This window comes from Actinocorallia sp. API 0066, assembly GCF_020991275.1.
In the GTDB taxonomy this organism is placed as follows: domain Bacteria; phylum Actinomycetota; class Actinomycetes; order Streptosporangiales; family Streptosporangiaceae; genus Actinocorallia.
Window position 1 is genome coordinate 1 of the sequence record NZ_JAJLQY010000014.1, and the last position, 115,343, is coordinate 115,343.

Annotated in this window: 94 protein-coding genes and 1 pseudogene (1 of these 95 running past the window's edge); 32 read left to right on the forward strand and 63 right to left on the reverse strand. The window is 70.5% G+C overall.

Features of this window, described 5'->3' with window-relative positions:
- Positions 1 to 278 precede the first annotated feature (278 nt).
- The 5 genes from LO762_RS28315 to LO762_RS28335 all read right to left on the reverse strand — a co-directional run bounded on the left by LO762_RS28315 (position 279) and on the right by LO762_RS28335 (position 7,980).
- Complete coding sequence (locus tag LO762_RS28315; protein ID WP_255687994.1) at positions 279 to 1,163, reverse strand: NUDIX hydrolase; 885 nt, start codon at positions 1,161 to 1,163, stop codon at positions 279 to 281.
- Complete coding sequence (locus LO762_RS28320) at positions 1,153 to 3,249, reverse strand: RNA degradosome polyphosphate kinase (RefSeq protein ID WP_230619189.1); 2,097 nt, start codon at positions 3,247 to 3,249, stop codon at positions 1,153 to 1,155. Before LO762_RS28320 ends, LO762_RS28315 begins: the two co-directional genes overlap by 11 nt.
- Positions 3,250 to 3,360: 111 nt before the next feature.
- Positions 3,361 to 4,323, reverse strand: coding sequence for an adenylate/guanylate cyclase domain-containing protein (locus LO762_RS28325; RefSeq protein ID WP_230619190.1), 963 nt, complete (start codon positions 4,321 to 4,323; stop codon positions 3,361 to 3,363).
- Between the two features lie 70 nt (positions 4,324 to 4,393).
- Entirely contained in the window at positions 4,394 to 5,272 is an 879-nt protein-coding gene (locus LO762_RS28330) for a biotin--[acetyl-CoA-carboxylase] ligase (RefSeq protein ID WP_230619191.1), read from the reverse strand.
- A 50-nt stretch (positions 5,273 to 5,322) separates the two neighbouring features.
- On the reverse strand, positions 5,323 to 7,980 hold the full coding sequence (locus LO762_RS28335) for a phosphoenolpyruvate carboxylase (protein WP_374201603.1): 2,658 nt from the start codon (positions 7,978 to 7,980) through the stop codon (positions 5,323 to 5,325).
- 88 nt (positions 7,981 to 8,068) lie between these two features.
- On the opposite strand from LO762_RS28335, the gene LO762_RS28340 reads away from it, so the two are divergent.
- The 4 genes from LO762_RS28340 (at position 8,069) to LO762_RS28355 (ending at position 12,155) form a co-directional block, all read left to right on the forward strand.
- Positions 8,069 to 9,661, forward strand: a complete 1,593-nt coding sequence (locus LO762_RS28340) for an acyl-CoA carboxylase subunit beta (RefSeq protein WP_230619193.1) — start codon at positions 8,069 to 8,071, stop codon at positions 9,659 to 9,661.
- A 15-nt stretch (positions 9,662 to 9,676) separates the two neighbouring features.
- Positions 9,677 to 9,886, forward strand: coding sequence for an acyl-CoA carboxylase epsilon subunit (locus LO762_RS28345; RefSeq protein ID WP_230619194.1), 210 nt, complete (start codon positions 9,677 to 9,679; stop codon positions 9,884 to 9,886).
- 102 nt (positions 9,887 to 9,988) lie between these two features.
- Complete coding sequence (locus tag LO762_RS28350; protein WP_230619195.1) at positions 9,989 to 11,014, forward strand: NYN domain-containing protein; 1,026 nt, start codon at positions 9,989 to 9,991, stop codon at positions 11,012 to 11,014.
- A gap of 64 nt (positions 11,015 to 11,078) precedes the next feature.
- Entirely contained in the window at positions 11,079 to 12,155 is a 1,077-nt protein-coding gene (locus tag LO762_RS28355; RefSeq protein ID WP_230619196.1) for a YncE family protein, read from the forward strand.
- Positions 12,156 to 12,171: 16 nt separating this feature from the next.
- Here the strand turns inward: LO762_RS28355 and LO762_RS28360 are convergent, their stop codons facing one another.
- The 10 genes from LO762_RS28360 to LO762_RS28405 are packed head-to-tail and all read right to left on the reverse strand — an operon-like array spanning position 12,172 to position 21,378.
- On the reverse strand, positions 12,172 to 15,024 hold the full coding sequence (locus tag LO762_RS28360; RefSeq protein WP_230619197.1) for a hypothetical protein: 2,853 nt from the start codon (positions 15,022 to 15,024) through the stop codon (positions 12,172 to 12,174).
- A gap of 2 nt (positions 15,025 to 15,026) precedes the next feature.
- Positions 15,027 to 15,491, reverse strand: coding sequence for a TadE/TadG family type IV pilus assembly protein (locus LO762_RS28365; protein ID WP_230619198.1), 465 nt, complete (start codon positions 15,489 to 15,491; stop codon positions 15,027 to 15,029).
- Between the two features lie 10 nt (positions 15,492 to 15,501).
- Complete coding sequence (locus tag LO762_RS28370; protein ID WP_230619199.1) at positions 15,502 to 15,960, reverse strand: TadE/TadG family type IV pilus assembly protein; 459 nt, start codon at positions 15,958 to 15,960, stop codon at positions 15,502 to 15,504.
- On the reverse strand, positions 15,957 to 16,343 hold the full coding sequence (locus LO762_RS28375) for a TadE/TadG family type IV pilus assembly protein (protein WP_230619327.1): 387 nt from the start codon (positions 16,341 to 16,343) through the stop codon (positions 15,957 to 15,959). The genes LO762_RS28370 and LO762_RS28375 overlap by 4 nt, the downstream gene beginning before the upstream one ends.
- Before the next feature lie 48 nt (positions 16,344 to 16,391).
- Positions 16,392 to 16,607: a hypothetical protein gene (locus LO762_RS28380; RefSeq protein WP_230619200.1), complete on the reverse strand. Its 216-nt coding sequence runs from the start codon at positions 16,605 to 16,607 to the stop codon at positions 16,392 to 16,394.
- Positions 16,608 to 16,622: 15 nt separating this feature from the next.
- Positions 16,623 to 17,543, reverse strand: a complete 921-nt coding sequence (locus LO762_RS28385; RefSeq protein WP_230619201.1) for a type II secretion system F family protein — start codon at positions 17,541 to 17,543, stop codon at positions 16,623 to 16,625.
- Positions 17,540 to 18,457: a type II secretion system F family protein gene (locus LO762_RS28390; RefSeq protein ID WP_230619202.1), complete on the reverse strand. Its 918-nt coding sequence runs from the start codon at positions 18,455 to 18,457 to the stop codon at positions 17,540 to 17,542. Before LO762_RS28390 ends, LO762_RS28385 begins: the two co-directional genes overlap by 4 nt.
- Positions 18,454 to 19,761: a CpaF family protein gene (locus LO762_RS28395; RefSeq protein WP_230619203.1), complete on the reverse strand. Its 1,308-nt coding sequence runs from the start codon at positions 19,759 to 19,761 to the stop codon at positions 18,454 to 18,456. Before LO762_RS28395 ends, LO762_RS28390 begins: the two co-directional genes overlap by 4 nt.
- The gene (locus LO762_RS28400; protein ID WP_230619204.1) at positions 19,762 to 20,604 is read right to left on the reverse strand and encodes a hypothetical protein; all 843 of its coding nucleotides are present in this window, start codon (positions 20,602 to 20,604) and stop codon (positions 19,762 to 19,764) included. It abuts the gene before it with no gap.
- Between the two features lie 3 nt (positions 20,605 to 20,607).
- Positions 20,608 to 21,378, reverse strand: coding sequence for a hypothetical protein (locus LO762_RS28405; protein WP_230619205.1), 771 nt, complete (start codon positions 21,376 to 21,378; stop codon positions 20,608 to 20,610).
- Positions 21,379 to 21,757: 379 nt separating this feature from the next.
- Between LO762_RS28405 and LO762_RS28410 the strand changes: the two genes are divergently transcribed.
- Complete coding sequence (locus tag LO762_RS28410) at positions 21,758 to 26,089, forward strand: FtsK/SpoIIIE domain-containing protein (RefSeq protein ID WP_230619206.1); 4,332 nt, start codon at positions 21,758 to 21,760, stop codon at positions 26,087 to 26,089.
- A 10-nt stretch (positions 26,090 to 26,099) separates the two neighbouring features.
- On the opposite strand, the gene LO762_RS28415 is transcribed toward LO762_RS28410, so the two are convergent.
- A complete protein-coding gene (locus LO762_RS28415) occupies positions 26,100 to 26,372 on the reverse strand; it encodes a WXG100 family type VII secretion target (RefSeq protein WP_230619207.1) in 273 nt (90 codons plus the stop codon).
- Between the two features lie 235 nt (positions 26,373 to 26,607).
- Between LO762_RS28415 and LO762_RS28420 the strand changes: the two genes are divergently transcribed.
- Positions 26,608 to 28,356 carry a biotin carboxylase N-terminal domain-containing protein gene (locus tag LO762_RS28420; RefSeq protein ID WP_230619208.1) on the forward strand — a complete coding sequence of 583 codons (1,749 nt, stop codon included), beginning with the start codon at positions 26,608 to 26,610 and terminating at the stop codon, positions 28,354 to 28,356.
- Positions 28,357 to 28,426: 70 nt separating this feature from the next.
- Here LO762_RS28420 and LO762_RS28425 read toward each other — a convergent pair whose 3' ends face one another.
- The 6 genes from LO762_RS28425 to LO762_RS28450 all read right to left on the reverse strand — a co-directional run bounded on the left by LO762_RS28425 (position 28,427) and on the right by LO762_RS28450 (position 33,453).
- Entirely contained in the window at positions 28,427 to 29,272 is an 846-nt protein-coding gene (locus LO762_RS28425; protein ID WP_230619209.1) for a helix-turn-helix transcriptional regulator, read from the reverse strand.
- A gap of 8 nt (positions 29,273 to 29,280) precedes the next feature.
- Positions 29,281 to 29,781, reverse strand: coding sequence for a DUF6879 family protein (locus LO762_RS28430; RefSeq protein ID WP_230619210.1), 501 nt, complete (start codon positions 29,779 to 29,781; stop codon positions 29,281 to 29,283).
- Positions 29,684 to 30,064, reverse strand: coding sequence for a hypothetical protein (locus tag LO762_RS28435; RefSeq protein ID WP_230619211.1), 381 nt, complete (start codon positions 30,062 to 30,064; stop codon positions 29,684 to 29,686). The genes LO762_RS28430 and LO762_RS28435 overlap by 98 nt, the downstream gene beginning before the upstream one ends.
- A 130-nt stretch (positions 30,065 to 30,194) precedes the next feature.
- A complete protein-coding gene (locus LO762_RS28440) occupies positions 30,195 to 31,151 on the reverse strand; it encodes an SDR family oxidoreductase (protein ID WP_230619212.1) in 957 nt (318 codons plus the stop codon).
- Positions 31,148 to 32,158: a bile acid:sodium symporter family protein gene (locus LO762_RS28445; protein ID WP_230619213.1), complete on the reverse strand. Its 1,011-nt coding sequence runs from the start codon at positions 32,156 to 32,158 to the stop codon at positions 31,148 to 31,150. Before LO762_RS28445 ends, LO762_RS28440 begins: the two co-directional genes overlap by 4 nt.
- Positions 32,158 to 33,453, reverse strand: coding sequence for an NAD(P)/FAD-dependent oxidoreductase (locus tag LO762_RS28450; protein WP_230619214.1), 1,296 nt, complete (start codon positions 33,451 to 33,453; stop codon positions 32,158 to 32,160). Before LO762_RS28450 ends, LO762_RS28445 begins: the two co-directional genes overlap by 1 nt.
- Positions 33,454 to 33,592: 139 nt before the next feature.
- Between LO762_RS28450 and LO762_RS28455 the strand changes: the two genes are divergently transcribed.
- From LO762_RS28455 to LO762_RS28465, 3 genes are all read left to right on the forward strand, one after another.
- Positions 33,593 to 34,948 carry a hypothetical protein gene (locus LO762_RS28455; RefSeq protein ID WP_230619215.1) on the forward strand — a complete coding sequence of 452 codons (1,356 nt, stop codon included), beginning with the start codon at positions 33,593 to 33,595 and terminating at the stop codon, positions 34,946 to 34,948.
- A gap of 97 nt (positions 34,949 to 35,045) precedes the next feature.
- Positions 35,046 to 35,582, forward strand: a complete 537-nt coding sequence (locus LO762_RS28460) for a TetR/AcrR family transcriptional regulator (protein WP_230619216.1) — start codon at positions 35,046 to 35,048, stop codon at positions 35,580 to 35,582.
- Positions 35,583 to 35,724: 142 nt separating this feature from the next.
- Entirely contained in the window at positions 35,725 to 36,855 is a 1,131-nt protein-coding gene (locus LO762_RS28465) for an MFS transporter (protein WP_230619217.1), read from the forward strand.
- A gap of 434 nt (positions 36,856 to 37,289) precedes the next feature.
- Here LO762_RS28465 and LO762_RS28470 read toward each other — a convergent pair whose 3' ends face one another.
- A complete protein-coding gene (locus LO762_RS28470; RefSeq protein ID WP_230619218.1) occupies positions 37,290 to 38,687 on the reverse strand; it encodes an MmgE/PrpD family protein in 1,398 nt (465 codons plus the stop codon).
- A gap of 65 nt (positions 38,688 to 38,752) precedes the next feature.
- On the opposite strand from LO762_RS28470, the gene LO762_RS28475 reads away from it, so the two are divergent.
- Complete coding sequence (locus tag LO762_RS28475) at positions 38,753 to 40,240, forward strand: aldehyde dehydrogenase (RefSeq protein ID WP_230619219.1); 1,488 nt, start codon at positions 38,753 to 38,755, stop codon at positions 40,238 to 40,240.
- Between the two features lie 59 nt (positions 40,241 to 40,299).
- On the opposite strand, the gene LO762_RS28480 is transcribed toward LO762_RS28475, so the two are convergent.
- Positions 40,300 to 41,928 (reverse strand): DUF2079 domain-containing protein, encoded by a 1,629-nt coding sequence (locus LO762_RS28480; protein WP_230619220.1) that lies wholly within the window; start codon positions 41,926 to 41,928, stop codon positions 40,300 to 40,302.
- 57 nt (positions 41,929 to 41,985) lie between these two features.
- The gene (locus LO762_RS28485; protein ID WP_230619221.1) at positions 41,986 to 43,395 is read right to left on the reverse strand and encodes a helix-turn-helix transcriptional regulator; all 1,410 of its coding nucleotides are present in this window, start codon (positions 43,393 to 43,395) and stop codon (positions 41,986 to 41,988) included.
- Positions 43,396 to 43,829: 434 nt separating this feature from the next.
- On the opposite strand from LO762_RS28485, the gene LO762_RS28490 reads away from it, so the two are divergent.
- From LO762_RS28490 to LO762_RS28500, 3 genes are read left to right on the forward strand one after another with little or no spacing between them, the layout of a single operon-like run.
- Positions 43,830 to 44,270: a hypothetical protein gene (locus LO762_RS28490; RefSeq protein WP_230619222.1), complete on the forward strand. Its 441-nt coding sequence runs from the start codon at positions 43,830 to 43,832 to the stop codon at positions 44,268 to 44,270.
- 47 nt (positions 44,271 to 44,317) lie between these two features.
- Positions 44,318 to 46,222, forward strand: coding sequence for a hypothetical protein (locus tag LO762_RS28495; RefSeq protein ID WP_230619223.1), 1,905 nt, complete (start codon positions 44,318 to 44,320; stop codon positions 46,220 to 46,222).
- Positions 46,223 to 46,251: 29 nt separating this feature from the next.
- The gene (locus tag LO762_RS28500; protein WP_230619224.1) at positions 46,252 to 46,608 is read left to right on the forward strand and encodes a hypothetical protein; all 357 of its coding nucleotides are present in this window, start codon (positions 46,252 to 46,254) and stop codon (positions 46,606 to 46,608) included.
- Positions 46,609 to 46,686: 78 nt separating this feature from the next.
- Here the strand turns inward: LO762_RS28500 and LO762_RS28505 are convergent, their stop codons facing one another.
- The 4 genes from LO762_RS28505 to LO762_RS28520 form a co-directional block, all read right to left on the reverse strand.
- Positions 46,687 to 48,024 (reverse strand): hypothetical protein, encoded by a 1,338-nt coding sequence (locus tag LO762_RS28505; RefSeq protein ID WP_230619225.1) that lies wholly within the window; start codon positions 48,022 to 48,024, stop codon positions 46,687 to 46,689.
- A gap of 132 nt (positions 48,025 to 48,156) precedes the next feature.
- Positions 48,157 to 49,845 carry a phospho-sugar mutase gene (locus LO762_RS28510; protein ID WP_230619226.1) on the reverse strand — a complete coding sequence of 563 codons (1,689 nt, stop codon included), beginning with the start codon at positions 49,843 to 49,845 and terminating at the stop codon, positions 48,157 to 48,159.
- A complete protein-coding gene (locus LO762_RS28515) occupies positions 49,842 to 50,639 on the reverse strand; it encodes a purine-nucleoside phosphorylase (RefSeq protein WP_230619227.1) in 798 nt (265 codons plus the stop codon). Before LO762_RS28515 ends, LO762_RS28510 begins: the two co-directional genes overlap by 4 nt.
- Before the next feature lie 86 nt (positions 50,640 to 50,725).
- Positions 50,726 to 51,184, reverse strand: a complete 459-nt coding sequence (locus LO762_RS28520) for a gamma-glutamylcyclotransferase (protein ID WP_230619228.1) — start codon at positions 51,182 to 51,184, stop codon at positions 50,726 to 50,728.
- A 54-nt stretch (positions 51,185 to 51,238) separates the two neighbouring features.
- Here LO762_RS28520 and LO762_RS28525 point away from each other — a divergent pair, with 54 nt between their 5' ends.
- On the forward strand, positions 51,239 to 52,627 hold the full coding sequence (locus LO762_RS28525) for an NAD(P)H-quinone dehydrogenase (protein ID WP_230619229.1): 1,389 nt from the start codon (positions 51,239 to 51,241) through the stop codon (positions 52,625 to 52,627).
- 72 nt (positions 52,628 to 52,699) lie between these two features.
- On the opposite strand, the gene LO762_RS28530 is transcribed toward LO762_RS28525, so the two are convergent.
- Positions 52,700 to 52,954: a DUF397 domain-containing protein gene (locus tag LO762_RS28530; RefSeq protein ID WP_230619230.1), complete on the reverse strand. Its 255-nt coding sequence runs from the start codon at positions 52,952 to 52,954 to the stop codon at positions 52,700 to 52,702.
- A complete protein-coding gene (locus tag LO762_RS28535) occupies positions 52,942 to 53,763 on the reverse strand; it encodes a Scr1 family TA system antitoxin-like transcriptional regulator (RefSeq protein ID WP_230619231.1) in 822 nt (273 codons plus the stop codon). Before LO762_RS28535 ends, LO762_RS28530 begins: the two co-directional genes overlap by 13 nt.
- Before the next feature lie 524 nt (positions 53,764 to 54,287).
- On the opposite strand from LO762_RS28535, the gene LO762_RS28540 reads away from it, so the two are divergent.
- Genes LO762_RS28540 through LO762_RS28555 form a run of 4 tightly spaced genes read left to right on the forward strand, consistent with a single transcriptional unit; the run spans position 54,288 to position 58,331 of the window.
- Positions 54,288 to 55,220 carry a hypothetical protein gene (locus tag LO762_RS28540; protein WP_230619232.1) on the forward strand — a complete coding sequence of 311 codons (933 nt, stop codon included), beginning with the start codon at positions 54,288 to 54,290 and terminating at the stop codon, positions 55,218 to 55,220.
- 30 nt (positions 55,221 to 55,250) lie between these two features.
- Positions 55,251 to 56,405, forward strand: coding sequence for a peptidoglycan-binding protein (locus tag LO762_RS28545; protein ID WP_230619233.1), 1,155 nt, complete (start codon positions 55,251 to 55,253; stop codon positions 56,403 to 56,405).
- Positions 56,402 to 57,100, forward strand: a complete 699-nt coding sequence (locus LO762_RS28550) for an ABC transporter ATP-binding protein (protein WP_230619234.1) — start codon at positions 56,402 to 56,404, stop codon at positions 57,098 to 57,100. The genes LO762_RS28545 and LO762_RS28550 overlap by 4 nt, the downstream gene beginning before the upstream one ends.
- 37 nt (positions 57,101 to 57,137) lie before the next feature.
- Positions 57,138 to 58,331, forward strand: coding sequence for an ABC transporter permease (locus LO762_RS28555; protein ID WP_230619235.1), 1,194 nt, complete (start codon positions 57,138 to 57,140; stop codon positions 58,329 to 58,331).
- A 33-nt stretch (positions 58,332 to 58,364) separates the two neighbouring features.
- Here the strand turns inward: LO762_RS28555 and LO762_RS33235 are convergent, their stop codons facing one another.
- From LO762_RS33235 to LO762_RS28580, 5 genes are all read right to left on the reverse strand, one after another.
- Positions 58,365 to 58,922, reverse strand: a complete 558-nt coding sequence (locus tag LO762_RS33235) for a PH domain-containing protein (protein ID WP_304523713.1) — start codon at positions 58,920 to 58,922, stop codon at positions 58,365 to 58,367.
- Positions 58,923 to 58,981: 59 nt separating this feature from the next.
- Entirely contained in the window at positions 58,982 to 60,271 is a 1,290-nt protein-coding gene (locus LO762_RS28565) for an ABC transporter permease (protein ID WP_230619236.1), read from the reverse strand.
- The gene (locus LO762_RS28570) at positions 60,271 to 61,515 is read right to left on the reverse strand and encodes an ABC transporter permease (protein WP_230619237.1); all 1,245 of its coding nucleotides are present in this window, start codon (positions 61,513 to 61,515) and stop codon (positions 60,271 to 60,273) included. The genes LO762_RS28565 and LO762_RS28570 overlap by 1 nt, the downstream gene beginning before the upstream one ends.
- Positions 61,508 to 63,061 carry an ABC transporter ATP-binding protein gene (locus LO762_RS28575; RefSeq protein WP_230619238.1) on the reverse strand — a complete coding sequence of 518 codons (1,554 nt, stop codon included), beginning with the start codon at positions 63,059 to 63,061 and terminating at the stop codon, positions 61,508 to 61,510. Before LO762_RS28575 ends, LO762_RS28570 begins: the two co-directional genes overlap by 8 nt.
- 88 nt (positions 63,062 to 63,149) lie before the next feature.
- Positions 63,150 to 64,214, reverse strand: coding sequence for a BMP family protein (locus LO762_RS28580; protein WP_230619239.1), 1,065 nt, complete (start codon positions 64,212 to 64,214; stop codon positions 63,150 to 63,152).
- Positions 64,215 to 64,473: 259 nt separating this feature from the next.
- On the opposite strand from LO762_RS28580, the gene LO762_RS28585 reads away from it, so the two are divergent.
- From LO762_RS28585 to LO762_RS33240, 4 genes are all read left to right on the forward strand, one after another.
- Positions 64,474 to 64,887 carry a cytidine deaminase gene (locus LO762_RS28585; protein WP_230619240.1) on the forward strand — a complete coding sequence of 138 codons (414 nt, stop codon included), beginning with the start codon at positions 64,474 to 64,476 and terminating at the stop codon, positions 64,885 to 64,887.
- A gap of 112 nt (positions 64,888 to 64,999) precedes the next feature.
- Complete coding sequence (locus LO762_RS28590) at positions 65,000 to 66,277, forward strand: thymidine phosphorylase (RefSeq protein ID WP_230619241.1); 1,278 nt, start codon at positions 65,000 to 65,002, stop codon at positions 66,275 to 66,277.
- A complete protein-coding gene (locus LO762_RS28595) occupies positions 66,274 to 67,353 on the forward strand; it encodes an adenosine deaminase (protein ID WP_230619242.1) in 1,080 nt (359 codons plus the stop codon). Before LO762_RS28590 ends, LO762_RS28595 begins: the two co-directional genes overlap by 4 nt.
- 47 nt (positions 67,354 to 67,400) lie before the next feature.
- A complete protein-coding gene (locus tag LO762_RS33240; RefSeq protein ID WP_304523714.1) occupies positions 67,401 to 70,055 on the forward strand; it encodes a protein kinase in 2,655 nt (884 codons plus the stop codon).
- On the opposite strand, the gene LO762_RS28605 is transcribed toward LO762_RS33240, so the two are convergent.
- From LO762_RS28605 to LO762_RS28635, 7 genes are all read right to left on the reverse strand, one after another.
- Positions 70,052 to 71,332: an amidohydrolase gene (locus LO762_RS28605; protein ID WP_230619243.1), complete on the reverse strand. Its 1,281-nt coding sequence runs from the start codon at positions 71,330 to 71,332 to the stop codon at positions 70,052 to 70,054. The genes LO762_RS33240 and LO762_RS28605 overlap by 4 nt on opposite strands.
- A 61-nt stretch (positions 71,333 to 71,393) precedes the next feature.
- Entirely contained in the window at positions 71,394 to 72,560 is a 1,167-nt protein-coding gene (locus tag LO762_RS28610; protein WP_230619244.1) for a glutamate--cysteine ligase, read from the reverse strand.
- A gap of 186 nt (positions 72,561 to 72,746) precedes the next feature.
- Complete coding sequence (locus tag LO762_RS28615; RefSeq protein ID WP_230619245.1) at positions 72,747 to 73,358, reverse strand: hypothetical protein; 612 nt, start codon at positions 73,356 to 73,358, stop codon at positions 72,747 to 72,749.
- Between the two features lie 8 nt (positions 73,359 to 73,366).
- Positions 73,367 to 73,933, reverse strand: coding sequence for a hypothetical protein (locus tag LO762_RS28620; RefSeq protein ID WP_230619246.1), 567 nt, complete (start codon positions 73,931 to 73,933; stop codon positions 73,367 to 73,369).
- Positions 73,934 to 74,228: 295 nt separating this feature from the next.
- Positions 74,229 to 75,203 (reverse strand): methylmalonyl Co-A mutase-associated GTPase MeaB, encoded by a 975-nt coding sequence (gene meaB, locus LO762_RS28625; protein ID WP_230619328.1) that lies wholly within the window; start codon positions 75,201 to 75,203, stop codon positions 74,229 to 74,231.
- Complete coding sequence (scpA, locus tag LO762_RS28630; protein ID WP_230619247.1) at positions 75,196 to 77,373, reverse strand: methylmalonyl-CoA mutase; 2,178 nt, start codon at positions 77,371 to 77,373, stop codon at positions 75,196 to 75,198. Before scpA ends, meaB begins: the two co-directional genes overlap by 8 nt.
- Positions 77,370 to 79,115, reverse strand: coding sequence for a methylmalonyl-CoA mutase family protein (locus LO762_RS28635; protein ID WP_230619248.1), 1,746 nt, complete (start codon positions 79,113 to 79,115; stop codon positions 77,370 to 77,372). The genes scpA and LO762_RS28635 overlap by 4 nt, the downstream gene beginning before the upstream one ends.
- A 178-nt stretch (positions 79,116 to 79,293) precedes the next feature.
- Between LO762_RS28635 and LO762_RS28640 the strand changes: the two genes are divergently transcribed.
- The gene (locus tag LO762_RS28640) at positions 79,294 to 80,433 is read left to right on the forward strand and encodes a D-alanyl-D-alanine carboxypeptidase family protein (protein WP_230619249.1); all 1,140 of its coding nucleotides are present in this window, start codon (positions 79,294 to 79,296) and stop codon (positions 80,431 to 80,433) included.
- 111 nt (positions 80,434 to 80,544) lie between these two features.
- On the opposite strand, the gene LO762_RS28645 is transcribed toward LO762_RS28640, so the two are convergent.
- Positions 80,545 to 80,988 carry a hypothetical protein gene (locus tag LO762_RS28645; protein ID WP_230619250.1) on the reverse strand — a complete coding sequence of 148 codons (444 nt, stop codon included), beginning with the start codon at positions 80,986 to 80,988 and terminating at the stop codon, positions 80,545 to 80,547.
- 24 nt (positions 80,989 to 81,012) lie between these two features.
- A complete protein-coding gene (locus LO762_RS28650; protein WP_230619251.1) occupies positions 81,013 to 82,452 on the reverse strand; it encodes a hypothetical protein in 1,440 nt (479 codons plus the stop codon).
- Between the two features lie 232 nt (positions 82,453 to 82,684).
- Here LO762_RS28650 and LO762_RS28655 point away from each other — a divergent pair.
- A pseudogene (locus tag LO762_RS28655) lies at positions 82,685 to 83,410 on the forward strand (YihY/virulence factor BrkB family protein); the annotation flags it as partial.
- Between the two features lie 82 nt (positions 83,411 to 83,492).
- Here LO762_RS28655 and LO762_RS28660 read toward each other — a convergent pair.
- The 3 genes from LO762_RS28660 to galE form a co-directional block, all read right to left on the reverse strand.
- A complete protein-coding gene (locus tag LO762_RS28660; RefSeq protein WP_230619252.1) occupies positions 83,493 to 84,860 on the reverse strand; it encodes a glutamate decarboxylase in 1,368 nt (455 codons plus the stop codon).
- A 71-nt stretch (positions 84,861 to 84,931) separates the two neighbouring features.
- Positions 84,932 to 86,011 (reverse strand): galactokinase, encoded by a 1,080-nt coding sequence (gene galK, locus LO762_RS28665; protein WP_230619253.1) that lies wholly within the window; start codon positions 86,009 to 86,011, stop codon positions 84,932 to 84,934.
- A complete protein-coding gene (galE, locus tag LO762_RS28670; RefSeq protein ID WP_230619254.1) occupies positions 86,008 to 86,955 on the reverse strand; it encodes a UDP-glucose 4-epimerase GalE in 948 nt (315 codons plus the stop codon). The genes galK and galE overlap by 4 nt, the downstream gene beginning before the upstream one ends.
- Before the next feature lie 204 nt (positions 86,956 to 87,159).
- On the opposite strand from galE, the gene trpS reads away from it, so the two are divergent.
- Together trpS and LO762_RS28680 are read left to right on the forward strand one after the other, a co-directional pair.
- Positions 87,160 to 88,194, forward strand: coding sequence for a tryptophan--tRNA ligase (trpS, locus tag LO762_RS28675; protein ID WP_230619255.1), 1,035 nt, complete (start codon positions 87,160 to 87,162; stop codon positions 88,192 to 88,194).
- Positions 88,184 to 88,729, forward strand: a complete 546-nt coding sequence (locus LO762_RS28680) for a 2'-5' RNA ligase family protein (RefSeq protein WP_230619256.1) — start codon at positions 88,184 to 88,186, stop codon at positions 88,727 to 88,729. Before trpS ends, LO762_RS28680 begins: the two co-directional genes overlap by 11 nt.
- Here LO762_RS28680 and dnaE read toward each other — a convergent pair.
- From dnaE to LO762_RS28725, 9 genes are all read right to left on the reverse strand, one after another.
- On the reverse strand, positions 88,707 to 92,297 hold the full coding sequence (gene dnaE, locus LO762_RS28685) for a DNA polymerase III subunit alpha (protein ID WP_230619257.1): 3,591 nt from the start codon (positions 92,295 to 92,297) through the stop codon (positions 88,707 to 88,709). The genes LO762_RS28680 and dnaE overlap by 23 nt on opposite strands.
- 165 nt (positions 92,298 to 92,462) lie before the next feature.
- Complete coding sequence (fxsT, locus tag LO762_RS28690; protein ID WP_230619258.1) at positions 92,463 to 94,544, reverse strand: FxSxx-COOH system tetratricopeptide repeat protein; 2,082 nt, start codon at positions 94,542 to 94,544, stop codon at positions 92,463 to 92,465.
- Entirely contained in the window at positions 94,541 to 95,011 is a 471-nt protein-coding gene (locus LO762_RS28695) for a hypothetical protein (RefSeq protein WP_230619259.1), read from the reverse strand. Before LO762_RS28695 ends, fxsT begins: the two co-directional genes overlap by 4 nt.
- Positions 95,012 to 95,266: 255 nt before the next feature.
- On the reverse strand, positions 95,267 to 97,375 hold the full coding sequence (locus LO762_RS28700; protein WP_230619260.1) for a tetratricopeptide repeat protein: 2,109 nt from the start codon (positions 97,373 to 97,375) through the stop codon (positions 95,267 to 95,269).
- Between the two features lie 20 nt (positions 97,376 to 97,395).
- The gene (locus LO762_RS28705) at positions 97,396 to 97,953 is read right to left on the reverse strand and encodes a DUF6879 family protein (protein ID WP_230619261.1); all 558 of its coding nucleotides are present in this window, start codon (positions 97,951 to 97,953) and stop codon (positions 97,396 to 97,398) included.
- Positions 97,954 to 98,178: a hypothetical protein gene (locus LO762_RS28710; protein ID WP_230619262.1), complete on the reverse strand. Its 225-nt coding sequence runs from the start codon at positions 98,176 to 98,178 to the stop codon at positions 97,954 to 97,956.
- A 281-nt stretch (positions 98,179 to 98,459) separates the two neighbouring features.
- On the reverse strand, positions 98,460 to 98,660 hold the full coding sequence (locus LO762_RS28715) for a DUF397 domain-containing protein (RefSeq protein WP_230619263.1): 201 nt from the start codon (positions 98,658 to 98,660) through the stop codon (positions 98,460 to 98,462).
- Positions 98,661 to 98,690: 30 nt separating this feature from the next.
- Complete coding sequence (locus LO762_RS28720) at positions 98,691 to 98,897, reverse strand: DUF397 domain-containing protein (protein ID WP_230619264.1); 207 nt, start codon at positions 98,895 to 98,897, stop codon at positions 98,691 to 98,693.
- Positions 98,894 to 99,781 (reverse strand): helix-turn-helix transcriptional regulator, encoded by an 888-nt coding sequence (locus tag LO762_RS28725; RefSeq protein WP_230619265.1) that lies wholly within the window; start codon positions 99,779 to 99,781, stop codon positions 98,894 to 98,896. The genes LO762_RS28720 and LO762_RS28725 overlap by 4 nt, the downstream gene beginning before the upstream one ends.
- A 265-nt stretch (positions 99,782 to 100,046) precedes the next feature.
- Between LO762_RS28725 and LO762_RS28730 the strand changes: the two genes are divergently transcribed.
- Entirely contained in the window at positions 100,047 to 100,553 is a 507-nt protein-coding gene (locus LO762_RS28730; RefSeq protein ID WP_230619266.1) for a hypothetical protein, read from the forward strand.
- A gap of 137 nt (positions 100,554 to 100,690) precedes the next feature.
- Here LO762_RS28730 and LO762_RS28735 read toward each other — a convergent pair whose 3' ends face one another.
- The gene (locus tag LO762_RS28735; RefSeq protein WP_230619267.1) at positions 100,691 to 101,890 is read right to left on the reverse strand and encodes a GH25 family lysozyme; all 1,200 of its coding nucleotides are present in this window, start codon (positions 101,888 to 101,890) and stop codon (positions 100,691 to 100,693) included.
- Between the two features lie 87 nt (positions 101,891 to 101,977).
- Positions 101,978 to 102,751 (reverse strand): hypothetical protein, encoded by a 774-nt coding sequence (locus LO762_RS28740; protein ID WP_230619268.1) that lies wholly within the window; start codon positions 102,749 to 102,751, stop codon positions 101,978 to 101,980.
- Between the two features lie 131 nt (positions 102,752 to 102,882).
- Between LO762_RS28740 and LO762_RS33245 the strand changes: the two genes are divergently transcribed.
- Positions 102,883 to 104,031 carry an amidase family protein gene (locus tag LO762_RS33245; protein WP_304523715.1) on the forward strand — a complete coding sequence of 383 codons (1,149 nt, stop codon included), beginning with the start codon at positions 102,883 to 102,885 and terminating at the stop codon, positions 104,029 to 104,031.
- Here LO762_RS33245 and LO762_RS28755 read toward each other — a convergent pair.
- Positions 104,028 to 105,281: a hypothetical protein gene (locus LO762_RS28755; RefSeq protein ID WP_230619269.1), complete on the reverse strand. Its 1,254-nt coding sequence runs from the start codon at positions 105,279 to 105,281 to the stop codon at positions 104,028 to 104,030. The genes LO762_RS33245 and LO762_RS28755 overlap by 4 nt on opposite strands.
- A gap of 319 nt (positions 105,282 to 105,600) precedes the next feature.
- On the opposite strand from LO762_RS28755, the gene LO762_RS28760 reads away from it, so the two are divergent.
- Genes LO762_RS28760 through LO762_RS28770 form a run of 3 tightly spaced genes read left to right on the forward strand, consistent with a single transcriptional unit; the run spans position 105,601 to position 109,702 of the window.
- Positions 105,601 to 106,356, forward strand: a complete 756-nt coding sequence (locus tag LO762_RS28760; RefSeq protein WP_230619270.1) for a hypothetical protein — start codon at positions 105,601 to 105,603, stop codon at positions 106,354 to 106,356.
- A complete protein-coding gene (locus LO762_RS28765; protein ID WP_230619271.1) occupies positions 106,356 to 107,384 on the forward strand; it encodes a hypothetical protein in 1,029 nt (342 codons plus the stop codon). Before LO762_RS28760 ends, LO762_RS28765 begins: the two co-directional genes overlap by 1 nt.
- A 53-nt stretch (positions 107,385 to 107,437) precedes the next feature.
- A complete protein-coding gene (locus LO762_RS28770) occupies positions 107,438 to 109,702 on the forward strand; it encodes a KAP family NTPase (RefSeq protein ID WP_230619272.1) in 2,265 nt (754 codons plus the stop codon).
- On the opposite strand, the gene LO762_RS28775 is transcribed toward LO762_RS28770, so the two are convergent.
- The 3 genes from LO762_RS28775 to LO762_RS28785 form a co-directional block, all read right to left on the reverse strand.
- Positions 109,685 to 110,725, reverse strand: a complete 1,041-nt coding sequence (locus LO762_RS28775; RefSeq protein ID WP_230619273.1) for a hypothetical protein — start codon at positions 110,723 to 110,725, stop codon at positions 109,685 to 109,687. The genes LO762_RS28770 and LO762_RS28775 overlap by 18 nt on opposite strands.
- A gap of 22 nt (positions 110,726 to 110,747) precedes the next feature.
- Positions 110,748 to 114,668 carry a tetratricopeptide repeat protein gene (locus tag LO762_RS28780; protein WP_230619274.1) on the reverse strand — a complete coding sequence of 1,307 codons (3,921 nt, stop codon included), beginning with the start codon at positions 114,666 to 114,668 and terminating at the stop codon, positions 110,748 to 110,750.
- Between the two features lie 82 nt (positions 114,669 to 114,750).
- The gene (locus tag LO762_RS28785; protein ID WP_230619275.1) at positions 114,751 to 114,906 is read right to left on the reverse strand and encodes a hypothetical protein; all 156 of its coding nucleotides are present in this window, start codon (positions 114,904 to 114,906) and stop codon (positions 114,751 to 114,753) included.
- Between the two features lie 197 nt (positions 114,907 to 115,103).
- On the opposite strand from LO762_RS28785, the gene LO762_RS28790 reads away from it, so the two are divergent.
- On the forward strand, positions 115,104 to 115,343 hold the 5' portion of the coding sequence (locus tag LO762_RS28790) for an FxsB family cyclophane-forming radical SAM/SPASM peptide maturase (protein WP_230619276.1). The gene runs 957 nt beyond the window's last position; 240 of the gene's 1,197 nt are visible here — the first part of the coding sequence; its start codon is at positions 115,104 to 115,106; its stop codon lies off the right edge, out of view.

Genomic DNA, 115,343 nt, shown 5'->3' on the forward strand with positions numbered 1-115,343 from the left:
TGGACGTGCTGTCTGGCTGATTCGTTGCGGAGGTGCTGTTCGTATGATTTGCCGCTTGTGGGTTGTTTGACTGATTTGTTGTCCATGTTCCTCACCTGAACCGACTGGACGATCACGCTCTGGCATCGGCGGTCTGCCCGTGCTGCGGCGGGCCAGTCCTTGCTGGAGGGCGAGATCGTTGGTGCCTCAGGGTGAGGTGGGTGTTACTTGTGGTGGCGGCGGGTGGCGGGTGGCGGGTGGCGGGTGGCGGGTGGGTGGGCGGGGCGGCTGTTTTTGGGTCAGGTGGGGTGGGGGGTGTGGTGTTCTATGGACTGGATGGTGCCGGTGGGGTTGAGGTGGAAGGTCCAGAAGGCGGCTTTGCGGAGGGTGGGTGGGGTGGGCGGGGTGGGGGTGAGGGCGGTGTGGAGGGTGGGGGCGTGTTCGCCGTGGGTGCAGATGAGGAGGGGGTCCGGGGAGGCGGACAGGAGGGTGCGGAGGCGGTCGGCGGGCGGGCAGGCATCCGGTGGGGCCCCGACGGTGAAGGCGGCGTCCGTGGTGATGGGCAGGGCGTGCGCGACGGCGTAGTCGAGGATCGTCTCCACGCAGCGGGCGGTGGCGGAGCTGACGATCCGGGTCGGCGCGTAGGCGGCGAGCATCGGGGTCAGCGCGGTGGACTCCCAGCGGCCGCGCGCGTCCAGGGGCCGGAGCAGGTCGCTGCCGTGCCAGAAGCGCTTCTCGCCGGCGCACGCGTGCCGCAGCACGATCACCGAGCGGGTGGGCCGGGGCCGGGCCACGAACGCGCGCAACAGCGCCGCGTCGTGCTGGTGGGTGAGCAGGCCGAGCGCGACGGGCACCGGCGTCCAGGCCAGCTCGTCCACCTCGTGGTCGGGCTTGAACGGCGCGACGTCGACGGCCTCGGCGGCCCAGTAGTCGACGCGTTTGGGCCGCCCGTTCACCTCGTAGGACGCGGACGGAAGGGGCGCGCCCAGCCTGGCCGTCACCCCTGTCTCCTCGCGCACCTCCCGGACGACCGTGCGCAGGATGTGTTCGCCGTGCTTGGCCTTGCCCTTCGGGAGGCTCCAGTCGTCGTACCTGGGCCGGTGGACGAGGGCGACCTCCAGTTCGCCCCCGTCCGCACGCCACAGGACGGCACCCGCCGCCCTGATGAGGGGCTCAGCCGCCATCCACCGTTCTCCAGCGCCGCGTCCGCATGAGGTGGGTCTGGATGTCGGTGGCGGGGTTGTCGGGGGTGCCCTTGTAGCGGGTCCAGTCGCCGTCGCCGTGCAGCCGCCAGGAGGCGGTGCCGTCGTCCATGCCCCTGTCCAGGAACCGGATCAGCTCGTCGCGGTGGCTGGGGTCGTTCACCCGGACCATGGCCTCGACCCGCCGGTCGAGGTTGCGGTGCATGAGGTCGGCGCTGCCGAACCACACCTCGGGGCTGCCGCCGCACTCGAACGCGTAGATCCGCGAGTGTTCGAGGAACCTGCCGAGCACGCTGTGTACCCTGATGTTCTCCGACATGCCCGGCACGCCGGGACGTAGCGCGCAGATCCCCCGGACCCAGACGTCCACCGGCACCCCCGCCTGGGACGCCCGGTACAGCGCGTCGATGATCACCTCGTCCACGAGGCTGTTGCACTTGAACCTGACGTGCGCCGGGCGGCCCGCCCTGTGGTGGCCGACCTCCCGCTCGACGCGCAGCACGAGCCCGCTGCGCAGCGTGTTCGGCGCGACGAGCAGATGCCGGTAGCTCACCTTGCGGGAGTAGCCCGTCAGGTGGTTGAACAGCTCGGTGACGTCCTCGGCGACCTCCTGGTCGGCCGTCAGCAGCCCGAGGTCCTCATACAGCCGCGCGGTCTTCGGGTGGTAGTTGCCGGTGCCGATGTGGCAGTAGCGGCGCAGCGAGCCGTCCGGCTCCTGCCGCACGACGAGGGCGAGCTTGCAGTGCGTCTTCAGGCCGACGAACCCGTAGACGACGTGGCAGCCCGCCTTCTCCAGCTTGCGGGCCCACTCGATGTTCGCGGACTCGTCGAACCGCGCCTTGATCTCGACCACCACGACGACCTGCTTGCCCTCGTCGGCGGCCTTGATGAGGGCGTCCACGATGGGCGAGTCACCGGAGGTCCGGTAGAGGGTCTGCTTGATGGCCAGGACGCCCGGGTCGGCTGCGGCTTCTTCGATGAGCCGTTGGACGCTCGTCGTGAACGAGTCGTAGGGGTGGTGGACGATGACGTCGCGCTCGCGCAGGGCGGAGAAGATGCTGCCTTCGCTCGGCAGGGCTGCCTTGGAGGGCACGAACGGGGGGTACTTGAGTTCGCTGCGGTCGAGGTCGGCGATGAGGGACAGGCCGCCGAGGTCGAGCGGCCCCGGCACCCGGTAGACCTGCCGCTCCACGACGCCGAGCTCTTCGGCGAGGAGTTCGAGCACCTCCTCGGAGATGGACTCCTCGACCTCCAGCCTTACGGCGGGCCCGAACCGGCGGCGCAGGAGTTCCTTCTCCAGGGCCTGGAGGAGGTCCTCGGTGATGTCCTCGTCCACTTCGAGGTCCTGGTTGCGGGTGACGCGGAAGGCGTGCCGCTCCACGATCTCCATGCCGTTGAACAGCTGGGTGAGGTGCGCCGCGATGACGTCCTCCAGCGGCGTGAAACGGTCGGGGGAGGCTTCGAGGAGGCGGGGCAGCAGTTCGGGCACCTTGACGCGGGCGAACAGCCGTGCCTCGGTCTCAGGGTCGCGGACGACGACGGCCAGGTTGAGCGAAAGGCCGGAGATGTACGGGAACGGGTGTGCCGAGTCCACCACGAGCGGGGTGAGCACCGGGTAGATCTTCTCCCGGAAGATCCTGCTCAGCGTCTCGCGCTCGGTGTCGGCGAGCTCGTCCCAGCGGAGGATCTCGATGTCCTGCTTGGCCAGGGCCGGGAGGATGTCGTCACGGAAGCAGGCGGCGTGCCTCAGCATGAGGTCGTGCGCGACGACGGCGGTGCGCTCCAGCACCTCACGCGGCTGCCGTCCGGACGCCGAGCGCACCGCGAGCCCGGTGGCCATCCGGCGCATCAGCCCGGCGACCCGGACCATGAAGAACTCGTCGAGGTTGGTCGCGAAGATCGACAGGAACCTGACCCGCTCCAGCAGCGGCAGGTCGTGGTCCTCGGCAAGTTCCAGGACGCGCTGGTTGAACCTCAGCCAGCTTTCCTCACGGTCGAGGAATCGGTCTTCCGGTAGTGGTTCCGGAGGGATGTTTCCGTGAGGGATTTGTCCTGGTTTTGCAGCCATAATAATGAATTATCCCCCTTGAAGGTTAACGGTGGGCGAATTCCGCATGTCCCCAAGTGTGTCATCGGGTGCGCTCCGCACGCACCGCTTCCGGGCGTGGAAGCAGGCCCGTCAGCCGGGGAGGGACCTGCGCACCACGTACGGTTGGATGATCCCCAACCCACGCACCGGTCTACGCACGATCCGCACCAATTCATACGAAGAATCTCCCTTGAGCTCCTCCGCGAGCGCCTCGTCCGCGACCAGCGAGCCGGGACGGGCGATGGAGGTCAGCCGGGAGGCGAGGTTCACCGTGGTGCCGAAGATGTCGCCCATGAGGTGCAGCACCGGGCCGTAGGCCATGCCGACCCTCACGTCCGGAACCTCCGTCTCGCTCTGCACCGCGTCGGAGATGGAGATGCCGATCTCCACCCCGGTGCGCGCCGAATCGGCGGCGTAGAGCACCTCGTCGCCGAGCGTCTTGATCAGGCGGGCGCCGTGCGCGGCCACGATGTCGGCGGCCGTCGTCTCGAACCGCTCGACGACCCGGCCCAGCTCCAGCTCGTTCAACTCACGGCTCATCGCGGTGAACGAGACCATGTCAGCGAAGCCGACCGCCAGCGGACGGGCGTTCAACTCGCCGTCCGGGGACATCGAAGCCAGCGCGCGGGCTCCCGCCGCCGCCAACTGCCGCCGCCACGCGTGCAGGAGAAGCGGCTCCATCCGGTCGAGGAAGTCCGCGTTGAAGATCGAGGTGTCCAGGCCCGCGCCCGTCAGCAGGCCGCTCTGCCACTCGGCGAGCCGGGCCATCGTCTGGCCGAACGCGCGCGCCTGCCGCAGGACGAGTTCGGCGGTGTCCTCGCCCAGGCTGCCCCGATCCAGGATGCCCCGGATCAGGCGCAGGGCGCGCAGGTCGCCTTCGGTGAACGCGGGGACGTCGTCAGCGGGGCTGGGGAAGCCGAAGGAGCGCCAGAGCCGCTCGGTGAACTCGGGCGGCACCCCGCTCTCGCGGGCCGCGTCAAGGCGCGTGTACTTGAGCTCGCCGCCCAGCAGGAGCTCTTCCAGCTCCCGCACCTCGCGTTCCCGCCCGGACATTTACCCGTCACTCCCCGATCTCGCGGCTGATCAGCCTCAATGCGACGAACAGGCTATGTGATGGCTGTCACTAGTGTCCTATCGGTCTCGGATTCCGGACATGTACTACGTCACCCGCGCTGTAAGCACGTTCGCCACGGGCGGTTTCGGCGACGAGCCTGCCCTCGGCGTCGACGTCCCTGGCCGTGCCGGTCTCGGCGGTGCCGCCGGGCAGCTCGACCCTGATGTCCCGGCCCAACGTCGCCGACAGGGCCCGGTAGGCGCCGCGCAGGCCGCTGCCGTCGGGGTCGCCGTCGGCGGCGCGCCACTCGGTGTAGCGCAGGGCCAGTTCCCGCAGGATCGCCTTCAGGACGGTCTCACGGTCGGTCGTGGCGGCGTCCTCGATCAGCAGCGACGTCGCGGTGGGGACGGGCAGCTCAGCGGCCCGCAGGGACACGTTGAGGCCCACGCCGACCACAACGGCGCCCTCGGCCCGCTCGGCGAGGATCCCGGCCAGCTTGCGGTCGCCGACCAGCACGTCATTGGGCCACTTCAGGGCCGCCTCGACGGCGGCGCCGCCGGTGGCCTCGCCGAACTCGCCGGCCTGAGCCCGCGTCGTCACCGACCGGACGGCCGTGGCGACGGCGACACCGGTGAGCAGCGGGAGCCAGCCCAGCCGGGTCGCCGGAACCGACGCGCCCGGCCGCAGCAGCACCGAGAACATCAGCCCGGAGCGCGGCGGCGCGGCCCAGGAACGGCCCAGCCGCCCCCGTCCCGCCGTCTGCGCCTCGGCGACCACAACGACGCCCTCCCGCGCCCCCTCGGCGGCCAGCGCCGCCACGTCGGCGTTGGTGGACCCCGTCTCGGACACCACGCGGATCTCCCGCCAGAACGACCCGTCCCGAGCCAGAGCCCGATTCAACGCCTTCTCGTTCAACGGAGGCCGATCAAGATCCGAATACAAACCCATGTTCTTATCCAACCCCACCGCCGCCGCCCGCACCGCCCGGGGGCGGCACGTCAGCCCGTGTTCTGGAGGCCGGCGGCTACGCCGTTGACGGAGAGGAGGAGGAGGTTCTCCAGGCGGGGGAGGTCGGCTTCGGAGGGGGTGCCCTCGCGGAGGGTGCGTAGGGCGCGGAGTTGGAGGTAGCTGAGGGCGTCCACGTAGGGGTTGCGGAGTTCCACGGCGCGGGAGAGGACCTTGCGGTTCTCCAGGAGGCGACGGTGGCCGGTGACGGCCTTCACCAGCTCCAGCGTCCTGTCGTACTCGGCCATGACGGTCTCGGTGAGGTCGGGGCGGCCGCCGAGCGCCAGGTACCGGACGGCGATCGCCCTGTCGGTCTTGGCCAGCGACATCTCCGCGTTGTCGATCATCGCGTTGAACAGCGGCCACGACGCGTACGCCGCACGCAGGTCGGGGTCGTCGGCGACGGCGGCGAGGCCGGAGCCGAGCCCGAACCAGGCGGGCAGGTTGACGCGGGTCTGGGTCCAGGCGAACACCCACGGGATCGCGCGCAGGTCGTCCAGGGAGGACGCGCCGGTGCGGCGCGCGGGCCGGGAGCCGATCCGCAGCTCGCCGATCTCCGCGAGCGGTGAGACCCGGGAGAACCACTCGGCGAACCCGTCCGTCTCCACCAGGACGCGGAACGCCTTGTGCGCCGCCTCGCTGAGCCTGTCGGCCAGCGGACGGAAGCGGGTGGCGGCGGCCGCGACGGTGTCCTCGACCTCGGGGGTGGACGCCAGCAGGATCGCGTTGGTGACCTGCTCGACGTGCCGCTGGGCGATCTCCGGATGGCCGTACCTGGCGAAGATCACCTCACCCTGCTCGGTGACCTTGAACCTGCCGTCCACCGAGCCGGGCGGCTGGGCGAGGATCGCGCGGTTCACCGGGCCGCCGCCCCGGCCGAGCGAGCCGCCCCGGCCGTGGAAGAGGGTGAGGGTGATGTTGTTCTCCTGCGCCCAGCGAGCCAGCGCCTCCTGGGTGTCGTACAGAAGCAGGGTCGCGCTGGCGGGGCCCATGTCCTTGGCCGAATCGGAGTAGCCGAGCATGACCTCAAGACGGCGTCCGGTCTGGCCCAGCCGGCGCTGCACGGGCACCAGCCGGATCGCCTCGGCCAGCACGGAGACCGCGCGCTGGAGGTCGTCGCCCGTCTCGAAGAGGGGGACGACGTCGAGGGTGGGCGCCGCGTCGCCCAGGGACTCGGCGAGCTCGTAGACGGCGGCGATGTCGGCGGCCGTCCGGGAGAACGACACGATGTAGCGGGAGCAGGCGGACACGCCGAACCGCTTCTGCGCCCAGGCCATGACGCGCAGGGTGTCGAGGACCTCCTCGGTCTCGGCCGACAGCGCGCCGCCGCGCCTGACCTCGGCGAGGGCCCGCTCGTGCACCGAGGAGTGCTGGCGGATCTCCAGCTCGGCGAGGTGGAAGCCGAACGTCTCGACCTGCCAGATGAGGTGCTGGAGCTCGCCGTACGCCTGCCGGGGCGCGCCGACCTCCGCGAGGGAGTCCTGGACCAGGACGAGGTCGTCCAGGAGCTGGTCCGGGCCGGTGTAGCCGAGGTCGGCGTTGCGCTCGCGCGTCGCCCTGATCCGCTCGGCGGCGTACAGCAGGTACTGCCGGTGCGGTTCGCCGGGCGAGCGGGCGGCCAGCTCGGCGAGCAGCTCCGGCTGGGCGGTGCGGGCGGCGGCGATCGCGCCGCGCAGCGCGGCCGACGCCGGGGTGGTGCTCGCGTTGGCGGTGAGCTGCCTGCCGATCCGGGTGGCGGCGGTCTCCAGCGCGATGAGGACGTGCTGGGACTGGATCTTCAACGCCTGCCGGGTGACCTGCGCGGTGACGAACGGGTTGCCGTCCCTGTCGCCGCCGATCCAGCTTCCGTACCGGATGTAGGCGGGGGCCAGAGGCGGCAGCGCCCCGGTGCGGTCCTGGGCCGTCGCCTCAGGGTGCTCCTGCTCCTTGAGGACGGCGTCCAGCGACCGGTAGATGAGCGGGACGGCCCGGAAGAGCGTCTCGTCGAACGTGGCGAGCGCGACGCGCACCTCGTCCAGCGGGTCCATCGCCTCGTGGCGGCGCTGGGCGGTGCGCCACAGCAGGTCGATCTGCTCACGCAGCCTGCGGCGCAGCTCGTTCTTCTCGCTGAAGCCGCGCGCCGGGTTGTTGTAGTCGTGCAGCAGCCCGCTGATCCTGGTGATCGCGGTGACGACCGCGCGCCGCTTGGCCTCGGTCGGGTGGGCGGTGAACACCGGGCGGAACTCCAGGCCCGCGACGGCGCCCACCGGGTCGGCGAGCTCGGCGACGGCCGCCTTCACCGAGCTGCGCTGCGGCGGCGCGCCCTCGATGTCCCGCTCCCGGAGGGTCCGGATGCGGTGGTGCTCCTCGGCGAGATTGGTCAGGTGGAAGTAGACGGAGAAGGCGCGGGCGACGAGCTCCGCGCGTTCCAGCGGCCATTCCGCGACGAAGTCGGTGATGTCGTCGCCCGCTCGGTCGTTCTCGGCGGGCTCGCCCCTGCGGGCGGAGATCACCGCGTGGCGCAGCCGCTCGACGTCGTCCAGGAGGTCCTGGCCGCCGTACTCCACGAGCACGTGGCCGAGTAGGGAGCCCAGCAGACGGACGTCCGCGCGCAGCTCGTCGGGAAGGTCCACTCTGATCTGGGAGGCAAGGCTCTCGGTCACAGTCGGCATCCTACAGAGGGGACAATTGGTCTATACCACCACCCCCGCCATACCCCGGTGCGCCGGGAATGACAAGTGACTCGTTACTCTTTCGCCCATGGCGATGGAAGCGGTTGAACCCCCGGTCGAAAAGATCGACATCCACACCACGGCGGGAAAAATCGCCGACCTTGAGCGACGCAGGTACGAAGCCGTGCACGCCGGGTCCGCGGCCGCCGTGGAGAAGCAGCACGCCAAGGGCAAGCTGACCGCGCGCGAGCGGATCGACGCCCTGCTCGACGAGGGCTCCTTTGTGGAGTTCGACGAGTTCGCACGGCACCGCTCGACCATGTTCGGGCTGGAGAAGAAGCGCCCCTACAGCGACGGCGTCGTCATCGGCTACGGCACGGTGGACGGCCGTCAGGTCTGTGTCTTCTCCCAGGACGTCATGGCGTTCGGCGGGTCGCTCGGCGAGGTCTACGGCGAGAAGATCGTCAAGATGCTCGACCTCGCCCTCAAGACCGGGTGCCCGATCATCGGCATCAACGAGGGCGGCGGCGCCCGCATCCAGGAGGGTGTGGTCGCGCTCGGCCTGTACGCGGAGATCTTCAAGCGGAACGTGCACGCCAGCGGCGTCATCCCGCAGATCTCGCTGATCATGGGCGCCACCGCGGGCGGGCACGTGTACTCCCCCGCGCTCACCGACTTCGTCGTCATGGTCGACCAGACCTCGCACATGTTCATCACCGGCCCCGACGTCATCAAGACCGTCACGGGCGAGGAGGTGACGTTCGAGGAACTGGGCGGTGCTCACACGCACAACAGCAAGTCGGGCGTCTCCCACTACATGGCTTCCGACGAGACCGACGCGATCGAGTACGTCAAGGCGCTTCTGTCCTACCTGCCGTCGAACAACATGTCCGAGGCGCCAGAGTACGAGCAGGCCGCCGACCTCGACGTCATCGAGGAGCTGGACACGGCGATCCCCGACTCGGCCAACCAGCCCTACGACATGAAGTCGATCATCGAGGCTGTCGTCGACGACGGGGAGTTCCTGGAGGTCCAGCCGCTGTTCGCGCCGAACATCGTCGTGGGGTACGCCCGGGTGGACGGGCGCAGCGTCGGCATCGTCGCCAACCAGCCGCTCCAGCTCGCGGGCTGCCTCGACATCGACGCGTCCGAGAAGGCCGCCCGGTTCATCCGCACCTGTGACGCCTTCAACGTGCCCGTCCTGACCTTTGTCGACGTCCCCGGCTTCCTGCCCGGCACCGGCCAGGAGTGGGACGGCATCATCCGGCGTGGCGCGAAGCTGCTGTACGCGTACGCGGAGGCGACCGTCCCGCTCGTCACCGTGATCACCCGTAAGGCTTACGGCGGCGCTTACGACGTCATGGGGTCCAAGCACCTGGGCGCCGACGTGAACCTCGCGTGGCCGACCGCGCAGATCGCCGTCATGGGCGCGCAGGGCGCGGTGAACATCCTGTACCGGCGCGAACTCGCCGCCGCCGACGACCCGGACGCGCGCCGCGCCGATCTCGTCACCGAGTACGAGGACACCCTCGCGAACCCGTACATCGCGGCCGAACGCGGCTATGTCGACGCCGTCATCAAGCCGTCCGAGACCCGGATCCAGGTCATCAAGGCGCTGCGGGCGCTGCGCGAGAAGCGCAGGACGCTGCCGCCGAAGAAGCACGGGAACATCCCGCTGTAGCCGGAGAGGCCGAACATGAGCGAGAAGCCGTTTCTTCAGGTGGTCAGGGGCGACGCCACACCGGCGGAGATCGCCGCGCTGATCGCGGTGCTCGCCGCGCGCGGCGCGCCCGCGCCCGCCGCGCCCGCGCGCCGCGCCTCGGTGTGGACGGACCGGGCGCGGCTCGCCCGCCGTCCGGTCCGGCCGGGCCCGGGGGCCTGGCGGGCGAGCGCGCTGCCGGGCTGAGCGCACGCGCGGGGGGCGTCGGGCGTCTCCCCGCGCGGCGTGCGAAACGGCAGCCGGAAGTAGCTCATGGGAAAGGGTCCGTGGCCTTAAGGTGGGGTACCCATGGCCGCCTCGGAGTTTCTCCCACAACCTGCCCGTTATGCCGTTTTCGTTGATGCGGGCTACCTTTACGCTGCTTCCGGGGCATTGCTGCTTGAGGCATCGTCCCGGCGCGAGTACCGGGTGTACGCGGAGAAGCTCATCAAAGCGCTCACCGCGCACGCCGACGAACGCATCAACGGCGAACTGCTCCGGCTCTACTGGTTCGACGCGGCGCCGCGCCGCCAGCCCACCGTCGAACAGCGCGTCATCGCCAACCTCTCACTGGTGAAACTACGCCTCGGCAACCTCAACGCGCAGGGCCAGCAGAAGGGCGTCGACGCCCAGCTCCGCGCCGACCTCGAAGCGCTCGCCCGGCACCGGGCCATCACCGACGCGGTACTGCTCGCCGGGGACGAGGACATGCTCCCCGCCGTCGAGTCCGCCCAGCGGTACGGGGTGCGGGTGCACCTGTGGGGGGTCGAGCCCACACACGGCTCCAACCAGGCCGAATGGCTCGTGTGGGAGTCCGACACCGTCGAGGTGCTGCCCGCCGACTTCCTGCGGCCCTACTTCCTGCGGGCAGGGGTGCTGCCCGTCGAGGAGACGGCGCCGCCCGCCGCGGTCGCCGCGTCCGCCAGCCGTCCCACCGTGCCGTCGCCGTCGCAGGTGTTCGCGGGCAAGGTGGCGCCGCCCCCGGTCGTCCGGCCGCCCCTGCCGTCCACCGCGGCGGCCGCCGTGGGCTCGGCGGGCAAGGCCGTGGACGGCAAGGTCGAGAACAAGCTCGGGCCCGACCGCGCGGCGATGCTGGAGGTCGGCGAGCACGTCGCGCAGAAGTGGGTGTTCGAACGCGGCCGCGACAACATCCGCGACCTGCTTCCGGGGCCCATCCTCCCGCCCGTCATCGACAAGGAACTCCTCATCGACGCGGAGAAGATCCTGGGCAGGTCGCTGCGGCCCTACCAGGAGGCGCGGACCTGGCTCAGGGACGGCTTCTGGGAGCGCGTCTACCGCGAGTTCGGCATCGGCGTGGGCACCTCCGACACGTGAGGCGGCGTCCGACTTCCGGTGAGCGGCGGACACCGAGCGTGGTGATGGGGGTACATTCTGCCGCGTGCGCTTCCACACCCGGGTGGCGGCGGCCGTCGCCCTGACCGCCGCCGTGCTGTCGGGCTGCGGCCTGCCCTTCGCGCCCGGCGGACGGCCGGGAGGCGGCGTCGTCGGCCTCGGGGCGCCCGCCCCCTACGTGCCCGCTTCCGCCTCCCGCCTCGCCGGATCCCCTACGCCGTCCTCCTCCGCGCCCGGCCGGATGGACGCCCTACCGGGCGTCGGCCTCCCGGCCCGCGCCTACCTTCCGCACGGCAGGACCGTCACCGTGCTGGACCAGCGGGACCTCTCGCCGGTGCGGAAACTGCGGCTGCCCGAACCCGTCACCCGGATCGTGCCGTCGCGCGACCTGCGGACGCTGTGGGCGGTCGGCCGGACGGCGCTCGTGCCGCTCGACCCGGCGACGCTCCGGGCGGGCACGGCACGCCCGGTGGCGCGCGCCCGCGACCTGGTGTTCACCGGCGACGGCGGCACCGCGCTCGTGCTCACCGACCGGCGCCTGGAGTTCCGCGACCCGGCGGCGATGCGCCTGCGGTCGGCGCTGCGGCTGCCGTGCGCGCCGACCGCCGCCGCCGCGCTCACCTCCGACGGGGAACGCCTGGTCACCGCGTGCGGGCGCGCCCTGCTCTACATCGACTGGCGCAGCGGCATGGCGGGCTCGGCCGACCTGCCCGACGCGCCCACCCGGCTCCTGCTCGCCCCGGACGGGCGGACGTTCTTCGCCGCGACACCCTCCGGCGTCCTCCTCCTGGACTCCCTGACGCTGAAGGAGACCTCGCGGGTCGCGCTGCCCGGCGCCGTCACCACGCTGATCCCGGCGCCGTCGGGCGGCACCGTCTACGCCTCAGGCCCCGGCACGGCCGCCGAACTCGGCGCCACCGGCGCGCTCCTCCGCCCACTGCCCGTCCCCCACACGGCGACCCTGACGGCCCTCTCCCCCGACGGCGGCACCCTCTGGCTCCGCGAACCCGGCCGCCTCGTCGCCCGCTCCGCCGACGGCACCCGCCACCGCTCCGCCCCCGTCACCTCCACCGACGCCACCCTCCACCCCCACCCCACCAACCCCACCCCGACCGCCCACTGAACCCGACGGCCCGGAATCAGGCGCCGCGGGCGTGGAGGCGGGGGGAGAGGTCGTCGATGAGGGCCTCGGTCTCCGGGTGGAGGAGGTCGAGGTCGGCGCGGCCGCGGATCTCGTTGAGGACGGCCTGGACGGCGGCCGGGTCGCCGGTGACGTCGGTCGCGCGGAGCAGGTCGCGCCACAGGAGTTCGTCGTCGGGGGCCAGGCGCATGCCGGCGCGGGCGGCGGCGACCGCGGCGTGCGGGTCGCGCTCGCCGAGCCGGACCTGGGCGAGCCGGTGCGCGGCGTCCACCACGCGGGCCGTCACCTCGTACTCCAGCGCGTCGACCGCCAGCCACGAGTACCGGCCGCGCGGGCGCGGCGCGAGCAGCCTGCCCCGCACCAGCTCCAGCGCGTGCGACAGGTACGCCGCCTCGGCGGCGGGCTCGGCGGCCGACCGCCACAGCAAATACTGGAACTGCTGGAGGTCCACCGCGACCTCCGAGCCGAGCCGCAGCCTGCCCCGCTCGTCGCTGTACAGGTTGGGACGGCCCCGCGCGTCACGGCCCAGCCAGTCCGCCGCCATCGCGATCGTCGCGTCCCGCACCCCGGCGGTGACGCCGCGCGGCCACACCGCGCCGCTCAGCACCGTCGGGTGGACGCCGCCCGGATGCGTCGCCAGGTAGACGAGCACCTCGGTGCAGATGTCGCGCCTGGTGTCCTCCATCTGTCCGGACGCGCGCACCGCGATCCCGCCCATCACCCGGATCTCGGCGGACGGCGCGGCGGCGGGCGGGTGCTCCACGGTGATCTCGGGCAGCCGGATGCCGTCCTTGCGGCCCGCCGTCCGGACCAGCTCGGCGACGGCCCGGTACTGCGGCTCCGGGATGCGCTGCGCCTGCACCTGGAACCCGAGGACGCCCGCGTCCAGCGTGCCCTCCTCGTCGATCGTCCACTGCCAGGCGGCGCCCTCGACGTGGCCCGCGACGATGTACCCGGCCGACAGCCGCTGCGCGGTGCGGGCCAGCGCGGCGAGCCTTGCCGCGTCGGCCTTCGTGGGCTGGTCGGCCATCACCAGGTAGTGCGGCATCCACGCCTCGCCGGACACGCCGCGGCAGCGTCCGGTGAGCACCGAGTCGGCGCCGGTCGCGCTGAGCGCGCGGCGCACCTCGGCGGTGCGGGACTCCAGCTCCGGCAGCGCCTCGGCGAGCGACGTGACGCACCGGATGCGGTCGGGCGCCAGCTCGGCCAGCTCGGGCCCGAACCCGACGAGGGTCAGCCGCATGTGGTCGGCCCACGTGCTCGTCGCAAGCTCCACCGCGACAGCGGCGAGCGCCTCCTTGCGCTGCCGGGGCGGGCCGTCCAGGGAGATGACGCCGTGCGCGGCCTCCAGGTCGGCGAGCACCCTGCCGGTCGAGCCGACGCCCAGCGAGATCATGCCCGGGTAGGGCGCGAGCACCTCGGACAGGTCGGCCGACGACAGCGGTGTGAGGTTCGCGGTGTGCAGCCGCCACACCTGGCCGCCGTCGTGCGGCTCCCAGGGGGCCGGCGGGTTCGGGTCGGCGGGCGCTATCCACAGGTCCATCGAATCGGTGCCCAGGTGCAGCCCGTACACCGTCGGCAGCGTCCGGTTCTGCGCGGCGAGCGCCTGCGACAGGCGGCGCAGCCCGAGGTCCAGGACCCTGATGCCCTCGGCGTCCGCGCCGATCCGGAGCGCCTGCTCGACCTTGGCGGCCTCGCCCTCCGGGCGGACGATCATCATGCCGGTCTCGCGGGCCAGGACCTGCGCGCGCCGCCTGCGGCCGAGCGCGGTGAGCACGCCCGCGGCCAGCAGCGACGACGCGGCGAGCGCCTCCGGCCACGGGAACTCCTGCTCGGCCGTCTCAGCGGGCGGCGACTCCACCGGGGCCTGCGGCGCGCCGTGCACGGTGCCGGGCGCCTCGGGCTTGGCGGGCGGCTTCGGCACCTGCGGGGACGCCTGCGGCTTCGGCGCCTCCTGCTTCGGCGTGTCCTGCTTGGGGGTGTCCTGCTTCGGAACGTCCTGCTTGGGGGTGTCCTGCTGCTTCGGCTGCTCCGGGGCGGGCTTGTCCGGCTTGCTGGGCTTGTCGGCGACGGCGTGGCCGTACTGGAAGTAGTCGCGCAGCTCCGACTTCGGGATGATCAGGGTGCCTCGGGCGTCACCGGGCATCTCCATCACCCAGCCGGGCCGGATCAGGCTCGCCTCGCGCAGCCGCGACCCGTCGGGCTGCACATGGCCCTTGTTGAGCTCGAAGATCTCCTTGTAGCGGCGGCCGTCGCCGAGCGTCTTCTCGGCGATCTCCCACAGGCTCTCGTGGTGCCTGCCGTGCGGCGGCTGCACCTTGTAGATCTTGGTGGTCTCGCCGTCCGGCTCCTCGGCCGACGGGGAGCTGACCAGCCGCACGTCCGGCGCCTGCGCGGTGGGCGCGCCCTGCTCGGCCGTCACGACCGCCTTCGGCGGCCCGGCCGGTGCCTGCGCGAACGCCGGCACGATCGCCGTCGTCGCGGTGAACAGCAGCAGCACCGCCACCACGAGCTTGTGCACGACGGCCTGGGTGCCGCCCGCGAGCGGCACCCGCACCGGCACGCCGATCCCGCGCACCCCCGCCTGGAGCTCCACCGCGAGGCAGACGAGCAGCTGGAACCAGGCGAGCCACACGAACACCGCGAGGATGCCGAACAGCGCCTCGAAGTCGAGCTGCTGGGTGAGCAGCGACATGTCCAGCGGCCCGTCCGGCAGCGGACTGCCCACGAACCTGACGAGCGCGTACGGCACCCCCGCCACCAACGCGACGAGGGCTGCCAGCGACAGCAGCCCCAGGAGCACGTCCGCCGGGCTGCGCCGGGTTTGTGCCTGTCGTCGCCTTACACCCACTTCTATGCCCCATCCTCCGGATGTGCCGATGCTTCCACCTCAACGTTGAAAGCACCAATACCGATTATGCCGAGAAAGACCGTTTCCACCTGGGTGGTGACCTGAACCGTCACCTCATCCGCCCCGGTGAGCGCACAACCCGCCCCGAAGTCCCCCGGGAACTGCCCGACAAAACCGAGCGCCCGGTCACACGCGTCCCCCAGCAGGATGATCTCGCCCGTGTCCCGCAGATGCTCGACGTCGATCTCGTCGGCCCCGGCCCGCGCCGCCTGCTCCGCGATGTCCAACGCCCGCTGCCTACCGTGGATCGCCATCCCGCCGTCCAGCAGCAGCCCCGCCATCACGAGGATCGACGGCACCCACAGCACGGTGAACAGCGCGAACGTCCCGCGCGTGCGCTGACGCCCGCGCAGGGCGGCCCGCGCCGCCGCGATCCGTGCGCGACTCACCGGCGCGCTGTCACCCATGGCCCGGTCCTCACTCTTCGACTCCACAGGGATCACCGCCGCAGTCGAGGCGGCGGTAGGTGTCGATCGGCGCCGACGCGGTGCCCGTCTTCACCGGGTCGCCCGCGAACGGCACGAGGGCGAGGCCGGTGAGGTCGGTCGTGCAGGTCACGGTGACGGTGACCTGCCCGCCCGGCATCCAGACGAGGTCGACGTCCGTCTCGGCGTTCCCGCCGACGCAGAAGCTCGTCCCCGCGATCGAGTCGTTGACCGCCTGGATCGCGAACGCCTGCGCCTGGCCCTGGGTGCGTGCCACCGACGCCGCCCGCGCCCCGTCGCGGGCGGCGCCGTTGAGCTGGCTCTGTACCGTGACGACCCGGCCCACGACGACGAGGAACAGCGCGAGCATGATGAGGATCGGGGTGAGCAGCACGAGTTCCAGCGACATGCTGCCCCGGTCCCGCCGCCGTCCGTGCCGTGCCGTCCTCATCCGGCCTCGCAGTTCTTCGCGTCGTCGATGTCGGGCCGGAAGCACTCGACCGCGCCGACCGACTGCTTGGTGACGTTGAACGTCATGCCCGGGATGATCTGCACCGCGGTGCCCGTCACCTGGACGCCGCGGTCGTAGGCGCCGTCGCCCAACGCCGTCACGCCCGTGACGTTGAGCGCGTTCGGGCCGAGCTGCGCCGCCGCGTTCTGCGCCGCGGCGATCCCGACGCCCTGCCAGCCGCCCCCCGCACCCATCTCACGCGCCGCGCGCGCACCGGCTTGCGCGGCCGACAGCGCGATCTGGTTCGCGTGGTAGACCATCATCGCCTGGATGGCGAAGAGGATGGCGAGGATGAGGATGGGAGTGAGCAGCGCCCACTCCATCGAGGACACTCCCCGCTCTCTCCTTCTCCGCGCGTCTCTTCGCATCGGTCAGAAGCCGGTGTCGATCGCGTTGGCGGCAGCCTCGATCCTCTGCTGGATCACGAGGCCGATCGCGATCGCGATGACCGCGAGCAGGCCGGTGATGATGGCCCATTCGACGGCGGACGCGCCGACCGAGCGCTGCTCGCGGCTACGAACCCGCTCGACACGGACGGCGAGCGCGGTTCTCAGGTAGACGAGGGTCGGGTGAGTGAGCGGATTCACGGGGGTCTCCCTTGGTCAGAGCAGAACCTTCATTGCGGACGGGAAAAGAAGGAACACCATGAAGCCCAGGCAGAACGAGAGCTGGGCGACGAGCATCGTCTGTGAATTCTGGCCCGCGCGGCCCTCCAGCGCCGAGATCTCCCGGCTGCGCATGGACCCGGCGCGGGCCGCGAGGGACTGGCGGATCTTGGCTCCGTCGTCGGCGACGAGCGCGAGCGCCGAGGCGAGGTCGGACAGTTCGGCGACGGCGATCCGGTCGCCGAGCGCGCCGAGCGCCTGCCACGGGGTGTGCCCGACGATCCGCGCGTTGGCCAGTGCCTCCCGGATCCGCAGCATCGGGTCGCCGCCGCCGATCTGGGAGGCGGTCATCAGCGCCTCGGGCACGCCCCGGCCGCCCGCGAGGTTCATCGCGACGAGGTCGAGGAACGCGCCGACGACGTGCCGGAAGTCCTCGCGTGCCTTGGCGGCGTCCTGCCTGAGCTGGAGGTCGGGGAAGAAGAACGCGGCGACCGCGAACAGCAGCCCGCCCCAGACCGGGATCATCACCGACAGACCGGTGAACAGCGCCAGCAGACCGACGAACAGCGGCACGAACGCGAGCGCGACGGCCGGGGCGAGCACCTTGTTCGCGAGGTACTGCTCGTAGTCGCGGTCGAGGATGGCGAGGTCGGCACGGGTGGAGCGCAGCTCCCAGCCGCGATCCTCGATCATCCTGGCGACCGACGACCCGACCTCGGCTTCGAGCCGCCGCGTGAGCGACGGCCTCTTGCCCTTGTCGTCGCCCGTCGGCTGCGGCACCGGCGCGTTGCCGCGTCTGGCGACCGAGTCGTACTCGGCGACGAGGGCGCGCAGGCCGCGCCGGGCCGGGAACAGCGCCCGTAGCAGCAGGAAGAGCCCGATGCCGGCGAGGGCTCCGGCGAGCAGCGCGACGGTCATCGGCCCACTCCCGCGTCCATCGCCGCCCTGCCGCGCAGCGGCTTGCCGGTGTCGGCGGTGGCGTCGTCCTCACCGCCCAGGAGCCGCTGCGGCTCCTGGAACTTGGCGAGCCTGCGCAGCCACAGGAACCCCATCCCGTACAGCCCGACGATGAACGCCAGCACGAGCTGGCCGAGCGCCGAGTCGTAGGGCTCCACGTACGAAGGGTTGAAGACCGACAGCGCGAGCGCGAACCCGACCGAGAAGACGACGACGATCTGGACGCTGCGCCGGGTCATCGCGCGGTAGGCGTTGACGCGGCGGCGCATCTCCAGCTCGCTGCGCGCCGATCCCGCCAGCGCGCCCAGCATCTCGCGCAGGCCGGGGCCGCGCAGGCGGGCGTTGAGCAGCAGCGCGCCGATGATGAGGTCGGCGGACGGGTCGTCGAGGTCGTCGGCGAAGCGGCGCAGCGCCTCGGGCAGCGGGACGCGGGTGTGCATCCGGTCGACCAGGGCGCGCAGCGGCGGCTGGAGGACGGGCGCGGCGGCCCGCACCGACGACGGGATGGCCTGTTCCAGGCCGACGGCGCCCGCGATGGTGTCGCGCAGGGACTCCGCCCAGGAGGCCAGGGCTTCGAGGCGGGCCATCGCCTTGCGTTCCTCGGCCGCGCCGCCCGCGACGGCGTCCCAGCCGAGCACGAGCAGCCCGATCCCGACGGCGACCACGATCCACTGGGTGACGACGAGGGTGACCAGGCCCGCGATGACCGCGATGCCGGTGCGGGTGCCCAGGGCCCGCATGAGGTCCTGCCGCGACTTGCGCTTGCGGCCGGGCTTGGCGGGGAAGCCGCGGATCGCCATGACGAACAGGCAGAGGCCGGCGCAGGCGATGCCGCCGGTGAAGAGGGCGTAGACGACGTCGAGTTGGGGGGTCACTGCCAGCCCCCCGATCCGATGCCCTGTTCGTAGCCGTACTCGGCGAGTTCGTCGGCGCAGGCGATGGGGGCGTGCTGACGGGCGACGCCGTCGCGGGCCGGGGCGAAGATCTCCGAGGACAGGACGCGGCCGTCGCAGCCGGTCACCTCGCGGACGCTGGAGACGAACCGGCGTAGGCGGCCGCCCCGGTGGTAGTCGTTGCGCTTGTCGATGAACACGACGAAGTCGATGGCGCCCGAGATGAGCATGTGCGTCGCCTCGATGGGGAGGCGCTCCTCGGACTGGATCGCGTAGGTGGAGATGCGGTTGAACACCTCCATCGAGGAGTTCGCGTGGATCGTCGAGAGGGAGCCGTCGTTGCCCTGGGTCATCGCGTTGAGCATGGTGACGATCTCGTCGCCCAGGACCTCGCCGACGATGACGCGCGACGGGTTCATGCGCAGCGAGCGGCGCACGAGTTCGGCCATGGAGATGGCGCCCTGGCCCTCGGAGTTGGGCAGCCGCTGCTCGAACGCGACGACGTTCGGGTGGAGTTCGGGGAACTGTTCGAGGCCGAGTTCCAGGGCCCGTTCGACGGTGATGAGGCGCTCGTGCGGGCCGATCTCGTTGGCGATCGCGCGGAGCAGCGTCGTCTTGCCCGCGTTGGTCGCGCCGGAGATCATGATGTTCTTGCGGGCGGCGACGGCCGCCTGGAAGAACCTGCCGACGTCGGCCGGGACGGTGCCGTTGCCGACGAGGTCGGCGAGGAACACCTTGCCGAGGCGGGCGCGCCGGATCGACAGCGCGGGCCTGGCCGTCACGTCCATCACGGCCGAGAGCCGGGAGCCGTCGGGCAGCCGCAGGTCGAGCTGCGGGTTGGCGGTGTCGAACGGGCGGGACTGGAGGCCGGAGTAGGCGGCGAGGATCTGGATGAGCTCGACCAGTTCCTCGTCGCTGTCGGCGACGGGTTCGCCGAGTACCTCGCGGCCGTCGGAGTAGGACAGGAACACCTGGTCGCAGCCGTTGATGTCGATGTTCTCGATGTCCTGGTCCTCCAGGAGCGGCTGGAGGCGGCCGACGCCGAAGAGGGCGGCGTGGATGCCCGCGGCGTACGCCTCCTCCTCGTCGGGGGTCGGCGGACGGCGTCCGATGCCGATCTCCGAGCGCGCGTGCTCCTCCAGCACCTGCGCGATGAGGGCCCTGGCGAACTGCCGTTCGTCCTCGGCCGACATCGGCGTGAGGCCGGACGCCGCGTCGAGGCGGCGCTGTTGGGCGAGCCGGTCGCCCACCTCCTGCCGCAGCCGCTTGACCAGGACGTGGTCCATCTAGCGCCCCCTCTGCCGTTCCACCTGCGGAGCCGAAGGGGGAGGCTCGGACGTCACCTGGGGCGCGGCGGCGGGGGCGGGGGCGCTGTACTCCAGGCCGGGACGTGCCACGAGGTTCCCGGCGAGTTCGCGCGCCGAGCGGATGAGCAGCGACTTGTCCAGCTTGCCGCCCCATTGGCCGCGTAGCATCTGCGCGCCTTTGGGGTCGTAGGCGAGGCCGCCCAGGACGACGGCGGGCAGCCGGGAGGAGGTGAGCACCCTCTCTACTTCGGCGATGGCGGTCCGGTAGCCGCGCGGGTCGGCGATGACGACGACGCCGATCCTGGTGCGCTGGCGGGGGAGGTCGGCGGAGAGCTGGCTGATCCGCTCACGCAGGTGCGCGACGTGTTCCAGGCTGGCGTGCGTGAACAGGACGGTCATGTCGGCTTCGCGGAGCAGCTCGATGAGCGGGCTGCTCGCGGCGAGCCTGCCGCAGTCGGCGATGACGTCGACGCCGGGCAGCACGGCGAAGGAGCGGCCGAGTGGGCTCCACAGCCAGGTGAGGCCCGCCGCCTGCTCCGCGTTGGACACCCCGACGAGGACGTCGAGGCCGCCGGACAGCCGCTGGGTGTGCGGGGCGATCTGTTCCGGCCGCAGCCCGCGCCGGGCGGCGGTGGCCAGCGACAGCATGCCCTTGGCGGGGTCGAGCATCCCGTGCTCGCCGGGCAGCCGGTAGACGAGGTCGCCGCCTGCGGGGTCGCACTCGGCGACCATCACCGGACGCGGCCAGACCGCGCCGAGCGCGACCGCCGCCGTGGTGACGCCGGGCGCGCCCTTGTCCGCTGCGAGTGCGATGAGGGCCACGGCTCACCCGCCGCCGGTCTGGGTCTGACCCCCGGCCTTGGGGACGGGCACCTGGCTGCCGGGCGGCACGATGGCCACCGCGACGTTCCCGGCGGCCGCGGCGAGGGTGATGTTCGGCGCCTGTTCGGGCAGGACGGCGACCGTCACGCGCAGTTCGCCGGGCGGGCCGCCCTTCTCGCGGCTGAGGCCGCCGAGGGCGACGACCTCGCGGACGAGGGCGTCGGCGGCGAGCAGCACGGCCCTGGTGGGGTTCTTCTCGCCGCCGGTGACGGAGTACAGGGCGAGGCGCTGGCCGAGTTCGACGCCGCCCGCGGGGAACTGTCCGGGTTTGAGGGAGAGGCCGACGATGAGTCTGCCTTTGGCGCCGTCCTCGACCTCGGTGATCATGTCGTTGTTGAGGAGGGTGTTGGGCACCAGCGGCACGGCGGCGAACCCGCGCGTCACCTTGGTGCGCTCGCTCCACCTGATGAACGCGACGCCGGTGTCGGAGACCGTCACCGCCTTGAGGGCGCTCTCGGGGATGCGCTCACCCGCGGCGATGGGCGTGGCGACGGCGATGGCGCTGACCCGCTGGCCGCTCTGCACGACGAGGTAGGCGCTGACGAGCGCGCCGCCCAGGATGAGGAGGACGGCGAGCGCGGCGAGCGCGGGTTTGCGCTCGCGCGGCGGCACCGGGAGCCGCTGGCCGGCCGAGCCGCCCAGGCCCGAGCCCAGGCCGTGCTGCGGTCCGCTGTTGTTGGCGCCCGTCGGCTTGCCCTGCTGACTGGTCCTCATCGCGATGGTGACTCCGGGGGGTTATCCGTGCATAGGTTTCGCGGCATCCGTTCGCGGCCGGAGCGACCATGCTGGCCGCCTTGACAAGGTCACGTCAATGGATTCGAGTAGGTGACGCACTCTCGTAACCGGATGTAGGGAAATTACGGATAACTACCGGTCCGGAACGCAGGTGCTACCCGGTCCCCAAGGTTCCGAAACACCAATCGTCGCGGGCAATTCGCCCCGGGTCAATGGTCCTGACACCCGCCTGACCACAGATTCGTCATGAGTGCTGAATCCGGTGGACAATGATCATAGTCGGCGGGTCCCGGCTTTCCCCCGGTTTCCCGGCCTGGGCGGCTGCCGGATGTCACAGGCGTGTGCCACCCTGTGGACCGTGCGGATCTCGTTGACTTCCCTCGACGCGAACGGGTCGCGTGACGTGCTGGTGAGCGGCGACGCGGACATGCCCGTCGCCTCCGTCGCGCGCGCCCTGTCCGGCCTCGGGCACGGCGCGCCCGAGGCCGCCGGGAACGTCGTGCCCCTCCAGCAGCAGCCCTTCTACGCCGACGGGCGGATGCTCGATCCGGCGGCGCCCGCCGCGCGGGAGCTGCCCGACGGCGCGCTCGTCACGCTGGACGGGCGGATGGTCCCGGCGACGCTGCGGTCCGAGCCGTCGGGGCTGGTGGAGGTGCGGGTGGTCGGCGGGCGGGGCGCGGGCGCGGTGCACCGGCTCGGCCCCGGCGCGGCGCAGCCGCATCCGGGGATCTTCGTGACGGTCGGGCGGGACGGCGTGCGGGTGCGCGCCGAGGCGCGGGCGACGCTCGACGGCGAGCCGCTGGCCGAGGAGACGGCGTGGAAGGAGGGCGCGCTGCTGGTGTGCGGCGCGACGGTCCTGGCGCTCGCCCGCTCCACGTCGCCGGACACGCATCTGGAGGCGCTGCCTCAGGGGCTCGCCTTCAACCGTCCGCCTCGGATCACGCCGCCGCGCCAGCCGCGCCGCCTGAAGGCGCCGCACCTTCCCGAGAAGCAGGGAAAGGAGCGGCTGCGGCTGTTCGGGGCGCTGCTGTTCTCGGTGTTCGGCCTGGTCATGGCCTATGTGTTGAGCCAGTGGTACTGGGCGCTGTTCGCGCTCGCGTGGCCGCTCATGCTGGTCGGGGAATGGGTGGGCGACCGGCTCTATGGCCGCAAATCGTACAAAAAGGCATATAAGGAATATCAGGTAAGTTCCGCCTACTTCGCTCGCGACCTGGAGGAACTCCGCAGAGCCGACGAGCAGGACCGGCGCGCGGCGTCCCCCGACCCCGCCGAGATCCTGCTGACCGCGACGGGCCCGCGCCGCCGCCTCTGGGAACGCCGCCTCGCCGACGAGGACGCCCTCGCCCTACGCCTCGGCCTCGCCGACCTGCCCGCCGACGTCGAGCTACGCGGCTCCGAGGAGGACGTCAGGGAGGCACTGGAGCGGGCCGGGCTCACCGGCGCGCCACCCGCCCGGAACGTCCCGGTTCCGCTGCCCCTCACCGAACACCCCGTCGTCGGCGTCACCGGGCCGCGTGAGGACTCGCGCGCGCTCGCCCGCTGGCTCGTCGGGCAGGCCGCCGCCCTGCACAGCCCGCGCGACCTCGCCATCGTCGTGCTCTCCGGCGACGGCAGCGGCGCCGAACACTGGAACTGGACGCGCTGGCTGCCGCACTGCGCCCCACACGAGGGCGAGGAGTGCCTCGCCCTCGTCGGCGACGACCCGGTGACGGCGGCCGCGCGCGTCACCGAGCTGGCCATCAAGATCACCGAGCGGCGGCGGGCGAAGCAGCCCGTCTTCGGCAGGGCGTCCGAGGCCCCGCCGCCCTACGCCGTCCTCCTGGTCCTCGACGGCGCGCGCAGCCTGCGCCGGGTGCCCGGCATGCCGCAGGTCCTCGCGCACGGGGCCGAGTGCGGCATCTACGCGCTCTGCCTCGACGACGAGGAAAGGCTGCTGCCGGAGGAGTGCTCCGTCGTCGCGTCCTGGGAGGGCGATCACATCCGGCTGCGCGGAGGCGGCCTGGACGGCATCGGGCCCGTCCTCGCCGACCGGGTGGGCCGGGAGTGGGCCGAACGGTTCGCGCGGTCCCTGGCGCCCGTCAGGGACGTCTCCCGGGAGGACGCCAACGAGAGCGTCCCGACCTCGGTGAAGCTGCTCGACCTGCTGGAGATGCCCGAGCCGTCTCCCGAGCGCGTCCTGAAGGCGTGGGCGTCACGTGAAGGGCCGGGCACCCGGGTGCCCGTCGGAGCCACCGGAAGCGGGCCGTTCGAAATCGACCTCGCCGCCGACGGCCCGCACGGGCTCGTCGCGGGCACCACCGGCGCGGGCAAGTCCGAACTGCTCCAGACCCTCATCGCGGCCCTCGCCGTGCGCAACCGCCCCGACGAGATGACGTTCGTCCTCATCGACTACAAGGGCGGCGCCGCGTTCAAGGACTGCGCCGCGCTCCCGCACACCGTGGGCATGGTCACCGACCTCGACGGCCACCTCACCGAACGCGCCCTGGAGTCACTCGCCGCCGAGCTGCGCCGCCGCGAACACGTGCTGGCCGGGGCGGGCGCCAAGGACATCGAGGACTTCCACGCCGCCGGCGGGCAGGGCCTGCCCCGGCTCGTCCTGGTCATCGACGAGTTCGCCACGATGGCCGCCGAACTGCCCGGCTTCATCGACGGCCTCGTGGACATCGGCCGTCGCGGCAGGTCCCTCGGCGTCCACCTCGTGCTGGCCACCCAGCGTCCGGCGGGCGTCGTGACAGCCGAGATCCGCGCCAACACCACGCTCCGGATCGCGCTGCGCGTCACCGACCCCGAGGACTCCACCGACGTCATCGACCTGCCCGACGCCGCCCGCATCCCCAAGGGCACGCCCGGCCGCTGCTTCGTCAGGACGGGCGAGGCGAGCCCGTGGGCGGTGCAGTCCGCGCGGATCGGCGGGCGGCGCGGCTCCACGGCCCGGCCCACCCGCGCGCGGGCGCTGGAGTGGGGACGGCTCGGCCACCCCCTGCCCGAGCCCGAGGACGAGCAGGAGGGCCAGGAGACGGATCTGGCGGTCCTCGTCCGGGCCGTCGCCGAGGCGGCGCGACGGGCGGGCCTGAGCCGTCAGCCGAGCCCCTGGCTGACCCCGCTGCCGGACGCCGTCGTGCTGTCGCCCCGGCCCGCGCCCGGCGGCTCGGTGCCGTCCGTGCCGCCGCTGGAGTTCGGCGTCACCGACCTGCCGTCCGGGCAGACCAGAGAGCCGCTCGCGCTCGACCTGGAGGCCGACGGGCACCTGTACCTCGCCGGATCCGCCCAATCCGGGCGCACCACGGCGCTGCGCTCCCTCGCGGGGGCGCTGGCGGCCTCCTGCACGCCCTACGACGTCCACCTGTACGCGATCGACTGCGGCGGCAACGGGCTCGCCCCCCTCGTCCGGCTGCCGCACTGCGGGGCCGTCGTCTCGCGCGACTCCTACGACCGCGTCGAACGGCTGCTGAACGCGCTGACGGCCGAGGTGGGACGGCGCCAGCAGCTCCTGTCGGCAGCGGGGTTCGGGTCGTTGGCCGAACAGCGTGCCACCGTCTCGGCAGGCGAGCGACTGCCCTGGATGGTGCTGCTCCTCGACCGGTGGGAGGGCTACACGGCGGCGTTCGAGCACTACGACTACGGCAGGCTCGTGAACGCCCTCCTCCGGCTGCTCCAGGAGGGCGTGTCGGTAGGGCTGCGGGCCGTCTTCACCGGCGACAGGTCGGGGCTGATGGGCCAGGCCGCCACCGTCTTCGACAGGCGGCTCATCCTGCGCATGGCCGACCCCGCGGATTACGGGTACGCGGGCGTGCCCGAAGCGCGGGTGCCCGCCCACATGCCCGCCGGGCGCGCCCTGCGGGTGGTGCCCAACGGGCCCGTCATCGAGTCGCAGGTGGGGCTGCTCGGGCAGGACCCGTCCGGGGCCGCCCAGGTCGCCGCGCTCCAGGAGATCGCCGACGCGGCACGCGCCAGGTACGGGGCGCGGCGCACGGCCGGGCCGCTGCGGGTGGACGAGCTGCCCGCGCGGATCACCACCGAGGAGGCGCTCGCCCTTGACCCCGCGTTCCCCGTGCCGTCACCGCTGTGGGCGCTGGTCGGCGCGGGCGGCGACACGCTCGCCCCGCTCGGCGTCGACCTCCTGGAGGAGGGGCCCTCGTTCGTCGTCGCCGGGCCCGCCCGCTCCGGGCGCTCCACCACGCTGGAGACGATCGGGCGCAGCCTGCTCGCGCGCGGCGTCCCCCTGCTGGTGATCACCCCGCGCCGCTCACCGCTGCGCGCGCTGAACGGCGTGCCCGGAGTGCTCGGCGTGCTCGACTCCACCGCCGAACGCGACATGGTGGAGGAGCTGGTGGCGCACGAGCAGCGGTTCACCGTGCTCGTCGACGACGCCGAACTCATCGACGACACCGAACTGGGCGACGCCGTGCAGGCCCTGCTGCGCAGCGCCCGGGACGGCGAACACGCCGTCGTCATCGCCGGCACCACCGAGGACCTCAACCGCGGCTACCGCGGATTCCTCGCCGACGCCCGCAAGACCCGCACCGGCCTGCTGCTCGGCATCGCCTCACCCGACGACGGCGAACTGTTCGGCCTGCGGCTGCCCCGCAACGCCTCCTACACCGGGCCCGTCGGCCGGGGCCTGCTCATCAGGGCGGGCACCCCCGTACCCGTCCAGGCGGCACTGCCACCCACCCCGGCCGACGGCTGAGCCGCCACCCCTAGCGGGTGGCGGCCTCGATGTTCTGCATCGAACGCCGGACGTCGCTCGAGCCCTCCTCCAGCGCCACCGACATCTTGTCGAAGGCCGACTTCGCCTCCGCCCAGGCCGCCCGGAACCTGTCCGCCCCGGGGCCCCACCAGATCTCGGTGGAGCTGACCGTCCGGCCGTTCAGGTCGCTGATGAGCGCGTCCAGGTTCTTGGAGTGCTTGGAGAACAGGCGGGCCAGGTCCTCCATCTGGGCGATGTTGCCACCTCGACGGTCCGCACCCATGGGTCTGATCCTTCCGATCGCCGGATTCCAGACGTACCTTCCAAAGCTCACACCACTTCGCCCCCAGCGGACCCCCGGGAGCGTGGCCGCATCCGGCCAAACACAAGGCAGGGCCCGGTTCGTCCGCAAATAAGGTGCCGATTACGGCTTCGAAAACACGGTTCTCTAAACTCGGCCGGAGACGGGTCGGGTCAGGGGTGATCCCTCAGACGGTTCTCACGGACGGAGTCGTACGTTGCGGAAAGTTCTCATCGCCAACCGGGGCGAGATCGCGGTGCGGATCGCGCGCGCCTGCCGGGACGCGGGGCTGGGCAGCGTCGCGGTCTACAGCGAGCAGGACCTCGACGCCCTGCACGTGCGTGTCGCGGACGAGGCGTACGCGCTGGGGGGTCAGACGGCCGGGGAGTCGTATCTGGATGTGGGCAAGCTGCTGAAGATCGCCGCCGATGCCGGAGCCGACGCGGTGCATCCGGGATACGGGTTCCTGGCCGAGAACGCGGACTTCGCCCAGGCCGTGCTTGACGCCGGGTTGATCTGGATCGGGCCTCCTCCTGCGGCGATCACGGCGTTGGGGGACAAGGTCCAGGCTCGGCACATCGCCCAGAAGGTCGGGGCTCCGCTGGTCGCCGGGACGGCTGACCCCGTGTCCGGGGCTGAGGAGGTCGTGGAGTTCGCTCGGGAGCACGGCCTGCCGATCGCCATCAAGGCCGCCTTCGGGGGCGGTGGGCGCGGTCTGAAGGTCGCCCGGACGCTCGAAGAGGTGCCGGAGCTGTATGAGTCGGCTGTGCGGGAGGCGGTCGGGGCTTTTGGGCGGGGTGAGTGTTTTGTCGAGAGGTATCTCGACAGGCCCCGACACGTCGAGACCCAGTGCCTGGCCGACCAGCACGGCAACGTGGTCGTGGTCTCCACCCGTGACTGTTCGTTGCAGCGGCGGCACCAGAAGCTCGTCGAGGAGGCTCCCGCGCCGTTCCTGTCTCCTGAGCAGTTGGACCTGCTGTACACCTCCTCCAAGGCCATCCTGAAGGAAGCCGGATACGTCGGGGCCGGGACGTGTGAGTTCCTGGTGGGTCAGGACGGGACGATCTCGTTCCTGGAGGTCAACACCCGCCTCCAGGTCGAACACCCCGTCACCGAGGAGGTCACCGGCATCGACCTCGTCCGCGAGATGTTCCGGGTGGCCGACGGAGAGCCTCTGGGCTATGACGACCCGGTGGTGCGGGGCCACTCCATCGAGTTCCGGATCAACGCCGAGGACGCGGGTCGCGGCTTCCTGCCCGCGCCGGGCACGATCACCTCGATGGACATCCCCACCGGGCCGGGTGTGCGCTTGGATTCGGGTTACGTGGCGGGCCAGACGGTGCCGCAGTCGTTCGACTCGCTGGTCGCGAAGCTGATCGTCACCGGCGCGACCCGGGAGCAGGCCATCGAACGCTCCCGCCGCGCCCTCGCCGAACTCACCATCAACGGCATGCCGACCGTGATCCCGTTCCACCGGGACATCCTCACCCAGCCCGCCTACATCTCCGCCCCGTTCTCCGTCCACACCCGCTGGATCGAGACGGAGTACGACAACACCATCCCCCCCTACGCGGGCGAAGTCGGCGAGCCGGACGAGGCCGAGGACCGTCAGAAGGTCGTCGTCGAGGTGGGCGGCAAGCGCCTGGAGGTGGTCCTCCCCGCCGGACTGGGCGCCGCCACCGCCGCCTCCTCCTCGACCGCCAAGTCCCCCCGCCGAGCCGCCAAGAAGAACGCCGCCAAGGCCGCCTCCGGCGACTCCCTCGTCTCCCCCATGCAGGGCACCATCGTCAAGATCCTCGTAGAAGACGGCGCCCCCGTCTCCGAAGGCGACACCGTAGTCGTCCTGGAAGCCATGAAAATGGAACAACCCCTCACCGCCCACAAATCCGGCACCATCACCGGCCTCACCGCCCAGGTCGGCCAAACCGTCACCGCCAACACCCCCCTCTGCGAAATCAAAAACTAACCCCTCCGGGGTGCCCCGGGCCGGGGCGCCCCTCCTTTCCTCCCGTCCACCTGAACCTCAGGTTTGTCGATCACAGGCGGGCGCGCGCCTGCTCGATCTGCTGGCGGGCCGGTGCGCCGTAGACGGCCTGCGCGTGGAGGAGGGTGAAGACTCGGGCGAAGTGGGCGATGTCGTCGGGGCGGGAGGTGCGGAAGCCGCCCGACCAGAACTCCTGGCGGACCTCCCGGTCGTCGAAGAGGTAGAAGCCCTCGCCCGCGAACTGGGTGCGGGGAACGTCGAAGGGGACGACACCCAGCGCGACATTGGGGCGTCTCGCCACGTCCGCAAGGAAGTCGAGCTGCTCACGCAGGATGTCGGGCGACCCGTAAACGACGTGCAGGGCGGCGGCCTCCATGACGAACGAGAACGTCGTGCCGCCTCCCGACGTCACGAGGAGGCGGCGCGCCACACGGTTCCGCGCCGCCTGTTCCACGTCCTCGGGTGGGAGGCCGTGGAGGCGGGCGTTGATCGTCAGGATCGCTCTGGCGTAGTCGAGGGTCTGGAGGATGCCGGGCACCACGAGCGGCTCGTAGACCCGCAGCAGCCGGGTCGCCGCGTACCGGGCCAGCGCCCTGCCCTGGATGTGCCGCTGCCCGGCACGCAGCTCGCGCCGCCATTCCGCCCACATCTGGTCGATCTGCCGGTGGGCGGCGATCAGTTCAGCGGTCTGGGCCGCTGCCCGGCACGCGGCCGCCCAGCTTCTGATGTCGTTTTCGGACGGCGTTGTCCTACCGTGTTCGATCTTCGACACCTTCGTGTTGTGCCATCCACAAGCGGTCGCCAGCGCGACGCCCGTCAGCCCGGCGTCGAGCCGCAGCTCCCGCAGGCGAACGCCGAACGCCTTCTTGGCCGCCTCGGAGGGACGCAGCTCGTCCACCTGGCCTCCTAGTGGGCGCGGTACTCGTCGGTCGGAAGCGCGAGGGCCCAGGCTCGGTCGAAAGCGGCGCGGCAGAAGGTGGCGACTACGGGATCCTTGGAGTACTGGATGTCGCTGCGTGCGCCGTCACCGTCGTGCACGTTGAAGACCACGGCCATCCCGTCCAGGACAAAGCAGTCATTTCCCGGCAGGGCGACAGCCGAGACGAGCCGCCTGGGCAGCCAGCGCAGGTCCTCGTCCGGCAGCGCGACGGCCACGGCCATCCGCTGGTACTCCGACAGCGGCTCCGACACGACCCGCACCCGCCGCCACCTGGTCCCCGCCGCCGTCTGTTCGGCAAGCTTGTCCCGCCAGACGGCGGTGACGCGTTCGGTCGTCGCGGTGTCCCCGGCGCGCCAGGCGTCGAGCAGCTCACGGTCCACCGGATAGCGGTCCAGCAGTTCGAGCTTGTCGATCTCCCGCGCGCCCCAGACCAGTTCCGCCCGGCGCGTCACCGAGATCGAGTCCATAGGTCTCCCTCACGTAGGTGCGGACGAACAGGTCGACCGTCCGCTGTGACATCTCCACGAAGGTCTCGTCGTCCGCCAGCGCGACGAGTTGGGCGGCGACGCGTTCCCCGCGCCGCTTCCCCTGCACCAGCCAGGAGTCCCGGTCCGTCCGGTAGAACGTCTCGCAGTCCTCGCCGTGGTTGGAGTCGGGGTCCTTGCAGAAGAAGCTAGCCGTCAGTTCGTCGGCCGCATCGCACCCTTGCTCCATGTTGCTTCTCCCCTTCCGCTGTTGGATCGCGGTCACCGTGAGCTATGGGGTCGGCACGGTCAAGCTGGGGGGAAGGCTGATGTGGCCTGGGGGTAAGGGTTTGGGTGGGGGTGGGGGGAAAGGGGTTGGGGCGAGTGTGGGCGGTGGTTGGTGGTGCGGGTGGTGGTCAGGGTTTGGGGTGGGGGTCTGGCTTGGGGCGGGAGTGCCAGGAGTGGAAGGCTTCTTTGGTGGTTTTGGTGGGTTTGTAGTTGAGGAGGGTTTTTAGGCGGGTGTTGTCTAGGACGGGGCGGTATTGGAGGAAGCGGGTCTGTTCGGGGCCGTAGGGGGTGAGGCCGAGGGGGTGGGCGAGGGCCAGGGCGGTGCGGAGCAGGGGTTCGGGGAGGGTGAGGAGGGGTTTGCCCACGAGGTGGGCTATCTCGTCGATGGTGAGGGTGCCGTCGCCGGCGACGTTGTAGATGCCGGGGGCGGGGGTGGTGACGGCGCGGTCGATGATGGCGGCCACGTCGGTGTCCCAGATGAAAACGAAAGGAGAGGGGGAACCTTGGATCTTCAGGAGGCGTGGGCGCTCGAACAGTGCGGTGATCTGGTTGTTCACCCGCTCGCCGAGGATCGTGCCGATGCGGAGGATCACCTGTTCCAACCGCGGGTGGGATGTCCGGGTCTCCGCGAGCATCTCCTCGACCAGGCGCTTGTGGTGGCTGTAGGCGAACTCCTTGTTCCCCCGGACGGGCTGCTCCTCGGTGATCCACTCGGGATTGTCCGCGTGGTACCCATAGGCCGCCCCGCTGGAGGAGACGACGATCCGCCGCGCGCCCGTCGCCAGGCACGCGTCCAGCACATGCCGCGTCCCCCCGACGTCGACCCGGTACGCCAGCTCCCGCGACGAGCCCTTCGGCGGCGTCACGATCGACGCGAGGTGCACCACGACCTCGGGCCGTCTCTCCGCGAACGTCCGATCCACCGCCGCCGCGTCCGTCACGTCCATCACCACGTGCGTCACCCCGGGCACGGGCACGGCGGGCACCGCAAGATCCGCCCCGACGACCGCATGCCCCGACTCCGCGAGCGACCGCACGACCGAGGACCCCAGAAACCCGTTGGCGCCCGTGACGAGAACGTTCACACTTCCTCCGATCGAGTGGCGGCGCCGCTGTCGGCGCCGTGGGAACCCTCACCGGGCTCGGCGCTGGAGCCGGAGGCCGCGCCGGGACGATCCCGGCTGGGCGTGACACCGGAGCCGGGGCGGGAGTGGCGCCAGAGTTGGGCTACGGCGAGGCCCGCGATGATGTCCCAGATGCCCCACCAGGCGGCGGCTAGGGCCATGCCGCCGAGGCCGTTGAAGTAGGTGAAGACGAGGAGGAGGCCGAGGCCGGCGTTGCGGATGCCCACCTCGAACGTCATGGCCTTGGTGCTGGCGGCGGGGAGGCGGGTGGCGCGGCCGATGCCGTAACCGAGGAGCAGGGCGAGGGCGTCGTGCAGGAAGACGGCGACGAGCACCACGCCGATGTGCGCGAGGAAGATGTCCCAGTTCTTGGCGAGTCCCGCCGCGATGACGCCGCCGAGGCCGAGGAACGACAGCGGCCCGACGACCTTGTGCGCCCGCGAAGCGAAAACCGGGAGGAAATGCGCGATCGTGATACCCGCGACGAACGGCACACCGATGACGAGCGCGATCTCCAGCAGCATGTCCACCGCGCTGAGGTCGATCGACGCGAGCAGCGCCTTACCCGTCGGGTGCAGACCACCCCAGAACGCCACGTTCAGCGGCATCAGCACGATCGCCAGCACATTGCTCACCGCGGTCATCGACACCGAAAGCGCGACGTCGCCCCCGGCCCGGTGCGTGAGGATGTTCGAGACGTTCCCGGGCGGGCAGCACGCCACCAGGATGAGCCCGAGCGCGACCGAGCCGCGCAGGTCGAGCGCGAGCGTCAGCAGGAACGTGACGGCGGGCAGCAGCGCGAACTGGGCGAACACCCCGACCGTGATGGCCCACGGGCGGCGCGCGGCGGCCACAAAGTCGGCGGCCTTGGTGTCGAGCGCGATGCCGAACAGGATCGCCCCGACGACGATCTTGAGGGTGGTGAGGGAGCCCTCGTCGAAGGCGATCCTGATGCCGTCGACGTCCATCAGCCCTCCCCGCGCAGCGCGGCGGTCGCGGCCCGGACGGCGGTCCGGTAGGCGTCCTTGTTGACGTAGTAGGCCATCCGGTCGAGCCCGAGGTACCGGTAGCCGCCGCTGAGGTCGGGGCGCGGCCCGCGCACGGCGGCGTCGAAGGCGGCCGCCCGTTCCGGCGCGTCGCGGCGCGCCAGCAGGTAGGCGGCGACGAGTTCGGCCTGCTCGTACCGGCCCTGCCAGCCGATCCCGGACGCCTCGATCATGCCGAGCACAAAGAGTCCCGGCGCGGCGTCGCTGAAGATGTTGAGGTGCAGGTCGGGGGCGGCGCCGCGCCAGCGCAGCAACGAGGGGTCGACGAACGGGTAGTGCAGCCGGTATCCGGTCGCGAGGATCACCAGGTCGTAGGCGCCACGCGTGCCGTCGCGGAACACAACGCCGTCGCCGTCGAGCCGCGCGACGTCGGGTCTGACGGCCAGGTCGCCGTGCCCGAGGTGGTGCAGGATCAGCGAGTTCACGATCGGGTGCGACTCGTAGATCCGGTGGTCGGGCGCGGGGAAGCCGAACCGGGTCGGGTCGCCGGTGAAGAGTTTGAGGACGCGGCCGTCGATGGCCTGTTTGATCCGGGCGGGCAGCGGCCGTCCCTGGTTGAGGGTGTCGGCGGGCCGCCCGAACAGGTATTTCGGGACGAAGTGGTACCCGCGCCGGACGCTGATGTCCACCGACGCGGCGTGGTGGACGGCGTCGACGGCGATGTCGCATCCGGAGTTGCCCGCGCCGACGATGAGGACGCGCCGTCCGGCGAGCTGGGCCGCCCGCTTGTAGGCGCTGGTGTGGATCACCTCACCGTCGAACTTTCCCGGCAGTTCGGGCACGTTGGGTTCGCTGAGCGTGCCATTGGCCAGCAGGACGCCCGCGTGCCGCGTGGTGGTCTTACCCGAGGGGGTGCGTACGGTGACGTCCCAACCGTCTTCGGAGGGGGCCGCCTTCACGACTTCGCTATGGAAGCGGTAGCCGTCGCGTAGGGCGAACCTGTCAGCGAAGTCGCGGAAGTAGGCGAGTAGGGCGCGGTGTCCGGGGTAGTCGGGGGTGCCGTCCGGCATGGGGTGTTCGGTGAACTGTGTGGTGGTCCTGGACGAGATCAGGTGCGCGGACTCGTAGACGGTGCTGCGCGGCCCGTTGATGTCCCAGAGGCCGCCGACTTCGCCGGCGAGTTCGTATCCGGTCCAGAGCAGGCCGGCCCGCTGGAGGGTGCGCGCCGCGGCGAGACCGGACGGACCCGCCCCGATCACCGCGAAGGTCTCGTTCATGCCCCGCATTGTCCCCTAAACCTACCTGGAATACGAATTTTCCTCACATGTGGTGCAGGTCACCCTAGGGGAAAGTGTGGTGCTGAGGCTTAAGAGCGGCTTTGCCAGCAGGTGGAAGGCATTCCAGCAGGATGGAGGCATGAGATCCCTGCCGGTGCTGATCCTCCTGTGCGTCCTCCTCGTGGCGGGCGGCACGGGGATCGCGGGCGCCGGGACGACGGCGGCGGCCCCGCCCCGTCAGGATCTCACCACGTTCGACGTCGGACGCCTCGCGCAGCCGCCCTCCCCCGAGGTGATCTCCGCGCTCCGATCCGACCGCTTCTACGCCGACCCGGAGCAGACCTCCCTTGACGCCGCAGGGATCGCCCGCGTGAAGGCCGCGATAGCCGACTCGTCCGCTCCCGTCTACATGATGGTCACCAAGGACCTCGGCACGTCACAGGAGGCCAACCAGTACCTCGCGTCGGCCGCGAACGCCGTAGGCAGCACCGGCGTCTACGCGGTGCTGTCCGGACGGCACTTCACCGCCGGGTCGCTCGGCGAGACGGGCCTGCGGCGCGGCCAGGCGGCCACCCTGGCGTCTCAGGCGGCCCAGGAGCACCGGGGCGACCCCGCCTCCGGCCTCGTCGCCTTTGTGGAGTCGGTGAACGTGGCGAGCGGACGTCAGCCGTCCACAACAAGCAGCGTCGCCACCTACGCCTTCCTCGGGTTGATCGTGGCGCTCGGCCTGGGCGGGCTCTTCTACGTGCGGGCCTCGCGCAAGCGCAGGCGGATCGAGGACGCGCGGCAGATGGCCGAGCTGAAGAGCGGCGTCGAGGAGGACGTGACGCTGCTCGGCGAGGACATCGCCGCCCTGGATCTCGACCTCGCCGACCCGCAGGTCTCCGCCGACGCCAGGACCGACTACACCCACGCGCTGGACGCCTACGACCGCGCGAAGGCGGCGACGGAGCAGGCCGCCTCCCCGCAGGACATGCGCCGCGTCACCGAGGCCCTGGAGGACGGACGCTACTCGATGACGGCCGTGCGCGCGCGGCTGAACGGTGAACCCGTGCCCGAAAGGCGGGCGCCCTGCTTCTTCAACCCGCAGCACGGGCCGTCCGTGCGGGACGTCATGTGGGCGCCGCTGGGCGGGCAGCCGCGCGAGGTGCCCGCGTGCGCCGCCGACGCCGAACGCGTCGAGCACGGCGACGACCCGGAGGCCCGGATGGTCGAGGTCGCCGGACAGCGCCGCCCGTACTGGGAGGCGGGACCGCAGTGGGCGCCTTACGCGGGCGGCTACTACGCGGGCTACGGCGGCTTCGGGATGCTCAACACGATCCTGTTGGGCACCGCGATCGGGTCGATGTGGGGCGGCGGCGGGCACTACGGTGGCGGCGGCGGTTGGGACGGCGGTGGCGACGGCTGGGGCGGTGGCGGCGATTTCGGCGGGTTCGGCGGCGGTGGCGGTTTTGGCGGCGGCGGGGACTTCGGCGGCTTCGGCGGCGACTTCTGACCCCGAAGCCGCAGGCCCCGGCGCTGCGGGCAGCGGGCGGTTGGCCGGATCCGGCCAGGGTTGCCGAAGGTAGTGAGTGGCCACTAACTTTCTCCCCATGAGCCCGAGGATGAGCGCGGAGGAGCGCAGGGAGAGCGTGGTGGACGCCGCGGTGACGGAGTTCGCCCGTGGCGGCTACCAGGGCACGTCCACCGAGGCGATCGCCCAGCGCGTCGGCGTGTCCCAGCCCTACCTCTTCCGGCTCTTCCCCAACAAGCGCGCGATCTTCCTGGCCGCCTCCGTCCGCTGCGCCGCGAAACTGCGCGAGGCGTTTGTGGACGCGGCCGAGAAGGTCCCGCCCGCAGAGCGCAAGGACGCGCTCGGCGTCGCCTACATGCAGCTGATCGCCGACACCGACCTCGTCATGATGCAGATGCAGATGCAGGTGGCCGTCTACCAGACCGCGCTCACCAGCGATCCCGAGTTCGGCGAGACCATCCGCCGCGCCTGGACCGGCGTGTTCGACACCGTCCGCCTCCTGCTCCCCGAGGACGAGGCGGCTGCCTTCATGGCCGAGGGCATGCTCATCAACGCCATGACCGCCCTCAGCTACCCCCCGGGTCACCGCCTCTGGACCTGCGCTCTACCCCCCTGATCCCTACGACGCCCGCCGTGAACCGCTGCGGCGCCCCCCGACCGGCCTGAGCCACCCGACCCGACGCACACGAGTCGTGCGGAGGCGGCTCCGTCTTGCGCCTTTGTAAGTTAGTGGTCAATCACTATCTAGGAGAAGAAAGATGCGGAGTGAGCGCGCCACCCTGGTGTGGACGCTGATCATCACCGGCCTGGCGGGGTTCATGGCCTCGCTGGACAACCTGGTCGTCACCACCGCCCTCCCGTCGATCCGGACGGATCTGGGCGGCGGGCTCGAAGACCTCGAATGGACGGTCAGCGCCTACACGCTGACCTTCGCCGTCCTGCTCCTGTTCGGCTCCGCGCTCGGCGACAGGTTCGGCCGCCGCCGCGTGTTCGGCGCGGGCGTCGCCCTGTTCACCGCCGCGTCGGCGGCGGCCGCGCTCGCCCCCGGCATCGAGTCCCTCATCGCGGCGCGCGCCGTGCAGGGCGTCGGCGCCGCTGTCATGATGCCGCTGACGCTGACGCTCCTCACCGTCGCGACGCCGCCGAACCGGCGCGGCCTCGTCTTCGGGATCTGGGGCGCGATCAACGGCCTGGCCGTCTTCGTCGCCTGGGAGATGCGCACGCCCCACCCGATGCTGCCCATGCACCTGTTCCGGTCGCGTGCCTTCAGCGCGATGAACGCGGCGAGCCTCCTGATGTTCGCGGGCATGTTCGGGTCGATCTTCCTCCTGAGCCAGTTCCTTCAGACGGTCCTGGGCCACTCCCCCACCGAGGCGGGCCTACGCATGCTGCCCTGGACGGCGATGCCGCTGCTCGTCGCCCCGATCGCGGGCGCCGTCTCGGATCGCGTCGGGGGCCGTCCGGTCGTCGCGGCCGGGCTGGCGCTCCAGGCGCTGGGCCTCGCCATGTTCGCCCTCGTCGCCTCCCCTGACGTCTCGTATGCCGCTCAGTTGCCCTCCCTGGTCGTCAGCGGCATCGGCATGGGCATGTTCTTCGCCCCGGCCGCCGGTGTTGTCATGGCGTCCGTGCGCCCCGCCGAGCAGGGCATGGCCTCGGGCGCGAACAACGCGCTCCGCGAGCTGGGCGGCGCCGTCGGCGTCGCCTCCCTGGCCGCCGTCTTCGCCGAGCGGGGCGGCTACACCACCGGCCAGACCTTCACCGACGGCCTAGTCCCCGCCCTCTGGCTGGGCGCCGCCCTCGTCGCCCTGGGCGCCGCCGCCGCCTTCACCCTCCCCCGCCGCCACCCCACCCCGACCCCCACCCAGGAAGAACTCACCGCCGCCGCCTGACCCCACCCAGGCCAGGGGCCCCGGCCACCCCGACCGGGGCCCCGCAACGCGTCCCCCAGCGACTTCTCCGGCTCGGCGCACGCGACCTCGACCGGTCACCCCGACCGGAGCCCGAACAGCCTGTCCCCCAGCGGCTTCTCCCGCTCGGCGCACGCGACCTCAACCGACCACCCCGACCGGAGCCCGAACAGCGCGCCCCCCACAAAGCCCCCGGGCCGCACGCCCACATCCCCGACGCCCGACCCTCGTGAGGTTCCAGACGGCGTGCGACGCGTCGTGGGAACGACCGGCCGTCGGCGTCGGATAGACCGGGCGCCGTGTCGTGTTCGCCGCCTGCGACGCCGTGGCGTGGGTGCGTTTCCAGGGTCTTGGGCCGGGTGTGGGGTAGTGGGAACGATCGGCTGTGGGTGGCGATGGCAGCGGCCGGGTGGGGGTCAGGGGATCAGGTGTTTGACCAGGGTGGAGGTGGGGAGGGTGGGGTCGCCGTGGGTGATGGTGGTGAGGAGGGATTCGGCGCGGGCCTGGCCGAGGGCGGTGGTGGTGAGGTCGCGGAACTTGGTGTCCAGGTCGGACTGGTTGATGGGGTTTTCGGCGGTGCCCAGGGGGCTGTCGACAAAGACGTGTTCGCGGGTTCCGTCCCGGTAGGTGACGGTGATGTCGGCGACCCACTTGCCGGGGTGGGCGGCGTCGAGGTCGGGCCGGGCGGTGATGCGGATCCGGTTGGCCAGGGCGGCGATCTCGCCGGACGGGGAGAGGTCGAGGCGGCCGTCCATGTACTCGTGGTGGGTGCCGAACCCGTTGCCGCGTCCCAGCAGCGCGAGCGCGACCTGGAAGGGCAGGCTGTACTGGAGGTTCTCGATGCTCTGCGGCGCGTACGCGTTGGCGTTGCGGGTGCCGACGATGATGTCGCCGCCCGTCTGGATGCCCAGTTCCACCGTGTCGATCTCGGCGACCCGTCCGGCGAGGCGCCGTGCCCCGTCGATGTAGGCGTGGTTGATACCGCAGCAGCAGTAGGGCTTGATCCAGATCCGGGTGATCTCGAACGGCGCGTCCAGGCCGAAAGCGGCCACGCCGAGGGACGCGTCGAGGGGACGCCCCACGAACGTCCGATAGAAGCCCTTGTTGCCTGTGAGGAACGCGAGCGGCCCGGTGATCCCCGCCTCGGCCATTCCGGCCGCGAGGATGCCGTTGCGCGTCCCGATGCCCGCGTGTACCCGCTTCACCGAGCCGCCGGACGAGGTGTACTCGGTCGTCCCGGAACAGTGGCTCATCGCGATGGAAAGCGCGTGGACGGTGCGTTCCAGGTCGTATCCGCGCATCTTGGCGACAACGGCGGCGGCCCCGAAGTTGGCGAGGACGGCGTGCGGGTGGAAGCCGCGTTCCAGCAGTTCGGGCGCGGCGAGCACGCCGATCCGGGTGTAGACCTCGTAGCCGGCGACGATGCCGAGGAGCACGTCGCGGAGGGTCGCGCCGGTCTCCTCGCCGACGGCGAGCGCGGTCGGCACGACGCAGCTTCCGGGGTGGCTGGAGCTGGCCCGGTGCGCGTCGTCGTATTCGAAGCCGTGGCCGAAGGTGCCGTTGACGAACGCGGCGTCGGCGGCGCTCATCGTGTCGCCGGCGACGGTGACGTGCGCGGTGCCGGGCACGTGTCGTCCCCTGGCCAGGTCGAGGACGGCCTGGCTCCAGGGCAGGGCCGCGCAGCCGACCTGGAGCGCGAGCTGGTCCTGCATGAGCCGGCGCGCGCCCTGGATCGCTTCGGCCGGGAGCGCGTCGTAGTCGAGGTCGACGACGAGGCGCGCGACGGCGGCTTCGACTGAGGGGAGGTTCTGCATGGGATTCGGTCTCGCTTCCGTGGGGCACTTCACAGTGTGCAATGCATCATATATTGTCCTTGTCCATGTCCACCCCAGCAGCGCACCCCGCGTTCCCGGCCTTCGTCTCGGGCGCGAAGAAGCATCTGATCGACGGCCAGTGGGTCGACTCCGTCTCCGGCAGGACCTTCGACGCCGTCAACCCCGCCACCGGCAAGACCCTCTGCTCCGTCGCGGAGGGCGACGCGGCCGACGTCGACCTCGCCGTCCGGGCCGCCCGCCGCGCCTTCGAGGGCGAGTGGAGCCGGTGGACCCCGCACCAGCGGCGCAAACTCATGCTCAAGATCCACGACATCGTCCTGGACAACTTCGACGAACTCGCCCTCATCGAGACCCTCGACATGGGCGCCCCGCTCTCCCGCACGACCAACCTGCGGGAATGGACCTCCCAGGTCCTCCAGTTCTTCGCCTCCCAGTGCGACGCCGTCAGCGCCTCGGCCCCGCGCAACTCGCTGCCGGGCGACTTCCTGACGCTCAAGCACCTCGCGCCCGTCGGCGTCGTCGGCGGCATCATCCCCTGGAACGGCCCGCTCATCGGCCTCTGGTGGATCTTCGGCCCGGCCCTCGCCACCGGCTGCACCGCCGTGCTGAAGCCCGCCGAGGACGCCTCACTGTCCGTCCTGCGGGTGGCCGAGCTGATGACGGAGGCGGGCGTGCCCGACGGCGTCATCAACGTCGTCACCGGGTACGGCAAGGACGCGGGCCAGGCCCTGGCCGAACACGGCGACGTCGACCGGATCGCGTTCACCGGCTCCGTCGGCACCGCCCGCTCGATCGTCCGGGCCTCGGCCGGGAACCTCAAGCGGCTCCAGTTGGAGCTCGGCGGCAAGTCGCCCGACATCGTGTTCGCCGACGCCGACCTGGACAAGGCGGTGCCCGGCGCCGCCATGGGCGTGTTCACCAACAGCGGCCAGGTCTGCGTCGCGGGCACCCGGATCTTTGTGCAGCGGTCCGTGCACGACGAGTTCGTGGAGCGGCTGCGCGACTTCACCGGCACCATCCGCGTCGGCGACACCCTCGACCCTACGACCCAGCTCGGCCCGCTCATCTCCGAGCGGCAGTTGGAACGCGTCCTGCGATACATCGACATCGGCGGCGGCGAGGGCGCGCGGCTCGCGGCGGGCGGCGGGCGCCTCGCCGGCGACCTAGCCTCCGGCTTCTACGTCGAGCCGACGGTCTTCGCGGGCGCGTCCAACGAGATGACGATCGCCCGCGAGGAGATCTTCGGTCCGGTCGCCACCGTCATCCCCTTCGACGACGTGGACGACGCGCTCCGCCTCGCCAACGACACGCCGTACGGCCTGGCGGGCGGTCTCTGGACCCGTAGCCTCTCCACCGCCCACAAGGTCTCGCAGGGCATCAACGCGGGGACGATCTGGGTCAACTGCTACGGCGTCCTCGACCCGTCGGTCGGCTTCGGCGGCCACAAGATGAGCGGCTACGGCTGGAAGGGCGCCCGCGAACACGTCGAGAGCTTCCTCTACCCCAAAGCCGTCTACATCAATCTCGACTGATCCCTCACGCACACCCCGGAGGCCGCCGACGTACTACCGTCGGCGGCCTCCGCTCGCTCCTACGGCCGGTGGTAGACGACGACCCCGTCTATCTCGACGACCTTGTGGAAGCCCTGTCCGGGCAGCCGTGCCAGCGCCTCGTCCTGCTGGCCGATCGATCGCGGCACACTGGACCGCCGCCGCAGATCGACAGCCACCCAGTCGAACGTCCGCCCGCCGATCTCCGGAAACATGATGACCTGCGTGCGGTGGGTGAGCTGCGCCGCCAAATGGTTGGTCGTGGCCACCACAACACCGTCGGGAATGCGGCTCAACGCGACGCGGGCCGCAGCCGCGTGCTCGTTCGGCACGACGATCCGGGTGACGAACGGTTTCTGCAACGCGGTCCAGGGAAGCAGCACAACGACCACCGCGAGAACGGCCCGGCACGCGTACCGGGACCGCCGTATTCCCAGCCCGGACGCCCCGACGACGGCAGCGACGAACAGGATCACCATCAGTTGGCCGTTGTAGTGCACCTGCGTGAAATCCCAGTACGCCGGATTCTCCGACGTCAGCCGCAACGCCAGTCCCGGCGCCGCGATCAGCACGAGCGGCGTCCGGAAGGCGAGAAGACACGTCGTCCCCAGGACCAGGGCGACAAAGACCGCCTTCTCCGGATGCTCGACAAAACTCCCGGGGAATCCGAGCAGCGTCTCCAGCGGACCCGACGTCCGCCCGCCCTTCGCCCCAAAATACGCGTACCTTCCCTCCGGATGGAACCGGGGAATGATAAGCAAGGTGGTGACGGGAATCGCCGCGAGGCCCGCGAGCACCGTTCCGGCACCCCAGGCCCACTGCCGTTTCCAGCCGAGATAGGCGCCGACCGCCGCGACCGTCAGGCCCATGTCCTCCTTGACGAGAAGCAGGGCGAGGGCCCAGAGCGCGGCCCGGCGCCACCGGCCTTCGGCGAGCGCGACCAGGCAGCACGCGGTGATCGGCAGCGCGAAGACGACCTCGTGGAAATCGAACGTGACCAGCCCGACAACACCCCAGGAAAGCCCGAACGCCACCGTGATCGCCGTGCCGGGCCCGTCCCCGAGCCGCGCCACCGCGAACCGGCCGAGCGGGACCATGGCGAGCGCCGCGAGAACCGCCTGCGCGACGAGCAACGCCCGCGGATCGGGCCACACCCAGTAGACCGGCGCCAGCAGCATCAGGATCGGATGAAAGTGATCCCCCAACAGATGAAACCCGTCGCCCTTGATGGGGACGATCGGCGCCTCAAAACGCGCGTAACCGCGGACCGCCTGGTCGAATATCCCCAGATCGTAGGCCGCCGTCTGCATGTTCGCGTGCAGCCTGAGCGACACAACCGAATAGAGCAAGGCGAACACCGAAGCGACAAGAAAAGGACGCCCAGAACGGTAGAAACAGCCGTTCCGAGAGCCCGCCTGACGTTCCCCCGAGTCAGGCAGCCGCACGTCCGCCCCATGCATGAGGCACCCCTTTTCCCCCGAAACAGCGGCATCGTAGCAGAGCGTGTCCAACACCGAGGGGAACAGCGACACACCGCACTCGACTTGCGTTAAGCCGCCGCTCGTCGGGGGCCGCCGACGAACCACCGTCGGCGGCCTCCGATTCTCCGGAAACATGATCGCCCGCGTGCGGTGCGTGAGCCGCGCCGCCAGCCGATTCGTCGTGGCCACGACACCACCGTCGGAATGCGGACGGACTTCGGCCGCACGCCAAGGGCATCGTCCGCGTTAATGTCCTGCGGTTGCGGATCCCCCTGTTCGACTGTCCAGTCGGCCGGGGCCCGTATCACGGCCGTTCAACTCTTGCCCGTCCCCAACTCGCTGCAGAGTCAGGTCATCCGCAGAGGGGCCCTGCCTTGTCCTTAGCTGGTGGAGCGCCTGCTTCTTGTCAAAGGCGAAACGGGTGCGCAGAGCATCCAGCGCGCGTTCCGCTGCCGCGCTCCACATATCAAACCAGGCATCGCCGTCATCGACGACGGTGCCATCGCGGCCAACTGCGTTGGGAGGCGGCAGCGGCGCGTCGATGACCAGGTACTTGGAATGTGGAAACGTCGTCATGGACTGGTCGGCTCGACGCCTCGACTCCCTGAGGTGATGCAGTTCGGTCAGGGGATCATTGTGCGTGTGACGCAACCGGCTCCGGGTATGCGCTGTCCATTCCAGAAGGTCGTCGCCCGGTCGCAGGTTGATAATGAACGGAATGGGGCGGTTCCGGGAGGTGGCAAGGATCTTGATGGTCTCGTCGGAATTACCGACGTCCGCCGCCCACACCCGGTGCCGACCGATTCCAGCGCCTTCCACATATGTCCGGGTCACTTCAAGCTGGTCACGTTCCAGGAAGCGGTTCTCCCAATCGTGAGTGAGCCGACCGAAGGCTCGGGACGCGGTGAATGCCACATGGCTGAAGTCATAGTCGAACGCGTACGCGAGAAGGCTCGCCACGTCCGCGGAGCCCGCCCAATGGCCACCTATCACGGCGATGGACCGCGGCAGTGTCAGCGTGGGTGACCCGGTGCTGTGCCGCGGCGCGTTGAATCGGACCACATGGATGGCCAGTTCGCGCGGCTCGCCCTTCCAGGTGATGAACCCGGCGCTCGACCAGGCGAGTTCCTCCGCCAGGAGCTCCTCGATATCCTTGCGTTCGGCGGCCGAGATCGCCTCGCCGTCCAACCGTCCGAGAATGATGCGGTCGGAATAGTGCAGGCGCTGCTTTCCCGTGCCGAGCCAGACCGGCTGGACCGAGATCGTGTACCGCCCTTCCGCGAGAATAGCGCTCGCGATGCGCGCCGCACTCGAGATCGGCGTGGAAGTCAACTGCCTCGCGGCGTGGTTCACCCCCTCAGCCTGCTCCTCCAACTGATCGAGGTAGATGAGCAGGTTGTCGACACCGTCGAGGAATCCCGCCGCGGCCAGCAAACGCAGCCTCGACAGGTTCAACGCCTCGGACAACCGCACCAGGTCGTCCATGCTGGGGCGCGTCTGGCCACCGAGAATGCTCTGGGTCTTCGCCCGGCTGAATTTCGCCTGTGCGGCGAGCTGGTCACGGGTAAGTCCCTGCGCCGCTTCCCGCAACATCTGGCACCACGGCTCGCGGAGAAACCTGCCCGGGGTCCGCTGCCCGCCTTCCACATTTGCCATATCGGCACGCTACGGCAGGAGACCTGCTGCGGCCACTCTCGTGCCAAACCGTTGGCACGGCAGTTCGAGAGTTCAGCATGGCGACCTTTCCGGACCTACAGCAAACTGACGGCGACTCGTCCACGCCGCACCGCGCCGCCCAGCTCCGTGCCCCGATCAGAGGCCAGCCCACCAACATTGGACGAGTAAAGGACAGGCCAAAAAGTGACGCTACGTCATACCTGTGTGACTGGAAGTTCAAGCTCCGCTGATGCCAAGATCCGACGCATCGTGAACGACCAGCGCAGGTGACTGCCTGGCTCTGATGGAGGGAACACTTGGGAGCAAGGTTCAACACACCTCCGGGATGGCCGCCCATCCCGCCCGAAGGTCCGCCTCCGGGATGGCAGCCACCGCCCGGATGGCCGCCCGCGCCGCCGAACTGGCAGTTCTGGGTGGCCGACGGGATTTCGTCCGCCCACCTGGGCAACTTCGGCCTCGCCGCGTCGTCCTCAGTATTCCTCGCCGCGTTCTTCCCGTTCTTTCACAACAACAGCGTCGGCTTCGTCGTCGAGCCGGGCATCGAGACCGGAATTCGCGTTCTCCTCGCTCTTTTCGGCCTCCTGCTGATCGGAATCGCGGTGGTCTACCGGTTCGGCAGTCCTTCCGGACACCGCGCGATCTCCTACGTCAGCCTGGGCCTGGCCATCCTCGCGCTACTTCATCTCCTCCCGGTCGCGCTGGTCATGGGCTGGGGCATCAGTGATGTCGACCAGACATCCTTCGTCGTTCGGCACAGGGTCCTCAAACTCACCCCCGCGGCCGGTGAGATCATCGCGATCCTCGGCCTTCTCTCTCTCACCGCCCTCCATATCGTGGCGCTCCGGCGGCGTTAGTGGGCGACCACCGAAGCCAAGTACAGACGCGGCGTTATCTGCTTCTCATGGCGGCCGGCACCGTGCTGGCGCTGCTGGTGTCGACGGCCGCCCTCACGTTGCGCGCACGGTCACAACCGGGCGAGACCGATATTCCCCGGACCGGGGGGACCGCACTCAGCACCGACCGGACGATCTCGGTGCGGTTTCCCTCCGGGGGAGTCGGGGAGGGCACTCGCGTCCGGGTTCAGACGGAGCGCGACGCACCGGCTCCCCCCGACCTCGTCCAACCGCTCGCCCTGCCGTTCTCGATCACGGCCACCAAGGGAACGGCGCACCAGGGCACCGTCTCCTACGCCTATGGAGACCTTCCCGACGGCCTGACCGCTGACAGAGTGGTGATGATGGTCTACGACGAGAAGGCGCGGACCTGGCAGTTCCTCGAAACCGGCGTCCGGGACGGCCGCGTCATCGCGACCTGGCCGCATTTCTCCCTCGGGTTTATCGGTTTTCTCGACGGCGCCTTCACGGCGGCGGGCTGGGCCTGGGACAAGGTCCGCGCGAAAGCGGGCGTGCAGGTACGGAACCTGGCCACCGTGTCCGGAAAAGTAGGCGAGGGTCTCGTCGGTCTCGTCGGCGGGACCGTCCATTCGGTGAAGTGCAGGAAGACCAAGGCGGACTTCGCCTACCTCACCACGAACATCAACGGCGGGCACATGAGCCGGCCGCCGCTGACCGCCTGTGCGGAACCACCGGACAAGGACAGCGAGTACGTACTCCGGATCGGCAACAGGTATCCCTACCCCTACCTGCTGAAACTGCCCGCCGGTGTCCGACTGGACTGGCGCGACCTCGACCTGGGCGGGACCGACCTCCTGGACCTCGCCGTCCAGTACGTCCAGAGCCTCCGGGATCTCGCGCTGGTGCCGGGCGGAGGGGAGGTGGCCCTTCGCGTCAGCCCGGACGCCGACCACGTCTTCCGCGTCACGGCCGACGCCGAGAGTCTCACCGTCGCGGTGAAGATGATTTCGCTCGCCGTGATCGCCCCCGCGGCGGGCAGGTCCGCGGCGGTCGCCGCTTTCCAGGCCGAGATGAAGGCTCTCGATACGGCTCTGTCCACGGCGCGCAGGGCGGGGAGCACAAAGTTCACCCTCGCCGACTTCGCCGAAGCGGTCGGTTGGCACTCCAGGGCGCACCGGCTGGAGAGGGCTGCCCGCAACTCCACGCTGGCGACCTCCATCGAGGCGTTCTTCGAGATCGTCAACGGTGTGGACTGCGTCCTCCGGCTGGGGAAGAAGGCATTCCAGGAAGACGCGCACGGCACAGACGGGATCCATCGGCTCGCCAGTTGGGCGGCCGCGGCGGGGCCGCAGTGCCTCCAGACCGCGCTGGCGCGCTTCCTCAAGGCCACCGAAGCGCCGGCGAACTCCCTTCTCAGCCCCCGGGCACAGACCCGCAAGGGCGTGGCGCTCGCCAAGGAGATCGTCGGGGTCGTCCAGGACCTTCCCTTGGTCGTCAGTTCGCTTGAGGTCCGGGTGATCGAACGCCTCTCCCTCGGCAGATTCGACTACAAGCGCGCGGCCCTCACCATTTCGCGAGGCGAAGGCACTTACCCGGTGGGACGGCTACTCCGCGACAACGCCATCTGGAAGGTCACCTTCGACCGCTTCAAAATCGCCGACGGCAAACTGACCGCGTACTACGTATGGCACAACAAGTCACGACAGCCACAGACCACTAGGTGCCATGCGAGGGGGGTCGTCAGTACGTTCATAAGACTCCCGTCCGGTTCGAGCATTCCACCCGCGAGCGTCCAGTGTCCAGGCACCGGGCAGACTGTCATCACCCTCATCCCAGGCGGCGGTTCACGTACCGACTGGTCGGCCTGGGACGTCACCGAGCACAAGGGAAGGCCGTTCGATCTGCTCTGGTTCGATCAGGTCGTCGGCGGGCTGATCATCCCCCCGTTCTAGGCGCAAGCAAACGACACGAAGGAAACGCCATGACCGAGCAGATGCTCGTGGAATTCATTTCAATATTCCTTGCCGGCATCATCGGCGCGCCGATCGGGATCGCCCAGTTGGCCGCCGCCGTCAAGGTCGTTTGCATTCTTAATGAGAAGACCTACACCTTTTACGGAATATACCGCACCCTATCCTTCATAGTGATCTTGATATTCATCTCCGTCACGGTCTACACCCTGGTCAACCCCGAGGCGTACCGCGAACTCACCGACTCAGCCGCCCAGGACCCGTATGGAGTCTCTCCCGCCGGCCAGATCGGATGCGCACTGGGACTCATCGTGAGCCACATCATGGTCGGGCGGATTCGCCAGGTCCTGCTCGACCGCCGACGGTGAAGCCGGGTTTCCGTCGGGTCACCCGGGAAACGACCCGAGGGAGTGTGCGGTGGCGATGGATCCCAGCCGTCGGTGCGATCACCGAGACTCGGGAATCCGGTTGATCTCGACTCCCCCCGTCTCGGCCGAGAACCTGAGCTCCAACTTCTGTGACTCGGACCGCGGAAACTCCGCGAGCGTGACCAGTGCGCTGACCGCGATCCCGGTCGCGGTGGTGACCAGGGCATAGGCCGGCGGAAGTTCGAGCTGCCCGGCCATCAGGTCCATCAGAGCCGTACTGGCGACCCCTGCGGCAGCAGAGTGCGGAAGACGTGCGACCGAGAGCCGGACCTCCTGTTTCTTTCCCACCGCGACGGTGCCGATACGGTCACAGTAGGCGTCGAGCCTCTCCAAGAGTTCACCTTCGGTGTCCTCTGTGGGGTTGGCTATCCATGCCTCCCGCGCATTGAAATAAGCCTGCCCGTGATCCCCTTTTCGAATCGCGATTATCTCGTTGCTCTCGGCGCGCAGCAAGGCTTCGGGCGTCGGCACTGTGGCATCGCACAGGATGACATCCGGTGTTTCTGCGGGCGGCGTCCCCGCTCCGTCCGCGTACAGGGCGGACGCGCTGTGCGACAGGGCCCGCGGGATATTCTGTAGCCCACCGAACCCAGCCGCCTGCGTCTGCTGATAGCAGACGTTCACGATATCGATGAAGAAACGCAGCCGGCTGACGAGTTCTGCGTCTCCCGCCGATTGGGCGGCGTCGAGCAGCTCGCGGGGCTTGACGAACTTCTCGCCTCTCCCCAGGAACCCGAGTTCTCTGCCCACGACGTTCCAGATCTCAGCGCGCCGTATTCCGGTGCCACCGGTGGCGGCAGTGGCGGCCTTAGCCCCTTCGACGCACTCGGTGCGCCATTGCTCGGTGGCCGTCCAGAAATCCGCCAACTCCAGGTTACGGCATTCCGATCCGGTCAGCGTGGCGAACACGGTCCGCTCGAACTCGGAGCCCATGTCCTCGGGCCACCACTTCGGCTCGCCCAGCGGCGACCGACGAAAATCTCGATCATACTGTTCGGCCATGGCGCGGACGTCGTAGCGTCCATGTTCGATGCCGAGCACGCGCGTGCGGTCGAATTCGGCCAGCACTTCAACAAAAGTCGGTGTACGCCTCGAACGGAAAGCGGGAACTATGAGTCCACTCCGCAACGCCGTAGCAAAAAGTGGATATCGCGCCTTGGCGTCGCGCATATGCGAGATCAGAAATCGACTGTTGAAGAAAAAGATGTCCGGGAGGACCAGAGGACGCTCCTCGAAGAGGAGGTTGTAGATCAGGCTGTTGTCGAAATCTATCTGCTCAAGGGAATGTTCGCACCCACCGTCGACGGCCGAGAGATAGACACTGTCACGAGCTTCACCGTGAGGTTCCACCGCCATACAGACGATGATTCCACGAGCAGAGGCGTGGCGTGGGCGGTCTGCTGGCCGGATGCCGCCAGTCCGCCGACCGTTCGGTCCGGGTTCTGCTGCTCAGTCGACGGGTGTATGCAGCGCGAATCTCCCGCTCGGTCAGGCGGGGAGGTGGGTGGCGAGGTCGGCTTTGAGGGTGGTTAGGGACTCGGCGGCCTTTTGGCGGGCGGCGGGGACGTCGTCGGAGCGGACGGGGACGACGACTTCCAGGTAGGACTTGAGTTTGGGTTCGGTGCCCGAGGGGCGGATGACGACGCGGGCGGCGTCGGCGAGGGTGAGGCGGAGGCCGCTTGTTGGGGGGAGGCCGCCTACGCCCTCGGAGAGGTCCTCGACCTTGAGGACGGGGCGGCCGCCCAGGGTGTGTGGGGGGGACTTGAGGAGGGCGGCGACGGCGGCGTCGATCAGGGGGCGGTCAGAGACGCGGATCGAGAGTTGGCTTGTGGCGTGGACACCGTAGCGGCGGGCCTGGTCGTCCAGGAGGTCGAGGAGGGTGCGGCCCTCGGTTTTGGCCTCGGCGGCGAGGGCGGCGACGGTGAGGGCGGCGCCGATGCCGTCCTTGTCGCGGACGGGCACGCCCTGGTCGCCGCCCACGCTGTACCCGAGGGCCTCCTCGTAGCCGAGCACTAGCCTGGCCGTCGGCGAACCGGCGCGCATGATCCACTTGAACCCGGTCAGTGTCTCGGCGAAGTCCACGCCGTGCGCGGCCGCGATCCGGCCCAGCAGGGACGAAGACACGATCGTCGTAGCCAGTAGCCGTCCCTCGCCGGACGTATGCCGCAGCACGTGCTCGGCCAGCAGCCCCCCGACCTCGTCGCCCGTCAGCACCCGCCACGACCCCGACGGCGTGGGCACCGCGACGGCGCACCTGTCCGCGTCCGGGTCGTTCGCAAGGGCGAGGTCGGCCCCCGTCCGCGCGGCGAGGTCGAGAACAAGATCCATCGCTCCCGGTTCCTCCGGGTTCGGGAAGGCGACGGTAGGGAAGTCCGGGTCGGGCAGGCACTGCGCAGGCACCGTGTACGGCGCGGGGAAACCGGCCCGCAGGAACGCCCTGATCAGCGTCTGCGCCCCGACCCCGTGCAGCGGCGTGTAAGCCACCGTGACGTCACGGGCGCGTCCCAGCGGCAGTGTCTCCAGCGCCCCCAGGTAGGCGGCCTCGGCCTCGGGCCCCAGGACGCGCCAGGACGGCGTCTCCGGCTCGCGCGGCCCGTCCGGGGCCACGCCCAGGGGCAGCTCGTCCACGCGGCCCACGGCGGCGATGGCGGCCGAGATCTCGCCGTCCACGGGCGGCACGATCTGTGCCCCGTCGCGCCAGTAGACCTTGTACCCGTTGTCCTTGGGCGGGTTGTGGCTCGCGGTGACCATCACCCCGGCGTCCGCGCTCAGGTGACGCACCAGGTACGCGAGTACAGGGGTCGGCAGCGGGCCGGGCAGCACCCAGGCCCGCACCCCCATCCCGGTGAGGACGGCGGCGGTGTCGGCGGCGAACCGGGCCGAGCCGTGTCGCGCGTCGTACCCGACGACGACGGCGGCGCCGCCCGGGTCCGGCGTGGCGGCCAGCACCCGGGCGCCGAGCCCTGCGGCGGCCCGCATGACGGTCACCCGGTTCATCCGGTTAGGGCCCGCGCCCAGTTCGCCGCGCAGCCCGGCGGTGCCGAACTCCAGCGCCGCGCCGAAGCGGTCGGCGAGGGCGTCGGTGTCGGCGGCGTCGAGGATGAGGTGGAGTTCGGCGCGGGTCACCGGGTCGGGGTCCTGCGCGAGCCACTCCTGGGCGCGTTCCCTGAGGCTCACAGCCCGGCCACCACCGTCCTGAGGAGTTCGCCCATCCGGCCCGCTGCGGCGCGTCCGGCTTCCAGCACCTCCTCGTGGTCGAGCAGCGCGTCAGACAGGCCCGCCGCCACGTTCGTCACCAGCGAGATCGCCAGCACCTCGGCTCCGGCCTCGCGGGCGGCGATCGCCTCCAGCACCGTGGACATGCCGATGAGGTCGGCGCCCAGGGTGCGCAGCATCCGGATCTCTGCGGGCGTCTCGTAGGTCGGGCCACGGAAGGCCGCGTACACGCCTTCGGCGAGAGACGGATCGACGGCCTTGGCAAGCCCCCGGAGCCGTCGGGAGTACACCTCGGTGAGGTCGAGGAAGGTGGTGCCCGTAAGCGGGTTCGCCCCGGTGAGGTTCAGGTGGTCGGAGATGAGGATGGGCTCTCCGATGTGCTGTGTCTCCGGCCGTAGGCCGCCCGCCGCGTTGGTGAGCACGACGGTCCGCACCCCGGCGGCGAGCGCCGTCCGCACCCCGTGCACGACGTCCGTCGCCGGATGCCCCTCGTACAGGTGGGTGCGGCCGAGAAAGACCAGCACGTTCTTGTCCCCGACGCGCAGTGCCCGCGCCTTGCCGCCGTGCCCCTCGACGGCGGGCGCGGCGAAGCCCGGCAGCTCGGTGAACGCCAGCTCGTGCTCGGGCTCGCCGAGCGCGTCGGCGGCGGGCACCCAGCCGGAGCCCATCACCAGCAGGACGTCGAACTTCTCGTACGTGCGCGCGGTGAGCTCGGCGGCGGCGGACCTGGCCAGTTCATACGGGTTGTTCTGCACGTCACCAGCCTAGGGGCGGCGCCTGGTGATCACGCGGCCCGATCCTCCGAAATTCCCCAGGCCCGGAGAGGTCGATTTGTCGCGTTCTACAGCTCGCTGCCCAACGTGTCGCAGGGCCGCTCCCGCAGCTCCTTGACGTAAGGGTCCGGCGCGCCCGCCCGCTCCGCCGCGTCCGCGATGATCCCCACGAACCGCGCCGACGGTAGCCCGCCCTCGTAGGCGTTGAGCACGTAGATCCAGGCCAGCTCCTCGCCGAACAGCGTCTGGACCCGCACGCTGATCTTCGTGTAGAGGCCGAGCTCGTGCCCCTCCCACGCGTCCAGGGCCTGCTCGTCGGACTCAGGCACGTCGTACAGGGCGACGAACACCTGCGACGTGTGATCCTCGACCACCGTGGCCAGGGCGCCGTCCCAGCCGATCTCCTCACCTCCGAACGTCAGGCGCCAGCCCTGGAGCCAGCCCGTGTCGCGCAACGGCGAATGCGGGGCGCGCAGGGCCATCTGCTCGGGATCCATGTTGGAGGCGTATGCCGCGTACAGAGCCACGGTGACCAAGCGTACCGGCCCATCCATCGACGACCTTAGGAAAGAATGGGCGTTGTGAGCACGCGTATCGTAATTCTGGGTGGAGGGCCGGGCGGCTACGAGGCCGCGCTGGTGGCGGCGCGTCTCGGCGCCGATGTGACCGTGGTCGAGAAGGACGGGCCGGGCGGCGCGAGCGTACTGTACGACTGCGTCCCGTCCAAAACGCTGATCGCCACCTCGGTGCGGATGTCCGTGCTGAGCGAGTCGGCGGCGCTGGGGGTGCGCTTCGACGGCGGCCCCGACGGCGAGGTCGGCGGCGTCACCGCCGACCTGTCGGTGATCAACAAACGGGTGAAGGACCTGGCCAGGGCCCAGTCCTTCGACGTCGCCGACCGCCTCGGCTACGAGGAGGTCAAGATCGTCCGTGGTGAGGGGCGGCTCGACGGGCCCCGCGCGGTGATCGTCGGCGAGCGCCGCATCGAGGCCGACGTGATCATCGTCGCGACCGGCGCGACCCCGCGCGTCCTGCCCGGCGCCGAGCCGGACGGTGAGCGGATCCTCACCTGGAGGCAACTGTACGACCTGCCGGAGCTTCCGGAAGAGTTGATCGTGGTCGGTTCCGGTGTGACGGGGGCGGAGTTCGCCGGGGCCTACCTCAGCCTGGGCTCGAAGGTGACCCTGGTCTCCTCACGTGACCGGATCCTGCCGTCCCAGGACGCCGAAGCGGCCTCCGTCCTGGAGGACGTCTACCGGCGGCGCGGCATGAACGTCATGGGCCGTTCGCGCGCGGGCGCGGTGGAGCGTTCCGGCGACGGCGTGGTCGTGACCTTGGAGGACGGCCGCAAGGTCCACGGCTCGCACTGCCTCATGACCGTCGGCATGGTGCCGAACACACGCGGCATCGGCCTGGAGGCGGCGGGCGTCAAGCTCGGCCGTGGCGGCTATGTCGAGACGGACAAGGTGTCCCGCACGTCGGTGCCGAACATCTACGCGGCGGGCGACTGCACGGGCATTCTCGCGCTCGCGTCCGTCGCCGCCATGCAGGGCCGGATCGCGGTGTGGCACGCGCTGGGCGAGGCCGTCCAGCCGTTGAAGCTCGGCTGGGTCAGCTCCAACATCTTCACGGACCCGGAGGTCGCCGCGGTCGGCGTCACCCAGGCCATGGTCGACAGCTGCGAGGTCGACGCCCGCACCGTCATGCTGCCGCTGAGCACGAACGCCCGCGCCAAGATGCAGGGCTTCGAGGACGGCTTCATCAAACTCTTCTGCCGCCGCTCCACCGGCATCGTCCTCGGCGGCGTCATCGTCGCCCCGCGCGCCTCCGAACTCGTCATGACCCTGGCCGTAGCCGTCCAACAACACCTCACCGTTGACCAGCTCGCCCACACCTTCACCGTCTACCCGTCCCTCACCGGCAGCATCCAGGAAGCCGCCAACCGCCTCACCGTAGACTCCGCCTACTGACCCACCCGGCCGCCGCGAGGCGGCATGAAGGAGCAAGCCCGCCGCACCGGGGAGGCGGGCTCACCCCCGTGTTCACAGGGACAGACGGTCTGCCTTGATCGACCGGATCATCGCGCCGATCCCGGCGCGCCGGAACATCAGGTGTCCCTTCTCGGTGTTCTTGCTGTCCCGCGCCGCGACCGCGCGGTCATCGACCGCGGCCACCTCCACACAGTCGCCGCCATTGGCGCCCGTGTACGACGAACGCCGCCACGTCACGGCCAGCTCCACACAGTTGCCGCCGTTGGCGCCCGTGTAGGACGAACGCCGCCACGTCAGGTCTTCCATTGCTCCACCATCTTCTTCAGGAGTTCGATCGATTCGTTCTGGGACAGGGCGTGCGCCCGGAAGACATCGAACCAGCGCCGCAGCCTCGCCGTCTCCCCGACGTCGTCGATGACTTCGCCGTTCAGCTGGTTGTCAACATAGGCGAGGTCGTTTCCCTCGTGGTTCGCGACCACGAATCCGCCGACGAAACCCGCGCACACCGATGTCGTGTGCGGCACCACCTGGAAGAAGATGTTGTCGCGCTCGACCATCTCCAGCACGTGCGCGAGCTGCGCGGCCATCACCTCGGGGCCGCCCACGTTGTTGCGCAGGGCGCTCTCGGAGACGAGGCCGACGAACAGCGGCGGCTCGTCGTCGTCCTCCCCGTCGCGGGTGAGGATCGCCTGCCGGGCCAGCCGCTCGGCCACCGCGTCCTCAAGGTCGACGGCCGCGTGGTTGGCCGCCCGCAGGACGGCCCGCGCGTACTCCTCCGTCTGGAGCAGACCGGGAATGAGCGACGGCTGAAAGGACCAGAAAGCCGACGACTTGCCTTCGATCTCGCGCCAGCGGCCGAACCACTCGACGGGCATCGCCACGTCCACGAGTTCGGCGAGAAGCCGGGCCAGGAATCCACCAGTACCCAACTCCCGCTCGATTTGCCCAATAATGTCCGGCTTGGGAATTCTGTAGGCTTTCTCCCAGGCTCGGACCAGGCTCTCCGACACATAGAGCGTCCGAGCGAGCGTCTCGATGCTGATGCCTCGCGCCTCGCGACCGCGCCGCATTTCCTTGGCAAGGAAAGCGCGCGGCGTCATGCGCTTGCCGCTCATAGTCACCACACTTCTCCGCACAGGGGGTCGGGGGGCTTGTCCAGGGGTGGCACACGTGATCCTCCTCCCAACATTAGTCCGCAACCCGGACCCCGGTGCAACTTCCCAAAACCTCACTGACCAGCGACCCAACCCCCACAAGGACAACAAACCCCATTTCCACCTCTCCCCCACAATCAGGACACAGAACCCCCCACCCCGCCGCGCCCCCTGTTCCCCACACCGCCACCAAGGCCACACACCCGGCCAAGCCACCCCCACCTTTGGCCGCATCCGGCCAAGGCCCCGCTGCAACCCCGCCACCCACCACCGAACTCGCATTAACAAAATCCGTTCACCCAGTGAACCGATAAGACAAAATCCCACCGGCCCCCGCCTCTGTGTATCTTCTGAACACCCAGCGAGGCGGCTGGAACCGCAGGCCAGGCGCCATTCTCGTGACCGACTTCAGGGCCGGAGCGCACTCGGGCGCTCAGCGCGATGAACTCGACATCTGTCGACGTGACGAAGAGGACAGTTTCACTGTGAAGTTCCGCCTCGGTGTGGCGCGTGTTGTCGCGCCGTTCGTTCTGATGGCGTTCGTGACGGCGGGGTGTTCCGGGGAGGCTGGCACTCCTGATCGGCGGGTGCCCGCCGACGCCGCGGACGACGCGGGGGTGACGCGGGAGCAGCCGTTCGCGGCGTTCCCGGACGGGGATCTGCGGGTGCTGGACGACGTGCGGCGCAAACTCATGCACACGTGCATGGTGGAATCCGGGTACCGGGAGTACGCGGCGGCCGATCCGGAATCCACGGAACGTGTGTCGCCCTCGCTCGTGCTGGACCGTGAACTGGTCGGCTGGGCCGGTGAGGCACACGCACGGGCGCGGGGATTCGGGTTGGACGTGCCCGCGACGCCGGTGACGGTACTGAGCGCCGACGTGAACCACGACACCGTTCTCGACACCTGCGTCCAAGGGGCGCAGACAAAGATCGGACCCGAGTTCCGGAAGGTCGAGCAGCGGGCCGTCGACCTCTTCAACGAACTGAACCAGGACTACGTGCGGGCCTTTGACACGAACCGGTTCAAGGAGCTGAATTCCCGGGTCGTCACCTGCCTGGCGGACGCGGGCTTCACGGTCGACGACGCGAAGCGGAAGGACTCCGGACTGCGACCCGAGGCATTCGGGATAAAGCCCGGAGGGCCGGAGGGCACGGAGCCGGAGAAAGGCAGGCCGAAGCCCGGCACGTTGCTCACGATCCCGGCGAGCCCCGCGCGCAGATATGTGCCGACCGACGGCGAGGCGGAACTCGCCGCCGCGGTCTTCCGCTGCCAGCGGAAGGACGGCGTCATCGGGGAACTGCGCGCGCTCGTCAACGACGCGCAGCGGGCCGCCTGGACCAAGCACGAGGACGAACTCGCGGAACTGAAGCCCGCGCTCGCGTCGCTGGCCAAGAAGGCAAGCCAACTGGTCTGAGGCGTGGGAACCGGAAAAATGGGGGCGACGGTGTCACGGCGTGGGCTCTTGGTCGCCTTGGGCACCGCCGTCGTCGGTGTGCTGATCGTGGTGACGGCCGTCCTGGTCGGCGTCCGGACCAGGTCGCCGGACGAGGCGGTGGCCGACGCGCGCCCGCCCCGCGCGTCGCCCGTCACGGTGGAGGTCGAACGGCGGGTGCTCACCGAACCCGTGGTGCTGCGGGCGCGGGTCGTCGCCGGGCGCAGCACCCCGCTGCGCCCCCCGGAGGCGGCGACGGGCGCGGACAGCGTGGTCACGTCCGTCCACGTGCGGCGCGGGCAGATCCTGCGCGAAGGGGACGTCGTCCTGGTGCGGTCTGGTGCGCCCATGTTCGCGTTGCGTCTGCCGTTCCCCCTTTATCGCGACATCACCTCCGGGATGAAGGGACCCGACGTGGTCGAACTCCAACGGGCGCTCGGCCGGACCGGCGCGGGCACGGTGACGTCCGGCGTGTTCGACGCGGCTACGCGGGAGGCCGTGCGCCGCTTCTACGCGGCACGCGGGTTCACCGCCCCCACCACGGCCACCCCGGACCCGTCTCTGTCCGCCGACGCGCAGCGCCGCAGGCCCTCCGTCGTCTTCGAACGGTCCGCCGTCCTCCGGGTGGATCGGAGCGGCAGGCGGGTCACCAGGGTCCTGGCCCGCGTCGGCACGATCCTCAAGGACGCCGACACCGCCGTCGCCGAACTCGACGCCGGACGTCCGAGGCTCGCCGCCGTCGCCGCCGCGGACCAGGTCAAACTCCTGTCCCGCGCGCAACCCGCCACGGTCGTCGACGACATCACCGGCACCAGAACGCGCGCCAGGATCGTGTCCGTCGGCGATCGGGTGGTGCGGAGCCCGTCCGGCGGGAACGGCTTCCTGGTGCGCCTCGCGTTCACCGGCGCGCCCCTCGCGCCCACCGAGGACAGAACGGTCCGCGTTGAGGTCGCGGTGGCCTCGACGCACGCCGAGGTGCTCGCCGTCCCGGTGACCGCGCTCTTCTCCCGCCCGGACGGCACCACGATCGTCACCGTCGTCCACGGCGGCAGACACACCGACGTCACGGTCCGCACCGGCGCCACGGCAGGCGGATGGACGGAGATCGCCCCGGTCGACGGCATCACCGAGGGCACGCCGCTGCTGGTGAGCGAGGGCGGCGGGTGACGCTGCTCGACCTGGCCGGGGTGGCCCGCACCTACAACGACGGACATCCCGTGTACGCGCTGCGGGCCACCACCCTCACGATCCCTGAAGGCTCCTACGTGACGATCAGTGGGCCGTCCGGCTCCGGGAAATCGACGCTGCTCAACGTGCTCGGTCTGCTGGACGCCCCCGACGAAGGCTCCTACCGGGTCCGGGGCGTCGAGATGGCGGGCGCGGACGAGGCGCTGCGCGGCGCGGTCCGCGGCCAGCTGTTCGGATTTGTGTTCCAGGCGTTCCATCTGCTGCCGGGCCGGACCGCGCGGGAGAACGTCGAGATCGGCATGGTGTACGGGCCGTCCCGGCGGCGGGAGCGGCGGACGCGCGCCGAGGAGGCCCTGGCGCGGATGGGGCTCGGCCATCGGCTCAACGCCGACCCGCGGGCCCTGTCCGGCGGCGAGCGCCAGCGGGTCGCGATCGCCAGGGCCGTCGCCGCGCGGCCTCGCGTCCTGTTCTGCGACGAGCCGACGGGCAGCCTCGACAGCGCGAACACGGCGAACGTCCTGACGTTGCTCCGTGAACTCAACAACGACGGGCTCACCGTGGTCGTCGTGACTCATGAGGCCGAGGTCGCGGCGGAAGGCGGCCTCCGGCTCCGGGTGGAAGACGGAATCGTGACGACCCACACCGAGGAAGCACGTGCCCACGGGTTCACGTAAGAGACGTCGCCGTGCGGACCTCACCACTCTGGGCCTCGTGGTGCCGCGCCTTCGCCTGGTGGACGTGCTCGCCGAGTCCGCGCTCTCCGTCGTCCGGCATCCGGGGCGTTCCCTGGTGACGGCGCTCGGCGCCGTGCTGGGCGCCGCGGCGTTCGTTTCGGTGCTCGGTCTGAGCTCAACGCTCGGCTCCCAGGTGTCCGACGCGTTCGACGCCCGCCGCGCCACGGAGGTCGTGGTCAACGCCGACGCGGACGGCCCGGCGACGGACGCCGCCTGGCAGGGCGGGCCCGCGCTCAAGCGGCTCACCCGCCTCAACGGTGTGACGGCGGCCGGAGCGCGGGTGCGCGTGCCCGGACAGGAGGTGCGGCGGGCGGCGGCCTTCACCGCGACGACGGTCACCGCGCCGGTCGTCGGGCTCGACCCGGCGTCCCTCGGCGTGGTGGGGCCGCGACTGGTGGCGGGGCGGGCGTTCGACCGCTTCCACGAGGACAACGCCGTGCCGGTGGTGATGCTGCCCCGGACCGTCGCGGACGCGCTCGGCATCGCCCGCACCGGCGTCGCCGTCTTCATCGCCGACCGCGCCTACACGGTGATCGGCGTCTTCGACGACGTCGCCCGCCAGCCCGACACCCTGACCGCCGTGGTGATGCCCTTCGCGACCGTCCAGCCGCTCGCCGAGGGCGACGTCTCCGATCAGGTCAAGCGGAGCGTGCTGGTGGAGACGTCGCCGGGCGCGGCGCGGCTCGTCGCGTCGCAGGCCCCCCTGGCGCTGCGCCCCGAGGGGCCGGACGGGCTCCAGGCGGTCGCGCCGGCGGACCCGCAGACGCTGCGGCGCGAGGTCGAGGGGGAGGTGACGCGGTTCGCGCTCCTGGTCAGCGGGGTGGCCCTCGTCATCGGGGCGGTCTCCATCGGCAACGCGGCGACGGCGGGGCTCGCGGTGCGGGTCTCGGAGATCGGGTTGCGGCGTGCCGTCGGGGGGCGTCCGGTGCACATCTTTGTGCAGCTCGTCGGGGAGACGACGGTGTTGGGCGGGTTCGGGGGTGTTCTGGGCGCGCTGCTGGGTGTGGTGACGACAGGTGCCGTCTCGCTCTACAACGGTTGGGTGCCCGTCCTCGATCTCCGGGTGGCGGTGCTGGCCTCGCTCGGGGGTGCGGCGGCGGGTCTGGCGGCCGGGTTCGTTCCGGCGCTGCGCGCCACGCGTCTCCAACCCGTGAACGCTCTTCACCGTTGATGTTCGCCGTACCGGGGGCGGGTGTGGCGGCGGTCAGAGGAGGGTGGTGGTGATCAGGGCGGCTAGGGGGAGGAGGACTGAGGTGAGGGCGGGGAGGGACCAGGTGGTGGTGGGGGTGGGGGGGTCGGGGGTGGGGGTGGGGGTGGGGGTGGGGGTGGGGGTGGGGGTGGGGCGGAGGGACTCTAGTTCGGTGGTGGCGAAGGTTACGGGGGTGCGGGCGGCTAGGGAGTCTTTGGGGGCCTTGGCGGCGGTGGCGGCTTTGCGTGGGGGGATTTGGACGGCCCAGGATTCGATGGAGCCGGTGGTGTGGGTGATGGTGAGGGCTCGGCCGGGGGTGAGGGAGTGGACGGCGGGCCAGGGGATTCGGGTGGTGCGGAAGGGGTTGGTTACGGTGATGGCGGTGGAGTCGGCTTGGACCTTGGGGCGGATGCCCAGGGTGTAGGCGAGGCCGCAGGTTGTCAGGAGGGCGAGGGCCGTCAGCAGGCCCGCCTTGGTGTGGCCGCGGAAGGCGATGTCCACGAGGTTGAGCGCGGCGAAGACGAGCCAGGCCCAGCCGACGATCCGGCCCGTGCGGAACGTGAACACCTTCATCTCACCAGGCTATGCCGCCCGTCCCCGGCCCGTGCGGAACGTGCGGGCCGGGGCGGGGTTCACGCCTTGGTGTAAGGCTGGCCGTCGGCGGCGGGGGCTCGGACGTGGCCGACCAGGCCGGCGACGGCGAAGATCGTCGCCAGGTAGGGGAGCATGCGGAGGAAGTCGGTGGGGACGGGGGTCTGCATGAGCTGGACGGCGTCGGAGAGGCCGCCGGCGAAGCCGAACAGGAGCGCGGCCCAGAGGGCGCCGACCGGGGACCAGCGGCCGAAGATCACGGCGGCCAGGGCGATGAAGCCCGCGCCCGCCGCCATGTTCTTGTTGAAGCTGATGTTCAGGCCAAGCGTCAGCCACACGCCGCCGAACCCGGCGAGGAGGCCGCCGACGAACATGTTGACGTACCGGGTCCTGATCACGTTGACGCCGACGGTGTCCGCGGCGGTCGGGTGCTCGCCGACGGCCCGGGTCCGCAGCCCCCACCGGGTGTGGAACAGCGTCACGTGCACCACGCCGATCAGCGCCACCGCCAGGTAGACGATGATGTTCTGCTGGAACAGCACGGGCCCGATCAAAGGCAGGTCCGCGAGGCCGGGAATCCGGATCGGCGCGAAGGCCATCGGCGTGTTGTACCGCGACGGGTCGGCCTGCATCACCCGCTCGTAGAAGAACCCCGTGAGCCCGGTGGCCAGCATCGTCAGCACAACACCCAGGACGACCTGCTCCACGAGGTACCGCTGGGCGAACACCGCGAGCAGCAGCCCGAAGAGCCCGCCTACGAGGACGCCCGCGACGGCACCCCACACGAGCGACCCTGACGTCGAGGCGACGAACGCCGCGAGGCAGGCGCCCAGGAGGAACTGTCCTTCGATAGCCACGTTGATCACACCGGACCGCTCGCCCAGCACCCCAGCGAGGGCGCCCAACACGAGCGGCACCGAAGCCAGCACCGTCGCCTCCAGCACGGACGCGAGGTTCAGGCTCTTGGCGGCGGCCGCCCAGGCGAGGAACGCCATGACAAAGCAGAACAGGTACCCACCGAGCAGGACCGCGTTCCACCGCCCCGGCAGCACCCGGAGAATCCGGATCACACCACACGAAGCGGCCAGCAGGCACAGCACGATCGCGACCGGCGCCGACGGGAACGTCAGGTCCGGCAGCCGCAGCCCGGACGCGCTCGACAGGTTCAGCGCGAACGTCGTGTCCGTCCCGGAGGTGCGCGGCCCGAGCCCGAACGCCCACAGCCCGTACAGCGCCACGACGACCATGGCGACGCCGCCGTAGAGCCGTCCCCGCCCCTTCTCGGGCGCGACCGGAGCGAGGTTCTCCGGCGGAAGCACAGTCGCGGTCATTATCCGTTCCACCCCTTCGAGGCGAGTGCGGCCTGGGCGGATTCGCCGCCGCGCAGCCGGAACAGGCCCCGGATCAGCGGCGGGGCGGCGACGAACAGGACGATGAGCGCCTGGATGACGCCGACGATCTCGATGGAGACCCCGGCCTGCGCCTGCATGGCGCGTCCGCCGGCCTGGAGGGCGCCGAACAGGAGGGCGGCGAAGACCGTACCGACGGGCGAGGCACGCCCGAGCAGGGCGACGGTGATCGCGGTGAAGCCAAGGCCGGCGTCCACCTGCGGGGTGAGCGCGTGCGAGGCGTTGGTGGTGCCGAGGACCTGGGTCGCGCCGACGACGCCCATCAGCCCGCCGGAGATCATCATGGCCATGATCTGGCTGCGGCCCACGCTCATGCCCGCCGTCCGGGCGGCCGCCGCGTTGGCGCCGACCGCGCGCAGCTCGAACCCGAGCGTCGAGCGAGACAGCAGCCACCAGCAGAACACCGTGGCCAGCGCGGCGAGCAACAGGCCCGAGTTGAGCCGTAGGCCGGAGCCCTCCGGCAGCCACGAAAGCAGGCGCGGCAACAGCGCGTCGTCTGACACCGACTTGGATATCGCGTCGTTGCGCGTGGGGTTCTTGAAGACGGAGGTGGTGAGCACCCAGGCGAGGAACGCGGCGGCGATGTGGTTGAGCATGATCGTCACGATCACCTCGTGCGCGCCCGTCCGCGCCTTGAGCAGGCCGACGAGCGCGCCGTACACCGCGCCGCCGAAGACACCCGCGAGGACGGCGGCCAGGACGGCGACGCCGGGCGGCCCGGTCATGGTGAAGCCGACGTAGTTGGCGCAGATCGCGCCGACGATCAGCTGGCCCTGGCCGCCGATGTTGAACAGGCCCGCCTTGAACGCGAGGCCGATGGCGAGGCCGCCGAGCAGCAGCGGGGTCGCCTCGGTGAGCGTCTCGCTGATCGGGCCGAGCGCCGTCGCCGCGTTCCAGGACCGCTCGGGGTTCCAGATCGCGCCGGTGAACAGCGCCTTGTAGGCGGTCCACACGGCGTCGCCGGAGGCGGAGAGCGCGTCTCCGGGGCGGGAGAAGAAGTAGCTGAAGGTGCCGCGCACGTCGGGGTCGGAGACGATGATGAGGATCGCGCCTACGGCCATCGCCAGCACGATCGACAGCAGCGTGACGAGCCAGCCCGCGCCGTAGACCATCTCGTCGATGATCCGGCGCCAGGGCGAGCGCTTGGCGGCCGTGGTGTCACTCATCGGCGGCGTCCTCGGCGTCCTCGGCGGAAGGGGCGGTGTCGTCGGGGTGGGCGCCCGCCATGAGCAGGCCGATCCGCTCGGCTGAGGTGTCCGGCGACACGATGGCCATGATCTTTCCTCGGTACATGACGGCGATCCGGTCGGCGAGCGCGAAGATCTCGTCGAGTTCGGTGGAGATCACCAGGACGGGCCTGCCCTGGTCCCGCTCCCGGACGATCCGCTTGTGGATGAACTCCATCGCGCCGACGTCGACACCGCGGGTCGGCTGGGAGACCAGCAGCATCCGCAGCGGCCGCGACATCTCGCGCGCCACGACGACCTTCTGCTGGTTGCCGCCCGAAAGGTGGGCGACGTTGGTGTCGATCGAGCCGGTCCTGATGTCGAACTCTTCGACCCGTTCGCGCGCGTTCCGGCGGACGGCCGCGATGTCGAGCCACCCGCGTTTGGAGAAAGGCGCCCGGTCGTAGAGGTCGAGGATGAGGTTCTCGGCGACGCTGGTGCCGCCGACGACGCCGTCGTGGGTGCGGTCCTCGGGCACAAAGCCGAGCCCGGCGCGCAGCCTGGCGCGCGGTGTCATACCGGTCAGCTCGGTGCCGTCGAGGGTGATGGACCCGTCGTCGGGCGTCAGGAGGCCGAGGACGGCCTGGGCCAGCTCGGTCTGGCCGTTGCCCTGGACCCCGGCGACGCCGAGGATCTCGCCGGGCCTGATGTCGAAGCTGAGCCCGTCCACGACGGCCTGGCCCGCCGCGTTGCGCACGGTCAGGTCACGGACGGAGAACGCGGGCGCCGCGCCCGTCTCCCGCACCGGGTCCTTCTCGACCCGCAGCCGCACCTCGCGGCCGACCATCAGGGACGCCAGCTCGCTCTCGGACGCCGAAGGCTCGGCCGTCCCGACGACCTTGCCGCGCCGGATCACGGTGATCCGGTCGGCGATCGCCTTGACTTCCTTCAACTTGTGCGTGATGAAGACGATGGCCGCGCCCGCCTCGCGCAGCCTGCGCATGACGGTGAACAGCTCCTCGGTCTCCTGCGGGGTGAGGACGGCGGTGGGCTCGTCCAGGATCAGGAAGCGGGCGTCGCGGGTGAGCGCCTTGATGATCTCGACCCGCTGCTGGACGCCGACCGGCAGGTCGCCGACGAGCGCGTCGGGGTCCACCGCGAGCCCGTACCGCTGGGAGATCTCCCGGACGTGCTCGCGCGCCGCCTTCTTGTCCAGAAGGACGCGGTTCTTGGTGCGCTCGTCGCCCAGCATGACGTTGTCGGCGACGGTGAAGACCGGCACGAGCATGAAGTGCTGGTGCACCATGCCGATCCCGGCGTTGATGGCCGAGCGCGGCCCGTCGAGCGCGAGGGGCGCGCCGTCCACCCGGATCTCGCCCTCGTCGGGTTGATACAACCCGTAAAGGATGTTCATCAGGGTGGATTTGCCCGCTCCGTTCTCGCCGAGCAGGCAGTGGATCTCCCCCGGCGTGATGACGAGGTCGATCGCGTCGTTGGCCACCAGGGAGCCGAAGCGTTTGGTGATGCCCCTGAGTTCAAGAGCCACCCTGGACACCTCTTCCGGAACTGAGGGGCTGGGACGGGGTCAGCAGCCCCGGAGCGGCGGTTTCGCGCCGCTCCGGGGCAGGTCGGGATCAGCCCTTCGGCTGAGCCGCGGACTTGATGGTGATCGCGCCCGAGACGATGTCGGCCTTGATCTTGTCAAGCTCGGCCTTCACGTCGGCCGGGACCTTGGCGTCGTACTGGTGGAACGGCGCCAGGCCGGTGCCGCCGTTCTCCAGGGTGCCGAGGTAGCCGCCGGTCAGGTCGCCCGCGCCGGCCTTGGTGATGGCCTCCTCGACGGCGCCCGCGACGTTCTTCAGCACCGAGGTGAGGAACACGTCGCAGTACTCGGCGACGGACTCGCAGCCGTCGGAGTCGACCCAGATGACCGAGACCTTGCCGCCGGACTCCTTGGCCGCCGCGGCCGCGCCGAGGCCGGTGCCGCCCGCGACCGGGAAGATCACGTCGGCGCCCTGCTCGATGAAGCCCTTGGAGATGGTCTTGCCCTTGGCCTGGTCGCCGAAGTCACCCGCGATGGAGCCGCTGTCGGGCTTGGCGGGGTCCCAGCCGATGACCTCGACCTTCTTGCCCTTCTTCTCGTTGAAGTACTGGACGCCCTCGTAGAAGCCGTCCATGAAGATCGTGACGGGCGGGATCGCCAGGCCGCCGAAGGTCGCGACCTTGCCGGTCTGCGACGTCGCCGCGGCGAGGTAGCCGGCCTGGAAGGAGCTCTGCGCGGTGTTGAACTGCATGCCGTAGACCTTCTGGCCCTCGACCGAGCCGGAGTCGACGATCGCGAACTGCTGGTTCGGGTTGTCCTTCGACGCCTGGGTGGTGGCGTCGCCCATCAGGCCGCCGACCGTGACGATGGTGTCGCAGCCCTTGTTGATGAGGTTGGTGATGTTCGGGATGTAGTCGTTCTCCGAGGTGGAGGCGACGTAGTCGGCCTTGCCGCTGGTGGCCTTGGCACCCGCCTGCATGCCCTTCCAGGCGGCGGCGTTGAACGAGCGGTCGTCGATGCCGCCGGTGTCGGTGACCATACAGGCGAGCGGGCCGGCGGCCTCGCTTCCCTTGTTCTCGTCAGGAGCCTCGCCGCAGGCCGCGACCAGCAACGCGAGCCCAGCCAGACCGGCTGCGAGCCGAATCCCCTTGGACACTTCTGCCTCCATAGAACGCCTGAGCCACGGCAACGGTTGCCTCGGCTTGTCGAATATCCACAGGTTCACCGTCCGTGGCCGTAACAGTCGACATGCCCCGTCAACTTGTGGGCATACCGTTACGGAACAGCCGCGGGCGGCTCACGTATACCGTCATACGTGTGACGGCAACTTTAACCGCGAATGTCCCATGGCGCGACCCCCCGGACACCCGCTGCTGACCTGCTGTTCACCCCCTCGGCGGGGTTAGGCTCCGGCCATGGTTGAGATCGACTGGCCCGCCCTGCGGGCCGCGGCGAGGGCCGCAATGAGCCGTTCATACTCGCCCTACTCGGGCTTCCCGGTGGGTGCCGCGGCCCTGACGAGCGACGGCAGAATCGTCACGGGGAGTAATGTCGAGAACGCCTCGCTCGGCATGACGCTCTGTGCCGAATGCAGCCTGGTATCGGCTTTGTACGGTGCGGGCGCCCCCTCGGAGCTCACCTTCGCGGAGCCGCCCCGGTTGCTCGCCGTGAGCGTCGTCGACAGGGACGGCGGCCCGCTGACGCCCTGCGGGCGCTGCCGCCAACTCCTCCACGAACACGGCGGTCCGGCGCTCCAACTGGAGACGACAACGGGAGTCAGACCGCTCTCCGACTACCTTCCCGACGCCTTCGGCCCCGAATATCTGTAACCCAAACTTAAACAAGGGACGTCCGGCGCGAGCGGTCCCCGACGCCGCGCGCGACCAGGGGTGATCCGGATATAGTCATACGTGTGACCCACTGAAGAAGGAGACAGGCGCGATGGACGTCATCGACGTGATCGTCACCAAGCGGGACGGTGGGGAACTCAGTACGGCCCAGATCGACTGGGTGATCGCGGGCTACACCTCCGGCGCTGTCGCCGACGAGCAGATGTCGGCGCTGAACATGGCGATCCTCCTCAACGGGATGAACCGCCGCGAGATCGGCGACTGGACCAAGGCCATGATCCGCAGCGGCGAACGCATGGACTGGGCGGGCCTCGACCGTCCGACGACCGACAAGCACTCCACCGGCGGCGTCGGCGACAAGATCACACTGCCGCTCTCCCCCGCCGTCGCCGCCTGCGGCGCAGCCGTGCCGCAGCTCTCCGGGCGCGGCCTCGGGCACACCGGCGGCACCCTCGACAAGCTGGAGTCCATCCCCGGCTGGCGCGCCCAGCTCTCCGGCCCCGAGATGCTCGGTGTGCTGCGCGAGGCCGGAGCCGTCATCTGCGCCGCGGGCGAGGGCCTCGCGCCCGCCGACCGCAAGCTCTACGCGCTGCGCGACGTGACGGGCACCGTCGAGTCCATCCCGCTCATCGCCTCCTCGATCATGTCCAAGAAGATCGCCGAGGGCACGTCCGCGCTCGTCCTCGACGTCAAGTGCGGCTCCGGCGCGTTCATGAAGACCCCCGAGCGGGCCCGCGAGCTCGCCCGGACCATGGTCGAGCTCGGCCAGGACGCCGGGGTGCGCACCGTCGCGCTGCTCACCGCGATGGACCGGCCGCTCGGCCGGACGGCGGGCAACGCCCTTGAGGTCGCCGAATCCGTCGAGGTGCTCGCCGGGGGCGGGCCCGCCGACGTCGTCGAGCTGACCGTCGCGCTCGGCCGCGAGATGCTCGCCGCCGCCGGCGTGCACGGCAAGGACCCGGCCGACGCGCTCCGCGACGGCACCGCGATGGACCACTGGCGGCGCATGATCCGCGCCCAGGGCGGCGACCCGGACGCGGCGCTGCCCACCGCCCGCGAGACACACACCGTCACCGCGCCCGCCGCCGGGGTGCTCACCCGGCTCGACGCGCTGGCCGTCGGCGTCGCGGCGTGGCGGCTCGGCGCGGGACGCGCGCGCAAGGAGGATCCGGTGAGCGCCGGTGCCGGGGTCGTCTGGCACGCGGTGCCCGGCGACGTCGTCCGGGAGGGGCAGCCGCTGCTCACCCTGCACGCCGACGAGCCGCACCGGTTCGAGCGGGCGCTCCTGGCACTGGAGGACGGCTTCGCCATCGAGCCCGGCGCGGACCCGCACCTCCTGCCCCTGATCATCGAGAGGATCGTCCCTTGACGCCGAGCCCCGTCGTACTGCCGACCCTTGACGAGATCCGGCGCGCCCCGAAGGTCCTCCTGCACGACCACCTCGACGGCGGCCTGCGCCCCGCGACGATCGTCGAGCTGGCCGACGCGCACGGCTACACCGGCCTGCCGGAGGCCGACCCCGAAAGGCTGCGCACCTGGTTCCGGGACGCCGCCGACAGCGGGTCCCTGGAGCGGTACCTGGAGACGTTCGACCACACCGTCGCGGTGATGCAGACGGCCGACGCGCTCTACCGGGTCGCCTACGAGTGCGCGCAGGACCTCGCCTCAGACGGCGTCGTGTACGCGGAGGTCCGCTACGCACCGGAACAGCACCTCCTTGGAGGGCTCTCGCTCGACGCGGTGGTGGAGGCCGTCTCCGCAGGGTTCGCCGACGGCGGGCGGGACCACGGGATCCGCGTGCTCTCCCTGCTGACGGCGATGCGGCACCAGGCGCGCAGCATGGAGATCGCCGAACTGGCCGTCCGGTACCGGGACCAGGGCGTCGCCGGGTTCGACATCGCGGGCGCGGAAGCCGGGAATCCGCCTACCCGGCACCTGGACGCGTTCGAGTACCTCCAGCGGGAGAACGCGCACTTCACGATCCACGCGGGCGAGGCGTTCGGCCTGCCGTCGATCTGGCAGGCGATCCAGTGGTGCGGGGCCGACCGGCTCGGCCACGGCGTCCGCATCATCGACGACATCACCGTCAACGGGGACAAGACCGACCTGGGGCGGCTCGCACACTACGTCCGGGACAAGCGGATACCGCTGGAGATGTGCCCGACGTCCAACATCCAGACCGGCGCGGCGCCTTCGATCGGCGAGCACCCGATCGGGCTGCTCAGCAGGCTCCGCTTCCGCGTGACGATCAACACGGACAACCGGCTCATGAGCGGCACGACCCTCTCCGAGGAGTTCGCCAAGCTCAGTGCCGCGTTCGGCTATGGCTGGGAGGACTTGCGGTGGTTCACCCTTAATGCCATGAAATCCGCGTTCATCGACTTCGACGGGCGGTTGGCGCTCATCAACGGGATCATCAAGCCCGGTTATCCCGATCTGCGCTAGGTTGGGGCGACCTAGATCTTGATGTATCCCCCCGAGGTGAATCTCCCATGCGACCCTTCGAACCCGGCGATCCTGGGCTCGTCGGCGGGCTCTGGCTGAGCGGGCGGCTCGGCGAAGGCCCCCGCGGCGTCGTCTTCCTCGGCCGCAGGCAGGACGGCGGAGAGATCGCCGTCAAACTCCTGCACGCGCATCTCACCGAGGACCCCGTCGTCTGGGAGGGCTACCAGCGCGCGATGGAGGCGGTCGTCGCCCTGCACGCGCCGCACACCGCCAAGGCGCACGCGACGGGCCTGGTGGGCGCCCGGCCCTACCTGATGTCGGACTACGTCGAGGGCACCCCGCTCGCCGAGGCCGCGCTCCCCCTGTCGGTCCCCGACGTGGAGCGCCTCGCCGCCGAGACGGCCACCGCCCTGGCGGCCCTGCACGCCGCCGGCGTCCCGCACGGCGCCCTCACCCCCGCGAACGTCTTCCTGACGGGCCGCGGCGCCGTCCTCACCGACTACGGCCTCGCCCCCGCCCCGTCCCCCACCTCCTTCGCCGACGACATCCGGGCCTGGGCCGCCCTCGTCTCCTCGGCCGCCGGAACCCCAGAGGTCCTCCCCCCGCGCCTCTTCTCCCTGGTCGAGTCCTGCTCCTCCGCCACCCCACCCCCCGCCGCCGCCCTCCTCACCTCCCTCACCCACCCAGCCCCACCCCCCACCTCCCCCGACCCGGCAACCCCCGCCTACGCCGCCGCCCCCGTCGAGACCGAGCCGACCGCGCCCACCAGCGCGGCAACGGCCGACGACACGACACCAAGCAAGACCGTCACCCCGGACACCATCGCCTCCGAGCCCGCCGCAGCCGATGGCGAAGCCGAGCAGACCCCCCTGCCGCACCGCTCCTCCGGCGGCACCTCGGTCGTCTCCGCCGCCGCCGCCCACCGCCCCCGGGGGGACGACGACCCCCTGGGCGTGTCCGCCTCCGGCGCCAACGCGACAGTCGTGGAGCCCCTCCACCGATTCGGCAGCTCCCACGACCCCCTGGGACAACCCACCCCCAACACCTCCACCCCCAACGCGACGATCGTCGAGCCCCTCCCCACCCCCTACGACACCAGCGTCGTCACCCCACTCCTACCTCCCTCCCCAACCCCCCCGCCCGCCTCACACGCCTCCCTCACCGACCCCCTCTCCGCCACCACCCACGACCCGACCGAAGCCCCCGCCGCCCACCTCCTACCGCCTCTGGGCGCCGCCGGACTCCCCACCGGAGACCCCGCCGCCCAGGCGCCACCACCCCTCAGCACAGCCGCACTCCCCGCCGAAGACCCCACGGCACTCGGCCCGCTCGCCGCCATCGGATTCCCGCCCCTCGGCCCGGCCGACCAGGCGCCACCGCCCCCCGGCCCGGCCGGACTCCCCGCCGAAGCCCCCGCGACGTTCAGCACCGCCGGACTCACCTCAGCGGACGCCACACACCAGGCCCTACCGGTACTCGGCACCGCCGGGCTTCCCCCGGCAGAGCCCGCAGACCAGGCGCTGCCGCCGCTCGGCGCGGCCGGGCGCCCCGCCGGAGACCCCGCGACGTTCGGCGCTGCCGGGCTTACCGCAACAGACACCACGCACCAGGCCCTACCGGTGCTCGGCGCTGCCGGGCTTCCCGCCGGAGACCACGCGGCGCTCACGCCGCTCGGTGCGGCCGGGCCTCCCTCTGCCGATGCCCCGGAACAGGCGTTGCCGCCGCTCGGCGCGGCAGGGGATTCTGCGGCGCTTGGCGCGGTCGGGCTGACGGTGGCGGACGGCGCGCATCAGGCGTCGCCGGAGCCTCGTGTGGAAGGGATGTCCGGCGGTGAGGCCGGGGCGGTCGTGGCGGCGGGGCAGGTGCCTTCGGGTGGGGTGCCGCTTGGGGGGGCGGGGATTCCGTCGGTCGGGGCGGTGCCGCCCGAGGGTGGCTGGGCCGGGCCCGGGACGCCGCCGCCGTGGGACGCCGGAGTGCTCGCGCCGACGCCGCCGAAGCGGCGGTCACGCGGGGCGCTGGTGGCGGTCGCCGCCTCCGTCACCGTGGTGCTGGCGCTGGCCGGCGTGTTCGCGCTGACCCGGCTCGGCGGCGACGCACCGGCGGACACGACCGTCGCCAAGCCCGGCGTGGCCGCCACCCAGACCCCGACGGTCGAGGCGCCGCCGGTGCCCGCGACCCCCAGCCCGACGATCGACCCCGGCGAGGAGACCGAGAACGGCGGCTCCCCCGCGCCGAAACCGCCGCAGACCACGGCGCAGCCACCCGCCGACACCCCTAAACCCAAGCCTAAACCCAAGTCCAAAAAGAACCTCGTCGCCAACGGCGGGTTCGAGACGGGCTTCGGCGCCTGGCTGCCGCGCGCCGTGGAGTTCCTCGGCCCGAAGAAGGCGCATTCGGGCGGCAAGGCCGTCCTGCTCAGGCCCGGTGAGGGCTATGACGCGGCGGTCGAGCTCGTCGTCACCGGGCTCAAGCCGCACACCCTGTACACCCTCACCGGCTGGGTCACCGCGAAGGGCGGCAGCACCTACATCGGCGTCATGGACTACGGCGGCCCGACCCGGGACTCAAGTTCGGCGCGCAAGGGCTGGACCCGGTTGAGCGTCATCTTCCAGACCGGCGACCAGACCACGGCGCGGATCTACTGCTGGCGGCAGCTGCCCGGCACCGGGGCCTGTGACGACATGGCGGTTCACCGGCGCTAGGCGCCCGCCGACTCCAGATCGTCGGGGACGGCCGTCCTGGGCACGTCGCACAGGGCGGCGAGCGCCGTCGCGGCGAGGACACGGACCCCGACGGGAATGCAGTTCTCGTCCACGTCGAAGTCGCCCCGGTGCAGGTCGTACTCCGGCTGTCCAGGGGTCCGCACCCCGAGCCGCCCGTAGGCGCCGGGGACGGCTTCCACGTAGTAGCCGAAGTCGTCGCCTCCGAGGCTCTGCGGGGCCGTCACGACCTTGTCGTGGCCGAGCACCGCCGAGCCCGCGTCGCGGAACATCTGGACGCTGGTCTGCTCGTTGACGGTCGGCGGCACGCCCCGCACGTACTCCAGGGACGCCTCGACGTCGTAGGCGCCCGCGACGGAGTCGAGCAGCGCCCGCATGAGGTCGGGCGCGCGGTGCCACGCCTCGTCGTCGAGGCAGCGCACGGTGCCCTCGGCGAGCCCCTGGTCGGGGATGGCGTTGGCGACCGAGCCGGCGTTCATCCGCCCCCACACCAGGCTGAGGCTGGAGCGCGGGTCCACCCGCCGGGACAGGGCGGCGGGCAGCTCCGTGACGATCTTCGCGAGCGCGTACACGAGGTCGGCCGTCAGGTGCGGCCGTGCGGTGTGCCCGCCGGGCCCGGTGACCTTGACGAACACCTTGTCGCACGCGGCGGTGATCGGCCCCTGCCGGACGCCGAGTTCACCGACCTCAAAGCGCGGCTCGCAGTGCAGGCCGAAGATCCGGTCCACCCCGACGAGGCCGCCCGCGGCGATCACGTCGAGGGCGCCGCCCGGGTTCTCCTCGGCGGGCTGGAACAGCAGCCTGACCCGTCCGGGCAGCAGGCCCTGTTCGGCCTGCCGGGCCAGGAACAGCCCGGCGCCCAACACCACCGTCGTGTGCACGTCGTGGCCGCAGGCGTGGCTGACGCCCGGGATGGTCGACGCGTAGGGGACAGTCTTCTCGTCCGGCAGCGGCAGCGCGTCGATGTCGGCGCGCAACGCCACCGTCGGCCCGTCCTCGGGGCCGATGTCGCAGATCACACCGGTGCCCTTGGGCAGGACCCGCGGTTCGAGTCCCGCCTCCTTGAGCTGCTCGACCAGGCGCGCCGTGGTGCGGTACTCGGTGAAACCGAGTTCGGGGTGCATGTGCAGGTCGCGGCGGAAGGCGATCAGCCCCTCGGCGTACCGGTCGAGGAAGGCGTCGAGTCCCGCGGTCAGGTCGGCGCCCTCGGCGGCCGGTGGTTCCAGGGACGGGATCACCCCTGGATGAAGCTGCGTCATGTGCTCCCCCTCAGGCATGACGGAGCCGACTGAGCCGTCGCCGGGCTCGGGGGGTTCGTCGTCAGGGCGCCCCTGCATGGACGACCTCCCGTGGCCCGACGAACCTGTTCTCGTCGAACTCCATGATCGTGGCTGTCACGACGTCCTCCAGGCTGCCGCCCTCGTCGCGGATCGCGCGTTGGCGCTCGTAGGAGGCGCCGTGTTCGAGGACATCGCCGACCACCTTCAGCTCTTCGGCGCACCCGAGGCGGTCGGCGACGGGTGCCAGCTCTGAGGCGAGTTCGTAGAGGTCGTCACGTAGCGGCGCGGTACGTCCGTAGTCATCAGTGATGATGATGGCGTCGAGCCCGTATCGGGTCGCTCGCCATTTATTATCACGGACGACCCACGCCGCCGGGCGCGGAAGCGCATATCCGCGATCGATTTGCTGCTCGAAAAGCGTGACGAGCGACTGACACAGCGCCGTGACCATCCCTACCTCCCGCATTGTCGGGATTCCGTCGAACATGCGGATCTCCACGGTGCCGAAGTCGGGATGAGGCCGGATATCCCACCAGACTTCCTTGATCGACCGGATCGTCCCGGCGCGGAGGAGGGTGTCCATGTACTTCTCGAACTCCGGCCAGTCATCGAGCGAGTGCGGCGGGCCGCCCGTCGGCAGGTCCCCGAAGACGATCGAGCGGGCCGACGCCAGGCCCGTGTCGTCCCCGTTCCAGAACGGGGACGACGCGGCGAGCGCCAGGAAGTGCGGGAGATAGCGGGAGAGGGAGTTGATGATCGGGATCGCCTTGTCCTGGTCCGTCACCCCGACGTGCACGTGCACCCCGAACGTCTGGATGCGGCGGGCCAGCCACTGCATCTCCTCGACGAGCTCGTGGTACCGCTGGACGGGCGCCATCACCGCGTCCCGCCAGTTGCTGATCGCGTGGCTTCCGGTGCAGGCCAGCTCGATCCCGCGCGGCTTGGCGACGTCGCGGAGGCGCCCGATCGTGCGGTTCAGGTCGCCGGTGATCTCCTGGACGGTGAAGCACGGGTCCGTGACGACCTCGATCGTCGACTCCATCAGCTCGTGCCTGACCTTGGTGAACCGGCCCTCGCTCAGGTCGGGCAGCGCGGCGAGCACCTCACCCGCGTCCTGTCGCAGATGCCGCGACTCGCCGTCCACGAGCTGGAGCTCCCACTCCACCCCCAACGTCGCCCCCCGTGAGGGATTGAACCGTATGCCCACGACTCCTCCAGACTCGTGCCACACCGAGCCGGCACCCCGACCCGTCCGCCCCCACGGTCTGCCCGCTATCCCCCTATTCCTACCCACTCCCCCCGGCGAGACGACCCTCACCCTCGGAAGCAGCTTCCCGTGCCGTGTTCGATTGGCCCGGAGGCGGGCGCCTGGCTTCCCCCGCCCCCGGGCCGGTCAGCCCTCGACCAGTTCCCTGAGGGCGCCGCCCAGCCGCCCGTTGTCGGCCCGCGACCGCCACTCGACGGCCCTGACCTGGACGTCACCGGGCACCGCCGCCCGGATCTCCCGCCGCTTCTCCGGCGTCAGCGGGATGCGGGAGACGACGAGCACGGGCGCGCCCGCGTCCTCCTCGGGCACGTCCGGGGCCCGGTGCTCCGCCGACCCCTCGACGTCCAGGACCTGGACGAGCACGGTCACGTCCCTGATCACGAGCCGCAGCTCGACGCCGGGCCGCCCGGTCAGCTCGGCCGCCCGCTCGAAGCTGTCCTCGAAGTCGATCAACAGCACGTGGTTGAGAGCGTGCTGGACGGCGTGCAGGTACGTGTCCGGCTGCTCCCAGAAGGCCGTCCGGGACCGCCATCCGACCTCGGCCGCCGCCATCAGCAGCTCGCCGGGACGGAAGGGGACCCGCTGGTAGTCGTCGTAGTCGCCGTCCCCGTAGTCCACCGAGACGGCGACGAGCCGCTCGCGCCCCCTGCCGAAGGTCTCGATGACCACGCCGTCCCTGATGCCGCGGCCGCAGGGCACGACGACCTGCTCCCCGGGCGTGAACGTCACCTTGGGCATCCCTCTCCTCACCACGGCTTGCTCCCCTTGAACATGGCCCCCAGCCGGGCGCCGACCTCATCGTCCATCTCCCCCGCGAGCGTGTCGAGCGAGTTTTGCCATGCCTTGATCCGCGCCTCGTCCAGCTCCCCCGCGACGAGGCGGGCCAGCTTCGGCTGGTCGTCGTGCACGATCGCGCTGCGCACGTCGATCATCTGCCGGAGCTGTCCGCGCTGCTCCCGCGAGTACGTGCTGTCAGCCGCGGGCCAGAGGGTGACGTCGATCCGCTTGAAGTCGCGCATGAGCGTGTCGGGGCCCGGGTTGTTGCGGTTGAGCGCCCGATCGGCGGACATGGCGTGGCAGTAGAGGATGACGAGGTCGGGGTCGTCGGGGGCGGCGGAGGCGGCCATGTAGGCGATCGCCTGGTCGTGGAGCTGCCGGGCGAAGCCCTGGAACTCGGCGGCGAGCTTGACGACGAGGACCTGCGCGATCTGCGCGCGGCGCGCCGGGTCGGTCTGGTCGTCGTAAACGGCCCAGAGGGCTTCGAGACGGGCTCGGCGCTTGTCGCGCCAGTCCGTCAGAACGGTTGATGTCATGCGCGGAACGCTAGCGGAGATAACTGTGGGTACGGGGGAGAAAGTCGGACTACGCAAACAGGGCAAGTGTGGTCAAGTTAATTCGTCAGTCAACGTTCTCGGACTCCCGAGAAAGGCAGCTTCGACCGAATCCATCGCGCTGAGCTGCCCCAGGGGACAAAACGACCACCCGACGACCCACCCGCCACACCCGACCCAGACCCAACCAGTGATCTACCTCACACTTTGCCCCGGCGGAAGCGACTTTCCCTGCCATACCCGCCCACGGCGTCGCCACGGGCCAGGGGCGCACGGGTCAGGAGGGGTCGGTGAAGGCTTCCAGGAGGAGGTCGGCGGCCTGGGCGGGGGTGAGGGAGCCGGAGGCGACCTTGGATTCCAGGGTGGGGGCCAGGGACTGGACGGCGGGGTGGGTGCGGAGCGCGTGCAGGAGGCGGTCCTCGACCATGGTCCAGGTCCAGCGGACCTGCTGGGCGCGGCGGCGGCGGTCCAGCTCGCCGGACGCGCGCAGCTCCTCCTGGTGCGCGGTGACCTGCTCCCAGATCTCGGCGAGCCCGGCGCCTTCCAGGGCGCTACAGGTGAGGACGGGCACCACCCGGTCCGCGCCGCGCAGCAGCCGCAACGCGCCCGCGAGTTCCCGGGCCGCCTTCTTGGCCTCCAGCGCGTGCGGCCCGTCGGCCTTGTTGACGGCGATGACGTCCGCGAGTTCGAGCACGCCTTTTTTTATGCCCTGAAGCTGGTCGCCCGTCCGGGCGATCGTCAAAAACAGGAACGTGTCCGTCATTTCCGAAACGGCCGTCTCGGACTGCCCAACCCCGACCGTCTCCACAAGGACGACGTCGTAGCCCGCCGCCTCCATGATCACCATCGCCTCACGGGTGGCCTTCGCGACCCCGCCCAGAGTCCCCGCGGTGGGCGACGGACGGATGAAGGCCGACGCACTGGCGGAAAGCCGGACCATCCGCGTCTTGTCCCCGAGGATCGACCCGCCGTGCCGGGTGGACGAGGGGTCCACCGCGAGCACCGCCACCCGGTGCCCCCGCTCGATCAGGTGCATCCCGAGGGCGTCGATGGTCGTGGACTTGCCCACCCCCGGCACCCCGGTGATCCCGACACGCCGGGCGTTCCCGGCGAACGGCGTGAGTTCCGCGAGCACGGACTGGGCGAGCGCGCGGTGATCGGGCCGGGTGGACTCCACGAGTGTGATCGCACGGGCGATCCACGCGCGTGAGCCCTCCCGGACCCCGGTCACGTAGTCCTTGACGTCAGGCATGGCCAAGGCGGCTGGACAGCTCCTTCAGCAGGTCGAGCGCCGCCTCGGCGAGGACGGTGCCCGGCGGGAAGATGGCCGACGCCCCGGCGGCGCGCAGCTCGTCGAAGTCCTGCGGCGGGATGACGCCGCCCACGACGATCATGATGTCGGGACGGTCCAGCTCCGCCAGCGCGGCCTTCAGCGCGGGCACCAGGGTGAGGTGTCCGGCGGCCAGGGAGTTGACGCCGACGATGTGCACGTCGGCCTCGACGGCCTGGCGGGCGACCTCCTCGGGCGTCTGGAACAGGGGGCCGACGTCCACGTCGAAGCCGAGGTCGGCGAAGCCGGAGGAGATCACCTTCTGGCCCCTGTCGTGCCCGTCCTGTCCCATCTTGGCGACGAGGATGCGGGGTCGGCGGCCCTCGGCCTCGGCGAACTCGTCGGTGGCCGCGCGGGCCGACTCGATCGCGGACACGGAGCCCGCCTCCTCCCGGTAGACGCCCGAAATGGTGCGGATGGTCGCTGAATGCCGACCGTACACCTTCTCCAGCGCGTCCGAGATCTCCCCGACCGTGGCCTTCGCCCGTGCCGCGTCGATCGCCAGCTTGAGGAGGTTGTGTTCGAGGTCGCCGACGGCGTCGGCCCCGGCCGCGGCGGTGAGCGCGTCCAGCGCCCGCCCGACGGCCTCGGGGTCGCGTTCGGCGCGCAGCCGCTCCAGCTTGGCGATCTGCTGCGCCCGGACCGAGGCGTTGTCCACCTTGAGGACGTCGATCATCTCGTCCACGTCGGGCCGGTACTTGTTGACGCCGATGACGGGCTGCCGTCCGGAGTCGATCCGGGCCTGGGTGCGGGCCGCGGCCTCCTCGATGCGGAGCTTGGGGAGCCCCTCGTCGATGGCCTTGGCCATGCCCCCGTACTTCTCGACCTCCTGGATGTGCTCCCAGGCACGTGCGGCCAGGTCGTGCGTAAGGCGCTCGACGTAGTAGGAGCCGCCCCAGGGGTCGATGACCCGTGTCGTCTCCGACTCCTGCTGGAGCAGGAGCTGGGTGTTGCGCGCGATGCGGGCGGAGAAGTCCGTGGGCAGAGCGAGCGCCTCGTCCAGCGCGTTGGTGTGCAGCGACTGGGTGTGGCCCTGGGTGGCCGCCATGGCCTCGACGCAGGTCCGCGCGACGTTGTTGAAGACGTCCTGCGCGGTCAGCGACCAGCCGGACGTCTGGGAGTGGGTGCGCAGCGAAAGCGACTTGTCGTTCTTCGGGTCGAAGTCCTTGACGAGCCTGGCCCAGAGCAGGCGCGCGGCCCGCAGCTTGGCGACCTCCATGAAGAAGTTCATGCCGATCGCCCAGAAGAACGAGAGGCGGGGCGCGAAGGAGTCGATGTCCAGTCCCGCGTCCCGGCCCGCGCGGATGTACTCGACGCCGTCGGCGAGCGTGTAGGCCAGCTCCAGGTCGGCCGTCGCCCCGGCCTCCTGGATGTGGTAGCCGGAGATGGAGATCGAGTTGTACTTCGGCATCCGCTGCGAGGTGAACGCGAAGATGTCGGAGATGATCCGCATCGACGGCGAAGGCGGGTAGATGTAGGTGTTGCGGACCATGAACTCCTTGAGGATGTCGTTCTGGATGGTCCCCGCGAGCTGCTCCGGCTTCACCCCCTGCTCCTCGGCCGCGACGACGTAGAGGGCGAGGACGGGCAGGACCGCGCCGTTCATGGTCATCGACACCGACATCCGGTCCAGCGGGATGCCGTCGAAGAGCTGCCGCATGTCGTAGATCGAGTCGATCGCCACCCCGGCCATGCCGACGTCGCCCGCGACGCGCGGGTGGTCGGAGTCGTAGCCGCGGTGGGTGGCGAGGTCGAACGCGACGGACAGGCCCTTCTGTCCGGCCGCGAGGTTGCGCCGGTAGAACGCGTTGGACTCCTCGGCGGTGGAGAAGCCCGCGTACTGGCGGATCGTCCAGGGCTGCGTCGCGTACATCGGGGCGTAGGGGCCGCGCAGGTACGGCTTGATGCCCGGGTAGGTGGCCAGGAAGTCGAGCCCGTCGAGGTCGGCGGCGTTGTACAGCGGCTTGACCGCGATGCCCTCGGGCGTCGCCCAGACCGGCCGTGGCCCTGCGGCCTTCCGCCACGCGTCCTCGGTGACGGACGGGGCCTCGGGTTCGCCCAGGTCGAGCTCGGAGAAGTCGGGGATGCTCATGCCGTCACTCCCAGGTCCCGGAGGGTCTCCTCCAGGACGTCGATCGCGTTGCATCCGGCGAAGACGTGCGCGTCCACACCGGCGTAGGAGCCCTTGCCCGCGAGCCAGACCTTGCGCGCGCCCCGCGCCCGCAGCTCACGCGCCGCGTCCTCGGCCTGTTCGGCGTACAGCTTGTCGCTGGAGCACAGCACGGCGACGCCGCCGGTGAACTCCTCGACGGTCCCCGTCTCGGTGGCGATGCCGCCCGCCTGGAACAGGTTGGCGGCGAAGGTGGCCCGCGCGGTGTGCACGGCGACGGGCCCGAGCGTGGCGAGGAAGACCCTGGGCCGGACGTCCTGGGCGTCGGAGAGGTCGCGCAGCGCCTCGAAGTCCTGCCCGTGGGTGTGCCGGGGCAGGCCGCCGCCGAGCGGCTCGGGCGCGGCCGGGCGCTGCGGCAGCTCCTCGGTGAGGTTCGGGAACTCGCTGAGGCCGGTGAGCGGCGCCTTGCGCCGGGCGACGTCGCGCCGCCGCCGCTCCCACGTCTCGGCCAGCGCGCCTTCGATCAAGCCTGATTCGAGGGCGGCGGCGAGCCCACCCGCCTTTTCTATCGACGTGAAAAAAGCCCAGGCGGCCTGGGCGATCTCCTCGGTGAGCGTCTCGACGTACCAGGAGCCGCCCGCGGGGTCCACGACGCGGGCCAGCGACGACTCCTCAAGCAGGAGCATCTGGTCGTTGCGGGCGATTCTGCGGGAGAACGCGTCGGGCAGGCCGAGCCTGACGTCGAACGGCTGCACGGTGACGGCGTCCGCGCCGCCCACGCCCGCCGCGAAGCACGCGAGGGTGGTGCGCAGCATGTTCACCCAGGGGTCGCGCCGCGTCATCATCGCGTTCGACGTGACGGCGTGGATCCGCGCCGTCGGGTCCGTGACGCCCGACAGGGTGGCGACCCGCGTCCACAGGCGGCGCGCGGCGCGCAGCTTCGCGATGGTCGCGAACTGCCCGGCGTGCGCGGCGTAGCGGAACTCCAGCTGCGCCGCCGCCTCGTCCACGCTGAGGCCCGCCTCGGTCAGCTCGCGCAGGTAGGCGACGGCGGCGGCGAGCACCGCGCCGAGTTCCTGCGCGTCCGAGCCGCCCGCGTCGTGGTAGACGGTGCCGTCGACCGTGAAGGTCCGGATGCCGGGGTACTCGGCGGCGACCCTCTGGGCGAGATCGACGGGCACGGGCACGAGGAAGCCGGTGCGGGCGGCCAGGCCCAGCGGGTCGGCGCCCAGATTGCCCCTGGTGTCCGGCTTGGCGATCTTGAGGAACGCCTCGGCGGCCTGCCTCGTCTGCGGCCCCGCGTCGATGACGACGGGCGCCAGCTCGGTGTAGACGTCCTTGAGCACCTCGCCCAGGGCCGTCACCGGGATGCCCGCGGTGCCGACGGTCAGCCAGACGGAGGTGGCGCCGTTCTCGAGGTCGTCGAGGATCGCCGCCCTGGTGACCGCCGGGTCCGGGTCGTCGTGCCGCTGCCTGACGTCCCAGCCGAAGGGCGTCTCGTCGCCCTCGCGCGGCGCGGTCGGGAAGGGCCGCGCGGTGACCGGGTCGTCGGCCGTGTACAGCGGGCGGATCGGGACACCGTCGTACGACTGCCGGGTGAGCAGCCCCTCGACGGCGTCGAGTGGGGTTTCTTCGGTGGCGGCTCCGGACTTGCGGAGTACGCCCTTCAATAGCTCCCGCCAACGCTCGCGCTCTGCTGGGGGGAAGGCGGCTGCCAGCTCCATGCCAGTGATGGTAGGCGAGTGCTTATCGGGCATCTGGGGTCGGGGTGTCAAGATGGGTTGTTCCACGCTTTCCACCACGTTCTTATGACCAGCGCCAGCATCGGCGGGCGGACCGTCGAGATTTCACCCTCGCAGACTATGGGTCGGCCTCCCGTCCTCGGTTTAGGCTTCCCTCTTTATGGGACTTCCCTTGCCCGCGGCGTCCGCGCTCGCCGCCTTCTCGCTCGTCGCCCTGCTGACCCCCGGCGCCGCCGTCGCCGCGGCGCCCGCCGCGCCGCCCGCCGTCGCGGCCCCCAAGCCGGGCGAGCTGAAGAAGATCAAGGCGGGGTCGTGGCTCGTCGCCGACGCGACGACGGGTGAGGTGCTCGCCGCGAAGAACCCGCACAGGCGGCTCCTGCCTGCGAGTACGCAGAAGGTGCTGACGGCCGTCACGCTGATCCCGCTGCTGGCGCCGGACGCCGCGATCAGGCCGACCGAGGAGACGTGCTGGCCTGAGGGCACCAAGGTCGGGATGACGCCGAAGCTCACCTACAAGGCCGCCGACCTGTTCCGGGCGCTGCTCATGGTGTCGGCGAACGACGCGGCGATGTCGCTGACCATTCCACAGGGCGGCATGGCGCAGACGCTCAAGCTCATGAACGCCGAAGCGGAGCGGATCGGCGCACGAGACACTCTCGCGGGGTCCCCCAACGGGCTCGATGTGGATCTCGGCCTCGACGTGACCACCCAGTACACCACGTCCTACGACCTCGCGGTGATCCTCCGGGAGGGCCTCAAGATGCCCGAGTTCGTGGAGTACGCGGCGACCGTGGACTCGACGTTCCCGGCGCTGCGGCCCGCCGAGAAGGACCCGGAGACGGGCAAGAAGACCAAGGCGAAGAAGTACCGGATGCCGATCTACTCGCACATCCGGATGCTTCCGGCGCAGTCGCGGGAGTACCCCGGGTTCGTCGCCGGGAAGAACGGCTACACCAACGCGGCCAAGCAGACCTTCGTGGGGGCCGCCGAGCGGGACGGCCGTACCGTGATCATCGCGCTGATGGCCGCCGAGAGCCTGTGGGACAACGCGAAGCTCCTCTTCGACTGGGGCTTCGCGAACGCCGGGTCCGTCCCGCCGGTCGAGCGGCTGCCGGAGCCGCCGTCCGCCGACCCGACCGCCGTCGCCGCCCCCGGCGAGACCGCCGCCGCGGGCCCCGGCGGCCCGGCGAGCGGCTCGTCCGTCGACCTCCTGCTCGCCGGTGTCGGCGGCACCTTCATCGTCGCGGGCGTCGCCGTCCTCGTCGTCCGCCGCCGCCGCGCCCCCACCGACACCCTTTGACGCCAAGCCCAGATCCACCATGGAAACCGCACCCCGCACGATGTCCCCGCGCTGGCATTCCCCGGCTGCGTCCACCAAGGAGAGGCCGCCCGGTCAAGGCCCCCCACCACTTCACCGCCCCCGCGCCTCGTTGTCACCAGGGCTCAGATCCGGCACCTCGGTCACCGCCTTCACCCGAATGGGCGGCCCCCCAGGGCTGATCCGCACGGTGAGCGCCTTACCCGGATCAAGCCCCCGAGGCCACACGCAGAGCCCGCAGTCGGCGGGCATCGACCCCGACGGGCGGAACTCCAGCCGGAGCGCGCCCGTCCCGGCGGGTCCGACGTTCTCGACGGTGACCCGGCCGCGCACGACCGTCACCCGGACGTCGGTTCCGGCGGCGGGTTCCCGCACGACGGGCGGGGTGGGCCCGGTCAGGTCGCCGCCGCCGTCGGGCGCGCGTTCGGGCAGCGCCACGACGATCCCGCAGACGGCGGCGGCGGCCAGCGCGCCGAGCCCGAACGGCACGAGCGCGCCGAGCGGCGTCCTGGGCCGCTCCTCCTCCCCGTCGGTCACCACACGTCCCTTCGTAGCGCAATGTCACGAAGGTAGCGCGCTCCGCGTCCGCGCGGGGTGGTGACGAGCCAGGCGGCGCAGCGCGACCGCGAGCCAGAGTGTCGCCGCGAGGCACGAGAGCACGAGCGCCGTCTCCACCCGGACCAGCGGATCGCCGGGAACCAGGCAGACCAGGGCGAACACGGCGGCCGCGCCCGCCCAGCCGAGCGCGTTGGCCCGGTGCCCGCCGAGCGCGACGAGCCCGGCCTGGAAGACCTGCGCGACCATCGACAGCCCCGTCGCCACGGCCAGCACCACGAGGTGCCCGCGCCCGAGGTCGAACCCGGCCCCGAACAGCAGCCCCAGCGCGGCGGGCCCCGCGACCGCCGCCCCCGCGACACCGAGCGCCGCGACCCCGGCCGTCGCGGCGAGCACCCCGCGCAGCCGTGCCGCGAACAGCCGCCCGTCCCCGACCGCCAGCGCCCCCGCCAGGCCGGGCAGCAGCACCGCCTGAACCCCCTGGAACAGGAACAAAGGCACCCTGACGACCACGAACGCGGCGAGGAACCGCCCGGCCGTCCCGTCCGCGCCGGTGAGCAGTTGCACCGCCACGGTCGGCGCGTGCGCGACGGCCTGCGCGGCGACCCCCGCGAGCAGCAGCCACCCGAGGTTCACCGACAGCTCCGACCAAGCGGCGGGCGGCCCCGGCGCGAAGGCCCCGCGCGCCCCCGGCAACGTCACCACGAGCGCCGCCAGCGGCGCCAACGCCAGCAGCCACAGATAAGGCCAAGCCGCCGCTACGCCCGCCGCGAGCAGCCCCCCGCACACAACGATCCGCACCGCCCCCTCCACCCCGAGCTGCCGCGAATACCACTGGAACCGCCCGGCCCCGGCGAAGATCCCCCGCGTCACGTACCCGACCGCCATCACCCCCATCACCACCCCAAAAACCCCGATATGCACCCAGCTCCCACCGAACAACACATCCCCCAACACCACACCACCGAGCAGCCCCAGCAGCAGCACAACCCCGAGCACCGCCCCCGCCGCGACCGCCACCCTCGCCACCAACGGCCCCGTCCCGACCCCCCGAGCCCGCCGCCCCGCGAACGCCCGCCCCAACTCCTGCTCGAACGGCAGAAACGCCCCGATCCCCATCGTGTACACCAACGTCCACAGCACCGAGAGCGCCCCGAACGCCTCCCCCTCCACCGCCCGCCCCGCCACCACCAGATACACACTCGCCGAAACCCCGAGCAGCACCAACCCCCCGCCCATGGCCACCGTCCCCGCCCGAACCGTGGCCCCCGCCTCCGGCGTGAACCCGGCCTCGGCCGCGCCCAAAGCGGCGCTGCCGACCCCCACGCCGCGCGCGGCGCCCGACCCCGAAGGCGCCGCACCCGGCGTCGTCCCGAGCCGGGTGTCAGGCACGCCGTCGGGGCCCGGGCGCGCGGGCCGGGTGCCGGGCGGGTTCGGGGTCGTCATCGGTGGATGGTATGCGGCGGATGGGAGGGAAGGGGACTGTTACCTGTGGGTGATCAGTTGTCGGGTGGGGGTGGGTAGTGTCCGGGGGGTGAGGGCGACGATCTCGCGGGTGAAGGCGGCGGCGGAGCCCGACGTGTGGAAGGCGCGGCTGCGGCGGGCGCGGGCGGAGCGGCCGTGGGTCGATCACCTGGCGCGGACGTGGGAGTGCTACTCGGCGCGCGGCGGCGACGACATGGCGGCGGCCCTGGCGTTCTACTCGTTTCTCGCGTTCTTCCCGATGCTCGCCCTCGGGTACGCGCTGCTGGGGTACTCGCTGCACTTCAGCGCGACGTTCCAGTCCTGGCTGATCACCTCGATCGACTCCTACCTGCCGGGCCTGGCCGACCGGCTCGACGTCCAGCGGATCGCGGGCGCAAGGGTCGGCGCGAGTGTCATCGCCCTCGTCGGCCTGACGTGGGCGGGCCTGGGCTGGGCCGGGAACCTGCGCAAGTCGATCCGGACGCTGTGGGGCCAGGACGAGCCGCAGCCACCAGGCAACTTCCTCGTCCTCAAGCTGCGCGATCTGGGCGTGTTGGCGTTCCTCGGTGTGATGCTGCTGCTGTCGGTCGCCGCGACGACCTTCGCCACCGCCCTGACGGGCGCCGCCCTCGACTTCACCGGGATCGGGGGCGTCTGGGCGAGCCTCACCCTGACGCCCGTGTCGATCGTCGTCGCGCTGGCCTGCAACACCGTGGTGTTCCTCGTCCTGTTCACCCGGCTGTCGGGCACCCGGGCGTCCTGGAAGCACGTGTTCAAGGGCGCGCTGCTGGCGTCGGTCTGCTTCGAGGTGCTCAAGACGTTCGCGGCCCTGCTCCTCGGGACGGTCACCAGCAACCCGATCTACGCCTCGTTCGCCGTCCTCGTGGGCGCGCTCGTCTGGATCAACGTCGTCGGCCGGATGACGTTCTTCGTCGTCGCGTGGACGTCCACCCGCAGGCCGGTGAGGCGCGCCGACCACCCGACCCGCGCCTCGCCCGACGCGGCCTTAGCGGGGCGCGTTCTCAGTGGTGGAAGCCCGGCTGGTGCGGGGCGTGCGTGCCGTCCGGCGGCATCCGCTTCACCGAGCGGGCGATGTCGTCGGCCAGCAGCGCGATCTCGTCGCGGCCGACGCCGTGCCGCACCAGGACGCGCTGGATCACCGTGTCCTCCCGGTCGGGCGGCAGCGGGTAGGACGGCACCTGCCAGCCGCGCGTCCGCAACTGCTCGGTCAGGTCGTAGAGGGTCCAGCCGACGCCGTCCTTGAGCGTGTACGAGACCGCCGGGAGCGCCCCCTGGCCGTCGTAGAGGAGCCGGAACGGGCCCATCGCGGCGATCCGTTCGGCGAGGTACCGCGCGGTCTCCTCGTTGGCCCTGGCGATCTTCCGGTACCCCTCCTTGCCGAGCCGGACCAGCTCGTAGTACTGCGCGACGATCGCGCCGCCCGGACGGGAGAAGTTCAGCGCGAACGTGGGCATGTCGCCGCCGAGGTAGTTCACCTTGAAGATCAGTTCCTCCGGCAGCATCTCGGCCGAGGCCCAGACGGCCCAGCCGCAGCCGAGCGGCGCCATCCCGTACTTGTGGCCGGAGCTGTTGATCGACGCGACCCGGTTGACCCGGAAGTCCCACACGAGGTTCGGCTGGAGGAACGGGGCGACGAACCCGCCGCTGGCCGCGTCCACGTGGATCGGCACGTCGAGGCCGGTCTGCGCCTGGATCCGGTCGAGTTCGGCGGCGATCTCCGCGACGGGCTCGTAGTCGCACGTGTAGGTGACGCCGAGGATCGCGACGACGCCGATCGTGTTCTCGTCCACGTAGTCCTTGAGCTGGTGCGGGCGCAGACCCGTCGCGCCGGGCTCCAGCGGCACCTGGCGCAACTCCACGTCGAAGTACCTGCAGAACTTCTCCCAGCAGACCTGGACGGGCCCCGCCACGAGGTTCGGCCTGTCGGCGGCCTTGCCCTCCTGCTGCATCCGCTTGCGCCACCGCCACTTGAGGGCGAGCCCGCCCAGCATCGCCGCCTCGCTCGACCCGGTGGTGGAGCAGCCGATCGTGTCGTCGGCGGAGCAGTTCCACAGTTCGGCCAGCATCTGGACGCAGCGCGACTCGATGTCGGCGGTCTGCGGGTACTCGTCCTTGTCGATCAGGTTCTTGTCGAGGCACCGCGCCATGAGCTTGCGCGCCTCCTCGCTGTTCCACGTGGTGCAGAACGTGGCGAGGTTCTGCGCGGAGTTCCCGTCGAGGAGCAGTTCGGTGGTGATCGCCTCGTAGGCCGCCCGCGCGTCGCTCTCGGCGTCCGGCATCCGCCGCTTCGGCAACACCTGCTCCGCCAACGGCGTGCTGAACACGTCGTCCAACGGATCGGTCTTCACCCTCACCCGATGCAGTCCCATACCGCCCGCATACCCCGCCCCGAACCCCGCCCCCCACCCGTTGACCAGGACTTTGCGCCCCCGGCGCGCGGTCAGGAGAGGCGGTGGGCGCCGGGGGCGGCGGTGGCTTCCAGGTAGGTGGGGGGGTGCCAGCCGGTGGTGGTGAAGCGGGCGGTGACGGCCTCGCGGACGGCCGGGAGGGCGTCGCGGTGGGCGAGCACGATGACGGACCCGCCGAAGCCGCCGCCGACCATGCGGCCGCCGCGCGCGCCCGCGTTCGCGGCGACGGCCACGGCGGCGTCGGCCTCGGGCCAGGACACCTGGTAGTCGTCGCGCAGCGACAGGTGGCTCGCGGTCAGCAGCGCGCCGACCTCGGCGACCGCCCCGGCCCGCAGCAGCCCGACCGTCGCCTCGACCCTGTGGTTCTCGGTGACGACGTGTTTGACGCGCCGCCGCAGCACCGGGTCCTTCAGCCGGGTGAGCGCCTCGGCGAGGTTCCTGACGTCCCGCAGCGACGGCACCCCGAGCTTCCGGGCCGCCTCCTCGCAGGACGCGCGCCGCGCCGCGTACTGCCCGTCGCCCAGCGAGTGCCGGGCATGCGTGTCGATGACCAGAACGCGGTAATCGCCCAGCTCAAGGGGGATCTGCGAGGAGAGCCCGGACCGCACGTCGAGGAGCAGCGCGTGCCCCTCCTCGCACAGCAGCGAAGCCGACTGATCCAGGACGCCCGTAGGCACCCCCGCGTAAGCGTTCTCCGCCCGCTGCGCGACGGGCACCAGCTCCTTAGCCGTCAGCCCGAGCCCGTAAAGATCATTCAGCGCGACCGCCGTGGCGCACTCCAACGCCGCCGAAGACGAAAGCCCAGAACCGGCGGGCAGATCGGAGGTGAACCGCAGCGTCGCCCCGCCGACCGGGTGCCCGGCCTCCAGCAGCGCGCCCGCCACCCCGGCGACGTAAGCCGCCCAGCCCGTCACCGCGCCCGGCACGAGCCCGGCCAGCGGGACGCGCGCGTGCCGCCCGCCGGACTCCAGGTCGAGCACACCGTCGGCACGCCGGGCCGCCGCGACGGTGATCCCCTGCGGCAGCGCGAACGGCAGCACAAGCCCGTCGTTGTAGTCGGTGTGCTCGCCGATCAGGTTGACCCGGCCGGGCGCGTGCCACACCCCGCTCATCGGACGAACTCCCAGGCGTCGGCGACCATCGCCCGCAGGTCGCGTACCGGCTTCCACCCCAGCTCGGCCCTGATCTTCTCCGACGAGGCGACGAGGACCGCCGGGTCGCCGGGACGGCGCGGCCCGACGACGGCCGGGATCGGATGGCCCGTCACCGCGCGGCACACGTCGATCACCTCCTGGACGGAGTAGCCGCTCCCGCTGCCCAGGTTGTAGATCCGGTGTGTGCCGGGCGCGGCGGCGTCCAGCGCGAGCAGGTGCGCCACCCCGAGGTCGACCACGTGGATGTAGTCGCGGACGCAGGTGCCGTCGGGCGTCGGGTAGTCGTCGCCGAACACGTCGACGTGCGGCACCGCCCCGGACGGCACCTCCAGCACGTTCGGGATCAGGTGCGTCTCGGGCTCGTGCCGCTCCCCGTACCGCCCGTACGCCCCCGCGACGTTGAAGTACCGCAGCGAGACCGCGCCGAACCCGTACAGCCGCGCGAACTCGGTGAGCACCCCGTCGATCGCGAGTTTGGTCTGGCCGTAGGGGTTGGTGGGCCGGGCCGGCGCGTCCTCCCGGATCGGGACGGACTCGGGCTCGCCGTACGTCGCCGCCGTCGAGGAGAAGACGATCCTGGACACGCCGTGCACCCGCATCGCGTCGAACAGCGCGAGCGACTCACCGAGGTTGCGGTCCCAGTACATCGCGGGCTCCCGCACCGACTCGCCGACCTGCGACTTCGCGGCGAAGTGCAGCACCGCGCCGAACCCGCCCTCGCCCAGCACGGACGCGGCGGCCGAACGCAGCGTGCCCCGGACGAACCGGGCGCCGTCCGGCACCGCGTCGGCGTGCCCGACCGACAGGTCGTCGAGCACCACCACCTCGTGTCCCGCCTCGACCAGCAGTGCGGCGACGACACTCCCGATGTATCCGGCACCACCCGTGACCAGCAGCTTCACCGTTGAGAACCCTTCATCGCCGCGAGCGGGCGCAGTAGATTGGCTGTGCAGAAGCCTAGCCACACCCGGCCCCGCTCCCGCACCGCGTCAACACCGTCCGTACCGCGACCGCACCGGGCGGCGTCGTTTACCGCGCACGTCACCGGGAGATCACGCAGTCTGGGAGAATCGGAGCGGCAGGGATACGGCGGAGGAAGAAGAGAGATGACCATGAACACGCGCCCGCGGGTCCTGTCCGGGATCCAGCCGACCGCCGAGTCCTTCCACCTCGGCAACTTCCTCGGCGCGGTGCGGCAGTGGATCCCGCTCCAGGACACCCACGAGGCGTTCTACTTCCTCGCGGACCTGCACGCGATCACCGTCGAGTACGACCCGGAGGTGCTGCGGCGGCGCACCCGCGCGTCCGCGGCGCAGTTGTTCGCGATCGGCCTCGACCCCGAGCGCTCCACGGTGTTCGCGCAGAGCCAGGTTTTTGAGCACGCCGAACTCCAGTGGATCCTGAGCTGCCTGACGGGCTTCGGCGAGGCGTCCCGGATGACCCAGTTCAAGGACAAGTCGGCCAAGCAGGGCACCGCGGCGGCGAGCGTCGGGCTGTTCACCTACCCGATCCTGCAGGCCGCCGACATCCTGCTGTACACGCCGCACATCGGCGAGAAGGACTTCCAGGTCCCCGTCGGCGAGGACCAGCGCCAGCACCTGGAGCTGACCAGGACGCTCGCGGGCCGGTTCAACCACCGGTTCGGCCCCGTGTTCGTCGAGCCGAACGCCTACATCCTCAAGGCCACCGCGAAGATCCTCGATCTGCAGGAGCCGACGAAGAAGATGTCCAAGTCGTCGTCCTCGCCGCAGGGCATCATCAACGTGCTGGACGAGCCGAACGTGCTGCGCAAGAAGATCATGCGCGCGGTCACCGACACCGGCGCGGAGATCAAGTACGACCCGGACGGCAAGCCCGGCGTGTCCAACCTGCTGACGATCATGTCGGCGCTCACCGGCACGCCGATCATCGAGCTGGAGTCGCACTTCCAGGGCCAGGGCTACGGCCAGCTCAAGAAGGAACTCGCCGAGACGGCGCTCGGCTACTTCGGCCCGATCCGCGAGCGGACCCTGGAGCTGCTCGCCGACCCGGCCGAGCTGGACCGGATCCTGGAGAAGGGCGCCGACCGCGCCGCCGAGGTCGCGGCCGGCACGATGGGCACCGTGCGCGACCGTGTGGGGCTGCTCAGGCGTGGAGCCTGAGACCGTCATCGGGGTCTCGATCGAGGTCCCCGAACCCTACGCCGCCGTGTTGCGCGGGGCGAGAGAGTCCTTCGGGGACCCGCTCGCCCTGCGGGTGCCGCCGCACATCACCCTGGTGCCGCCGACCCCGGTGGCGCCCGCCGAACTGCCCGCGATCATCGACCACCTGGCCCGCGCCGCGACCATGGTCGACCCGTTCCGGGTGCGGCTGCGCGGCACCGGCACCTTCCGGCCGGTGACGCCCGTGGTGTTCCTCCAGGTCGCCGAAGGCATCGGGCCCTGCTCCCTGCTGGAGGAGAAGGTACGGCGCGCCCCGCTGGAACGTGAGCTGTTCTTCCCCTACCACCCGCACGTGACGGTCGCGCACAACCTCGACGACGCGGCGCTCGACCACGCGTTCAAGGAACTCGCCGACTTCCACGCGGTGTTCGAGTGCGCCGACTTCACACTGTCCGCGCACGGCCCCGACGAGGTGTGGCACACCGTCCGGGACTTCCCGCTCGGGCCGCGCGTCACTGCTCCACCAGCGCGCTAGGCCCGAGCAGCACCTTGAGGTCGCCCGCGAACGCGCCGTACTCCAGCGTCACCTCGTAGTCCGGCAGGTTGATCATGAGGACCCTGCGGTTGAGCATCTCCAGCCGCAGATGGACCGGGGTGTCACCGGGGTGCGCCTTGAGGATGCGCTTGAGCTCCTCGACGAGGTCGCGGTTGACCCGCTCCTCTCTCAGCGAGATCACGAGCGGCGACTTGCCGTCCGCGCGGACGGCCGACACGTCGAGGAACTCGATGCCGGTCGCGGTGAACGAGACCGTCGCGTCCTCGCCGGTGTCGCGGGTCTTGATCCGGCCCGTCACCGAGACCACGAGGTCGGGCGCGAGGTTCGGCCCGTACAGCTGGTACGTCTGCGGGAAGCACGGCACCTCGATGGACGCGTCGTGGTCCTCGATCTTGAGGATCGCCCAGACGTTGCCCTGTTTTGTCACCTTCTTGTCGACGCCGGAGATGATCCCGGCGATCCGGAACTCGCCGCGCTGGTCGACCTGGCCGTCCAGGATGTGCGCGATCGTGTAGTCCCGGTTGCGCTCCAGGATGCGTTCCGCCCCGTTGAGCGGGTGGTCGGAGACGTAGAGGCCGAGCATCTCCCGTTCGAAGGCCAGCTTGGTCTTCTTGTCCCACTCGACGTCCGGCACGGTGACGGTGAAGGCGTCGGCGGACCCGTCGTCGGCGTCCTCGAACGCGCCGAACAGGGAGTCCTGCCCCATCGCCTCCTTCTTCTTGACGTCGATGACGGAGTCGATCGCGGTGTCGTGCACCTGGATCAGGCCGAACCGGGGGTGGCCGAGGTCGTCGAACGACCCGGCCTTGATCAGCGACTCGATCGTCCTCTTGTTGCAGACGCTCTGCGGGACCTTCTTCAGGAAGTCGTTGAAATCAGAGAACTTGCCCTGTTCGGCGCGCGCGTTGATGATCCCGTTGATCGCGTTCTCACCGACGTTCTGCACCGCGCCCAGGCCGAACCTGACGTCCTCGCCCACGGCCGCGAACCTGAGCAGCGACTCATTGACGTCCGGAGGCAGCACCTTCACCTTCATCCGGCGGCACTCGGCCAGATAGACGGCCATCCTGTCCTTGTTCGTGCCGACGGACGTGAGCAGCGCCGCCATGTACTCGGCCGGGAAGTTCGCCTTCAGGTACGCCGTCCAGTAGGAGACGAGCCCGTACCCGGCGGTGTGCGACTTGTTGAACCCGTAGGAGGAGAACGGCTCAAGCACGTCCCAGACGGCCTGCGCGGCCTCCTTGGAGTAGCCCTTCTCCATCATGCCGGAGGAGAAGGTGGCCCACTGCTTGTCCATCTCCTCCTTCTTCTTCTTGCCCATCGCGCGCCGCAGGATGTCCGCGCCGCCCAGCGTGTACCCGGCGAGCTGCTGCGCGATCGCCATGACCTGCTCCTGGTAGACGACCAGGTGGTACGTCGTCCCGAGGATCGGCTCCAGCGCGTCCTTCAGCTCCGGGTGGATCGGCGTGATCTCCTGCTGCCCCGCCTTGCGCAACGCGTAGTTGACGTGCGCGTTCGCGCCCATCGGGCCCGGACGGCCCAGCGCCAGCACCGACGAGATGTCCTCGAACCGGGCGGGCGCGATCAGCTTCGTCAGGTCCCGCATCATCGACGAGTCGAGCTGGAACACGCCCAGCGTCTCGCCGCGCGACAGCAGCTCGTACGCCTTGGTGTCGTCCAGCGGCAGGCCCAGCATGTCGATGTCGACACCGCGGTTCTTCTTGACGTTCTCGACCGCGTCGCCCAGCACCGTCAGGTTCCGCAGGCCCAGGAAGTCCATCTTGAGCGCGCCCATCGACTCGCTCGACGGGCCGTCGAACCCGGTGATGCGGGCGCCGTCGTCGGGCCGCTGGATGATCGGCATGACGTCGATGAGCGGCTGCGACGAGATGATCACCCCGGCCGCGTGCACGCCCGTCGTCCTGGTCAGGCCCTCAAGGCCGAGCGCGGTGTCCACCACGCGCTTGACGTCGGGGTCCTCCTCGTACAGGGTGCGCAGCTCCGACGCCTCGGCGTACCTGCCGTGCTTGGGGTCGAAGACGCCGTCGAGCGGGATCTCCTTGCCCATCACCGCGGGCGGGAACGCCTTCGTGATCTTCTCGCCGACGGCGAAGGGGTAGCCGAGCACACGGGCGGCGTCCTTCACGGCCTGCTTGGACTTGATCGTCATGAACGTCGCGATGAGGGCGACGTTCTCCTCGCCGTACTTCTCCGTGACGTACCGGATCATGTCGCCGCGCCGACGCTCGTCGAAGTCCAGGTCGACGTCGGGGGGCGAGATGCGCTCGGGGTTCAGGAACCGCTCGAACAGCAGCGAGTGCTCGATCGGGTCCAGCTCGGTGATCCGCGTCACGTAGGCGACCATCGAACCCGTCGCCGAACCACGCCCCGGACCCACCCAGATGCCGTTCTCCCGGGCGTACCGGCAGATGTCGGCGACCACGAGGAAGTAGCCGGGGAACCCCATGTTCTCGATGACGGCGAGCTCGTACTCGATCCGCTCGGTGATGTGCGCCGGGACCGGCGCGCCGTACCGCTCGGCCGCGCCCCGATGCGACTCCTTGCGCAGCCAGCTCATCTCGGTCTCCCCCTCGGGGACCGGGAACTTCGCGTACAGGTCGCGGTGGTCGAACACCTCGTCATAGGACTCGACACGATCGGCCACCAGCAGCGTGTTCTTACAGCCCTCAAGCCACAGGTCGGACGTCGGGTTCAACGAGCGCATCTCGTCAGCCGACCGCACGTAGTACCCGGCCCCGGAGAACCGGAAACGGTCCGGGCTGCTGATCTGCGAGTTCGTGCCGACGCACAGCAGCGCGTCATGCGCCGTCGCCTGATCCTCGGTGACGTAGTGCGAGTCGTTCGTCACCAGCGGCCGGATCCCCAACTCCTTGCCGATCCTGAGCAGATCCTCCCGAACCCCCATCTCAATGGGGATACCGCCATGGTCCATCAACTCAAGGAAGTAGTTCTCCCTGCCAAAGATGTCCTGATATTTGGCCGCATGCTCTTTGGCCTTCTCGTACTGCCCAAGCCGCAACCGCGTCTGCACCGCCCCCGACGGACACCCCGTCGTCGCGATGATCCCCTCGTGGTACAGGTCGAACAGCTCGTCGTCCATCCGGGGGTACTTCCGCATCCGCCCCTCAAGCGACGCCAACGAACTGATCCGGAACAGGTTCCGCAGCCCCTGCGCCGTGTACGCCCACATCGTCTTGTGCAGGTACGTCCCGGTCGCCGACACGTCCCCGCCCAGCCCCGTCTGCTCGTTCGACTTCCGCTGGTGCGGCTCCCCCCAGAACACCGGCTGCTTGTGAAACCGGGACTCAGGGCTCACATACCCCTCAATCCCAATAATCGGCTTAACCCCCGACCCCTTCGCCTTCTTGTGAAACTCATAAGCCCCATGCAAGTTCCCATGATCACTCATAGCGATCGCCGGCATCCCAAGCTCCGCCGCCCGATCCGTAAGCTTCCCCACCTTCGCCGCCCCATCAAGCATCGAGTACTCGGTGTGAACATGCAGGTGAACAAACGAATCAGCCATGCTCAACAGACCTTTCGCGACGGACGGACGGGGACCGTCTCACCCTATCGACCCCCCACCCCACCCCGCCCCCACAAGCCCCAACCCGATCCCCCCCACCCGCCCCAGCCCACAAAGACCGAACAACCCCGCAGAAACAACAACGACTCCCCCGCCCAGCACCCGTCAGTCAGGAACACCGTAGAGATCCTTGAGCCGCTCAACAAACGACTCCAGAGCTTGCGTCGTGGGGTGTCCGGAGCCAAGCCCAGCCAACGCACACCGATGAGCCCCAACAGCCGCCGCCACCGCCTCCGAAGCCCGCCCGAGGTCACGGTAAGTGGCAGCCAGATTCCCCAACCTGATGGCGACGGTGGGGTGGTCATCACCCAGCGCAGCACGGGTGATCTCCAACGCCCGCTGCTCCAACGGCAACGCTTCCGACGCACGCCCCAGGTCACAATAAATGACAGCCAGATTCCCCAACCTGATAGCGACGTCAGGGTGGTCATCACCCAGCGCAGCACGGGTGATCTCCAACGCCCGCTCGAACAGGGGCAACGCTTTCGACGCATGCCCCAGGACGCTGAAAGTGCCAGCCAGATTCTCCAACCTGATGGCGACGCGAGGGTGGTCATCACCCAGCACAACACGGGTGATCTCCAACGCCCGCTGCTCCAACGGCAACGCTTCCCACGCACGCCCCAGGTCACAATAAGTGACAGCCAGATTCCCCAAACAGGTGGCGACGTCAGGGTGGTCATCACCCAGCACAACACGGGTGATCTCCAACGCCCGCTCGAACAGGGGCAACGCTTCCGACGCACGCCCCAGGCCGCTGTAAGTGACAGCCAGATTCCCCAGCCAGGTGGCGACGTCAGGGTGGTCGTCGTTCAGGGTGGTGTGGGTGATGGCGGTGGTGAGGAGGGTGTGGGCTTGTTGGTGTTGGCCTTGGGTGTTGTGGAAGATGCTGGTTTGGTTGAGGAGGGTGCCGAGTTCGGGGGGGTGTGGGGTGGTGGGGTAGTGGGTGGTGAGGTGGTGGATGTGGGGGAGGAGGGCGCGCCATTGGGGCCAGCCGTTGACGTTGTTTTGGGGGTCGTCGGGGGTGGTGTGGAGGAGCCAGGTGAGGGCGGTGTGGTGGGGTTGATGGTGGGTGGGGGTGGTGTGGAGGATGACGGCTTGGGTGAGGCGGTGGAGGCTGATGGTGTGGTCGGTGAGGGTGATGATGTTGTGGGAGGCGAGGGTGCCGAGGGCGTCGTCGGTGGTGAAGGGGTCGGTGCCGGGTGGGGTGGTGAGGGCGCGGGGGATGGCGTCCGGGGCGTAGCAGGCGAGGGTTTGCAGCAAGGGGATGCTGTCGGGGGCGTCTTGAGCTAGGGCTTGGAGGGTGATGTCCCACAGGCGGGCGATGGTGGCCTGTGCTTTGTCTCCGTTGGCGGCGCTCTCATAGACGCGGGCGGGTTGTTCGCGGAGTGCGGTCAGGTAGCGGGCGAGGGGGATGCGCTTTTGCCGGATGTAGGCGGCGGCCTGGTCCAAGGCCAGGGGCAGGTAGCCGAGTTCTTCGGCGATCTGTGCTGCTGTGTCGCGTTCGGCTGGTTGGGTGTGGCCGCTGACCTCCATCAGCAGGCGGATGGCGGCGTCCGGGTCGAGCAGGCCGAGGCGGATGGTGCTGGTGGTTCCGGGCCAGCGCACGTCGCGGCGGCTGGTGACCAGCACGCTCCCGCCCTCCAGGACGGCTAGCCATGGCTCCAGGTGGGTGGGTTCGTTGACGTTGTCGAGGATCAGCAGCCATCCGGGATGGGCCGCCAGCCAGCCCACCGCCCAGCGGGCCGCTTCCTCATCGGATGCCTCTCGCGCTGCTTCGGGAACCAGAGAGCGCGTGAGATCGGCCAGCCCGGACAGGATCTGCTCGGGGCCTTCAGCGGCGACCCACCACACCGTCCGCGAGCGGGCGCGCTGTTCGTGGGCGTACTGCAACGCCAGCTCCGACTTGCCCACCCCACCCAGCCCGGTCAACGCCTGGGTGACCACCACCTCCCCACCCGCCGACAACGCCTCGGCCAGCCGCTCGTAGTCGGCGTCCCGGCCCACGAACACCTTCGTCGCGGGCCGGGGCACCTGCCACAGTCCGCCCTCGGCGACGACGTCGGCGGGCGGGGGCAACAGCACAGCCTCACGAATGACGTCGCCCACGTGGGCGGACGAATTTATGATGTCCCCCAAAGCGGCGAAGGAACCGGCGCCGAACGCCGTGACCCGCTCGCCTGTCACGGGGTACCGCTTCCCTCGTCGGTGACTTCGATCCGCACCCCGTCGATGTCGCCGCCCGCCGCGGCCGCGCCGAGCCCGTATGCCGAGATCCCCTCCGGCGCCGGCGCCGGCGCGTCCGGCGGAGAGCCCGCGCCCGCCGCGCTGTGGCGGGTCACGCGCGTTGAGGAGTTCCGCACCGACCCCTTCGCCGCGAACGTGCCGGCCCCCAACGCCGACACCCTCGGTTCCTCGGACGCGGGCGCGGGCTCCGGTCCCGGTGCGGGAGGAGTCACGGCCAGCGCTCGGCGGGCCAGCACCACCGACCACCCCGACACCACCAGCCCCAGCAGCGAGACGAACGCCCCCATCACGCTCGCCGCCTTGTCCGCATCGTCCAAGCCCAGCTTCACGAACCACGCCCCCAGCCCGGCCACCGCCAGCCCCCCGGCCACAGCAGCCCCCGCCCACACCACCCGAGACGTCGTCATACCCACATTCTCAACTACAACGACAAGATCACACAGCAAAGCCGCGTCACCCCCAAAGAACCCACCTGGCCGTTCCCGGCCACCCCACCCGCCCCCGAACAGCGCCACCCCCGCCCTACCCGGACGAATCAGCCATCCTCGACAAACCTCCCCACGCGAAGGGGGGCTGGAGGAAGACGGCGTCGTGGATGTGGCGGATGGTGCTGAACCAGTCCGGAGGGAGCCTGGCGTTCTCGGATTCCAGGGTGATCTCGTTCATGCGGTGTCGGCGGCTTTGGTGTTCAGGGCGTTGCTCAGGGTTTGTTCTCCGAGGTGTTCGTAGAGTTCGGCGGCGCGCGACCAGTGCGCCCGTGCGGCCGGGGCGTCGCCGAGTGCGTGCCGGACGTCTCCGAGGACGGCCAGCGCCATCGCCTGGCTCCGGCCGTCCTTGAACCGGTCGAACGTCCGGACTGCCCGTGCCAGCGGTTCGAGGGCCTCGTCGTGGCGGCCGAGTGCCACGAGTGCTCGCGCGAGCGGCAGCGCCCCCCAGGCGACGCTCCAGTCGTCCCCCAGGTCGGTGAAGATCCGGACGGCTTCCGCGCCGAACGCCACGGCTTCGTGGAAGCGCCCCTGGACGGCCTCGTGCTCGCCGAGGCTGAGCAGCGCCATCCCCTCACCCCGGAGCACCCTTCCGGCGCGGAAGACGTCCAGGGCGGCGCGGAAGTGCCGCTCGGCCTCCGGGAAGTTCCCCGTCGCCTCCCGGATCAGCCCCAGCCCCCTCAAGGAGAAGCCGGTAAGCCAGGCGTCGCCGCTCTCCCTGGCGTAGGAGATGGCGCTCTCATAGTTGGCTATCGCGCTGTCCGTCCGGCCGCCTCGCCAGTCCGCGTCGCCGAGCGCGAAGAGGTTCGACGCCTCGCCCAGCCGGTCGCCGAGTATCCGGGCGGCCTCGGTTCCGACGCGGTGGATCTCTTCCCACTCGGCCCAGAAGGAGTGGAGTTCGAAGAAGCCGTCCGCCGCGACGGGCAGCTTCCACGCGATGTCGTACTGGCCGGTCTCCATCGCCCGCGTCAGCGCGGACAGCACGTTCAGCCGCTCGACCTCGAACCAGCTCATGGCCGTCTCGGCGTCGGGGAACTCCGGTAGCGGAAGCCGCCCCTTCGGAACGAGCGGCACCTCGTGCGAGTAGGGGAGGATCGCCCTACGGCCGGCGTCGGTCGCCAGGAGGTACCAGCTCAGGACGCGGCGGGTCGCCCGTGCCTGGTCCTGGGGGCTGGTCTCGTCTCCCAGACGTTCCTTCGCATAGGTCCTGAGCAGGTCGTGCAAGCGGTACCGGTTCCCTGACGTCCGCTCCAGAAGGTGCGTCGTTGTGAGGCCGTCGAGGAGCCGCCGCGAGGCGTGGTGGTCGGCGGAGTCGAGGATCGCCATCGCGGCCTCGGTGCTGAACTCCCGGCCGGGGTGGAGGCCGAGCAGCCGGAACGCGCGCCGTGTCTCCGGTGACAGCGCGTGGTACGACCACGAGAACGCCGCGCGCACGTCACTGAGTTCGTCCTCGCCGGAAGCGAGGGAATCCAGCCTGTGCTGTTCCTCTTCGAGTTCGAAGACGAGATCCGACAGCAGGAGTCCGGGGCGGTTCACCGCGCGTTCCGCGACGACGCGCAACGCCAGCGGAAGACGGCCGCACAATTCGGCGACGCGGGCGGCGGCGTCCGGCTCGGCCGCGACACGCGCGGAGCCGACGGCCAGGCCGAGAAGCTCGACCGCGTCAGAAGGAGCAAGTACGTCCAGGGTCACACGAGCAGCCCCTTCCCTCGCCACCAACCCTGACAGGGTACTTCTGCTCGTGACCAGCACAAAGCATCCGCTCGACGCCGGGAGGAGCGGTCTCACCGTGGCGGTGTCGGCCGCGTTGTCGAGGATCACGAGCATCCGTCGCTCATTGGTCAGCGACCGGAACAGCGCGGAGCGCTCCTCGACGCTCGCGGGAATGGCCTCCTTGGGCACGTTCAGCGCCCGGAGGAAACCGTCGAGCGCCTGACCCGCGCTCAACGGGTTGCTCGGCCCATAACCTCCGAGGTCGATGTACAGATCTCCGTCTCGGAACCGGTCCCGTACCCGATGCGCCCAATGGACGACGAGCGCGGTCTTGCCCACGCCGGGGGCTCCGGCGACGGCGGAGACCACGCCCGTGCCGCTTTCCGCCGCCAGAAGACGATCGAGGGCGTCCTGTGTCTCGGCTCGGTTGACGAAGCCGCCTGCCGGAAGAGGAAGCTGTCTCGGTCGCGGCATGGCGTGCGCGGTGGCGGCCAGATTGATCGATCCGTGCAGGGTGTTGATTTGGACGACGGTGTCGGAATCGCCGGTGAACTCGTTGGGTGAGCCCTGCATTCTTGTCAGCCCGTCGTGGCTTAGAAAAGGCCGCCGTGTCTTGCTGTGAAGGCGTCGAACGGGAGGGAACGGGCGACTGCCAGGTCTCGCCAGTAGTTCGCCTGAACGATCGTCTCCGGGTCGTCCACGACCTCCGCGGCCTCGAACTCGCCGTCGTCCTTGTAATGCATGGTGACGAGGGCGGACGAGTCGAACAGCCAGTAGTCATAACGCGGAAGGCCCTCGGGGAACTCGCCCGGCGCGACGGGGATGAGTCGCACTTCCTCACCCGCGGGCACGGTGTGCACGTAGGCCCAGGCGCACTCGAACCTCACGTAGTCGGACAGCGGCTCCTCGACCACGTGGACGCGGTGCAGGCGCTTGCCGGCCTGTGTCGCGGGACGGACGGTCCCCTCGATCCAGTTCGCGATCCCGGGGAACTCGCCGCGCTGCTGCCCGCTCAGGAAGAGGTCGAACTCGGCCTTCTCGTAATCGACGCCGTAGCGCTGCAACGACTCCAGCCGGTACGCGGTGAAGCGGAATTCGCGGAAGAATCGGTTGAACTCCGGATCGTCGAGAGAGTGGAAAACCCGACCCACTTAACGGTCCCCGCCCTTGGCCCGCAACCGCTCCACAGCGCCCAGCAGCACCTCGGGCGCTATCTGTAGCGCGATCTCCCCGGGCAGGACGTTGACCAGATTCGAGAAGGTGTCCTGATCCACAGCGGACCCCTGGACCACGATCTGACCATTTTCGGCCAGGTAGATCGCTGGACAGCCGTTGCCACCCGAGTTCTGGTCCTTATAGAGCATCTCAAGGCGCATCGCATTACTCCCTCATGGCGGCCCGCAAACCGGCGCCAACTTACCTCAGGAGTCTTTATACGTCAATCACCGACCAACCCCGTCCCCGATGCAAACAAAGCCTTCACCATTACCCACTTCTACCCCAAAAGTGTTGACGCGCCCACTTTGTGCGAAACGGCGACGGCAAAGCGACAGACCGAAACCGCGAACGGGCGGCGTTCTCGGGAGGTTTCCTTGTGGGGTGTTGGGGGTGTTGGGGTGGGCCCCCGGCCGGGGTGAGCCGGCCGGGGGCTTTCGGGTTAGGGGTTTGGGTGGGTTGTTTTGGTTTGGGTTAGGAGGTGGCGGAAGGAGGAGGGGGCTAGTTCCAGGTGGCCGAGTTCGGGGGTTTTGCTGTCGCGGATGCCCACTGTGTGGCCGGACTTGGCTAGTTCTACGCACTCCTGGTCGGCGTTGCTGTGGGTGCTTTTGCGCCAGGTTGCGGTGGTGAAGTCGGGAACCATGTCAACCTCCTGTGGGAAGGGGGAACCCTTTTAGAGTTCCAGGGGGTTCGCCTTCGTCTTCACGTGGGTGAGGAACTGGCCGAAGGAGGACGGGGCCAGTTCCAGGTGGCCGCGCTCGGGGGTCTTGCTGTCGCGGACGCCCACCGTGCGGCCGGACTTGGCTAGCTCCACGCACTCCTGGTCGGCGTTGCTGCGGGTGCTCTTGCGCCAGGTCGCGGCGGTGAAGTCGGTGCTCATCTTTCCTTGATCTCCCTTGCTATCTGCTGGAACAACGCCGTGCTGTCCGCCTCGGACAGGGCCTCGTCCCACATGACCGCGAACGCCTCGGCGTAGCGGTGGATCTCGTGTGCCTTGTCCAGGTAGAGGGCCCCGGTGAAGCCCTGGACGTACACGGTAGGGGGCTCGTGGTCGCGCCCGTCACCGGTGGTCGGGAACCGCAGCAGGATGAACTGGCCCGTGTTGAACCCCTGGTGCGCGCCCTGCTCGAACGGCGACACCCGGATGTGGACGTGCGGCAGCTCGTTCAGCTCGGCGAGCCGGTGGAGCTGGGCCGCCATGACGTCGGGGCCGCCGACCTGACGCCGGAGGACCGCCTCGTTGAGGATCAGGTGGAGCGTCGGCGGTGCGGTCGCGCGGGTGATGAGCACCTGCCGCTGCGCCCGAAGCAGCACCTTCCGCTCGATCTCGTCCGCGTTCAGTTCGGGCCGGGTCCTGTTGAGCAGCGCGCGGTAGTAGTCCGACGTCTGGAGCAGGCCGGGGACCAACTCGGGCGAATACTGCTCCAGGGTCTCGGCGGCTTCCTCCAATCCCATGTAGAGGTCGAAGCCGTCCGGGATGATGTCGCCGTAGGCGTGCCACCAGCCTTTCGTCTTGGTCTCGCGGGCGAGCGCCATGAGCGCTTTCCGCATGTCGGCGGGCGCGCCGTAGATCCGGCACATCGCTTCGACGTCCAGGGAACGCAGCGACGTGTGGCCCGTCTCGATCCGCCACATCTTCGCCTCGGACCATTCGAGCGCGAGGGCGGCCGCCCGTACGGTCATGCGCGCGTCCGTCCGGAGCTTGCGCAGGTACCGGCCGAGCTCCCGTCGCGGGACGGTCGAGCCTGTCGCGGTTTCTGACATCCGCATCACCTCCCTTTCATCACGGGGCCGCCTTTCACTCGAAATGAAAGCACTTGCCCCCACGATTAGCAATGGGCCCCTGAGCTGGGGAAATACCTTCGGTGAATCCCCCGGATTCCCTTGCCGAGCGGTTTCCATCCTGCTGTACTCGAACCCAAGACGGAGGCGATTCGGAACTATATGTAACTTCGGAACATAGGCCCCGTAATGCCCCAATTCATACCAAACGCGGCCATGTCCCCAACCTGAGCGGAGTGTGCAGCAGATGACCGAGAACACGTCCAGAGCGACCGCCCGGACGGCGGAGGACGACGCCGCCGAGATCACCGAGACGATCTCCGACCACCTCCACCACCCGGCCGCGCCCCCCGCCGACGCGACGCCGGGCGCGCCGGAGGAGGCCACCGCCGTCAAGCAGCCCGGCGACGGCGAGGACAAGGAGACCGCCGCCGTGGAGGAGGACGACGACTACGACGTCCCGATGGCGCGCTCCTGCCCGGAGTGGTGCCTGGACCCGCACTACGAGAACGAGCCGCACTTCGGGCCCTGCGCCGACGTCAAAGTCCACGGCGTGAAGGGCACCCCGCTGCTCGTCTCCATCGACTGCGACCACAACGGCGAGGACATCGTCGCCCTCGGCATGAAGACGCCCGGATGGCGCATCCACGTCACCGAGCCCGTCATCTTCACGCTCGACCAGGCCGCCCAGATCCGCGACGTCCTCGACGAGTTCCTCACCCTCACCAACCACCCCGCCGCGAAAGCGTCCTGACCCCACCCGCCCCCACCCCCGCCAGCGGACGACAAGGGCCCCCACCCGGCCCCTGCCGTCCGCCCCAGGCCCACCCAGACCACCGGCCTCCCCGCCGAGTTCTCGAACTCAGCGAGGAGCGCCGGGCGAAGCGCCGGTCAGCGGGTGATGAGGAGTTGGATTTTTGAGGTGTTGTTCTTCTTGCCTGGGTCGAGGATGTTCGGGGTTTGGAGGCCGAGGTTCACGACGGGCTTCTGGCCTGCCTTGAACTGCTTGGTGACGGTTACCCAGACTTTGAAGGAGACGGTCTTTTTCTTGGGGAGGGTCTTCCAGGTGCACTTGAGGCCGTAGGAAGCCTTCACGCAGTTCTTCGGGACGGAGCGGACCTTCAGCTTTTTGGCCGGGAACTTCACGTAGACGCGGGTCGTGCCGGACTCGTCGGGGCCGGAGTTGGTGACCTGGACGCGGAACGACGCCTTCTTGCCGATCCGGTACTTGCCGAGCTTCGTGACCTTGACGCCGACGTTCGCGACCGGCTTGTCGGCCTTCTGGGCGAAGGCCCTGAGCTGCTTCAACGTGCCGGGGAAAAGATTCTGGTCGCCGGGGAAAAGCGGCTTGTCGTTGCCGTTCCAGAACTGCCAGAAGGTGTACTTGGCGAAACCGCCCGGCATCGCGGGCTCGGGGTTCCGCACCGGGTCCTTGTAGTTCGCGACCCACAGCGGGTTCGTCAGGTTGAAGGCGGCGGTGCCGGTCGGTTCGGCCGGGGAGCTCGTGCAGTTCCGCCACCAGCTCTGGTTGCTGTAGATCATCGGGTAGCGGCCGGTGCGCTTGAAGTACGTGTTCGAGAAGTCCCGGATCCACGCGATCATCTGCTGCGGCGTCAGGTTGTAACAGTCCACCCGGACGCCCGGCTTCTTCGGCAGCGTCGAATACGGGTCGCTCTCCATGTCCAGCGCGCCCGGCAGCGAGAGGCCGTCGCGCTGCCAGCCGCCGCCGTTGTCGACGAAGAAGTTCGCCTGGGTCGCGCCCGACGACTTGTCCGGGCCCGCGAAGTGGTACGCGCCCTGCAGGATGCCGTACTTGCGGGCTTCCGCCGCGTTCCTGGCGAAGTACGGGTCGACGTACGGGGTCGCGTTGTCCGCGGTGGACGTGCCCCGCGTCGCCCGGATGATGGCGAACTTGGCGCCGTTGTCCGCGATCTTCTGCCAGTCGACGTTCGGGCCCTGCCAGTAGCTCACGTCCAGCCCCGGCACGGTGTTCGGCGGCGCGACGGGCGCGGCGCTCGCGGCCGACCCGGTGAGGACGGTGCCCGCGACGACGGCGGTGGCGACCAGGATGCTTCCGGCGATGCGCGGCACAGCGGGGCTCCCTGTTGGGTGGAGGGTGGAGTCCCAGCACCCTAGCGCAGGATCTTGGTAGGAATCCGTGAGAAACCTCTAATCCGCCTAGAACCGGACGACTGGGACGGAACCAAAAGCGCCGTTGTCCTCCGGAAACGTCTCGCCGGTCCGTTGTGCCGCGACCGTCGCGAACACGTCCACGGCCCGCGTGCCCGCCGGACGGACCCGGAACGTCCACCGGACCATCGCGCCCGGCTCCAACGCCGCCGCGTTACAGGTGACGCGCCGTGCGCGCGCGGTGCACCCCTTCGGCACCTTGACAAGGCGGGCGTTCCTTACGGCGACGGTGAGGGTCACCTTGCGGGCTGTCTTCTTGCCCTTGTTGAGCACGCGCGCGGTGACGCGGAAGGGGCGGCGTCCGTCGGTGCCCTGCGGCGTGCGCAGGCGGACCGCGAGATCCGTGCCGGGAGCGATCTTCACCGTCGCGCGCGCGCTCGCGTCGCCGACCTGGGCGACGGCCGTCTGCGCGCCCTTGGCTGTCGGCTTGACGATGCCCGAGACGGTCACCTTGCGGACGGCGTGGCCGGAAAGGCTCCCGACGCCGCAACGCACGACACCCTTGGCTTCACGACAGCCGTCCGGGAGCCCGATCACCTCGATAGCGCGCGGCACGCTCACGTCGAGTCGAAGGTTCTTCTTCGTGGCGCCCGTGTGGTTCGTGACGGTGACGAGGTAGTCCAGCAGGCCGCCGGGCCTCGCGTCGCCCCACGCCTCGATGCCCACCGACAGGTGTGTCGCGCCCGTCGCCGTCGCGGGCGCCGCGCCGACCAGCACCCCGCCCGCCAACACCAGCGCCCCGCTCCAAGTGACCGCCCGCATCCGCAACCTCCTCCGGCGCCCGGAACGGCGCGCGCGGCAGACTACCGGCGCGGCGGGCGGCCCGCACGGGGACACGCTTCGTTGCCGTCCCTTGGGCGTACACGCGGCCGTCGGGACGGTAAGAAGGGGGGATGGAGGAGATCGACCCGCTCGTCCCGTGGATCGCCGACGGGCCCCTCGCGCCGCCGTCCGAGGGCCCGCTCGCCGGGCTGCGCCTCGCCGTGAAAGACAACCTCGACGTCGCCGGGTGGCCGACGGGCGCCGGGAACCCCGTCTGGCTCGCCGAACACGCGCTCCCGTCGCGGGACGCCGAGGTGGTGGCGCGGCTGCGCCGGGCGGGCGCGCTCGTCGTCGGCAAGGCCCACATGGACGAACTCGCTTACAGCCTCGCAGGCACGAACATCCACTACGGCTCGCCCCGGAACCCCTTGGCGCCCGGCCACTACACGGGCGGCTCCTCCAGCGGGTGCGCCTCGGCCGTCGCGGGGGACGTGGCCGACATCGGCCTGGGGACGGACACCGCAGGATCCATCCGGGTGCCCGCCGCCTTCACCGGCCTGTACGCGCTGCGCCCTTCGCACGCCCGGATGCCCTCTGAAGGAATGCTGCCTCTGGCCCCCACCTTCGATGTTCCGGGCTTGATGGCCCGTGACCCCGCCACCCTGGAACGCGCTGCTCTCGCCGTCCTGGATCCCCCGGCCCAGGAGACGGCGCCTCTCGAATGGCTGCTGGTCCCGGACGACCTGTGGTCGGAAGTCCCCGCCGCGCTGCGCGAGGCTTACGCCCCCGTCCTCTCCGCCCTCCGCTCGCTGCTCAAGGCCGACCGCACGCCGCTCTTCAAACGCCCGTCCCACTGGCACGACGCCGTGGCGGCCTTCACCACCGTCCAGGCCGGTGAAGCCTGGCGTCTCCTGGGCCCCTGGATCGCCTCCACCACCCCCGCCTTCGCCCCCTCGATAGCCGCCCGCTTCACCCGAGCCTCACACCTGACGCCCCACGACCTCACCCCCGCCTACGAGAAGACCACCCACGCCGGCGCCACTCTCCGCACCCGCCTACGAGCCAGCGTCCTGGCCATCCCCACCTCCCCCTTCCCCCCGCCCCTCCTCACCGAGGACTTCCCCAGAACCCGCCTCCTCCGCTACACCACCCTCGCCCCCCTGGCCTCCGCCCCCGCCATCACCCTCCCCATCCCGCACGACCCCCCACTGAGCCTCACCCTCATAACCCAACCCTCCACCGACGAACCCCTCCTCGCCCTGGCCCGCTCCCTCCCCTAACCCACCTCGTCGAGGTGGCCGTCGCGGAACTCCGCACCGCCACCCCACCCGCACGCGCCCGCTGACGTCCCGGAGCCCGCGACCGGCCACGCGGGATCGTCGCGGCCGTCCTCGGGCGGGGATCCGCGGCGGGGCGTGAGAAGGCTCGCCAGGCGCGTGTGGATCCGGTCGGACCCGGCCAGGGCGTGCAGGACGTTGACGGTCAGGAGAGCGGGCGCGACAACGCCGACCACCTCGGGGAAGGCCGGTTGGAGGACGAGCGCCAGGACGATCGCGGTGATGCCGTTCTGCTGGGCGAGCGCCAGTCCCGCGCGGTCCCCGGGTGGTCGCCCCCTGGTGAGGATCAGGCCGACGACCACCTGTGCGAAGTAGGCGGCCAGGCCCAGGACGACCCCCGCCAACGGATCGACGCCGACCGCGAGAACGAAGCCCATCACCAGGAGCGCGCAGCCGAAGGCACCGGCGACGAGGCGGTCGAGCGCGCCGTCCCAGCGGGCGCGGGCGCGTTCGGTCCGCAGCAGCTCGCCGGGACGCAGGAAGAGGCCGACGAGCGCGGCGAGCAGCATCCAGAACTGGGTGACGGCGACGACGCCGACCCCGGCCAGCAGCGCCAGCGCGAGCCCCCCGCGCCACCGCCCGCCCAGCCGTCGCAGCGCGAGCGCCAGCAGCAGCACGCCGACCGCGAGCAGGAGCGTCAGCCCGAGGGTTCCGGCGAACGACGCGAACCCAGCCCCGCCCAGCTCCGCTGTCGCGCCGAGGCCGTAGACGTCGATGGCGACCGCCGCCAGGACGAGCGTGAGCACCGTCGTCACGGGGTCGTCGAAGGAGGACCAGACGAGCAGCAGGTTCTGACCCCGCGCGCTGAGCCGTGTCGAGTCCTGGAGGGCGCGTACCGAGAGCGGGTCTATCTGTGCGACGGCGATACCGGCCACCAGCGCGAGCGGCCCCGGCCAGAAGAGGAACATGACGCCGCTGATGAGCGCCGCCTTGGCCACGACGCCGACGGTGACCGCCGCCACCGCCGTCCGCAGGTCCTGTTTCAGGAGGGTTCTGTCGATGCCGTGAGCACTGGCGTACAGGCCGACCGCGAGCAGCGCCGATATCGCCGTGAAGTATCCGGAACTGGTGACGGTGTTCGCCACCGTGTCCGCCCCGGCCGCGAGTCCGACGGCCCAACCGACCGCCGTGACCGAGAGCAGGATCACCAGCCGCCCACCGGGTGTGCCCGCCACGCGCACGAGTGGGATCACGGTAAACCGCCTCAGGCCGATTGCACGGACACCGTCTTTACCGGGCGCTACCAGCGTAGGGGATCGCGGCGAAGGCGACTATGGCACACCACACAATCATCACCGAACGGCTTATACGGCCGTTCCCAAACATTGTTTCCGGCCATCATTATCCGAAACATCCGAGAAGTCCTTGTCACCGATTTTCACCGGGTGATATCGCTACGTCGTCGGATATGTACTACCTGAGGGCGGATGCCTGGTGGATCAACGCTTTCCGAGCGCGCTTCTGCTCCTCACGGTATGCGTCCCCCTCGCCCTGCTCCGGGCCGGTCCGGCGGTGGCGGACGAGAATGACGACCTCGCCGCCGTCTACTGCCTCGCCGAAAGCCGCGGCGCGGAGTTCAACGAGGCCGCCGTCGCCCTGGGCGCCGCCTATCCCGACCCGACCCGCCCCGGCGGGATGTCCCTCACCGTCGCGGGAACGGCACCGGTGAGCGCGGCGGAACTGCGCGAGCACGACCCCGGAAAGTTCAAGCGGATCTGCGGCGCCGTCATGCGCGCCAACGCCGAGTCCCCCTCCCCCAAGGAGAAAGAGGGACTCCTCAAGGACCCCTTTGTGCTCGGCGTGACGAGCGTCCTGCTGTCCAGCGTGTCCGCCGTCGTCACGACCCTCGGCATCCAGTCCCTGGAGCGGCGCCGGGCGCGCCGCGACCGGCTCCCCGACGTGATCGACGCGTTCTACGCGGCCGCGAACTCCTACCTCGATCGTTGGGCGGACATGGTCAGCAACAGCGCCGACTACGCCGCCGTGGAAAGGGCGCGTGCCGACCTCGTGGCCACACTCTCGCGCCGGCCCACGTGGCGTGCCCGCCTCGCGCGGCGACTCGGGCTGCCCTCCGCGCGGAGCCGCCTGGACGCGGCGGTGCGGAGCCTGCCGCTGGGCGAGCCGCTGCCGTCCGGACCCGGACGCAACGACAGGCAGACGCGGGCGAGCCAGGAACGCGACCGACTACGCGAGAGCCGCCGCGCCGTCGAGGGGACCGCGCTGGGTGGACCGGCGGCCCCCGCTCCCGCCGCCGACCAGGAGGGTTGATGACGGAGAACACCTTCGCCATACCGCTGCCGGGCCACGGCAGTACCAGAGTCGGCGGGTCCGACACGTATCTCGACCCGCACGGGACTCCGGACCACGCGAAGCTCTACGCCGATCTCGATCACATGGGGATCCAGATCAGGAAGTTCAAGGAAAAGGTCGGGACCGGCCGGGGCACGACCGACGAGAGCCGGATCCAGGGTTATCTCGTCCTCGTCGGCGGCGCCGACGGCTCTGGCCGGAGCTCGCTGATCCACTGCTGCCTCGCGCATCTCGCCGAGAATCTTCCGCCGGCCGGAAACCTGAGTCCCACGATCGTCAATCTCAGCACGCGCTGGGGGGAATACGACCAGATCCCCAGACTCACCGCCGACCAGTCCATGGCCGAAGCGATCATGAGCGGCGTGATCTCCTCCCTTCCCAAGCCCGAGAACGACACGATCCAGACCAGCTTCGACAGCCTCGGCCTCGGAAACATCAGCGACCGGGAAGAGGCTCCCTCAACTCGTTTCCACAACCTCAACGAATACCTGAAGATGAATGACTCCTACCTTTTCCTGCTGACTCCGAAGCCACCGGAGAGCACCCGGGGACAGGCTTTCAACAGGCTTCTCAAGATTCTTTCGAACATGCGCGCCCATTCCCGCATCTCGGTGTTCATGGAAGTGACGCAGGACGAACTCGAGGAGGCCCAGCGGGTCCGCGAGGTCGCCGGGCGGCCGGGTTCGATCTTCCTGCGCATCGGCGCGCTCGCCGAGGACGACTGCCATGCCTTCGCCCGGAGAAGGACGGAGGCGGGTGTATGGGACAACCCATTGCGAGTGGACCTCTCCTCACTCTGCGGCATGGGGCCCGATGTCCGCTTTCGGACAGTCCGGGAGCTTCAGGAGGTCTTCCATGGCGCCGCGGACCTGCTCCTGTCCGGTCAGGGAAGGGTCGACGCCGGGGAGCCTCCCGTGCTTCGCGGCGCTGACGTCGTCACCTTCATCCAGCAGCGAAACCTGAGTGACGACCTGGAATACGGGTGAACGAGAACGCGGTACCGGAATACCATGGCAAGACGGAACGGGATGGGAAAAATATGACAGAAAATACCGCCGTCCCCGAAGAAGGGGAGTATTCCCCAGATCTCAACCCCTTCCCCAGCAACCCCGCCGAATCCATCCGCACCGACCAGCGCGACCACGAGCGTGGGCTCAGAGCGCGGTGGGACGTTCCCATCTACCCCGATTCCACGCTGCGCATGCACGTCATGCACCATCTGCACCCTCCCGCCAAACCACGGCGAGGCCGGGTGATCGCCCTCGTCGGCGCCCGTGGCGTCGGCAAGAGCCACCTGCTCAACAGCCTGATCGAGGAGATCCGGACCGACCAGGCGGAACGCACCCTCCTGTGGAGCCTTGAGGCGCCGCCCGACCTGCTGGACACCTTCCGCAGCCAGGTGACGGCGCTGCGCGCGGACCGGGAACTCACCCAGCGCTTCGAGCGCCTCATCGAGCGGTTCCAGGGAAAGGTCCTCGCCGGCATGCTCCGCGAAGGCGAGACGCGCGGAACCCGGGCGGAACGCGTCCGCACCGCCGAGGCGCTGGAAGCGGGCCGGGCCGACCCCGAGAAGGTCCGCGACCGCTTCGGCATCAGCCGCGAGTCCGCCTACCTCCGGACCCGCCGGGACCTCGCCCGCGCCAGCGACCGCAGACTCGACACCCACGCCTCCATGGCGCTCCTCTCCCAGGGCGACCGCCGACCCGAGATCTGGGACTGGCTGGCCGGGGAACCACCGGCCCAGGCGCTCGTCGACCGGGGAGTCCGCGAGCAGATCAGTACCAACGCCCACGTCTGTGAGGTGCTGGAAGCACTCGCCCAACTCCACGGAGCGCTCGGCCGCCACTGCGTCCTGGTGCTCGACTCCTTCGAACGCGCGCTCCAACGGCCGGAGAGCGAACGCGCCGAGTTCACCGGCGCGTTCGAACGGCTCGTCGACGGTTTCATCGACGCGGGCGGGCTGATCGTCTTCACGCTCCAACCCGAACTGCTGGGAGCGCTGAGCCCCAGCCTCCGGGAGCGCGTCACCCAGGTGTGGACGGCGCCGTTCACCGAGCAGGAGACCCGGGAACTCGTCCGCCGGAGGCTGTCGGACGAGCACGGGAACCCGCCGGACGGCACGGGGGCGTTCGATCCCAGTGCGATCGCCGAGATCCACAGCCTCGGCGACGGCCTGCCCAGACGGGTGCTGCGCACCTGTCACGTCGCGTGGAGGCTGGCCGCCCAGGACCCGGACCAGCCGGGCGCCCGGCCGGGGGCGAAGCCGGAACACGTCAGCATCTCCCACGTCTGGGAGGCGGTGCGGGAGATCGAGGAGCGGACACCCGAGCGGGAGGCCCTCGACATGGTCGAACGGGCCCTCCGGCTGGAGGGCTGGCCGGTGCGGCGGCTCGTCGTCGGCGACGCCTCCGGCCCGTCGCGGGGCGACGTGGCGTTCGAGGTCCAACTCCCCCAGGCGACCATCCGCGTCGGGGTCTTCCCCTCGGTCGTCAAGAACGACGACATGCAACAGATCACCGCCACCGTGAGCCGGGAGTCGACGGCGCCGCTGATCGTCATCATCAACGGCTTCCTCGCCCGGCCGCAGCGGGACGCCATCGTCGGGCTGACCGGGCTGCCACCCCTCGTCCTCGGCTTCGGGCCGGAGTTCGGCGACCTGCTCAACGCGGCGCTGCGGCGCACCCAGCGGAACCTGGAGCGGAACGCCGAACTCGCCAGGGAACGCGACCGGGACACGCTGCTCGACAAGCTCCGCCTGCTGGACCGGATCACCGTCGACGTCCAGGAGACGCACGAACTGCTCGACACGCTCCCCTACCGGCTCCGGCCGTCCGGGCGGACCGGCGCCCCCGACGGCATCAGGAGACGCCGGCGCCTGCGCGGCCTGACGACCCTGGAGGCGGCGGAGCGGTCACGGGAGACCGAGACCCTGTTCGACGAGGCCGCCAAGACCCTCGCGGACGCCGCGCCCGACTTCTCCTGGCGGCTCCACCTCGAAGGCGGAGACGGCCTGTTCCGTCCCCGCCGGGTCGAGCTGACCCACAAGCACATCCGCTCGCTCGGTCTGATCGCCGCCCTGACCACGCTGCTGGAGCAACTGCGCGAGGAGGTGGCGGAGGTCACGGCACAGGAGCGGGGCGGCGAAGCCCTGCGCGCCGTGTGCCGCTCCTTCGAGATCAGCGCCGAACGGCTCCCCTACGAACTGCTCGACCCGGCGCCACGGCAGCGGGTCCTGCGGATCGTGGACCAACTGCCCCGCCGGGTGCTCGCCACCCTCAACCCGCGCTCAGAAAAGCGCCCCTGACTCGGTGAGCTGGACGCGCAGCCGCCGCAGCCGCTCCCCCGCCTCGTCCACCCTGTCCTGGTTGAGGGTCGCGCCCACAAGGAGATCACCGGGCGCCGACGTGCCGTCCACGAAGTACGCGCCGTCCTGCACGTCGAGGATGAGGCGCTGGAGCCGTCCCGGGTCCGTCGGCTCCGTCGGCCAGTCACCTCCCAGCCGCTCCCGGATGTCCTTGTCCTGCCACGGGCGGCGCAGGTGGTACGGCAGGTCCTCCAACGGGCGGCGCAGCGTGCGCAGGAGGGAGTCCCAGCCCCGGCGGAGGGAGGCCGGTGCCGTGTTGCGGGCGAAGAAGTAGCGTTCGGGGAGGCCGTCCAGGTTGTCGGCGGCACAGATCTGGGACCAGTTCCGGTGGTAGGCCACGTACTGGAGGTCCTCGGGGTGGAGGTTCTCGGTGAACGGCGCGCTCCAGAAGAGCTCCGCGACGTCGCGATGCGCGAAGACCTCCTTGCCGGTCCGCTCCGGCGGGGGCAGCTCACCGGCCCTGCCGACACCGACGGGTTCGGCCGGACGGTGCAGCAGATGGACGCGGATCCGGTTCAGCAGCCCGCCCATCGCGGCGTCCAGGTCCGCGGTGGAGCGCGCGCCGTCCCCCGGATAGGTGGAGGCGGCGAGATAGTGGCCGGGTTTGATCCTGGCGGCGTAGTGGCCCTTGGTCTCGTACTCGACCACCACCCGCAGGAGGTCGCCGGTGTCGAGCGGCGCCATCTCCCGCTCCCTGGCCCGCGTCCACTCCACCAGCGCCGCGCCGGGCGAGGCCATCCGCTCCGCGAACGCGCCGTCGCTCCGGCCGTCGGACGGGTCGGCCGGCTCGCGACCGAGCACGAGCAGGTCGGGCCCGCCGACGGAGTAGTGCCCGATCTCGGCGATCGACGGGTGCCCGTCCAGCACCCGCTCGCATTCGGCGATCAGGTCCCCGAAACTCGCGTCACTCTCGTCGTAGTGCCAACTCCACCTCGGCGACCGTTCGCGTGACGGCTCTGTCATGGTGCCCAGCCCTTCGCCGGCCTCAGATTCCGATCAGCTCGATGTCGAGTTCCCGCCGCTCCCGGTGGTCACCGGTGTCGTCGCCCTCCAGCGCGGCCCGCGTCAGCGCCATGTTCCGCTCGATCCTGACGATGTGCGGATGCCCGGCCGGATACAGGACACGGTAGGTCTCCAACGCCTCACCCTCCAACAGCCGCGCCTTGTCCAGGGACTCCGGGGAACCCCCGGCGGCGAGGGCGTTGGCGAGACACACCCGCGCCGCCGCAATCCACGTGTTGCGTGGCGGCAGGGCACGGACCAACGCCTCCAGCGCGAGCCGCGCCTCCGACCGGGCCCGCTCGGTCTCCCCGATCCCACGGCGGGCGGCGGCCCGATGCAGCCGGGGCAACTGGACCACATGATGCGACGTGCTGAACCTCAGGTGTTCCGCCGTCCACTCGGCCTGTTCGAGCGCCTCCTCGTAGCGGCCGAGCTCCAGGAGGTCGGCGGTGATGTTCGCGCTGGAACTCAGCTTGTGGAACGCGTCGGCGCCACGCCGCGCCACCCGCTCGTCGAACAGTTCCCGGTCACGCTCCAGCGCCTCCTCCGGCCTGCCCTCGCGGCGCTCGGTGATGGCGATCCCCGACTCGGCCTGGCGCAGGAACGGCAGCGCGGACCGAGGCCATGACGACACGGCGTACCGCATCTCCTTGAGCAGGCTCGCCGAAGCACCGTGGCGGCCCATCTCCCGGTGGATCGCCGCGAGCATCAGCGTGAACCGCAGCGTCTGGGGGTCGTCGCCGCGCCGGGTGGCGAGCAGGAAGGCACGGCGCGGCAGGACGATGTCCAGCGCCTCCTGCGGGTAGCCGGAAACCAGCTCGCCCAGCGCGTGGTTGTGCTCGCACTGGACGGTCACCGGATGGTCGGGCCCGAGGAGTTCACCCAGGCGCCGCATGACGTCGGCGGAGATCGTGCGCGACCTCCGCAGATCCCCGTTGAGGCGCAGGGCCCGAGCGTAGAAACCCGCGCTCAACAGCGTCCGGGGGGTGTCCCTGCCGAACCAGCGCCGCTGCTCGTGATAGGCCGTCAGCGCGCTGCTGAGATCCTCGCGGTCCCCCAGCACGCGGTGCGCCTGAGCCATGTGGTTCAGCAGCCGCAGGTACTCCGGGAGCGGCCGCGCGCCCGGTTTCGGCTTCCACTCGTCCGCGAGCAGCCCCCCCAGGCGCAGCGCGCTGCGCGCGGACACCTCGTCGTCGGCGTGCGCCAGCTCGTAGATCCGCTCCAACAGCCAGCCACGGGTCCAGGCGGACTTCTTGTCCTCCCACATCCGCAGGCTCCAGATCCGCGCGAGGACCTCGGCGGGCGGAGCCTGGCCCGCGCGGACGACGGGCGTGGGGTTCCCGACCGCCCTGCCGAGCAGCTCGCGCAGCCGGTTGAGCCGGGACTCCTTCATCTCGGCCATCACCTTCGCGCGGACGGCCGGGTGAACGCGGATCGGCAGGGCGTCGTCACGTCGATGGCCGCCCTCGCTCCGGTCGGCCTCCTTCAGCTGTCCGGTCTCCACCTTGAGCAGGCCGTACCGGGCGAACAGCCAGACCACCGCGTCCACCACCAGCGGGTCACTGAGGAAGATCTGGTCCTCGCCCAGAACATCCTCCCGCTCACGCGACGCCGCGCCGAGATCGAGGGACTCCAGGGGGTTGAGGGAATCCAGCGGCGAGAAGGGCCGCCCGCTGCGGAAGCTCCGCGACTCCCTGACGTCGGTCCCCTCCCTGATGTCGCGGACCAGGACACGCTGGAACTCGGGGGCCCGCAGCAGAGCCGTCGTGACGCCCCCCGACCCTCCCAGCAGGACGCAGAACTCAAGCAGTTGGAACGGGTTCGTCCACCCCGTACCGCGCAGCCAGGGGATCAGGTCCGGATGGTTGGGCAGGTTCTCCCAGATGAGGGTGAGCAGCGTCTGCAGGAGCGGCTGCTCACGGCCCGAGACATCCCCCTTGCGGACACCGAAATCGCGGACAAAACGGCGCACCGCGGCGCCGTCGACAAAGGAGCGCGCCGCAGTGCCAGCGGCGCGCTTCGGAGAGTCCTGGTGCTGCGGAACCCCGAGCTTCTCCTTGAGGGTCTCCTCACGCAGATAGGAGATGGCGAAACTGAGGGCCAGCGGCATGTTGTCCACGACCTCGGCGACCTGGACGGCCTCCCGCTCCGACAGCGTGGGCAGCCCGCCGCGCACGAAGGCGGCCGCGTCCCGCGTGGGCAGCGCCCCCAGGGCGATCCGGGGCAGGGGCGGCGCCGGTTCCTCCGCCGTGGTGACGAGGACGAGCCCGTCCCCCTGCCTCAGCGCCCTCGTCACGAGATGCGCCCGCTCCTCGCCGTCCGGCACGGGCACGCAGTCAAGCCCGTCCAGGACCATCAGCCAGCGCCTGCCGTCCTCGTCGGCCCCGCCCATCTCCCGGCACACCGCGCCGAGCAGCCTGACGACGTCGTCGAAGGTCCCGTCGTCACCCTGCGACAGACGCCTGACGATGTGCTCCCCCGTGTTCGACCGGTTGGGCGCGGCCACCGGGCCGGGCGTCCCGTCGTCGCCGTCGCCGGCCCGCAACCGCTGGTGGAACCGGACCAGGCCCTGGAGCAGCGAGCCTGTCTCCACGGCGTCCACCCACCAGACGCCCCGGTAGCCGCCGCCGTACCGGTGGCAGTACTCGGCGGCGACACCGCTCTTGCCGCAGCCGCGCGGCCCGGTGAGCGCCACCGAGCCTTCGGCGAGCGCCTGGTCCAGGTCCTCCAGCAGCTCGTCGCGGCCGGTGAAGTAGGGGTCGCGGTCCGGCAGGAACCCGCCGTCCGGCGGCCGTGGCGGCGGCGGGGTGTCCGGCGCCTCCGCGACCGCCGAAGCGCCCAACGCCGCCTTGATCCTGACGACGGCGTCCTGCGGATCCAGGCCGATGAGGTCGACCGTCGTCAGATGGGCGAGTGCCGCCGGAACCACCGGATCGTCGACCAGGAACAGCAGGGACGCGGCGGGCAGCCCGGCGAACGACAGGCCCGGCGCCCGTCCCGGCGCCAACACCACGACCCGGTGCGCGGTGCCGGGATGCGACCGGACGTAGCCGTCCATGTCATAGAGCGTGGCCGGGCAGTCGGTGTACCCGAGGACGTCCCTGATCCACTCGGCCCACAGCCGGTGCCTCGGCCCGTGGACGAGGTGGACGACGGAAGCGGACGGCCCCGAAGGCCGGAGCGCGTCGGCGAGTTCCTCGTAATGCCCGGTCAACAGGAGGAAGGACGAGCCCACCCGCAAACCCAACTCGGGCACGAACGGTATTTGCAGCACCCGCGAAACCCGTGTTCCGCCGTTCCGGAAATCGGATTCGGACACGCGCGCGGCACGGAGCGCGCGCCGGGTGTTCTCGATCGCCGCCTGAAGATCGTGCGCGCCCAACGGTTCGATACCCGTCCACACCGCGACCACGGCGACGTTTCCGGCCGCCCGCTCCGCCGCTTCGGCGGCTTCCCGCAGGAGGCCGAAGGCCGTTTCCCACGGTTTAAGGATCGAGCACACCGCGAGCGTGTCGGCCCACTCCAGGAAATCATCGAGAACCCTCAGGTCATAAACGGGCGGCGCGTCAATGAGAATGTGCCCGTAGCGTCGCCGCCACCCGTCGAGAGAGGCGGGCACGGACCCCGCCGGGACCACCACACGGCGGAGCGTCGCCCGGCCCCCCGGCGCGCTCCACAGCGCCAGCTCGGCCACGTCCACGGGGCCCTCGACGTCGAAGAGGGCCGCCACGTCGGCGCCCGGCTCCAGCTCCCCGCCCCGCCCGGCCATCTGCACGATGAGCACGTCCGTCTCGGTCGACCGGGCGAGACGCGCGGCGGCGCCCGCCAGCGACGTCGTGCGGCCGACACCCTTGACCTCCGCGCAGAAGACCGTCACCCGGCCCGCACCCGCTCTGTCAGCCATGCAGACTCCGCTTCGACCGCCCGGCACGTCGGCACCAGCATATAACCGCGCGGCGGCGCCCGCCCGTCCTCGGCCGGACCTTTCAGTTGGCAGTGTCATCGAAAGAGATGAAGGACTCTGTTTCGGTGTCGTCAAGGCCCGCGAGAATCGCCCGCACCAGATGGCCGAGCACATTACCCGGAAGCCGGTCGGCGGCCGCTGGATGGACACCCGAGATATCAACCAGGGGCTGGGACATGCATTGAGCATACCGGGGAGGGAAGGCCGAAGACGTGTCCGGTGGCACAGGATAATCGGCCGACGGCGGCCCTCAGCAATTCCGGCGCCGCGTTCTCTTGACCCGTTTTCCGAGGCGGACGATACTCACGTTGAGCGGGCGACACGCCGACGGCGCCACCGTCGGGGAATCCGCCTCTCCGGGGGGAGGCCGCGGCGATGGAACCGATGTGGCCCTACGGGCTCGACGTCGCCGCGCTGACCGCGTCCGGGTGGCGGCCGAGCCCGCTGCGCACCTTCGTCTACAAGATCCACAGCCGGTGTGATCTGGCCTGCGCCTACTGCTACATGTATGAGAGCGTCGACCAGAGCTGGCGTGACCAGCCGCCGCGGATGGACTCCGAGACGATCGACCGGGCGGCGCGACGCGTCGGCGAGCACGCCCGGCGGCACCGCCTG

Excerpts from the sequence above, each read along its gene's own strand:
- LO762_RS28315 (WP_255687994.1), bottom strand. The coding sequence starts at position 1,163 with ATGGCGGCTGAGCCCCTCATCAGGGCGGCGGGTGCCGTCCTGTGGCGT.
- LO762_RS28320 (WP_230619189.1), bottom strand. The coding sequence starts at position 3,249 with ATGGCTGCAAAACCAGGACAAATCCCTCACGGAAACATCCCTCCGGAA.
- LO762_RS28325 (WP_230619190.1), bottom strand. The coding sequence starts at position 4,323 with ATGTCCGGGCGGGAACGCGAGGTGCGGGAGCTGGAAGAGCTCCTGCTG.
- LO762_RS28330 (WP_230619191.1), bottom strand. The coding sequence starts at position 5,272 with ATGGGTTTGTATTCGGATCTTGATCGGCCTCCGTTGAACGAGAAGGCG.
- LO762_RS28335 (WP_374201603.1), bottom strand. The coding sequence starts at position 7,980 with ATGCCGACTGTGACCGAGAGCCTTGCCTCCCAGATCAGAGTGGACCTT.
- LO762_RS28340 (WP_230619193.1), top strand. The coding sequence starts at position 8,069 with ATGGCGATGGAAGCGGTTGAACCCCCGGTCGAAAAGATCGACATCCAC.
- LO762_RS28345 (WP_230619194.1), top strand. The coding sequence starts at position 9,677 with ATGAGCGAGAAGCCGTTTCTTCAGGTGGTCAGGGGCGACGCCACACCG.
- LO762_RS28350 (WP_230619195.1), top strand. The coding sequence starts at position 9,989 with ATGGCCGCCTCGGAGTTTCTCCCACAACCTGCCCGTTATGCCGTTTTC.
- LO762_RS28365 (WP_230619198.1), bottom strand. The coding sequence starts at position 15,491 with ATGGGTGACAGCGCGCCGGTGAGTCGCGCACGGATCGCGGCGGCGCGG.
- LO762_RS28370 (WP_230619199.1), bottom strand. The coding sequence starts at position 15,960 with ATGAGGACGGCACGGCACGGACGGCGGCGGGACCGGGGCAGCATGTCG.
- LO762_RS28375 (WP_230619327.1), bottom strand. The coding sequence starts at position 16,343 with ATGGAGTGGGCGCTGCTCACTCCCATCCTCATCCTCGCCATCCTCTTC.
- LO762_RS28385 (WP_230619201.1), bottom strand. The coding sequence starts at position 17,543 with ATGACCGTCGCGCTGCTCGCCGGAGCCCTCGCCGGCATCGGGCTCTTC.
- LO762_RS28395 (WP_230619203.1), bottom strand. The coding sequence starts at position 19,761 with ATGGACCACGTCCTGGTCAAGCGGCTGCGGCAGGAGGTGGGCGACCGG.
- LO762_RS28405 (WP_230619205.1), bottom strand. The coding sequence starts at position 21,378 with ATGAGGACCAGTCAGCAGGGCAAGCCGACGGGCGCCAACAACAGCGGA.
- LO762_RS28415 (WP_230619207.1), bottom strand. The coding sequence starts at position 26,372 with ATGGGTGCGGACCGTCGAGGTGGCAACATCGCCCAGATGGAGGACCTG.
- LO762_RS28430 (WP_230619210.1), bottom strand. The coding sequence starts at position 29,781 with ATGGACTCGATCTCGGTGACGCGCCGGGCGGAACTGGTCTGGGGCGCG.
- LO762_RS28445 (WP_230619213.1), bottom strand. The coding sequence starts at position 32,158 with ATGGACGTCGACGGCATCAGGATCGCCTTCGACGAGGGCTCCCTCACC.
- LO762_RS28450 (WP_230619214.1), bottom strand. The coding sequence starts at position 33,453 with ATGAACGAGACCTTCGCGGTGATCGGGGCGGGTCCGTCCGGTCTCGCC.
- LO762_RS28455 (WP_230619215.1), top strand. The coding sequence starts at position 33,593 with ATGAGATCCCTGCCGGTGCTGATCCTCCTGTGCGTCCTCCTCGTGGCG.
- LO762_RS28460 (WP_230619216.1), top strand. The coding sequence starts at position 35,046 with ATGAGCCCGAGGATGAGCGCGGAGGAGCGCAGGGAGAGCGTGGTGGAC.
- LO762_RS28465 (WP_230619217.1), top strand. The coding sequence starts at position 35,725 with ATGCGGAGTGAGCGCGCCACCCTGGTGTGGACGCTGATCATCACCGGC.
- LO762_RS28470 (WP_230619218.1), bottom strand. The coding sequence starts at position 38,687 with ATGCAGAACCTCCCCTCAGTCGAAGCCGCCGTCGCGCGCCTCGTCGTC.
- LO762_RS28475 (WP_230619219.1), top strand. The coding sequence starts at position 38,753 with ATGTCCACCCCAGCAGCGCACCCCGCGTTCCCGGCCTTCGTCTCGGGC.
- LO762_RS28485 (WP_230619221.1), bottom strand. The coding sequence starts at position 43,395 with ATGGCAAATGTGGAAGGCGGGCAGCGGACCCCGGGCAGGTTTCTCCGC.
- LO762_RS28495 (WP_230619223.1), top strand. The coding sequence starts at position 44,318 with ATGGCGGCCGGCACCGTGCTGGCGCTGCTGGTGTCGACGGCCGCCCTC.
- LO762_RS28500 (WP_230619224.1), top strand. The coding sequence starts at position 46,252 with ATGACCGAGCAGATGCTCGTGGAATTCATTTCAATATTCCTTGCCGGC.
- LO762_RS28505 (WP_230619225.1), bottom strand. The coding sequence starts at position 48,024 with ATGGCGGTGGAACCTCACGGTGAAGCTCGTGACAGTGTCTATCTCTCG.
- LO762_RS28530 (WP_230619230.1), bottom strand. The coding sequence starts at position 52,954 with ATGGAAGACCTGACGTGGCGGCGTTCGTCCTACACGGGCGCCAACGGC.
- LO762_RS28535 (WP_230619231.1), bottom strand. The coding sequence starts at position 53,763 with ATGAGCGGCAAGCGCATGACGCCGCGCGCTTTCCTTGCCAAGGAAATG.
- LO762_RS33235 (WP_304523713.1), bottom strand. The coding sequence starts at position 58,922 with ATGAAGGTGTTCACGTTCCGCACGGGCCGGATCGTCGGCTGGGCCTGG.
- LO762_RS28565 (WP_230619236.1), bottom strand. The coding sequence starts at position 60,271 with ATGACCGCGACTGTGCTTCCGCCGGAGAACCTCGCTCCGGTCGCGCCC.
- LO762_RS28570 (WP_230619237.1), bottom strand. The coding sequence starts at position 61,515 with ATGAGTGACACCACGGCCGCCAAGCGCTCGCCCTGGCGCCGGATCATC.
- LO762_RS28585 (WP_230619240.1), top strand. The coding sequence starts at position 64,474 with ATGGTTGAGATCGACTGGCCCGCCCTGCGGGCCGCGGCGAGGGCCGCA.
- LO762_RS28590 (WP_230619241.1), top strand. The coding sequence starts at position 65,000 with ATGGACGTCATCGACGTGATCGTCACCAAGCGGGACGGTGGGGAACTC.
- LO762_RS33240 (WP_304523714.1), top strand. The coding sequence starts at position 67,401 with ATGCGACCCTTCGAACCCGGCGATCCTGGGCTCGTCGGCGGGCTCTGG.
- LO762_RS28605 (WP_230619243.1), bottom strand. The coding sequence starts at position 71,332 with ATGACGCAGCTTCATCCAGGGGTGATCCCGTCCCTGGAACCACCGGCC.
- LO762_RS28615 (WP_230619245.1), bottom strand. The coding sequence starts at position 73,358 with ATGCCCAAGGTGACGTTCACGCCCGGGGAGCAGGTCGTCGTGCCCTGC.
- LO762_RS28620 (WP_230619246.1), bottom strand. The coding sequence starts at position 73,933 with ATGACATCAACCGTTCTGACGGACTGGCGCGACAAGCGCCGAGCCCGT.
- meaB (WP_230619328.1), bottom strand. The coding sequence starts at position 75,203 with ATGCCTGACGTCAAGGACTACGTGACCGGGGTCCGGGAGGGCTCACGC.
- scpA (WP_230619247.1), bottom strand. The coding sequence starts at position 77,373 with ATGAGCATCCCCGACTTCTCCGAGCTCGACCTGGGCGAACCCGAGGCC.
- LO762_RS28635 (WP_230619248.1), bottom strand. The coding sequence starts at position 79,115 with ATGGAGCTGGCAGCCGCCTTCCCCCCAGCAGAGCGCGAGCGTTGGCGG.
- LO762_RS28640 (WP_230619249.1), top strand. The coding sequence starts at position 79,294 with ATGGGACTTCCCTTGCCCGCGGCGTCCGCGCTCGCCGCCTTCTCGCTC.
- LO762_RS28650 (WP_230619251.1), bottom strand. The coding sequence starts at position 82,452 with ATGACGACCCCGAACCCGCCCGGCACCCGGCCCGCGCGCCCGGGCCCC.
- LO762_RS28660 (WP_230619252.1), bottom strand. The coding sequence starts at position 84,860 with ATGGGACTGCATCGGGTGAGGGTGAAGACCGATCCGTTGGACGACGTG.
- galK (WP_230619253.1), bottom strand. The coding sequence starts at position 86,011 with ATGAGCGGGGTGTGGCACGCGCCCGGCCGGGTCAACCTGATCGGCGAG.
- trpS (WP_230619255.1), top strand. The coding sequence starts at position 87,160 with ATGACCATGAACACGCGCCCGCGGGTCCTGTCCGGGATCCAGCCGACC.
- dnaE (WP_230619257.1), bottom strand. The coding sequence starts at position 92,297 with ATGGCTGATTCGTTTGTTCACCTGCATGTTCACACCGAGTACTCGATG.
- LO762_RS28695 (WP_230619259.1), bottom strand. The coding sequence starts at position 95,011 with ATGACGACGTCTCGGGTGGTGTGGGCGGGGGCTGCTGTGGCCGGGGGG.
- LO762_RS28700 (WP_230619260.1), bottom strand. The coding sequence starts at position 97,375 with ATGCAGGGCTCACCCAACGAGTTCACCGGCGATTCCGACACCGTCGTC.
- LO762_RS28710 (WP_230619262.1), bottom strand. The coding sequence starts at position 98,178 with ATGCGCCTTGAGATGCTCTATAAGGACCAGAACTCGGGTGGCAACGGC.
- LO762_RS28715 (WP_230619263.1), bottom strand. The coding sequence starts at position 98,660 with ATGGTTCCCGACTTCACCACCGCAACCTGGCGCAAAAGCACCCACAGC.
- LO762_RS28720 (WP_230619264.1), bottom strand. The coding sequence starts at position 98,897 with ATGAGCACCGACTTCACCGCCGCGACCTGGCGCAAGAGCACCCGCAGC.
- LO762_RS28725 (WP_230619265.1), bottom strand. The coding sequence starts at position 99,781 with ATGTCAGAAACCGCGACAGGCTCGACCGTCCCGCGACGGGAGCTCGGC.
- LO762_RS28730 (WP_230619266.1), top strand. The coding sequence starts at position 100,047 with ATGACCGAGAACACGTCCAGAGCGACCGCCCGGACGGCGGAGGACGAC.
- LO762_RS28740 (WP_230619268.1), bottom strand. The coding sequence starts at position 102,751 with ATGCGGGCGGTCACTTGGAGCGGGGCGCTGGTGTTGGCGGGCGGGGTG.
- LO762_RS33245 (WP_304523715.1), top strand. The coding sequence starts at position 102,883 with ATGGAGGAGATCGACCCGCTCGTCCCGTGGATCGCCGACGGGCCCCTC.
- LO762_RS28765 (WP_230619271.1), top strand. The coding sequence starts at position 106,356 with ATGACGGAGAACACCTTCGCCATACCGCTGCCGGGCCACGGCAGTACC.
- LO762_RS28770 (WP_230619272.1), top strand. The coding sequence starts at position 107,438 with ATGACAGAAAATACCGCCGTCCCCGAAGAAGGGGAGTATTCCCCAGAT.
- LO762_RS28775 (WP_230619273.1), bottom strand. The coding sequence starts at position 110,725 with ATGACAGAGCCGTCACGCGAACGGTCGCCGAGGTGGAGTTGGCACTAC.
- LO762_RS28780 (WP_230619274.1), bottom strand. The coding sequence starts at position 114,668 with ATGGCTGACAGAGCGGGTGCGGGCCGGGTGACGGTCTTCTGCGCGGAG.
- LO762_RS28785 (WP_230619275.1), bottom strand. The coding sequence starts at position 114,906 with ATGTCCCAGCCCCTGGTTGATATCTCGGGTGTCCATCCAGCGGCCGCC.